Genomic DNA, 115,343 nt, shown 5'->3' with positions numbered 1-115,343 from the left:
TCGCTCGGCCGCGACGTCACCGTCAACCTCGGGGTGGGATTCCGGAAAAACGCCATCTACACGCTGATCCTGGTGTCCATCCTGATGGCGGTGTCCACGGCGCTGGTCGGGCCGATGACCTTCCTCGGGTTCCTCGTGGCCACGCTTGCGTACCAGTTCACTAACACCTACGACCACCGTTATGTCTTCCCCATGGCGATCGTGCTCGGATACGTCGTGCTCACCGGGGCCTACTTCATCATGAACCACATCTTCTATGCTCAAGGCGTGGTTTCGATCATCATCGAGCTGGTGGGAGGAATCACCTTCCTGGTCGTGATCCTGAGAAAGGGACGCTTGTGATTACCCTGACCGATGTCCGCAAGGCCTACGGTGACGACGTCGCCATCGGCCCCGTCAACCTGCAAATCCCCGCAGGTGGAATCACCGCTTTGGTGGGGCCAAACGGCGCGGGCAAGTCGACTCTTCTGACAATGGTTGGAAGGCTTCTCTCGCTCGACGAGGGCACCGTGGAAATCGGTTCGATGGACGTGACGCAGACCAAGTCGAAGGACCTTGCGAAGACGATCTCGATCCTGCGCCAAGAAAACCACTTTGTCACCCGTCTCACCGTGCGCCAGCTTGTCGGCTTCGGACGCTTCCCGTACTCGCGCGGCCGGCTTACTGCGGAGGACGAGGACATTATTACCAAATACGTCGACTTTCTTGGCCTGAGCTCGCTGGAGAACCGGTATCTCGACCAGCTCTCTGGCGGCCAGCGCCAGCGTGCCTACGTCGCGATGGTGCTTTGCCAGGAGACGGATTACGTGCTTCTCGACGAGCCCCTGAACAACTTGGACATTGCCCATTCCGTTGACATGATGAAGCACCTTTACGACGCCGCCCACGAGCTGGGGCGCACGATCATCATCGTGCTGCACGACATCAATTTCGCGGCACGCTACGCCGACTTCATTTGCGCCGCCAAAGACGGGCAGATCGTGGCGTTCGGCACCCCGGCGGAAATCATGCGTGATGACCTTCTCACCGAGATCTTCAATACCGGGGTGAAAGTGATTGAAGGGCCCCACGGACCGCTCGCTACCTACCACTAAACACCCCGCTTGTGCTGGGGATTTGTGTTGTGTGTGGTGGGTTGGTTAGTGTGTTGTTCCGCTGCTTGTTGAGGTTGCTTTTGGGTTAACTTCTGGTGGCGGGTGAATTTCATGGCTGTTTGACTTTGTGTTGGGTGGTTGTGTAGATTCATTTTTCCGCGGTTGTTGTGTGGCCGTGGGTGTGTTGTGTGAGAACTCGATAGTGTGCCAATGTACTTTTTTTGTTTTTGTTTGTGGTTTGTTTTGGTGTGCATTGTGGCGTGTTCTGCCCATGCTTTTTTGGTGTGGGTGGGTGTGTGCTGGTGGTGGTGTCGTGAACCTTTGATGGCGGCGTCATCTCGTGGTGCGCATGTTGTGTGTCATGGTGTGCGGTTTGTTTGTTGAATGAATCGCAAATCACAGCTTCCTCTTTGTGGTGGGGGTTGTGTTGTTTTTTTGAATTGAAGGTTGTGCCAGTGCCATGTGTGCTGGCCCTGCGCGTGTTTGTGTGGGGTTGGTGTGTGTGGTGTGGTTTGTTTTTGTTGGGTTTGGGCTTTTCACGAGTTCTGAATTTCTTCTTTTTTGTGGAGAGTTTGATCCTGGCTCAGGATGAACGCTGGCGGCGTGCTTAACACATGCAAGTCGAACGGAAAGGCCACAGCTTGCTGTGGTACTCGAGTGGCGAACGGGTGAGTAACACGTGGGTGATCTGCCCTGTACTTCGGGATAAGCTTGGGAAACTGGGTCTAATACCGGATAGGAATCACATGTGGGTGTGTGGTTGGAAAGCTTTTGCGGTATGGGATGAGCTCGCGGCCTATCAGCTTGTTGGTGGGGTAATGGCCTACCAAGGCGTCGACGGGTAGCCGGCCTGAGAGGGTGTACGGCCACATTGGGACTGAGATACGGCCCAGACTCCTACGGGAGGCAGCAGTGGGGAATATTGCACAATGGGCGCAAGCCTGATGCAGCGACGCCGCGTGGGGGATGACGGCCTTCGGGTTGTAAACTCCTTTCGTCAGGGACGAAGCGAAAGTGACGGTACCTGGATAAGAAGCACCGGCTAACTACGTGCCAGCAGCCGCGGTAATACGTAGGGTGCGAGCGTTGTCCGGAATTACTGGGCGTAAAGAGCTCGTAGGTGGTTTGTCGCGTCGTTTGTGTAAGTCCACGGCTTAACTGTGGGATGGCAGGCGATACGGGCATAACTTGAGTGCTGTAGGGGAGACTGGAATTCCTGGTGTAGCGGTGAAATGCGCAGATATCAGGAGGAACACCGATGGCGAAGGCAGGTCTCTGGGCAGTAACTGACGCTGAGGAGCGAAAGCATGGGTAGCGAACAGGATTAGATACCCTGGTAGTCCATGCCGTAAACGGTGGGCGCTAGGTGTGAGTCCCTTCCACGGGGTTCGTGCCGTAGCTAACGCATTAAGCGCCCCGCCTGGGGAGTACGGCCGCAAGGCTAAAACTCAAAGGAATTGACGGGGGCCCGCACAAGCGGCGGAGCATGTGGATTAATTCGATGCAACGCGAAGAACCTTACCTGGGCTTGACATACACCAGATCGGCGCAGAGATGCGTTTTCCCTTGTGGTTGGTGTACAGGTGGTGCATGGTTGTCGTCAGCTCGTGTCGTGAGATGTTGGGTTAAGTCCCGCAACGAGCGCAACCCTTGTCTTATGTTGCCAGCACGTGATGGTGGGGACTCATGAGAGACTGCCGGGGTTAACTCGGAGGAAGGTGGGGATGACGTCAAATCATCATGCCCCTTATGTCCAGGGCTTCACACATGCTACAATGGTCGGTACAACGCGTGTGCGACACTGTGAGGTGAAGCTAATCGCTCTAAAGCCGGTCGTAGTTCGGATTGGGGTCTGCAACTCGACCCCATGAAGTCGGAGTCGCTAGTAATCGCAGATCAGCAACGCTGCGGTGAATACGTTCCCGGGCCTTGTACACACCGCCCGTCACGTCATGAAAGTTGGTAACACCCGAAGCCAGTGGCCTAAACCTGTTAGGGAGCTGTCGAAGGTGGGATCGGCGATTGGGACGAAGTCGTAACAAGGTAGCCGTACCGGAAGGTGCGGCTGGATCACCTCCTTTCTAAGGAGCTTATTTGATGTAAACACCACCACCGTCACTGTGTGGTGTGGTAGTTGAGGTGCCGAGTGTGCACCTGCTGCCGTGATGATTGGTTAATGAAATGTCCAGTTGTGGATGCACCCGTTGGGATGCGTTGTTGGTGCGTGCTTGAAGCGAACTGTTGTGCAAGCAAAAGTCTGTGGTGGTGTTGCGCGTGGGGTGGGGTGTTGTGCCTGTGCTTTGCGTGGTGTGCTGCCGGGGATGAAAGACAAAAAAGATATGTGTGTTGGTGCACTGTTGGGTGTCTGGGGCAGCATGTGTGTTGTTTCCTTGTGATCCTGGTTGTTCCTTATCTTCGCGCGTGTTTGTGTGCGGGTGTGGGGGGCTGGGGTGTGGTGTGTGAGAACTGTATAGTGGACGCGAGCATCTTTATTTTTTTGTGTGTGTGTGTTCTTAGTGTTTTTTAGTAAGGGCGTACGGTGGATGCCTTGGCATGCTGAGCCGATGAAGGACGTGTGAGGCTGCGTTATGCCTCGGGGAGTTGCCAACTAAGCGTTGATCCGAGGATGTCCGAATGGGGAAACCTGGCACCAGTTGTGTGGTGTTACCCGCAGGTGAATTCATAGCTTGTGTGGGGGTGTACGCGGGGAAGTGAAACATCTCAGTACCCGCAGGAGAGGAAAATAATAATGATTCTGCTAGTAGCGGCGAGCGAACGTGGATGAGGCTAAACCATGTGCGTGTGATACCTGGCAGGGGTTGCGTGTGTGGGGTTGTGGGATGTGATTGTTACCAGGGCTGTCGACTTGGTGCGTGTGCGTGGTGTGTTAGCGGAAGTCACTTGGGATGGTGCGCCGTAGTGGGTGAGAGCCCCTGTACGTGAAAACATGTCCGTGTGTGCGTGTGTTGTGTCCCGAGTAGCAGCGGGCTCGTGGAATCTGCTGTGAATCTGCCGGGACCACCCGGTAAGCCTAAATACTCAGTGTGACCGATAGTGGATAAGTACCGTGAGGGAATGGTGAAAAGTACCCCGGGAGGGGAGTGAAATAGTTCCTGAAACCGTGCGCTTACAATCCGTCAGAGCACCTCGTGTGTGTGATGGCGTGCCTTTTGAAGAATGAGCCTGCGAGTCAGCGGCATGTCGCGAGGTTAACCCGTGTGTGGGGGAGCCGTAGCGAAAGCGAATCCGAATAGGGTGTTGTCAGTGGCATGTCCTGGACCCGAAGCGGGGTGATCTACCCATGGCCAGTGTGAAGCAGCTGTAAGAGGTTGTGGAGGCGCGAACCCACTTAGGTTGAAAACTGAGGGGATGAGCTGTGGGTAGGGGTGAAAGGCCAATCAAACTCCGTGATAGCTGGTTCTCCCCGAAATGCATTTAGGTGCAGCGTTGCAGCAGCTTGCCGGAGGTAGAGCTACTGGTTGGTTGAGCGGGACTATCATCTTAGCAATGTCAGCCAAACTCCGAATGCCGGTTTAAGTGTTCTATGGCAGTGAGACTGTGGGGGATAAGCTTCATAGTCGAGAGGGAAACAGCCCAGATCGCCGGTTAAGGCCCCTAAGGGTGTACTAAGTGGAAAAGGATGTGGGATCGCGAAGACAGCCAGGAGGTTGGCTTAGAAGCAGCCATCCTTGAAAGAGTGCGTAATAGCTCACTGGTCGAGTGGTTCTGCGCCGACAATTCAGTGGGGCTCAAGTACACCGCCGAAGCCGCGGCACACTATTTTTGTGTGGGTAGGGGAGCGTCGTGTATGGGGTGAAGCAATACTGTAAGGGGTTGTGGACTGTACACGAGTGAGAATGCAGGCATGAGTAACGAGTGATAAGTGAGAATCTTATCCGCCGGATGACTAAGGGTTCCTGGGTCAAGTTCGTCTTCCCAGGGTGAGTCGGGTCCTAAGGCGAGGCCGACAGGCGTAGTCGATGGTTAACGGGTTGATATTCCCGTACCCGTGTATATGCGCCCAAGGGTGAATCGGTGATACTAACCACCCTGACCGCACCATATGATGATCCCTTCGGGGGTTGGTCGGTGGTGTGTGATGCGTGGGGCCTGAACCGTAGTAGCCCAGTGATGGGGTGACGCAGTGAGGTAGCCTAGCCACTTATTGGATTGTGGTGTAAGCGTGTGGCACGACGATGAGTGAAATGCTTGTTGTCACAAAGTGTGAGGCGTGATGCGTAGCCCCTTAAGGGGTGATGTAGGTGATCCTGTACTGCCGAGAAAAGCCTCTAGCGAGTGTGTACACGGCCCGTACCCGAAACCGACACAGGTAGTCAGGTAGAGAATACTAAGGCGGTCGGGTGAACTGTGGTTAAGGAACTCGGCAAAATACCCCCGTAACTTCGGGAGAAGGGGGACCTCTACCGGTGCGCAGCTTTTACGGTTGTTGTGCTGGTGGGGGTCGCAGAGAATAGAGGGGAGCGACTGTTTATCAAAAACACAGGTCCGTGCGAAGACGTGATGTTGATGTATACGGACTGACGCCTGCCCGGTGCTGGAAGGTTAAGAGGACCTGTTAGAGCCCTTGTGGTTCGAAGCGGAGAATTTAAGCCCCAGTAAACGGCGGTGGTAACTATAACCATCCTAAGGTAGCGAAATTCCTTGTCGGGTAAGTTCCGACCTGCACGAATGGCGTAACGACTCCCCTGCTGTCTCAACCACAGGCCCGGTGAAATTGCAGTACGAGTAAAGATGCTCGTTTCGCGCGGCAGGACGAAAAGACCCCGGGACCTTCACTATAGCTTGGTATTGGTGTTCGGTGCGGTTTGTGTAGGATAGGTGGGAGACTGTGAAGCCGTCACGCTAGTGGTGGTGGAGTCGTTGTTGAAATACCACTCTGACCGTAGTGGATACCTTAACCTTGGCCCATGATCTGGGTTGGGGACAGTGCCTGGTGGGTAGTTTAACTGGGGCGGTTGCCTCCCAAAGAGTAACGGAGGCGCCCAAAGGTTCCCTCAGCCTGGTTGGCAATCAGGTGTAAGAGTGTAAGTGCACAAGGGAGCTTGACTGTGAGACGTACATGTCGAGCAGGGACGAAAGTCGGGACTAGTGATCCGGCACCAACGTGTGGAAGTGGTGTCGCTCAACGGATAAAAGGTACCCCGGGGATAACAGGCTGATCTTCCCCAAGAGTCCATATCGACGGGATGGTTTGGCACCTCGATGTCGGCTCGTCGCATCCTGGGGCTGGAGTAGGTCCCAAGGGTTGGGCTGTTCGCCCATTAAAGCGGCACGCGAGCTGGGTTCAGAACGTCGTGAGACAGTTCGGTCTCTATCCGCCGCGCGCGTTGAAACTTGAAGAAGGCTGTCCCTAGTACGAGAGGACCGGGACGGACGTACCTCTGGTGTGCCAGTTGTTCCGCCAGGAGCACGGCTGGTTGGCTACGTACGGAAGGGATAACCGCTGAAAGCATCTAAGCGGGAAGCCTGTTTTAAGATGAGGTTTCTTTTGAGGTTCCCCACAGACTATGGGGTTGATAGGCCGGATCTAGAAGACGGGCAACCGTTGAAGGTGACTGGTACTAATACACCAACAAAAAACACAAACACCACACCAAAAGTGTGTGTGCGACGCGTCCACTATGCAGTATCTGACACACCACACCCCCCACCACCGTTAACAGCACGGTGGCAGTGTCACAACAACAATAAAATATGTGTACCCCACGATTGTGTCGGTGGTTGATGGCGGCGGGGAAACGCCCGGACCCATTCCGAACCCGGAAGCTAAGCCCGCCCGCGCTGATGGTACTGCCCCCGGGAGGGGGTGGGAGAGTAAGTTACCGCCGACCCAACAACTTAAAACAAAACAAAGCAGCCGCACCCCCCAAACAACACACAGGGGGGTGCGGCTGCTTCTTGCTTACCCCCACCCACTCCGCCACGACAGAGTGACCAATGCGTAGAGCCGGCCGCCAGAGTGGTTCACGAGCTCCCGAGATCATTGAGTCCGCATTGCGGACTCCACCACGGCAGAGTCAAACAACGCTCCGACCGGTTTTGTCTTGTGGTTTGGGTTGTTCCCCAACCCTCGTCAGTCCGCAATGCGGACACCACCCACTCCGCCACGGCAGAGTGACCAATTTGTAGAGCCGGCCGCTAGAGCCGTGCTGTTAGCGACGCTTGAAAAGTAGCCCACTTGCGACGGTCGAAAAGTAGCCCACCGACAAGATTGGATGGGTGATTTCCGTGGAAGATTGGGCCAAGATCAGGTATCTGCGTCGGCAGGGCCTGTCGATCAGGAAAATCGCGGCCGAAGTTGGCTGCTCGAAAAAGACGGTGGAAAGGGCGTTGGCCTCAGATGCGCCGCCTGTGTACAAGAAGCGTGCAAGCTCCGAAACCAGCTTCACCCCGTTTGAATCGCGGGTGCGTGCCCTGCTGGAGCAGAGCCCGACGTTGCCTGCCACTGTGATTGCGCAGCGTGTGGGGTGGTGTGGGTCGATCACATGGTTTCGCGATAATGTGCGCCGCATCCGACCTGACTACCAGCAGGCGGACCCGGTGGACACGCTGATTCACCGCCCTGGTGAGCAAATCCAGTGTGATCTGACTTTCCCCGCTGGCGGGATTCCCGACGGGTCCGGGCAGAAAGTGGCGTTTCCGGTGCTGGTGATGGTGGCGTCGTATTCGAGGTTCATGGCCGCGCGTGTGCTGCCGACACGCACGACCGCAGATCTTGTTGCAGGGATGTGGGCATTGTTGTCGACATCGTTTCAGGCCGTACCTGAGCAGTTGTTGTGGGACCGAGAGACTGGAATTGGGCAAAAGGCGCTCACCCAGCCGGTGCTGTCTTTTGCTGGCATTTTGGGCACCAGGATTCAGCAGGCTCCACCTCGTGATCCGGAAACTAAAGGCGTGGTGGAGCGGGCCAACGGGTATCTGAAGTCCTCGTTTTTCCCCGGCCGCGATTTCACGTGCCCAGCAGATGTCCAACGCCAGCTCGACGAGTGGATTACTGAGGTGGCTAACCAGCGTATCCACGCGACCACAAGGAAAATTCCGGCGGTGGCTTGGACAGTCGACAAGGCGCACATGGCCGCTTTGCCGCCGTATCCCCCGCAGATCGATGTGCTACGACAGGTGCGGCTGCCACGTAACTACTACGTCGCCGTCGACGCCAACCACTATTCAGTGGATCCGCGAATGATCAACCGAATTGTCACCGTCCACGCTGGCTTGGAGCAGGTGGTCGTGCGCGCCCCGGACGGGACGATCGTCGCCCGCCACGAACGGGTGTGGGGCACACATCAGACAATCACTGACCCGATGCACGCCGCCACCGCGAAGCAGATGCGCCGCCAACTGGCCACGCCACCTGTTTCACCGCAGGCGATCGAGGTCGAACAGGCAGACCTGAACATTTACGACCGGCTGACCGAACTGGAGGTAGAGTCATGACCCGTCCTCAACACACCACAATCGACTCCGAACTGGCGTATCTGGCCAGGGCGCTGAAGGCCCCACGAATCGGATCAGACTATGCGACCATCGCCGAGAAAGCACGCCAAGCGTCGTGGACCTACGAGGAATACTTGGCAGCGGTGCTGTCGGTCGAAGCGTCGGCCCGGGCGGAATCCGGCGCCGCAGGCCGGATAAAAAGGGCGGGCTTTCCCCAGATCAAAACGATTGACGAGTTCGACTTTTCCACCCAGCCCGCACTCGACCGGGCCCGTATCGCCCGGTTGGAAACCGGCGGATGGATCACCGAGGCCGCAAACGTCATCTTCCTCGGCCCGCCGGGCACCGGCAAAACGCACCTGGCAACTGGGTTAGGGGTCATCGCAGCCCGGCAAGGCTACCGGGTCGCTTTCGACACCGCCGCCGGATGGATCACCCGCCTGACCCAAGCCCACAGCATAGGCGGGCTGACAACATTGTTGGCCAAACTCAACCGCTACCACCTGCTCATCATCGACGAGGTGGCTACGTCCCGATCGAGGCAGAAGCAGCGAACCTGTTCTTCCAGCTAGTGTCCAACCGATATGAGCGCGGCTCGTTGATCATGACGTCGAACCTGCCGTTCTCTCGCTGGGGCGAATGCTTCGGTGACGTCACCGTCGCCGCCGCGATGATTGATCGCATCGTCCATCACGCGGAAATCTTCACGCACACAGGCACCAGCTACCGAATCGCCGGCCGAGAAAGTGTACTACCGTCGATCACCGCACAACGTCAGGCAGAATAAGAAACACACGAAAATGGGCTACTTTTCGACCGTCGCAACTGGGCTACAATTCGACCGTCGCTAACACCTGTCAGCGCTCTTTGAAAAGTAGCCCAAAACGCTCCTCGAAAAGTAGCCCACCCGGAAAAGATTGGATGGGTGATTTCATTGGAGGAATGGGCGCAGATCCGATACCTGCGTGGGCAGGGTCTGTCATTGAGGAAGATCGCGGCCGAAGTGGGCTGTGCGAAGAAGACGGTGGAGAAGGCTTTGGCTTCAGATTCGCCGCCTTGTTACAAGCCACGGGATGCCAAAGGCACGAGTTTCGATCCGTTTGAACCGCAGGTCAGGGAACTTCTCGCGGAAACACCGCAGCTTAATGCCAAGGTGTTGGCTCAGCGAGTGGGCTGGACAGGCTCGGATTCATGGTTTCGCAAACACGTTGCCAGGATCCGGCCTGAGTATATGCCCGCCGACCCAGTCGATACCCTTACTCACTCCCCGGGGCGTGAGATCCAATGTGATCTCACTTTTGCACCGGGTGGACTACCTGATGCTGATGGGGTCTACCGCGCGTTGCCGGTGTTGGTGATGGCAGCCTCGCATTCTCGTTTCGCTGCGGCGTGTGTGCTTCCCTCGCGCACGACTGATGACTTGATCGCCGGGATGTGGCAGTTGATAACACGTGATTTCCAAGCGGTACCAGATCGGCTCGTGTGGGATCACGAGTCCGGGATTGGCAAGGCGAAGCTGTGCGAGCCTGTTGCCGCATTCGGCGGGGCGCTGGGCTGCAGAATCGTTCAGACCCCACCGCGGGACCCGGAATCTAAAGGCATCGTCGAGCGCACCAACGGGTACATGAAGCGTTCCTTCTTCCCCGGGCGCCGGTTCAGCGACCCGGTGGATGTGCAAGCCCAACTTGATGAGTGGTTCACCACAATCGCCAACGCACGCGTTCACACCACGTTGAAGGCCACACCGGCGGACTTGTTCGCAGCTGATCAGCGAGCGATGCGCCCCTTGCCACCGTATCCGCCGGTGTTCGGTGTCAGGCCCGCGGTGCGCCTGCCGCGTAACTACTACGTCACCGTTGACACCAACCAGTACAGCGTGGATCCGACATTCATTGACCGACTAGTCACTGTGCGCAGCACGCTTGATGAAATCGCCGTGACCGGGCCACACGGTGAACCCGCCGCGGTGCACCCACGCCATTGGGGCCAGCACAAGGTCATCACCGACCCCGCCCACGCCCAAACTGCCCGCGCCATGCGCCGCGACCTAGCTACGGCGGGCGAGAGATTCCAGCCAGATACCGCTGTTGACATCGCTGACCTATCCATCTACGACCACATCGCCTAACACGGCCTCAACGCCCCACAAACTCCAAGGAGAGCTCTTTCCTATGACCCGCACCAGCGCCCACGACACCGCGGCGGCAATTAGTCACCTCGCACGGGAGTTGAAAGCCCCACGCATCGACAACGTCTACTCAACCATCGCCAATCAAGCACGTAGCCAATCCTGGACATTCGAGGAGTACCTCGCCGCCGTGCTATCCGTCGAAGCGACCGCCCGCGCGGAATCCGGAGCATCATTACGCGTCAAACGCGCCGGCTTTCCGGCCGTGAAAACCATCGCCGACTTCGACTTCACCGCACAACCCAGTATTGACCGCACTGAAATCGCACGCCTTGAAACCGGGGCCTGGGTCGCCACAGCTGAAAACGTCGTCCTGCTCGGCCCACCCGGAACCGGCAAAACCCACCTCGCCACCGCACTTGGCATCACAGCAGCGCAGCAAGGCTATCGCGTCCTCTTCGACACCGCCGCCGGGTGGATAAACACCCTCACCGAAGCCCACAACACCGGCAAACTCGAAACGCTGCTGAAACGATTAAACCGCTACCACCTGCTCATCATCGACGAACTCGGCTACATTCCCGTCGAAGCTGACGCGGCGAACCTGTTTTTCCAACTCGTCTCCAGACGCTACGAACACGGCTCCATCATCGTGACCTCAAACCTAGCGTTTTCCCAATGGGCGCAATGCTTCGGCGACATCACAGTAGCCACCGCCATGGTCGACCGCATCGTCCACCACGCCAAAATCTTTCAACACCGAGGAGTAAGCCACCGCATCAAAGGACGCGAAATACCCACACCAACAACCCCCTCACCAACCCCACATCAGGCACAATAACAACGACCACACTGGGCTACATTTCAAAGAGCGCCAGTGGGCTACATTTCGAAGAGCGCTCACACCGAGGCGTCCAACCGGGTATGGGTCGCCGATTTCACCTACGCCCGCACCGGTTCGGGCTGGGTCTATGTGGCCTTCATCGTTGACGTGTACTCGCAGCGCATCGTCGGCTGGCACGCGCAGACCTCCCGCGGAGTCGAACTGGTGCGTATCCCACGGTACCCGGCGCTGTGGGAGCGTGACCGCACCCAGCGTCCCGTTGTCCGTGGTGAGCTGACGCACCACTCGGATGCGGGCAGCAAGTCACACCGCGGTGAAATTCACTGAGAACCTGGCCCTGCAGGGCATCACCCCGTCGATCGGGAGTGTGGGTGATGCCTACGACAATGCGCTGATGGAGTCAAGCAACGGGCTGGACAAGACCGAGTGCATCGGCTCCCGGATCTTCACCGCACAGAACCTGGAGTCGATCGTCGACGTCGAACTCGCGACCATGGCGTGGGTGCAGTGGCACAACCACCACCGGCTGCATTCCACCCTGGGGATGGTCCCGCCGGCGGAGTACGAGGAGTCCTACTGGGCCAGAGAAGCTACAATTCCTGGGTCACCTGCGACGGCGGCTCACCCAATCTAACGGCGGCAACAAAGCCGTAGCGGTTCACGGCACCGCCCCAGAGTGTTGGCTGCTGGTCGAATGGCCCGCCGGAGAAGACGAACCCACCGATTACTGGTTGTCGACCCTGCCCGAGACCACCCCCATCGAGCAGTTGGTGCGCCTGGGAAAGATCCGGTGGCGGATCGAACACGACTACCGCGAACTCAAGCACGGCCTGGGACTCGACCACTTCGAGGGTCGACATTGGCTCGGCTGGCATCACCACACCACACCCGTCACCGCAGCACACCTGTTCATCACCATGAAACGACTGGCCGCCGGCCCAAAAGCACTACCGGCGGCCTGACTTTTTACACGGTGCTCACTGAACTCCAGACCGCCGTCATCCGGTTACTCGACCGCTGTCCCTACTGCCACCGCCCCAGAGACACCTAACAAAGCACTACTAGTGTCCTGCGCCGTTAATTCGTTGTAAGGATCGGGCGATGGAGTCGAGGATGTCCTCGGCCGTTTTAGTCCAGATGAACGGCTTCGGGTCCTCGTTCCACGCCCTCACCCAGTCGCGGAGGTCTTTCTCCAGTGCCTGCACGCTTCGGTGGTCGCTGCGCTGAAGGAGCTCTCGGGTCACCTCGGCAAACACCCGCTCCACCTGGTTGATCCAGGAGGAGTAGGTGGGCGTGAAGTGCATGTGGAACCGGGGGTGCTTGCCCAGCCAGGTCTGGATCGTCGGGTGTTTGTGGGTGGCGTAGTTGTCGCAGATGACGTGCACGTCCAGGCCCTCGGGGACGGTTTTGTCGATCTTGACCAGGAATTTTCTGAACTCCACCGAGCGGTGCTTGCGGTGGACCTGGGAGATCACCGTCCCATCGGCAACGTTGAGTGCGGCGAACAGACTCGTGGTGCCGTGGCGGACATAGTCGTGTGCGCGGCGCTCGGGTGTTCCCGGCATCATCGGAAAGGCCGGCTGGGACCGCTGTAGGGCTTGTACCTGGCTTTTCTCATCGACACACAGCACGACCGCTGACTCCGGTGGGTTCAGATACAACCCGACGATGTCATAAATTTTCTCGGTGAAAAAGGGATCGTTGGAAAGCTTGAACCCCTCCGCCAGGTGGGGCTTGAGTCCGAAAGCCTTCCAGATCCGACCGACCGTGGACTTCGACAGGCCGGATTTCTCGGCCATGCTCGCCCGCGACCAATGGGTCGCATTCGCAGGGGTTGATTCCAGGGTGTCGATGATGACCTGCTCGACCCGGTCGATACCGATCGTCGCGGGCCGACCCGGCCGGGGCTCGTCGACCAGTCCGTCGAGGCGCTTGTCGATGAAGCGGGCCCGCCATTTACCCACCGTCGGCAATGAGATCCCCAACCGACGGGCGACCTCCGAGTTCGATGCCCCGGTTGCGCATTCCAGTACGATCCGGGAGCGGAGCGCGAGGTCCTGGGTGGTTTTGCGTCGCCGGACCCAGCGTTGCAGTTGGTCGCGTTCATCATCGGTCAAGGTCAGTGGGGCTAACGCCGGTCCTCGGTGTGCCATACCCAATTTTACAATGATCCAGCAGCGAATTAACGGCGCAGGACACTAGGCGAGCTTCCCCCAGGGAACCAAACTCCCGGCGATCGTCTGACAGGCCGGAAGGAGTGTCCGGAAGTCGATGTTGGTTCCAGTCCCGTCTGATATGACCCATACGGTGCCGCTGACGGGACAATCCATGAGTGAGTTCCTCTGGATAGCCCGGGGGTTGAGTGGGGGTAAGCGGTTCTCCGACAGATCGGACGGACTGTTCTCGCCACGGGCCCCACTGGTGACTCGCGGGGAGAAGCATCAGTGCGTGGGCTTTTCTTCGTGGTCGATGCCGGCGTGTTCCTGGCCCTTCTGGAAGTTGAGCAGGCGAAGCGCGTTCGCGACGACGATGAGGGTGGATCCCTCATGGATGAGCACGACGGCGCCGATATTAAGCCCAAGGAAGGTCGCGATGATGAGGAAAACGACGATGGCGAGGCTGGCGATGAGGTTCTGTCGGATGATCCGGCTGGCGGCCCGGCTCAGCCGGACAGCGAACGGGATGTGTCCGAGGTCGTCGCTCATCAGCGCGATGTCGCAGGTCTCTAACGCGACCGTCGACCCGGCAGCACCCATCGCAATGCCGACGTCAGCGCGGGCCATCGCGGGGGCGTCGTTGACGCCGTCGCCGATCATCGCGATCGGGCGGTATGTCTTGGCCAGGCTCGTGATGTGAATGACCTTGTCCTCGGGGAGGAGCTCTCCGATCGCCGTGTCGACGCCGACTTCCTGACCTACCGCGTCGGCGACCCGCTGATTGTCGCCGGAGATCATGACCAGATGGCCGACCCCTGTGTCCCGGAGCGCGTTGAGCACCTGGGCGGATTCGGCGCGGGAGGCGTCCATCACTCCCACGACCCCCAGGAAGCGGTCACCACGACGCACGATCATCAACGTCTGCCCAGAGTCGCGGGCTTCGGCGTAGGCCTTGGCCAGCGAGGAGGGCAGTTCAAGCTGCTGTTCGTCGAACATGCGCAGGTTGCCGATTTCGACCCGCTCTCCGTCGATCGTCGCGGTGATGCCGCGGCCGGTGAGTGCCGAGAGGTCGGTGGCCACCAGCCGCCCGGTCTCGGGGACGCGGGGTGCAAGGTCGCGGACGATCGCGGCGGCGAGGGGGTGGTCGCTGAGAGATTCGACCGACACGAGTGTCGGGATCAGTTCCGATTCGGACGTGTCATCGGCGGGAACGAGCGAGGTCACTCGTGGTGCGCCCCACGTGAGGGTGCCGGTCTTGTCGAACGCTATCGCCTCTACTCGTCCGAGTGTCTCGAGCGGGGCACCGCCCTTGACGAGCACGCCGGCACGGGCGGCGCGGGCCACGCCCGCCAGGACTGCGGCTGGGGTGGCGATCGCGAGAGCGCATGGGCTCGCGGCGACGAGCACAGTCATGGCGAGGTAGAAGGCGTCGCGGAACGGCTGCGCGAACGCGAACATCGACACCAGCAGGGTGGCGATGACCCCGAGGATCACGGCGGGCACGTACCAGCGCTGGAACCGGTCGATGAACTGCTGTGTCGGGGACGCAGCCTGGTCGGCGGTGCGAACAAGCTCAACGACCTTGCTCAGTGTCGAGTCAGCGGCGGTCGCGGTGACCTCGATCTCGAGTAGGCCAGACCCGTTCACGGTGCCGGCAAACACTCGATTGGTGGCGGGGAGGGTGCCGACCGTGTGCATCGTCCGTGTGGGGTCGGACACCGGTTCCTTCTCCACGGGGATCGACTCGCCCGTGACTGCCGATTGATCAACGGCGGACATTCCGGAGATCACGAACCCGTCCGAGGGGATGCGGGAGTTCGGACGGATGACAACGATGTCTCCGACCACGAGCTCCTCCACCGGTACTTCCACGGGTTCGGTTTCGCCGCGGCGCACCAGGGCGCTGCGGGGGGCGAGCTCGGCGAGGGCCTCGATGGACTTGCTGGCACGGCTAAGGGCGTACTCTTCGAGCGCGTGGCCGAGGCTGAACAGAAACAGCAGCACCGCACCCTCCGCCCACCGGCCGATGAGAGCGGCGCCGACCGCGGCGACGAGCATGAGGAAGTCGACCTCGAACTTCCCTCGCAGCGTGGAGGAGATAGCGGTGCGGATGGTGAAGAACCCACCGAAGAAGTAGGTGGCGAGGAAGAACGCCAACGGCCATCCGACCATCGGCAGCCCCAACGCGAACTCCGCGATCATCCCACCGGTGTAAGTGACGCCGGCGGCGATCGCGAACCACAGCTCCCAGCGTGCGGAACCGTGGGCATGATCTTGGGTATGAGTGGCCGCCGATGTCGGTGGCAGGGTTGTGGGGGATCCGTTCGGGGCAGCGTAGTCGCCGGGGTCAGGGTCATGATCGTGCTCGCTCATGCCTGTAGTCTAACGGGGAAAACCCCTTATTGCAAGCTTATTGAAAATCCTTGAGGGCATCCCCTCCCGCACCCTCCGTATAGACATCGAGCGGGCCGCACCGTGTGGTGCGCAAGGCTGCGCTTAGAACCGCTCGCGCCGGCGGTTGGTGAATTTCCGGGAGTGATTCGGCTGGCTGTCGCCGTAACGGTCGTGCAACATGCGTGCACGGGCACCAGAGGATGCGGAAGTAGGAGCTTGGGCATGGGCGAGACCCTGGGTGTCATTTTCCGGGTGAGTGGTGCGGAGGGCGCCCACCGTGTCGGAATCTGTCTCTTCGTCCTGGGAGTCCCCGGTCTGCTGCGAGGATGTCGATCCGTCGGCCAGCTCGGCCTCCTCGCGGCGCACACGGCGGCGTTCCTTCAGCTCCGCCCAGATAAAATACCCCAGGCCGAGCGGGGCCATGATGCCGAAGGCGATCCACTGGAAGGCGTAGGACAGGTGCGAACCGCGGTCGAGCATGGGCACCGGGATGGCGTTGATCTCCCCGGCCTGCCCCTCGGCCAGCTGCACATAGTCCTCCGCCAGTTCCATGCCGGTCACCTCGGCGATCTGCGCGGTGTTGATGCCGTAGACCTGGCGGTAGCCCTGGTCCTCGATCGGGGGGGGGACATCGGTGTCTGCTCGGTGAATCGGGCGTGGCCGACGATGGACTGCTCACCGGCTGGCGCAGTATCCATCGGTGGGACACCGCCCTCAAGCGGCGGGTTGAAACCCCGGTTGACCAGGATGACCTCACCGGAGTTCAGCTGGAAGGGAGTCAAGGCATGGAAGGCAGGGGAGGAGTCGACCGGACGGTTGCGCATCAGCACCTCATCCTCGGGCAGGTAGTGGCCCTGAAGGATCACCCGGGCCCATTCCTCCCCGGGCTCGATACTGCCCCGGGCGTCAAAGATCTCCTCGGCGGGGACGGGCTCGACCTCGAAGGCGGATTCGATCTGCTCGTTGCGCTCGACGATAGTGCTATCCCTGCTCAGCTGCCACGGCGCCAGAAAGGTAAAGGCGACGTAGGAGAAAGCGATGATGGCAAGGACACCGAACACCCAGCCGGGCCGGAGGAATGTCCGCCAGCCCTTCTTCTGCGGGGCCCGACCGTACCTGCGTTCACCTGTGCTGCTCACAGCCATGAAGTCTACTGCCCCGTCCGGTGAGAAAGTGCATCCTGTCGCCGGGTGCTCATGGGGAAAGCACTACGAGACCCGGGACCTTCCGTACGCATCCTCGTCGGCAGTGACCGTGGCCGCCTCGACGGGCTTCAGGTCAAGATGCTTGGTGCGGGCGGCCCGCAGGCCGTTGGCGATGACGATGACCTCGGCCACCTCGTGGACCAGCACGACAGCAGCCAGTCCCAGCACACCGGTGATCGCCAGCGGCAACAGGACGATGATGATCGCCAGGGACAGCACAATGTTCTGGTTGATGATCGCCCGGCCCCGGCGGGCGTGGCGCAGGGCCCGGGGGATCAGGCGCAGGTCATCGCCGGTAAACGCCACATCCGCGGACTCGATCGCCGCGTCCGAGCCCTTGGCACCCATGGCGATACCGATATCGGCTCGGGCCAGGGCGGGCGCGTCGTTGATGCCGTCACCGATCATCGCCACCGGGCCGCGGGTCCCCAGTCCGGCCACGGCGGTGGCCTTGTCCTCCGGGCGTAGCTCGGCCCGCACGTCCGTGATGCCGGCCTCCCGGGCCAGCGCAGCGGCGGTGCGGCTGTTGTCGCCGGTGAGCATGGTGACCTGGAAACCCTCATCGGTGAGCGTCCGGATGACCTCGGGGACCTCGGGGCGGAGTTCATCACGCACCCCGATCGCCCCCACGGGCTGGCCATCGCGGTGGATGACGACCACGGTCATGCCTTGTTTTTCCAGGTCCTCGACCTGACCGGCCAAGGGGCCGGGGGACAGCCAGCGGGGGCTGCCCACGGCGATCTGCGCTCCGTCAATAAGTCCGGTGATGCCCTGCCCGGCGGCTTCGTCGACCTGCTGGGCGGCCGGGGCCTGCGGTGTAGCGGCGGTAATGGCGGCAGCCAACGGGTGGGTGCTGTGAGCCTCCAGCGCCGCGGCCCAACCGAGGACATCCGCCCGGGTGGCTCCACCAGTGGTGAGCACATCTACGACGGTGGGCCGGTTGCGGGTCAGGGTGCCGGTCTTGTCCAGGGCCAGATGCCGGATACCACCGAGGCGCTCGAAGGCGGCGCCGGACTTGATGACCACGCCGAATTTGCTGGCCGCCCCGATCGCGGAGACGACCGTGACCGGCACCGAGATCGCCAGGGCACACGGCGACGCCGCGACCAGGACGACCAGGGCACGTTCAATCCATACGCCCGGATCCCCCAGCCAGGACCCGATGACGGCGACGAGGATGGCGAGGATGAGGACACCGGGCACCAGGGGACGGGCCAGGCGGTCGGCGATCCGGGCCCGTTGGCCCTTATCGTGCTGGGCCTGTTCCACCAGGGCGACCACGGTGGTCAGGGAGTTGTCCGTCCCGCCGGCGGTGGCCTCGACCTCGAGCGCCCCGGTGGTGTTGATCGACCCGGCCAGCACCGCATCACCGGGGCCGACTTCGACGGGGATGGATTCTCCGGTGATCGCCGAAACATCCAGGCTGCTGTGCCCGGAGCGGATGATCCCGTCGGTGGCCAGGCGTTCCCCGGCAGCCAGGCGCAACACGTCCCCGGGGACCAGCTCCTCGACCGCCACACTGCGGGTCACCCCGTGGGAGATGATGGTCGCGGTGGAGGGGATGAGGGCCAGCAGGGCACGCAGGCCCGAACGCGCCTTGTCCATCGCCTTATCTTCCAGGGCCTCGGCAATCGAGTAGAGGAAGGCCAGGGCGGCGGCCTCCTCGATGAAGCCCAGCAGGACGGCACCGAGGGCGCTGATGGTCATCAGCAGCCCGATACCCAGTTTTCCCCGGGTGACCAGCCCCTTGAGGGCTCCGGGGACGAATTGGGAGGCGCCCAGCAGTAGGGCGAGCCAGAACAGGCCGGTGGCCACCAGTCCGGCCCCGGGGACGAACCACTCGAGGATCAGGCCGATGAGCAGGGACACGCCGGAAGCCACCGGGAGAAGGACGGCACGGTCACGCCACCACGGGGTGGGCTCCTCTTCGTCGGCCATCGGCACGGACGGTTCACAACCACAGGCAGACGTCATGACCGCTGGCCTCTTTCCTCATCGCAGCAACCAGCAACCGGACACTGCGGGTCCAGGCACTCGGCGTTCTCATCGACGGCCAGGGTGGTCTCCACCAGGACGGCAAGCGCCCGGGCGAGGTGGGCGCCGACGATCTCATAACGGGTGCGCCGGCCCTCCGGTTCCGCGACGACGATTCCGCAGTCACGCAGACACGCCAGGTGGTTGGAGACGTTCGAGCGCGTCAACTCCAGGTCCCGGGCCAACTGTGCTGGATAGCCAGGGGCCTGAAGCAGGGACAACAGGATTCGGGACCGGGTGGGATCGGCCATGGCGCGTCCCAGCCGGTTCATCACATCAAGACGGGAGGCAATAGTCAGCATGCACTGACCATACAGTGGGGGATGACTAGTTGGCAATTGTCTCCGCCTGCTCGTGTGACCCTTTCGCCCTGTGAAGCGGAGTGTTAGCAGACGACCTCGTTGTGTATGTGGTTATCCTGTTCGAGTTGGATGGTCGAGTGCTCGATACCGAAGTTCTGCAGGCAGGCCTGGGCGGCGTCGAGGATTCCGCAGCCGGCGTGGCCCATGTCCTCGAGGGCCAGGCGGGAGGTGGCCAGTGATTCGGTGCCAACGGTGTTCCAAGTCTGCAGGTCGCGCACGGAAGCGACCCGGGCAGGCCGAGCAGTGTTGCTTCTACGTCGCGGGCGTCGATGTTCTTCGGGGTGTGGTTCATCAGCACCGCGAGGGAGTCGACCATCAGGCGCAGTGGTCTCGGCAGCACCATCGCGGCGATGAACAACGAGGCGATGATGTCGGTGGGCAGCCGGCTGGTGAACCGGATGATCAGGACAGCGATGATCACCGCGACCGAGCCGAGCAAATCGGAGAGCACACGTAGGTAGACGCCGCGCATGTTCAGGCTCTCGTGCTGACGACGCCCGAGGATCAAGGCGGAGATCGCGTTGGCGGCCAGGCCGACCATCGCGACGATGAGCATCACGCCGGTGTCGAGGGGGACCTGTTCGCCGATCCGACCGAGCGCGCGCACGACGATCATCACCGAGATGGCGCTGACGATGGTCGCATTGATCAGCGCGGTGAACACCTCGACGCGGCGGTGGTTGTAGGTAGCGGTTGAGCGGCCGATGAGGATGGCGATCAGGGCGATCATCAGTCCCGTGAAATCCGCGAGCATGTGCATCGGATCCGACAACAGAACCAGCGAGCCAGAAATAACGCCACCGGCTACCTGGGCCAGGAAGATCGTGAACGTCAATCCCGGGGCCTTCAACGAGCCCGTCAGGCCATGACCACGACCATGGTCATGGTGGAAGGTTAACCCACATTCCGCTTTATTGAAAGACTAATGAAAAATCCAGAGCCCTTACCTGAAAATATGTGTCTCCGGGCGAGAAGATGACTCCCTGTGCTGGGTTTGCAGGAATCCCCTGGCTGGCTGCGCGGGGATCCTTTCCTAGGGCGACGTCAAGCCAGGAGCGGGCGAAACGAGCGGTAGCGGCGCCCTGAACGGCACCAATTTTTCCAACCATCGGGAGCAGACGAAGATGATCCGCCGCTACATCGCCTAGCACAGAACCCACGTCATCAACCCGCAGCTATGTAAGGTCATCAAACCAGCCAGCACCATCAAAAAGGCAAAGGTTGTCTGACGCGGTACTACTAGGGGCCTCGAAGGAGGAGTGAACCGATTCAGGTCATAGAGGGGTATTTCGGAACAGTTCAATGTCCTGTCTGATTAGGGAGATGCGTCACGTTCGTGGAACTTTCTCGTTGCCGGGCCGACAGCTCGTATGTACCTGAATTTAACTCGGGTGTCGGCAGGAACCGCGAGCCGGGAGTGAGTGAGGCTGGGTCGCAGCGCCTGCCGGAGCAGGAATCGTCGCAGTGGCGATGTGCCATCTGGACGGTTCGTCAACTGGGAAAGGCGCATTCTGTGGATCTTGTCGATGTCTCACGCTGGCAATTTGGCATCACGACTGTCTATCACTTCATATTCGTCCCCCTGACCATTGGGCTTGCCCCCCTGGTGGCCATGATGCAGACGGCCTGGCACCGGACCGGGAAGGACATGTGGTACCGCGCCACCAGGTTCTTCGGCACGCTCTTCCTGATCAACTTCGCCATGGGAGTGGTCACCGGCATCGTCCAGGAATTCCAGTTCGGTATGAACTGGAGTGAGTACTCCCGCTTCGTCGGTGACGTCTTCGGCGGGCCGCTCGCTCTCGAGGGGCTGGCCGCCTTTTTCTTCGAGTCCATCTTCTTGGGGGTCTGGATCTTCGGTTGGGAACGCGTGCCCCGCTGGATGCACCTGGCTTCGATTTGGATCGTGGCGGCCGCGACCAACGTCTCGGCCTACTTCATCATCGTGGCCAATTCCTTCATGCAGCATCCGGTAGGCGCGGCGATGAACTACGAGAACGGGCGCGCAGAACTGATCGATGTTTGGGAGCTGCTGACCAACCCGGTGGCACTGGTGGCCTTCCCGCACGCGGTGGCTGGTTCCGTGCTCGTGGCCGGTACCTTCGTCGCTGGCATCAGCGCCTGGTGGATGGTGCGGTCCCGCCGCCACGCAGCCAAGATGGACGGGAACTCCGAGGACGCCGGACAACTGTGGCGGCCGCTGCTGCGCATGGGATTGTGGGTCACATTATTGGGGATCGTATTCGTCTCGATCACCGGTGACTTGCAGGCGAAGGTGATGTTCGAGGTCCAGCCGATGAAGATGGCCTCCGCGGAGGCGCTGTGCCACACCGAGGAGGATCCGTGGTTCTCTATTTTGGCCATCAGCACGTTCAACGACTGTAACTCGGTCTCCGAGATCTTCAGTGTTCCCTGGGTCCTGTCCTTCCTGGCTGGCGGCCAGTTTGCCGGTGTGACGCTGCAGGGCGTCACGGATCTGCAGGCCCAGGCCGAGCAGCTCTACCGCCCGGGAAACTACTCGCCGAACCTGTTCGTCACCTACTGGTCCTTCCGCCTGATGATTGGCTTCATGACTGCCTCCATCCTGGTAGTCATCCTCGGCTTCTGGCTGACCCGCAGGAAGCGCACCACCGACAAGCGGTGGTTCGCCTGGCTCGGCCTCATCGCGATTCCGTTCCCCTTCCTGTCCAACTCCGCCGGCTGGATCTTCACCGAGATGGGACGCCAACCTTGGGTGGTGTACCCGAACCCCGACTTCGGGCCGGAGAACAGTCCGAATGGGGAAAATGACATCCACATGATCGTGGACTTCGGTGTGTCCAACCACTCGGTGACCACCGTTTGGATCTCCCTGATCGCCTTCACCCTGATCTATGGCGTTCTGGCCGTGGTCTGGTTCTGGCTCATGCGCCGCTTCGTGGTTGCCGGGGCGCTCGCCCCCGGTGCTTCCGAGAACATCGCTGAGGACACCTACGGTCCGGACGCCGAGGAACTGGAACCGCTGAGCTTCAGCGCCGACAGTGCTGAGAACACCGAGGGCGCCGAGGGCGTCGAGTCTACCGGCTGGAATTCCACAGCTGTCGCCACGAAACCGCGCCGGCAGCGCGGCGAGCGCACCGATGATGGGCAGGAGAGCTGACCATGGATCTGCAGACTCTGTGGTTCATCGTGATCGCCTTCTTGTTCGTGGGTTATTTCGTCCTGGAGGGCTTCGACTTCGGCGTGGGCATGCTCCTGCCGTTCCTGGGCGGTGATGACGATGAGCGCGCGCGGCGTCGCGACGCCGTGGCCACCAGCATCGGCCCGGTGTGGAACGGCAATGAGGTGTGGCTCATTGTGGCTGTAGGCGGCATGTTCGCCGCGTTCCCCGAGTGGTACGCCACATTGTTTTCCGGGCTCTATCTACCGTTGCTGCTCATCCTGATCTCCCTGATCCTGCGCGGTGTCGCGCTGGAGTGGCGCGTCAAGGTGGACACCCAGGTCTGGCGCGACCGCTGCGACATTGGGCTGGCGATCGGCAGCTGGGTGCCGGCGATTTTCTGGGGTGTGGCCTTCGCCAATATCGTCCAGGGCTTGGCGATCGATGCCAACCGGCAAATTGATTCCAGCCTGGGTGCCATGTTCGGCCTGTTCAACCCGTACGCTGTGCTGGGGGCGTTGGCCTTCGTCTTGCTGTTCATGGTGCACGGCGCCACCTTCCTGGGCATGAAGGTGCATGAACCGCTGCGCAGCCGTGCCCACTGGCTGGCCCGTCGGCTGACCATCCCCGCCGCGCTGGCCACCTTCGGCTTTGCGGCATGGACCCAGCTGGGGCACGGGGACCCGGTCCTCTGGATCGCCGTTGTTGTCCTCGCCCTGTGTGTGGTCGTCGGCTCGGTGGCCATCCTGCGCAACCGCGACGGCGTCGCATTCGCTGCCACCGCCGTGGCCGTGGCGACCCTGGTGGTGCAGATCTTCGCGACCTTGTTCCCGAACGTCCTGCCCACCTCACTGGCCGATGGGGTGTCGTTGAATATCTACAACGCCTCCAGCTCGGACTACACTTTGACCTTCCTGTCCTGGGGCGCCCTAATTCTGGTGCCGTTCGTCCTGGCATCGCAGGGTTGGACCTTCTGGTCCTTCGCCAAGCGGATCAAGGTGTGAGCCGGATGCAGGGGCCTATTGACCCTAGACTCCTCGCCCTGGTTCCGCCGGTGCGGGGCCTGATCCTGCGCACGGGCGTGCTGCAGGCGTTTATCACCGTGCTGGTGCTCGCCCGCGGCGTGCTCATCGGCTGGGTCGCCGCGCGCGTCATCCTGGACCGTGGTGCCGACTGGGAGGTGCTGACCTGGCCAGTGGTGGCCCTCTTCGCCGCCATCGCCGTCCACGGCGTCGTGGCTGCCCGCGCGCAACGCTCCTCCTCGGAGAGCGTCGGGCGGGTCGTCGACACCCTGCGTGCCAAGGCGTTGGCCGCGTTACGACGTCGCGATCCCCGCCGCGTGCAGGAGGAATCGGCCCACTGGCGCGAGGTCCTCACCGATGGCACCGAGAATTTTCGGCCCTACCTGAACGAATTCCTGCCCTCCCTGGTCGCTGCCGCGCTGGCGACTCCGGCCGCCCTGGTCGTGGTGCTGGTGGCTGACCCCGTCTCCGGGATCTTGGCGCTGGTGACAGTGCCATTGATTCCGGCCTTCATGGTGTTGATCGGTAAGCTGACCGCCGCCCATACACGACGTCGTCTGGAGGTGACTAGCGCTCTGGGCGGGCAGCTGGCGGACTTGTTGTCCGGCTCGCTGACACTGCGGGCACTGGGCGCCACCCACCAGCCGAGCAGACAGCTGCGGTCCACGGGGCGTCGCCACGAAAAGGCCACCATGTCGGTGCTGCGCCTGGCGTTCCTGTCGTCGTTTGCCCTGGAGTTCCTGGCCACCCTTGCGGTGGCGCTGGTGGCTGTGAGCATCGGGCTGCGCCTGGTGGACGGCAACATGGAGCTAACCGCAGGACTGATCGCACTGATTGTGGTGCCGGAGGTGTACAACCCGATCCGGCAGGTGGGCACGAACTTCCACGCCGCCGCCGACGGACTCACCGCCGCCGAGGAGATCCTGGAGCTGCTGGACGAAGATGAGACTCGCCCCGTGGGCCACCACGGCCGGAACTACCTGACCCACTGTGGCTCCCCCGCGGGCGTCCAGCTGACAGTCACCGACCTCAGCGTGGGCGGCCGCGACGGCACGAAGCCGGAGAACCTGAGCTTCACCGCCGAACCCGGGAAGATCACCGTCCTGTACGGCGACAACGGCTCCGGAAAGTCCACCGTGTTCCTCGCCGTCCTGGGCGCGCTGCCGGATGACCTGGTCACCGGAGAGATCACCGCCCCGCCGCCGGAACGCACGGCCTATCTGCCAGCCCGGCCGGTGCTGGTGCCCGGCAGCGTCGAGGACAACCTCGTGCTGCTGGGTGCGCAGCGCAAACCGGCCACCGAAACCGCCGGGAACCTGTGGTTCGACGTACCGTTGAAACGCCGTCTCGGCCCACAGGGCGAGGGCCTCTCGGCGGGCCAGAGCCAACGCCTGACCCTGGCCCGCACTCTGGCCCGCGGCAGCGGACCCACGCTGCACCTATTGGATGAACCCAGCGCGCACCTGAGCCCGGAGCTGGTAGATGCCCTCTCCACCGAGCTGCGCCGGCGGGTTGCGGCCGGACACACGGTGGTGCTGGCCACCCATGACGTTCGCCTGGCCGCAATCGCAGATGAGGTGGTGTACCTGTGAGAGCAGATATTCGATCACTTAACGGAATGCTCCGCCTGGCTGGGGTGCGGCACCGTGAGATTATCGCGGGCGTCGCGGCCGGCTCCATCACCCTGATCTCTGCGCTGACCCTGACCATCGTCTCCGGTTGGTTGATCACCAAGGCCTGGCAGATGCCACCGGTGATGGACCTGACGGTCGCGGTCACCGCCGTGCGGGCGCTGGGCATTTCTCGGGCGGTATTCCGTTACGTGGATCGGTTGCTCAGCCACCGCATCGCGCTGCGTGCCCTGACCACGTTGCGTTCTCGGGTCTTCGATGCGCTGGCCTTCGACCATACCGGTTCCGGGCGGGGGCATCTGTTCACCCGCGGCGACGGGCTGGTGCGCCTGGTTGCAGACACCGAACGCGTCACCGATGTCATCGTGCGCGCCGTCGTGCCCGCTGGGGTGGCGGTGGTACTCACCGTCTTTGCAGTGGCCGGGGCTACTTTGCTGCATCCCGTGGCGGGTCTGGTTCTGTCACTGGGCTTCGTGGTCACCGGAGTGCTTGCCCCCTGGCTGGCGGTGCGGGCAGCCAGGCGCTCACGTCGGATACTCGCCGAGGATAATTTCGAAGTGGCTCTGGATGAGCTGCTGGACCACCGCGTGGAGTTCGCCGCCGCCGGTCTGGAAGAGCAGCGCGAGGATCTGGCCGTCGCGGCGTCGCGATGCAGTAGCAACGCCACCGTCGCCGCCGAGAAACCCTTGGCAACGTCACAGGCGCTGATCCAGTGGTCCACCGGCCTGGCCGGGGCACTGACGGTGATCGTCGCCGCGCTGGCATACACTGGGGATCCCACTTGGCTGGGCATGGTGGTGTTGCTGCCGTTGGCGGCTTTCGAGTCCCACGCGCAGCTCTCGGAGGCCGCGATCCACGCCGACGAGGCTTCCCACAGCGCCCGCCGCCTCACCGACCTGGTCGAGGAGTCCGGTACCACTCCGACAACGGATGGTGGGGAGGTGACAGCGTGGGAGCTTGACAACTGCCATCTTAGAGCCACCGACCTACGCTGCCGTTTCGGTGACATCAGTTGGCAGGTGGATCTGCTACCCGGTGAGCGTATGGTCATCCGCGGCCCCAGCGGCTGCGGCAAGACCACGTTGCTGCAGACCCTGGGAGGCCTGGTGCCACCACGCAGTGGTTCTGCCACGCTGAGTGGGCACCCGGTCCCGGAGATCGACCAAGTCACGCTGCGAGAAACCCTGCGCGTGCACGCCGAGGACGAGTGGCTCTTTTCCACCACCATCCGGGAGAATCTCCTGGTAGCCAACCCCGATGCCAGCGACGGGGAACTCCGTGAGATCCTGCGCGCGGTGGGGCTGGCGGACTGGTTGCGGGAGACCGTCGGAGCGGGTGCTGATCCGCTGGACCTGCTGCTTGCCGACGGCGCGGGCTCCCTGTCGAGCGGTCAGCGTCGCCGTCTACTGCTGGCTCGGGCACTGTGTTCCACCGCGCCGGTGCTGCTGCTGGATGAGCCGACCGAACATATCGCGGCCACGGACGCGGCGGCGTTGCTAGACCTCCTGCTCCACCAACCGCTGCCGGGACCGCTGCCACGGCGCAGCGTCATCCTGGTCACCCACGCTAACGACACTGACTCGACAACCGGGCAGGTGGGCACGCAGACCTTCCCCGACCCGGTGCAGATCAGGACCTCACCCCCTTACCAGGACTAAAAAGATGGTCACACTCGAGACAGGAGCGACAATCAGCGATATTAAACGCAGGCTCCTTTAGTTCAGTCCGGCGTAGGAGTGCAGACCAGAGACGACCAGGTTGATGAAAAACAGATTGAAGATCATCGTGGCCAGGGCCAGGATATTGATCCACGCGGCCTTGTGATCGCGCCACCCGGCGGTGGCACGGGCATGCAGGTAGGCGGCATAGAGCACCCAGGAGATAAAGGATGCGGTCTCCTTCGGATCCCATCCCCAAAACCGGCCCCACGAGGCCTCAGCCCAGATCGCACCCAGAACAATGCCCAACCCCAGCACGGGCAACGTAATGATGGCGGACTTGTAGGCCAGGGCGTCGAGCTTTTTCGCACTCGGCAGCGGCTTGGCCACAGCACCGAAGAAGCCACGCTCTCTGCCCTTCGGCTGCCAGATACGCAGCAGGTAGAGCAGGGAAGCGATGCCCGAGACGATGCCAATCGCCGCGCCCAGGGACACAGTGGAGACATGGACGGGCAGCCAGTAGGACTGCAGGGCGGGCACGACTGGGGCGGAGTTGGAGTAGAGGCTGGTGCCACCGAAAAACAGCAGGACCAGGATCGGGACCAGCAGCCACGGCCACACGCTGCGCCACTCACGGCGCTGGATGACAATCGCTGCGGAGATGACCGCCAGGACGCAGATCATGGAGATGTACTCGTACATGTTGCCCAGCGGGAAGCGGTCGGTGGCCAGGCCGCGCAGAACCACCGACATCAGGTGGACCACTGCGCCCAACCAGGCCAGAGCCTGAGTCATGCCACCGAATTTATCGGCGGAGGCCTCCTGGGCAGCATATTGCTCATCGGTGAGCAGGGGGTCGGTGGCGTTAACGTCTCCGATTGACCTGTCAGTGAGGTCCCCAGTGCCGGTACCGGCGCCCACAGCGACATATTCGGGGTGGGCGATGTCTTCGCGTGCCCGTCGGGCGTCGATGACCCCTTGCATCTTGACGTAGAAGACCAGGGAGAGCACCAGGGCGAGCAGGTAGATCACGAAGGCGGTCTGGAAGGCGGTGTCGGAGAAGGTGGAAAGGGTCTGATTAACAGGCATCAATGGATAAAGTCCTTATGATTTAGGGGCGGGTGTTACTGACTGGGGCTTGTGACCAGAACAGGTGTGTTCTCCTCGGCCTGCTCATCGATGTCGTCTGGATCGGGCAGGCCGAGCAGTGCACGGTGGAGCTTGTCGAACTCCCCACCCCAGCCGGCGCTATCGGTGCGGGCCAGGCCACCCATCTCCACGAACGTGGAGCTCCCGTCGGCGGAAGGTCGCAGCCGGATCCAGATGGACAACCTGCTGACCAACGCGCTGCGCCACACCCCGCCCGGCGGTCAAGTCAGCATCCGCGTTGCCCGCCGAGGGGCCAACAGTGTCCTCATTGAGGTCGTCGACACCGGGGGCGGGATGACTGCGGAACAACTCGGGCACGTCTTCGAACGGTTCTACCGCGGGGACACCGCCCGCGACCGCGACCACGGCGGTTCCGGTATCGGCCTGACCATCTCCCGGGCCCTGATGGAAGCTCACGGCGGAACACTCACCGCCACCTCGCCCGGACCAGGCGAAGGCGCCGTATTCACCATCGGTCTTCCCCTACTCCCGAAGGGCACCCCCTGATGGCCAGCGACCCCCGCCCCCTGCCGGAAGGCACCCCTGGAGGGGCATGATGGCCGGGGAGTTTCCCCCACGATCCCACCGATCCAAAGGAGCGATCCGATGACCACCCCGACTCCCCCTCGGCTGCCACCGGCCTCCACCGGCTGCGGGTGCTGCGCGCCCGCTACGCTCTCCCGTCGGCGCAACACCGGACACACCTTCCCCCCTGCGAGGTGATCGGGAAGGAAGCATCATCAAGGCAGTCCGCCCTACGGCGGCTCAATGCCTCTGGGGAGCCCTGGGCCTGCGTCTGAGGCACTTCCTGGGGCAGAGGCCGAGGCTGTGCACCCGAGGAAGACCCGCACACCCGTGGCTCTTCTACCCCGTGGGCGTGTTCCGACCCCTAAGGATCAGCACGAGGACGGCAGCGATGACACCGATGAGGGCCAACCCCGCAAGAATCAGGACTATCGGATTACTGACTACGGAGGTGTCCTCCTCGGCGGTGCTCTCGGCGGCTGTGGTCTCCTCCCCAGGCCTGGCGTCGGCGCCCGTGGTGGTGGCGGCCGTTTGGGCGTCACCGGCGACGGTGAAGGTGGTCTCGCTGCGGGTGGCGTGGCCGTCGGAGGAGAGGATCTGGAAGCCGACGGTGTAGTCACCTGGCCCGCCGCTGACACCCGCAGGTAGATCAAGGGTCACCAGTCGGCCGTCGATGGTCGGCTCACCACTGAACAGGAGATCACCGGAGCCCTGGTCGGTGATGGCCACGGTGCTGAAACCCTCCTGGGGCAGCCCGGAAAACTCCAGCTCGATGCGGCGCGGAAATTCCTCGACCACTTCACCGTCCGCGGGATTGCCGCCGATCACGGAGTCATGCGCGAGGGCAACCGGGGTGGCTACGACCGTCAGGGCCCCGACCGCCACAACAGTAGCCAGCACACGACGAGGGAGCATGGGGGAGATGATCACGAAAGTCCTCCTGGACTGGGCCGGTTCTTCAACCGGATGTGAGCGACTACGACACCTGCCTGCGGGAGGTACCAAGAGAGTGGTCGGAACGGGCGGGAGGAAAGTTCCCGGCCACGCCGCCTTCACCGGGTGTTGTTCTTCCCAGGTCGGTGCCCCCTGCAGGGGGCGAACCGGAGGAAGAGACCGGTCCCTGGGCAATGTACAAGAACACCCGCAGGCCCCATTAGGGTGAACCTCACGCCCGCTTCCGAGCACACCATGAGAGCGGAGGCGGCATGGACGGCGAAATGGACACAGATGACCCACCCGGTAAATGACACCCCCACTGCCACGGATACGACCACAGGGACGACCCCCACCATCGGGAGCCGGCCTCAGGAGCGGGTACGCCCCACGTGGCCGTTGTACCTGCTCTTTTTCGCCGTCGCCGGTGCCATCGGCGGGACGGTGGCCTACAGCTTCCTCGGTGAATCCCTCGCGGCCCTGGGGATCCCCAACCCGGGCATCGCGACCACCTTCGGGTTGCCGTTTTTCCGTGCGGTCGGTTGGATGCTCGCTGCCCTGTCCGCCGGTTCTTTCCTGTTCGCTGCTTTCCTCATCTCCCCACGGTTGCCCGGCGGTGATCACGACCACCTGCACCAGGCCTCGTTGAGTGTGGACGGGCACCTGGCCTCGCGTACCGGTGCGGTCGCGGCCATCTGCTTCGGACTGATCGCGTTGTTGATGATCCCGCTGGTGCTCTCAGATGTCTCCGGCACCCCCCTGGCCCAGACACTGGGCCTGGAGACCCTGACGGTGGCCGTCGAGCAGGTGGCCATGGCCCAGGTGTGGCTGATCGTCGCCCTTATTGCCCTGGTCACCGGTTGTACGGGCCTGATGAGCCGGGCGTGGATCACCCAACCACTGTTGCTCCTCGGGTCAATCCTCATGATCATCCCCCTGGGCCTGACAGGGCATTCCTCCTCGGGCGGTAACCACGACCACGGCACCAACTCCTACCTGTGGCACCTGGTCTTCTTAGTCCTGTGGGTCGGCGGACTCATGGCCCTACTCGCCCACGGTCGTCGCCTGGGACCTGACCTGGATATTGCGCTGCGCCGCTACTCGACAATCGCCCTAGTCTCCATCATCGTCATGGCCGTGTCCGGGCTGGTCAACGCCGCCATCCGCATCGAGCTGACGGATCTGTTGACCACCCGTTACGGGTTAATCATCGTGGCCAAGACCATCGGCGTGATCATCCTCGGTGTCTTCGGGTGGATCCACCGGGCGTGGGTCATTCCGCAGGTGCAGGCCAACCCCGCTGATCGCCGCCTGTTCCGCCAGGTCGCCATCGTCGAGGTGCTTGTCATGGCGGCGGTCACCGGTATCGCCATCACCATGGGGCGCACCCCGCCGCCCCCACCGCGCATCCCGAACCTCTCGCAGATGGCCACCAAGCTCGGCTACGAGCTGTCCGAGAAGCCCACCATCCTCAACGTGTGGGGCATGTGGCGCTTTGACCTGCTGTTTGGTGCCCTCGCCCTGCTGCTGGCCGTCGGCTATCTGGCCGCTGTGTGGCGCACCCGCCAGGCAGGTCACACCTGGTCGAGTACCCCCACCGCCTGGTGGTTGGCCGGATGTGTGACCCTGCTGGTGACGATGAGCTCCGGGATCGGGCTGAATATGCCCGCGGTCTTCTCGGTGCACATGGTCGGCCACATCATCTTGTCGCTGGTCATCCCCATCTTCCTGGTGCTGGGTGCCCCGCTGACCCTGCTGATGACCGCCTTCGCCCCGGGGGCCCCGGGTAGGCCGAATATCCACGACTGGGTGCGCGCCTTCACCCGCAGCCGGTTGGTGGGGGTGATCACCCATCCGGTGGTCAACACCCTGCAGTTCCTGGTGTTCTTCTACGTCATGTACCTGTTCATCCCGCTTTATGAGCTGCTGATCTCCAAGTACGCGGGGCAGCTGATCATGAACACCGTGCTCCTGGTCTCCGGTTGCTTCTACGTCTGGGGGATGCTCGGACCCGACCCGATCCCGCGCCGGCGCCCAGCCACCGTCCGCCTGGGCTGGCTGGTTGCCTCCCTGCCCGTCCACCTGCTCGTCGGGGTCTATCTCCTGCGCCTGGACACGATCCTGGGCGAGGAGTTCTACCGCTCCCTGCTCCTGCCCTGGGAGCTCGATCTGCTCGCCGACCAACGCACCGCCGTCCTGGCCTGGGCCACAGGTGTGGTCCCACTGGCCGTCGTCGCCCTCCTGCTCATCGGCCATTGGCCGGGCACGGTCGGGAAAACCACGGGCAACGAGGAAAAGACCACCACCGGTAGCAACGCCGAGAACGAAAACCACACCACATTCCTCGGCCCCACCACGGACGGTAAGACCCCCACGTCCGACCACGGCACCCGGACAACCGACCAGCCTTAACCACCCCGGTCTCACCGCCGGCCCCTCACGGGGCCAGCGAGGAACTGGTCGCGTGACCTCCTCCCGGGCTCCCGCAGCCATGGCCCATGCCTCGACGAGGCCAGCGACAAGCCCGAGACAGGCCTTTCCCTTGGTGATCCCCCCGCCCATCACAGACACCTCCCCAACTAGGAGCCGAACTATGAAATAGATCACTAAATGGACTCCGGAGGTGACTTCGGTGGGGATGAGAAGTTAATGTCACCTCCATCAGGTAACGAAACAGTCACAATTTCGTCTCTAACGAGTACAACGGTGAGATCGAGTGTGGCGGAACAACGGACAACGACGGAAGAAGATTCATGCGACTGAAGGCTCAGCGATCAGCCGGAGGAAAACACCGCAAGATCCCCACCCCGCAAACCAAGAGCCGCGTAGCCCTGGTGGCCGTGGCCACGGGCGCGGTCTCGTCTGCGGGTCTCAGTGGTGCCGCCGTCGCCACGCTGCAGACCCAGGCTGAGGCCCCGATCTCCCCGCAGGACACTGTCGGTGGCGTGCAGTTGGCCACCAATGACACCGCGCTGCCCCCGGACACGACGGAGACGGCCCCGCAGATCCTGACGATCTCGGAGTATAAGCCGGTAACCAATATCAACGAGCAGTTGGACAAGGCGGTTGAGTACGCCGCCGAGCGCACCGAGGCCGCCCGCGCTGAGGCTGCACGTCTGGAAGCAGAACGCATTGAGGCAGAACGCCTGGCCAACGCCTCATCCGTGGTCAAACCCACTGAGGGCACCTTCACCTCCGGTTTCGGTATGCGCTGGGGCAGCCTCCACGCAGGACTAGACATCGCCAACGTCGTGGGCACCCCAATTCTTGCGGCCATGGGCGGCACCGTCATCGACTCCGGACCGGCTTCCGGTTTCGGCCAGTGGATCCGCATCCAGCACGATGACGGCTCCATTGCCGTCTACGGCCACATGGAAACCCTCGATGTCAGCGTGGGTGAGAAGGTCACCGCCGGCCAGAAGATCGCCGGCATGGGTAACCGAGGTTTCTCCACCGGTTCCCACCTGCATTTTGAGCTCTACCCGACCGGCAGCGGCGCCGTGGACCCGGCTCCCTGGTTCGCCGAGCACGGCATCACCTTCTAACCTTCCCCCCACCCGGGAGAAAACCCGGTCCTGACCCTCAGGCCAGCGCCTGTGGTCCGGATGTAAACATGCTCCCGGTCATCTCACACTCCTCCGCCGAGGGCACCGAGGAGTAGTACAGGGGATTGTGTACTCTCTACGATTATGAGCACGGTGACCGTCACTCACACCTCGGCGTTGTCCCGGGTGGGCAATGCCCTGTCCGATGACACCCGGACCGGGATCCTGTTGGCCTTGCGCCACGGGCCCGCCCGACCGTCCGTGCTGGCCCGGCAGTTGGGTGTCTCCAAACAGGTGATGTCGAATCAGTTGGCCTGTCTGCGCGGATGCGGGCTGGTGGCCTCCACCCCCCAGGGGCGCAACGTCTGGTATTCTCTGGCTGACCCCCAACTGGGTCACGCCCTCGGTGAGTTACTCGAGTTGGTGGTCACCATCGATCCGGCCTGTTGTTCGCCGGACGGGTGCACCTTCTCATGACCGCCTCGGTCCTGGAGGACTTCGTCGCCACCTTGCCGGGTCCCCCGGGGCCCACGGCCTCGACACCCCTTAATTTCCACCAGAGATAGAACGGACCCCTCTTGAGCACCCCCACCACCCGCACCACCTCCACCCGGCCCTCCGGGAATTGGAGAAAAGCCCAGATCATTGTCTGGGCGTTATTGGCAATCGTCGTCATCGCCGGGATCGTCGCCTTTTTCCTCGGCCGATCCGACTCCGCTTCTGCGCCCGCCCCGGAAACCGTGGCCAGTGATGCGGGGCAGGTGGTCCGGGACAACAGTCGGGTGCTGTCCCAGGCGCCGAACGAGAAGGCCGTGCTGGTGGAGTTCCTCGACTTCGAGTGCGAGGCCTGCCGGGCGGCTTACCCCTTCGTGGAGGAACTACGTGCGGAGTACTCCGACACCGTCACCTTCGTCAACCGTTACTTCCCGCTGCCGGGTCACCGCAACTCCATGCCCGCTGCCGTGGCTGTGGAGGCTGCCGCCCAGCAGGGCCAGTACGAAGCGATGTACCAGCGGATGTTTGAGACCCAGTCTGAGTGGGGTGAGTCCGCCGAGGACAACAGTGCGGTCTTCCGCGGCTTCGCCGAGGACCTGGGTCTGGACATGGCCGCCTTTGACGCCGCTGTGGCCGATCCGGCCACCGAGGAACGGGTCCGACTCGATGTGGCTGACGGCACGGCCCTGGGTGTGCGCGGCACCCCGACCTTCTTCCTCGACGGCCAGCTCCTGACCCCGGACTCCCTGGAGCAGTTCCGGGCCGAGGTCGACGCGGCCGCCGCCGACTAACCCGAATCCATGACGCACCCAGCCACCGCCGACGACAATGAGGTTCTCGTGACCGAGCCGAACAACGACACCTTCCTGCCGGTCTTTGCCCGCCAGCGTCCTTTCGCCCTCATCCTGCTGGTCACCGGCGTGATCGGCTGGGTGGCCTCCGGCATCCTGGTGCTTGAACGCCTGGCCCTCTACGAGGACGCCGAGCATGTCACCACCTGTGACATCAACGCCCTGGTCTCCTGCGGAAAAGTGATGGGAACCTGGCAGTCCGAACTCTTCGGCTTCCCCAACCCGTTGATCGGCATCGTCGCCTTCGCCGTGGTCATCACCACCGCGATGGCCATGCTGTCGGGGGCACGCTTCGCCGACTGGTACTGGGGAGGTTTGCAGGCGGGTGTGACCGTGGGCCTGCTGTTCATCATCTGGCTGTGGTACCAGGCGCTGTTCGTCATCCATATTTTGTGCCTGTACTGCATGGTGGTGTGGGCGATGATGGTCCCGCTGTTTATCCTGCTCACAGTACGCAACCTCGCCCACGGTCTCTTCCCCGCCTCGCCTGCTGTGGTGCGGTTTGCCTCCCAGTGGGCAGGCACCCTGATCGCCGTGGTCTACGTCGCTGTGGCCGCCTCGGTGTTCCTCAGCTTCTACTCCGATTTCACTAACCTCTAACTCCCACGAGCTGTGGTTTCCTTTCCCACACCTCTACCGAAGGCCGGGTGGCCCAGGTCCCAGGAACTGGGCCACCCGTACCTGTATCAATGGATGGCTCGTGCAGCTGCCTTTGGGCAGCATTGACCAATCCCCACAACCGGACCTGGTTGTGGGTGTTTCGCTCTGATCCTGGGGTTGTGTCCAGTAAGGGATGAGGAGCTGCTGGGCTTCATCTTGGCTGAGTTCATTGATGACCTCAGGTGAAAGACGAAGATCATTTTCCAAGGCCTGGATAAGCCACGGTGGCAAGGGAGGAACCTGGGATGGCTCCAGGTGGGCATGAATCCCGCCGTAGAGCCGGCCCATCTCCTCGATGACCTCGGCCAAGGCACGGGTGTGCGGGTGGTCCGCCTGTTGTAGTTGCTTCACCCAGTGGCTCTGTCAGCGCTCTTTGAAAAGTAGCCCAAAACGCTCCTCGAAAAGTAGCCCACCCGGAAAAGATTGGATGGGTGATTTCATTGGAGGAATGGGCGCAGATCCGATACCTGCGTGGGCAGGGTCTGTCATTGAGGAAGATCGCGGCCGAAGTGGGCTGTGCGAAGAAGACGGTGGAGAAGGCTTTGGCTTCAGATTCGCCGCCTTGTTACAAGCCACGGGATGCCAAAGGAACGAGTTTCGATCCGTTTGAACCGCAGGTCAGGGAACTTCTCGCGGAAACACCGCAGCTTAATGCCAAGGTGTTGGCTCAGCGAGTGGGCTGGACAGGCTCGGATTCATGATTTCGCAAACACGTTGCCAGGATCCGGCCTGAGTATATGCCCGCCGACCCAGTCGATACCCTTACTCACTCCCCGGGGCGTGAGATCCAATGTGATCTCACTTTTGCACCGGGTGGACTACCTGATGCTGATGGGGTCTACCGCGCGTTGCCGGTGTTGGTGATGGCAGCCTCGCATTCTCGTTTCGCTGCGGCGTGTGTGCTTCCCTCGCGCACGACTGATGACTTGATCGCCGGGATGTGGCAGTTGATAACACGTGATTTCCAAGCGGTACCAGATCGGCTCGTGTGGGATCACGAGTCCGGGATTGGCAAGGCGAAGCTGTGCGAGCCTGTTGCCGCATTCGGCGGGGCGCTGGGCTGCAGAATCGTTCAGACCCCACCGCGGGACCCGGAATCTAAAGGCATCGTCGAGCGCGAGGGTGTCAGGAAGTTTGTGTGTGAGGCTCTGATCTAGAAGGAGTTTCACCGATAATGACTAAGGTGTCACCGAAGAAAGGCCACGACCCGGCAAGGGTCAATGAGATCAGCGAGAAGCTGATGGAAAATCCTGAGCTCGCCAGCTTGATCAGCGAACTGTCGACCTCTGCAGATGATGCAAGCGATCTGGTCAAAGGCCTGTTGCAGGCATCGATCAACGCCGGTCTGCAGGCGGAGATGGATGCACATTTGGGCTACGGCCATGCCGACCGTAAGGCGAAAGCCCGGTTGGAAACCGCACAGGAGAGCAATCACCGCAACGGGTCGTACACCAAGACCGTCGATTCCGGCTACGGCCGACTAGAGGTCACCATGCCCAGGGATCGTGCCGGCACGTTCACCCCGCAGATGGTGCCGAAGGGGTCGCGCCGTTTGACCGAGCTCGACGACATGATCATCTCGCTGTACGCCGGTGGGATGACCGTGCGCGATATTCAGCACCACCTCGCCACCACCCTCGGGGTGGACATGAGCCCGGATACCATCAGCACGATTACTGACGCGGTGCTTGATGAGGTGATGCTGTGGCAGAACCGCCAGTTGGACGAGTTCTACCCGGTGATCTTCCTCGACGCGCTACGCGTAAAAATCCGCGATGGCCACCGCGTGGTCAACAAGTCTTGCTACATGGCGGTAGGCGTCGACATGGACGGCATCAAGCACATCCTGGGATTGTGGATCGCAGACAATGAAGGCGCCAGTTTTTGGGCATCCGTGTGCGCTGACCTTGCCAACCGTGGGGTCCAAGACGTGTTCATCGTCTGTTGCGACGGGCTCAAAGGCCTGCCGGACGCCGTGGAGGCAACCTGGCCGAATTCCATGGTGCAGACCTGCATCGTGCATCTGATCCGGGCGGCAAATAGGTGGGTGTCTTACCAAGACCGCAAACCCGTATCCAGCGCGTTGCGGGAGGTCTACACCGCGCCGAATGAGGACACCGCCCGCGCCGCCCTGGACGCGTTCGAGGCGTCCGAGCTGGGACGGAAGTATCCGCAATCGGTCAAAGTCTGGCGCGACGCCTGGGACCGGTTTGTGCCGTTTTTGCAGTTCCCGCCTGCGGCACGGCGGGTACTCTACACCACGAATTCGATCGAATCGCTGAATGCTGAGCTGCGGAAAGCCACCCGCAACCGCGGCCAGTTCCCGAACGATACTGCGGCGCTGAAAACGCTGTGGCTGATGATCTGCAACATCGAGGACAAGCGCGCTGCCCAGCGAGCGAAGAAAGCGAAGCGCGCCATCGAATGCAGCGGCTATATTGAAGGAGCGAAAGCCACCGGGTGGAAACAAGCCATCAACCAACTAGCCGTGGCATACCCCGACCGATTCGCGGACTACTTGTAAACCAAGCCCCCGCACACAAAGAATCGGACACCCTCTCGAGCGCACCAACGGGTACATGAAGCGTTCTTTCTTCCCCGGGCGCCGGTTCAGCGACCCGGTGGATGTGCAAGCCCAACTTGATGAGTGGTTCACCACAATCGCCAACGCACGCGTTCACACCACGTTGAAGGCCACACCGGCGGACTTGTTCGCAGCTGATCAGCGAGCGATGCGCCCCTTGCCACCGTATCCGCCGGTGTTCGGTGTCAGGCCCGCGGTGCGCCTGCCGCGTAACTACTACGTCACCGTTGACACCAACCAGTACAGCGTGGATCCGACATTCATTGACCGACTAGTCACTGTGCGCAGCACGCTTGATGAAATCGCCGTGACCGGGCCACACGGTGAACCCGCCGCGGTGCACCCACGCCATTGGGGCCAGCACAAGGTCATCACCGACCCCGCCCACGCCCAAACTGCCCGCGCCATGCGCCGCGACCTAGCTACGGCGGGCGAGAGATTCCAGCCAGATACCGCTGTTGACATCGCTGACCTATCCATCTACGACCACATCGCCTAACACGGCCTCAACGCCCCACAAACTCCAAGGAGAGCTCTTTCCTATGACCCGCACCAGCGCCCACGACACCGCGGCGGCAATTAGTCACCTCGCACGGGAGTTGAAAGCCCCACGCATCGACAACGTCTACTCAACCATCGCCAATCAAGCACGTAGCCAATCCTGGACATTCGAGGAGTACCTCGCCGCCGTGCTATCCGTCGAAGCGACCGCCCGCGCGGAATCCGGAGCATCATTACGCGTCAAACGCGCCGGCTTTCCGGCCGTGAAAACCATCGCCGACTTCGACTTCACCGCACAACCCAGTATTGACCGCACTGAAATCGCACGCCTTGAAACCGGGGCCTGGGTCGCCACAGCTGAAAACGTCGTCCTGCTCGGCCCACCCGGAACCGGCAAAACCCACCTCGCCACCGCACTTGGCATCACAGCAGCGCAGCAAGGCTATCGCGTCCTCTTCGACACCGCCGCCGGGTGGATAAACACCCTCACCGAAGCCCACAACACCGGCAAACTCGAAACGCTGCTGAAACGATTAAACCGCTACCACCTGCTCATCATCGACGAACTCGGCTACATTCCCGTCGAAGCTGACGCGGCGAACCTGTTTTTCCAACTCGTCTCCAGACGCTACGAACACGGCTCCATCATCGTGACCTCAAACCTAGCGTTTTCCCAATGGGCGCAATGCTTCGGCGACATCACAGTAGCCACCGCCATGGTCGACCGCATCGTCCACCACGCCAAAATCTTTCAACACCGAGGAGTAAGCCACCGCATCAAAGGACGCGAAATACCCACACCAACAACCCCCTCACCAACCCCACATCAGGCACAATAACAACGACCACACTGGGCTACATTTCAAAGAGCGCCAGTGGGCTACATTTCGAAGAGCGCTCACAGCCCGGCGATGAGGCCTAAGACGATTGTTCCACCCGAGGCGAAGCCGATGGATGACTTGATGAGACCGAACTCATGCCATTCCTTGGTTCCGCGGAGGATTCGCATAGAAATCAGTGCTATCGCGAAGCTGGCCTCCGAGGTCACGGGCTCCGTTCTCCGCAGCATGTCGTGCGTTTCCGGTGTTGTCCGGGCGATCTCGACAAGCAACGGCCGTCTGGCGGGAGTGGGAACTCTCGCAGGCATTACCTCCCAGTCATAGCGAATCGATACCCACAACTAGCAAAGTGGCCGACCCTCGTAAGGAACGGCCACTTTAGTGCGAGCTAATTAGCGGATGACTGGGTTCAGGGGTTCTTCGCCGACTCGACGGTCGGTGGTGGTGACAACCACTTCGTCCTCCTCGAGCGCCTGAGCGACGCCCTGGCGGCGGACGTTGTAGATGATGATGGACGCGATGGCCGCCAGCACCGTCACTGCCAGCAGGACCAGCAGGGAAGCCCAGTAACGTCCGTCGTAAAGCCCATCCGTTGCGCGAATGAACGCGTAGCGGGCGTAGCTCATCGGGTGCAGGTTGTGCATGAACTGCAGCGGTCCAGGGATGGTCGGCAGCGGCCAGACACCGCCGAAGACAAACAGGCCGAGAGCGAAGACGCCGATGGAGAACAGTCCACCAACCAGGCGGCCGAACAGGATGCGGAACAGCTGGAACATGGCGGCGCCGCTGGCGGCGATGAGGAGGATCACCGCACCCATCGACAGCCAGTTGTCGGGCCTCCAGCCGAGGACCACGGACAGGGCGGTGAAGATGCCCATGACCAGGAGGTTGATGCCGAAGATCATCGCCAGGGCACGCAGGACCGGACCGGCACCCGTGCGGCTCTCACTGCGGCGACCAACGACGTGCGGCAGCAGTGCGGACAGGATCGCCATGACCAGGTAGCCGAACACGAGCATGATGATGATGGAGAAGCCGCTTTCGATCGACTTCACGGTCGGGTTAGCCGGGTCCACGAGCTCCTGCGTCGGGTGCATGTTGGCTTCCTCGAAGATGATCGGGACAGCCATCTGCTGTGCGGAGCGGTCGACGTACGACACGACCGGGGCCTGGGCAGCGCCCTCGTCAAGCTTCGACTTCAGCTCGCCGGAGCCGTCCTTGAGCTGCTGGACGCCGTCGGCAAGCTACGTGCCGCCGTCGGTAAGTTGGGTGGTGCCGTCCTTGAGACGCACGGTGCCGTCAGCGAGCTGGGTGGTGCCGTCCTTGAGGCGGCCCGTGCCCTCGAGGAGGCGATCGGTGCCGTCGCGCAGTTCGGTGGAGCCGGAGGCGAGCTGCTGGGAACCGTCGATGAGCTGGTTAACGCCGCTGATGTAGGGGGCGTCGGGGCTGTTGAGGTTGTAGCTCAGCTCGGCGGTGCCGGCGCGCAGACGGTTGAGGTCGTTGACGATGTTGGCCGGGTTCGCTGGGTCGATGCGCGATATCGCGGACTCAATCTGGGCTGCCTGGTCATTGAGGCCGAGGCTGCGCAGGGTGCCGATCACCGGAGTGACCTGGGTTACAATGCCCTGCGCCTGCTCGAGAATCGGGATCAGGGTGCCGGTCAGTTCCTGGACGCCGGCGTCGATTTGTGCGGCACCGTCGCCAAGCTGCGTCGTGCCGTCCTTGAGTGTGACAAGGCCGTCGCTGAGCTGGTACGCGCCGTCCTCGAGGCGGCGGGCGCCGTCGTTGAGTTCGCCAGCGCCACTGTTGAGCTCGGAGGCGCCGGCATCGAGCTGCACCGCACCGTCGTTCAGGTCGGTCGCGCCGCTATCGAGCTGGTTAATACCGTCGACGGCCCGTCCGGTGCCATCCTGGAGTTGGCCGAGTCCGTCGTCGATCTGGCCGGCGCCGTCTGCGGCGCGCTTGATGCCGTCGCCGAGCGAGTTAAGGCCGGTCAGGGTCTCGGTGGCGTACGTTTCCGAGATGGTGGAGGAGATCTCGGCCTGCAGCTGCGGAATCAGCGAGGAGGTGATGATCTTGCCGTTCGTGCCGCCGTAGTCGTTGTATTCCACGAGAACTTCGGACTGGCGGGGGTTGTCGGTGATCAGCGAGACCGTCCGCTCGGAGAAGTCCTCCGGGATGGTGACCACGAACAGGTAGTCGCCCTTGGTCAGGCCGAGCTGGGCCTCATCGGCGGGAAGTTCCTCAAAGTCGAGGTATTCGGTTTCCAGCAGCCCCTGGACCACCTGGTCGCCGACAACTTGGAACTCGCCGCCGTTTTCGGCGCCCTTGTCCTCGTTGACCACTGCGAGGGGAACGTTGGGGAGCGTCTTGGCGGGGTCCCACATGGACCACATGAACGTTGCTGCGAGAAGGAGCGGGATGACCAGGCACAGTACGATGACGATGCGGGCTAGGGCGCTTGCTGGTCGCCAGTCAAGGATGCGCGCTGCACGGGAGCGCTCCATCACGACGGTCTCCTCAGGGGACGGGGCCCCACCTGCGGAAATTGTGGAGGACACTAGGGACTTCCTTTCGGATCTCTTCCCGCCAAACGACGGCTCGTGTTTCGATGGGGAAACTAAGTGCTGAAATACTAACCCCTACCTAAGTGATTTTCATCATTTCCCTAGAAAATAGGTTACCCCCGTCACATATTGCCGAACTTAGAGAATCAGCAAATTATTTTTCGCGGCGCGCACTTCCGGAAGCCGGTCCTTCGCGCGCCTCAGGGTGTTCCATTGTTCTGCCGGGATGGCTGAGACAGCGTCGGAAAAAACGTCGCGCTCAGGCGTGCCCCACGCGATCGGCATCGGGGTGATCACCTGCCAGGTGCCCGCGTCGCCGGCGTTACGCTGCCCGCCAACTGCGACAACCGGGACCTTCGTGCCCACGGAGCCCTCCGTCAGTGGCACCGCCTGAACGTCGCGGCAGGTCAGCGCCCATCGTGCGGGCTGGGCTGGGTCGACCGTCGTGTTCACCAGCGCGAGCAGGGTGGTGCGGGTGCCGGGGAGGTCTGCGATGATCGCCGGGGCAAGCGGGTGGGCGTCGAAAAGCGATTGCGTGGAACCGACCGAGCGGGGAATGGCCAGGCCGACGATAAGCATCATCACGCCGAACAAAACAAGGCCCAGGCTCCCGAGCAGGCGCCACGGCGAGGCCGGGTCAACGAGCAGCCACACGGCGACCCCGCCGGCGAGACAGAGAACGAATAGCGCGATGGCGGAGATGACGAGGTAGCGCGTGTCGCGCAGCATCTCGTTATGCTTCTTTGCCCAGTCCTCGTCGACTTCAAACTGAAAACCGCTCATGCGCACTATGTTAAAGGTCGTCGGCGTCGACGAAGCGGTAGGCATAGCCTTGCTCGGCGAGGAAGCGCTGGCGGCGCATGGCGTATTCCGCGTCGAGGGTGTCGCGCGCGACGACCGTATAGAACAGTGCGCCGCCGCCGTCGGCCTTCGGGCGAAGCAGCCGCCCGAGGCGCTGCGCCTCTTCCTGGCGCGAACCGAACGTGCCGGACACCTGGATGCCGACTGCGGCCTCGGGAAGGTCGATGGAGAAATTCGCCACCTTGGACACCACGAGAGTGGAAATCTCACCGGACCGAAACGCGTCGAAGGCCTCCTCGCGCTTCTTCGTCGACGTCGTGCCGTGCACCAGCGGGGCATTTGTCCGCGCGGCGATACCTTCGAGCTGCTCGACGTAGGCACCGATGATCAGCACCTGCTCTCCCTGGTGCCGCGCAAGAAGCTTATCGACGACCGCGTCCTTGCCCCGCGACGTCGCCGCGATCCGGTAGCGCTGCTTGGTTTCGGCGGTGGCGTACGCCATCCGCTCGTCGGCGGAAAGTGAGGTGCGCACCTCCACGCACTCGGCCGTGGCGATGTAGCCGGCCATCTCAAGCTCTTTCCAGGGGGCGTCGTAGCGCTTGGGCCCGATCAGCGAGAACACGTCGTCTTCCCGGCCGTCCTCGCGCACGAGTGTGGCGGTGAGCCCGAGGCGGCGGCGCGATTGCAGGTCGGCGGCCATGCGAAACACAGGGGCGGGCAGCAAGTGGACCTCGTCGTAGATGATCAGTCCCCAGTCGCGTGAGTCGAATAACTCGAGTGCGCGGTACTCGCCCTTCGTCTTGCGCGTGACCACCTGGTAGGTGGCGATGGTCACCGGGCGGATCTCCTTGCGCTCGCCCGAGTACTCACCGATTTCCTCCGGTTGAAGCGTCGTGCGGCGCAGCAGCTCGTCGCGCCACTGCCGCCCGGCGACCGTGTTCGTGACCAGGATCAGCGTGGTGGTCTTCGCCTGCGCCATCGACGCCGCGCCCACAATCGTCTTGCCGGCGCCGCAGGGCAGCACCACCACACCGGAGCCTCCCTCCCAGAAGGACTCGGCGGCGTACGCCTGGTAGTCGCGCAGCTGCCAGCCGTCGTGGTTGAGCTCGATCGGGTGGGATTCGCCGTCGACGTAGCCGGCGAGGTCCTCGACCGGCCAGTTAATCTTGGTCAGTTCCTGTTTGATGCGGCCGCGCTCGGAGGGGAACACGGTGACGATGACATCGTCAATGGCTGCGCCGAACAGGCCCCAGATCGCCTTGTGGCGCGAGATCTCCGTCAAGATGGCGGGGTCGTCCGCCTCGAGCACGAGGCCGTGGGCCGGGCTGTTGACCAAGCGCACGCGGCCGTAGCGGGCCATCGTCTCGGCGACGTCGATAAGCAGCGGCTGCGGCACCGGAAAGCGGGAGAAGCGCTCGAGCGTATCAACGGCCTGTTCCGCGTCGAACCCCGCGGCGCGCGCATTCCACAACGCGAGCGGGGTGATGCGGTAGGTGTGGACGTGCTCGGGGGCGCGCTCCAGCTCAGCGAACGGGGCGAGCGCGGCGCGGGCGGCCCCCGCGTCGGGGTGGTTGACGTCGAGAAGCACCGTCCGATCAGATTGGACAATCAACGGGCCGTCTGGCTGTGCGGGCATGCGCCCACGCTATCAGGCGCGGATTGCCTGCACCCACGACCGCTTGCCGCCGTTGTACAAGATGGAGCTGCGGTAGATACGCCCTGCGAGCCAGATCGCCACCATCGTGGCCACGAGTGCGAGCGCGTAGGAACCGAGCAATTGCGCGACGGTGAAATCGCCGCCGGCGTAGGTGATCGGCGCGGTGAAGATGGAAAACGGCGGGATCCAGCTCAGCACCTGCATCCAGGTCGCGGACGTCTGCAACCAACCGAACATGGGCACGTACATCGAGCCCATCAGCAGGAACAAAATCGGTGCCTGGGTGGACTGCAGGTCCTCGGTGCGCTGCACGAGCGAGCCGGCCGCGGCGTAGAGCGCGCCGAAGAACAGCATGGCCAGGATCCACGACAGGAGCATGATCGGCAGGATGGAGTAGGAGAACTCGACGGCCTCGTCTAGCCCCGAGACCATCAGCGCCACCATGCCGGAGCCGATGATGAGCGCGGTCAGCGCCAGGCCCATCGCGACGTTGCCGAGGATCTTCCCGGCGAGAAAGTCCATCGGGCGCACGGCAGCCAGGATGAGCTCGATGACGCGCGAGGATTTTTCCGCGGTGACGCGGCTGCCGATGTTCGCGGCGAACAGGATCACGGTGAACACGGTGACCAGCAGGGCGACGAAGGCGGTGAGCAGCTTCGCGAAGTCCGCCTCGGAGCGCTGCCCGCCCGCCGAGATGTCCACGCCGGTTACCTCGGTGTTCGGCATCGCGGAGGCGTACTGCTCTGGGGTCAGGCCCAGCGAGCTCAGCGCCTCGGTACTTGCGTAGCGCGTCGCGATGGAACTGATTTGCCCGAGCGTGCTCATCGACGGCTCCCCGTCCTCCAACACCTCCCACCCCTGCTCGCTGGCCACGACGGCCGTATCTACGTCGCCATTACGCACGAGTTTCTCTGCGTCCGCACGGCTGGACGCCTCGCTCACATCGAAGCCCGCGTCCGCGAACGCCGCTTCCGGCACCCCGACGACCGCAAGCGATACGGCCGGTTCTTCGCTGTCCTTATTTGCCTGCCAGGAGAAGAAGCCGATCATGCCGACGATGGACACGATGAGGATCGCCACCGTCACCCAGATCGACTTGGTGCGCGCAAGCACCTGGATCTCGCGCCCGGCAGTGGTGGTGATGGTTTCGGCGTGGGAGTAGGTATTTTGTGCCATTACTGCACTGCCTCCTTGAACAGGTCGGTGAGGTCGGGGACCACGCGGGTAAATTCGTGCACGTCGCCGGCTGCCATGGCGGCACGCAGGATGTCTTGGTCGAATCCAGCCTCGACACCGGTGACTTCGAGTACGACCGACTCCGCGTCCTCCTGGACGACCGCGGTGCCCGCCGGGTACCAGCCGCGTGCGCTGGTGCCCACGCGGTAGCGCACCGGGCCGCGGCTGCGCAGCTCCTCGACCCCGCCCTCGGCGACCATCCGGCCGTGGGCGACGATGCCGACGCGGTCGCACAGACGTTGCACGAGGTCGAGCTGGTGGGAGGAGAAAATCACGGGCACGCCGTGCTGCTTCGCGCGGTTGATGAGCATCCGGCTCATCACCTCGACCGCGACGGGATCGAGGCCGGAGAAGGGCTCATCGAGGATGAGCACGTCCGGGTCGTGGATCAGGCTGGCCGCGAGCTGGACGCGCTGCTGGTTGCCCAGCGAGAGGTCGTCGACCTTGTCGTCCGCGCGCTCGCTCAGACCGAGCTCCTCGAGCAGCGCAGTGGCGTTGTTCGTGGCCGTTTCAGTGCTCAAGCCGTGCAGCTTGGCCAGGAATACGAGCTGGTCGAGGATCTTTTCCTTGCCGTACAGGCCGCGTTCCTCCGGCATGTAGCCGATGCGGCGGCGGGTGTCATCGTCAAGCGGGCGGCCGTCGAAAAGCACCTCGCCCGAATCGGTCGCGAGCACCCCGAGCGCGATGCGCATGGTGGTGGACTTGCCGGCGCCGTTCGAGCCGACGAAGCCGTACATCTCGCCCTCGCGAACGGTAAGGCTCATGTCGTCGAGCGCTTGGGTGGTGCCGAACCTCTTCCTGAGGTTGCGGATTTCTAAGGTGGGCACGGTTGTTACTCCTCGGTACAGCGTAAAAAGATGCCACACTGGCGACTGTCACGCACCACCGTACTCGCGACAACGACTTGCTACAGTTCTGTCGCGGTATCCTCCACGCCGGTAATGCGCGACAGCTCAACGCGCAGCACGCGGCCGGTGGCCTCGTCGAGGGCGTCGATCAGCCCGGCGTTGACAGTGACGGGGATGACCTTGCGCTGCGTGCGCTGCCCGCGCTTGTCCACGTAGCCGATGGTGACCGGCCGCCGCGCCCGCACCGAGGCGCGCAGGGTTTCCAGGAAATCCCGCTCCTCGGTTTCAGCCGCCCCGCCCGTCGCGCGCAGCGAGCGGATGACCTCCTCGCGGTGCGCCTCGTCGATGCTGCGCTCGCGCGGCACCGTCGACGGCGTCGGCGCGACGAGCTGTGGGGCGTCGTGAAGCGTAAGCAGCGCGGTGCCGTCGCCGTCGGCGGCGGGTTGAAAGCCGCGCTGGCGCAAGAGCGCGACGAGCTGCGGCACGGGCACCTGCGAGATCGCGACCGTCGGGGCGATGAGCTCCAACCCGTCGACGCGCGCCACGGCTGAGGCGAGCAGAGCCTCGTCCTCGCAGCGCAGGTAGCTCGCCGCCGAGCCGACGCGGATGCTGCCGTGGGTCGCGGCCGCGTCGTTGATCAGGAACAGCAGCCCCTGCGGGACCTCGCCGACGCAGTGCTGCTCCAACCAGCGCGTCAGCTCCGCGCCGGTGCGCCCGGCGTTCAGCGCGCGCTGCACCGTCGCCGGCGTGACCCGGTACACACTCGCCATCCCGGGCGATTCGAGGTCGGCGAAGGACTCCAGCGTCGCCGCCATTTCCGGGGGCAGGGGCCCTGGGGCGAGGATGGTCAGATCCGCCTGCGCGATGACGTAGTTGATCTCCGCGGGCACGAGCGCTCGCGTCGCCTCGACGAGGTCGGTGCCTTCGACCACCGTGCGCCCGGGCGCGGCAGCGGTGTCCAGCGCGAGCGCGCCGATCGCGTGGCCCTCCTCGACAATGCTGCCCAGCAGAGCAGGCGAGATCCCGGAGGCCAGGATCGGGCTGTAGTGGTGCAGGTTTGCGCTCAAAGTCTCGCTATCCATCGCGCCAGCGCACAACCGCTTGACGACGCTCAACCTCACAAACCGGATCTCCGGCGCCCGCGAATCCTCGCTGAGCAGCTTCGTGTCCAGCTCGGTGCGCCACGGCGAGGCCAGCCACCCCAGAATCAGCACCGCCCACTGCTCGGGCAGGGCGCTGCCCAGCCAGGTGACACCGTCGCGGGTCGCGGCCAGGCAGTCCGTGTCGTCGATCGCGCCGCGACCGATCAGGCCTGCGGATTCGGCCACGGTGACGGCAAGCGCGGGGTCGAACCCGAGCTCCTTTTCCAGCGCGCCGCGGGCGCGCACCCCGACGCTGCCGTCTTTGAGCAGCTCGACCGGGGAGTCGAGCAGGTGGGCTATCGTGCGGCGGACCTGGCGCACGGCTTCGAGCCCGGCGGCGGTAGAGGCGGCGTCGACACGCGATTGCTCAACCGCATGCGTCGGCGCGACCGGTTCGAGCGGGTAGGTGCGCACGGGCGTGCCGCACAGGGCTTCGCGCACCGGCCGCGGCAACCGCACGGTCGTGGAGTTCACCCGCACGAGCAGCCCGAGGGAGAGCAGACGCGGCACCGGCAGCGTCGGGTCGGCGTCCGGGGCGGCGCCGCGGGTCGTGCCGATCGAGCCGGAGGCAGCAAGCGTGTCCAGCACCTGCCGCTCCCGGGGACTGATCGTGTCGAGCGACTGCGCCAGGTTGGCGGGGGCGGGGTCGAGGATGCGCCAGCCCGCGGGCAGCGCCGAGAGGACGCCGGGGGCAACGCGCAACGCCTCGTCGGGTCCGAACACGAGGGCGTGGGTGCGCAGGCGCGCCAGCGGCTCGCGCGTGTCAAAGGGTACGTTGATCGCGTCGAGTGCAACCGGGTCGAGCTCTGCGCCGGCGTCGCCCAGCGTTTCTAGAAGAGCGATGTCCGCGGCGGTGAGCCGGCGCAGGGCGCGCGCGATCGAGCCGCTGAGGGTCAACCGGGTCGCCAGCGAGGCCAGCGACGCCGGCGTGGGGAAGGCGGCGTCGGGGCGAGCGTCGAGAAGCTCGCGCAGCTGCTCATCGCTGAAGCGGGTGAGGGCCAAGTGCAAAGCGGACATATCGGGGGTGAGTTTACGTGCGTTTAGCGCGCGGACGTGAAACAATAGGCCCATGGCTTCCAACGTTGACAAGATCGGTCGCGCAAATCCGGCGTGGCCTGAGCACACCCCTGGCAATGGTCACCCGATTACGGAGATCTCTTCCAAGCTCGCGGGCGCGTCCAGCCCGTTCGGCGACGACTTGATTCTCCCGCGCCCCTACGAGGAGACGGGCTACGTCCACCCGACGACCCGCATTAACCGCTAAGCGGTTCTCTTAACTCGGCCCCTTCCCCGTTTACGCGGGGAGGGGGTTCTTTCACGCCCCGCAGTACAGACAGAGCGGTATGCAGCAGCTAGACAAGGTGGCCGGAATCCGGTACGGTCCCGGGTGACCAATTCCGTATACATAAGGACACTCATGCTCGCTTCAGGTCTTGTCGTCGGCGCCGCCCTCGGCGCCATCATGCAGCGCGGCCGCTTCTGCGTCACCGGCATGCTGCGCGATGTCTTTCTGCAGAAAAAGGGCCGCGGACTCGTCGCCCTTTTCATCGTCATCGCCGTCCACGCCGTCGGCCTCGCCGCCTTGACGACGCTCGGCGTCATCGCACCGGACTACCGCACCTTCCAGCCCGTGGCCGTCATTACCGGCGGTTTCCTCTTCGGCATCTCCATCGTGCTCGCGGGCGGATGCGCCTCCGGCACGTGGTACCGCTCCGCCGAGGGCCTCGTCGGCTCCTGGTTCGCGCTGGTTTTCTACGCGCTGTCCGCCGCCGCGATGAAAAACGGCATGCTCTCCGGGTTCGAGGCCTGGATGAAGCAGTGGGACACCGGCTGGACAACGCTGCCGCAGACCTTCGGTGTTTCCCCCTGGTTTTTCGCCATCCCGCTCGCGCTAGCGACGGCCTGGGCCGCGCATTACTACCTGGCCAAGGACGCCGCGCGACCGAAGGTCACCTTGCAGCAACCCTGGTACAAGAAAGCGCTGCACCCCTACACCGCGGGCACGCTCATCGGCATCCTTGGTGTGATCGCGTGGCCGCTCTCCGCCGCCACCGGGCGCAACGACGGCCTCGGGATTACCACGCCGAGCGCGCACGCAGTCTCCTTCATCACCACGGGCGAGGAGAAGTTCTTGAACTGGGGCACCCTGCTGGTGATCGGCCTGTTCATCGGCGCGTTTATCGCCGCGAAGGCGTCCGGGGAATTTCGCGTGCGCGTGCCTGACGCCACCACGACCGTGCGCGCCATCGTCGGCGGGATCGGCATGGGCGTCGGTGCGGCGCTCGCCGGCGGCTGCACCGTGGGCAACGGCATGGTGCAGACCTCCCTGTTCAGCTACCAGGGGTGGGTCGCCCTCGGGTTCATCGCCCTGGGCGTCTTCGTCGGGTCCAAGATCTGGCTCAAGCCCTCGGTTGCTGCGCCGCAGGGCACCTACAGCACCGAGGACTCCATCCGGTCCGCGGAGGACGCGGTGATTGAATCCACCCCGCAGGGCGGCGGGTTCCAGGTGGCAACGGGACTGATCACCGTGCCCACAACGCAAAAACGCGCCACGAAGGCGCGTCCTATTGGGCCGGGGCGCTACAAGCTAGACACCCTCGGGGCGGTGTGCCCCTTTCCGCTGATCGAGGCCAAGGACGCCATCGCCGAGCTTGACGACGGCGAGAAGCTGGTCATCGACTTCGACTGCACGCAGGCAACCGAGTCCATCCCGCAGTGGGCCGCCGACAACGGCCACGGGATTGAGGACTTCGCTCAAAACCGTGACGCGGGATGGGAAATCACGGTGGTGAAGAACGCCGCTCGCTAGACTAGCTTGGCGATGACAGCGTTGACGTCGCCGGCGAGGACGGCGTCGATAAGCGCCTTGTTGGCGAGGTAGAAGTTGTTGTAGTTGTCGCGGTTCGCTGCGTACGCGGTGTGCAGCTCGGCCGGGACGGCGATGTTGTTCTCGTTCAGGCGGGCAACGATCGCGTGGTACAGAGCGTCAACCTGCGGCGCTGCGGCCGGAGCGGCTGCCGGGGCCGGAGCAGGTGCCGGAGCAGGTGCCGGAGCAGGCGCGGCCTGGGCGTCGCGGTTGGTCGGAGCGGAGTTCAGGCCAAGGCGAGCGGAGCAGGAAGGCCATGCGCCCCAGCCCTGGCCGGCGAGGGTGCGCTCGGCGACGATGATCTGCTGCTCGCGGGTTGCCTGGTGAGCATACGGTGCGAACTGGCCGCCACCGTAGGCGCGCCAGGTGGACGCGGAGAACTGCAGACCGCCGTAGTAGCCATTGCCGGTGTTGATGGACCAGTTGCCGCCGGCCTCGCACTGAGCCAAGCGGTCCCAATCGGAGTCCGGAGCAGCGTTGGCTGCCGGTGCGATGATACCGGTCAGTGCTGCCGCGGCAGCGGTGCCAGCGAGCGCCTTCTTAGCGAAGGATGCGTTCTGCTTAGAGTGACGTGCCATGAAGATTGTGTTTCCTCTCTTGTTAACCGCCTGCGAAGTTAGCTGTCGGGTTCTGGCGCAAGGTGCCAGGCCGCGGGTGCGGCTTCACCCCTAGGAGTGACCTCCGGCGCGTGGGTGACGCGCGTGTGGGTCCTCCGCTTCTGTCCACAATGTCAATGTTGGGGAAGAATTGATTCAGGCCGGACAGAATTCGGCGTGGCCAAAGGTATATGGTTATGCGCCCGGGTTCGGGCTTGCGGGCGACTATATCGGTTTATAACGATTGAGTCACGCGGACAGCACGGAACGGATTCACACGAGTTACATCCACTTTAGTAGATTGCGTGAGAACGCAGTTCAGGACGGTTTTCCTGGCCTATAGTGACGTGCATCACGTTAGTAGAATATTCGGAACCGGCGGCGGTTATCGCGAGTAGTACAATGGCGGTTCTCGAAAGGAAGGAAAAGGCATGCCCGTTGGAAAAGTGAAGTGGTACGACGCTGACAAGGGTTTCGGCTTCGCCTCAAACCCGGGCGATGAGGACGTGTTCGTGGGCAAGAACGTCCTACCCGAAGGCGTCGACGAGCTCGTCGCTGGCCAGCGCATCGAATTCGACTTCGCCGCTGGGCGCCGCGGCCCCCAGGCGCTGCGCGTCAAGGTCTTGGACACGCCGAAGCGGCGCCAGACGCACCGCTACAAGCCCGAGGAGCTCAACAAGCTGCTCGCCGACATGATGACGGTCCTTGAAACGCAGATCCAGCCGGCCCTCGAGGCGGGTCGCTACCCGGACCGAGCGCACGGCAAGCAGGTTGCCGAGATCCTGCGCGCTGTGGCCAAAGAGCTCGACGCTTAAGAGAACGCCACCGACCACGTCGCAATCACGGGGACTTCCTCGCCTGCGTCGTTGGTATCCACGGCCAGCGCTGAGACCTCCGCCACGACGAGCCGGGCGGAATCCTTCACCGCGGGCACCGAGGCCTGATTGGCCTGGCCGGATTGGAAGATTTGCTCCTCGTTGGCCGCTGGGTCGTCGTAAATGCTCAGCAGGCGCCAACTCGACGCCGCGAGATCCTCGGGAACGCTCACGCTCACCTCGGAGGCGGGATCGAGGTCAAACGACGGCGGCTCGCCCCCGACGCACTCCGCGTCCAGCTCGCACACCGTATAGGGAGCGACCTCGAGCTCGGTTCCGCCGTTGGACACCACCACGCGAATCTCGCCCACGGGGGCGGCGGGCTTGCTGCGCTGGTAGTCAACAATGAGGTAGAACCCGCCGACGAGCACCACCGCGGCGACGATGAGGAGAGCCAGAAGCTGCCACGCCTTGAGTTTCATGGATCTCTACCCTACGGCAGCGGGTTGAAAGCTCACCCTGTAGAGGTCCGGCCAGCGCTTGCCGGAGAGGTAGAACTCCTCGGTGCCCGGGATGTGCGCAATCCCGTTGAGCACGTTGTTCGGGTCGGGCGCGGCGTTGTTCGGCAGCGAGGAGGCGTCGATCACGGCGGTGACGTCGCCCGTGGTGGCGTCGATACGCACGATGTCGGTGGTGAGGAAGACGTTGGCGAAGATCTGGTCGCCCACGCACTCGAGTTCGTTGAGCCGCGGCACTTCCGTGCCGTTGAGGGTGACGTCGAAACGCTCGCGCTCGGCGAGGGTCTCTGGGTCCATGCGCCGCAGCTGCGAGGTGCCGTCGGAGAGGATCACCTCGCCGTCGCGGGCGCACACGCCCCAGCCCTCGCCCTCGTAGGTGGTGCGCCCCAGCTCGTCGAGCGTCTGCGCATCGCGCTTGATGGCGACACCGTCCTGCCAGGTCAGCTGCCACAGGTGGTCGTCGACGCGCGTTAACCCCTCGCCAAAAAATCCCGGGTCGATATCGCGGCTGGCCATGACTTGCCCGTCCGGGGTCGCGCGGTAGATCCGCGAGCTGCCCACCTGGCCGGTGCCGACGTACAGCGTGCCGTCGTCGGCGACCTCGAGGCCCTGGGTGAAGCTGGAGGGGTCGAAGTCATAGCGCTCTTCGACCACCGCCTTAAGCTTCTCGACGCCCTGTTCACGCGGCTGCTTTAATTCCTGCGAAGAACACGAAACCAGCGCAGGTGTCAACAACAATGCGGCAAGCGGCGCGGCGGCTTTGAGGCTTAAGCGGGGCATGCCCTTATACTAGGCCTCGTGTCTCAGTCCAGGAATCGCGCTCACCGGCGCGCTAACAGCCCTCTGCTCGGCGAGGCAGCCGTCGCGGCTGCGAGGCAGGCCCTGGAAGAAATCGCCGAGGGTGACATCGGCCCCCACATCGGCGTAGCGGCCGTGTCCCCGAACGTGGCCACCCACCGCTTCGAGGCAGACGTGCCCGGCTACCCGGGCTGGGAGTGGAACGCGGTCGTCGCCTGTGCGACCGGGGCGAGCCGTGTCACCATCAACGAAGTCGCCCTCGTCCCCGCCTCCGACGCCCTGCAGGCACCCGAGTGGGTGCCCTACTCCGATCGCCTGCGCCCCGGCGACCTCGGCCCCGGCGACGTCATGGAGCCCGCCCCGGACGACCACCGGCTGACCGACGACTCCTTTGACAAAAACGCCGTTACCTTTGTCGGGCGCGAAACCGCGAACTACCTCACGGTCAACGGGCTGGAGGAGGCGAAGCAGCGCTGGCGTACCGGCGATTTCGGGCCGACCAGCGAATTCGCCGAGCAGGCCGCGATGGCGTGTCGGACGTGCGCGTTTTACATCCCGATGGCCCCGCCTGTGGGGGAGAACTTCGGCGTGTGCGCCAACGAGTACGCCGCGGACGGGCGCCTCGTCGCCTCGAGCTACGGCTGCGGGGCACACTCGCAGACCAAGGTCGCCGCGCCCGAGCTGCTTGACTCGGCGGACGTGTACGACGACGAGCGGCCCGTCTTCTAGGCCTGGACTGCCCGGGCGCGGCGAATCTCGTTGACGGTGCGGTGGGTGGGCACACCGGCGCGGTTGATCGAGGTGCGCCCGCTGACGAGCGCGCCGTACTCGCGCCACGCGCTGACAAGCCGGGCCCCGTAGACGGGGTCGATCACCCACGTCTCCAGGCGCTTGAGCTCGTGGGCGGAGAACCCCGTGGGCGAGCGCTCGATGGAGCAGCCCAAATCCCCCAGGATGCTCAACACCCCGTCGAGCGCGATCGACGGGGTCGTGTCGGGGTGGGCGGAGACAGTGATTACTCCGTCGGCCACGGTGAGCAGGGGAGACGTGACGCACTGGACGACGCGGGAAGAGGCGTCGACAAGCAATGCTTCGTGCATGGGGAGCTCGACGAGCACGCTGCGCTGCCACCCCAGGTCCGGGCCGTAGTGGGCGGGGTGGAGGCGGTTGTCTTTGACGGGCAGCGCCTCGACGGTGATCTCCGTCGGCGCGGGGGCGAGGGGGCGCAGCGCCACCGACACCGTGGGGGAGGTGCCCTGCGAGACCTCCACCACGACGCGCCGCGTTCCGCTCAAGGTGGCCAGCCGCACCCGCAGGCGGTTCACCTCGGCCGCCGACACGCCAAGTTCGCGCAGCGCGCGGACGTAGGCGCGACCGTCGGTGACGAAGCCACCGACGATGACGAAGGTAAAGACGTGCACGATTTCGACCTTAAACTCTCTGTCATTTCGGTTTGGAATTTCCCCGCGGCGGTGTAAGGCTATGCACTGACAATTTCATCGCCGGGTCAGACCTGTGAGGCCCGTCAGACCCGTCAGACAAGGGGACAACACGTGAGCTCTAGCGGATCCACCGCCGTGACCGGCACCAGCACCGGCTGGCTTGACCGATACTTCCACATTTCCGAGCGCGGTTCGACAGTGGGTACCGAGATCCGCGGCGGCGTGGTCACCTTCTTCGCTATGGCGTACATCGTGCTGCTCAACCCGCTGATCATCGGCACGAGCCCCGACCGCGACGGCGTGGTCCTCGGCATCCCCCAGGTCGCTGCGGCCACCGCCCTGGCCGCCGGAGTGATGTCCATCCTGTTCGGCGTGGTGGCGAAGTACCCGTTCGGCATCGCAGCGGGCCTGGGCCTGAACACCCTGGTGGCGGTCACGCTCGTTGGCCAGGAGGGCCTGACCTGGCCGGAGGCCATGGGCCTGGTGGTCATCGACGGCATCATCATCTGCATCCTCGCGATCTCCGGGTTCCGTTCCGCCGTGTTCCGCGCCATCCCCGACTCGATGAAGGTGGCCATGAGCGTGGGCATCGGCATGTTCATCGCGCTCATTGGGCTTGTCGACGCCGGCTTCGTGCGCCGTGTCCCAGACGCCGCGATGACTACCGTGCCCGTCCAGCTGGGTATCGGCGGCTCGATCGCGTCGTGGCCCACCTTCGTCTTTGTCATCGGCCTGATCATCTGCGGGTTCATGGTGATCCGCAACATCCGCGGCGGGCTGTTCATCGGCATCGTGGCGACGACGATTATCGCGCTCATCGTCGAGGCGCTGACCGGCTCCGGCTCCTCGGCGGACAGCCCGCAGGGCTGGTCACTGGCCGTGCCCCAGATCCCGGAGTCCCTGGGCGGGGTGCCCGATCTGTCTATCGTCGGCGACATCGACCTTGTCGGTGGCTTCGTCCACGCGGGTGTCGTCGCGGCCTCGCTGCTGGTGTTCACCCTGGTGCTGGCCAACTTCTTCGACGCGATGGGCACCATGACCGCGCTGGGCCGCCAGGCGGGCGTTGCCGACGCCGACGGTAACCTGCCGGGGATGAAGCGCGCCCTGGTCGTCGAGGGCCTCGGCGCGGTCGTCGGCGGCGCGGCCTCGGCGTCATCGAACACGGTCTACGTCGATTCCTCTGCAGGCATCGCCGACGGCGCGCGCACCGGCCTGGCCAACGTGGTCACCGGCCTTCTGTTCCTCGCCGCAATGTTCTTCACTCCGCTGTACGCGATCGTGCCCATCGAGGCCGCCGCCCCAGTACTCGTCGTCGTCGGCGCGCTGATGATGATGCAGGTGGGCCAGATTCAGTGGAACGAGTTCCACATCGCCCTGCCCGCATTTCTGACGATCGTGATCATGCCGTTTACCTTCTCCATCGCCCACGGCATTGGCGTCGGCTTCATCTCCTTTACCCTCATGGCGCTGTTTGCGGGCAAGAGCCGCGAGATCCACTGGATCATGTGGCTGATTTCCGCGCTGTTTATCGTCTTCTTTGCCCACGGCCCCGTCATGGCCGCGCTCGGCGCCTAGCATGCGCACGCGTATTGACGACCCCGCCGACGCCCGCCTTGACGACGTCCGCGACCTGAAGCACTCCGACACCCGCGGTGGCCTCGTCTACGCGGAGGGCCCGCTGATCTGCGGCCGCTTAGTGGAATCGCGCTTCCCGCTGCGCAGCGTGATCGGCTTTGGGGGACGCCTGGACAGCTTCCTCTCCGACTACGGCGGGCGCCTGCCCGAGTCGGTGGGGGTCTACGAGGTGACGCGCCCGCTTCTGGCCGAGGTCGCGGGCTACGACATGCACCGCGGGCTGATCGCGGTGGCCGAGCGCCCCGCGCCCTTGAGCGTCGCCGACGTTACCGAGGGAGCCCGCACGCTGGTGGTCCTCGAGGGCGTCGGCGACCACGAGAACATCGGCGCGATTTTCCGCAACGCCGCCGGCATGGACGTCGACGGGGTCCTCTTCGGCGCCGCGACCGCCGACCCGCTGTACCGCCGCAGCGTGCGCGTCTCCATGGGCCACGCGCTCCGCCTGCCGTTCGCGCACCTCGACGGTGCCGCAACCACCTGGCAGCGCTCGCTGGACGAGCTGCACGATACGGGGTGGCGGCTCGTGTCGCTAACCCCCGACGACGCCGCGGAGCATCTCGCCGAGGCGCTAGTCGACGCCACCGGGCGCCCCTGGGACAAAGTCGCGCTGCTCGTCGGCGGCGAGGGCCCAGGGCTGACCGAGCACGCGATGCGCGCCACCGACGTCCGCGCCCGCATCCCCATGGCCCCCGGCACGGACTCGCTCAACGTTGCGACCAGCGCCGCGATCGCCTTCTACGAGCGCCAGCGCAGCCTGCGCTAGCGGTCCGAGTGGCGGATGCGCTCCTGCACCTTCGCCGCCAGCGCCTTGGCGCGCCGGGAGAGTCCGCGCCCGATGCGCTTTGCCGCGGCCAGGGAGGCGTCGGCAAGCTCGGCGAACTCCCCGCCGTCACCTGGCTCGGCATCGGCGGCGACGTAGTCGTCGTAGCCTTTGTCCTTCTCCGCGAGGCGCGACGCGACCTCCGCGACGGTCTTGGTCCGCGGGGCGGGGGCCGCGATCTTCGGCTCGGGTCGGCCATCCACCGCGTAGCCCACGACGTTCAAGTCGGGGCCATCCGGGGAGACGTCGACGCCGATCCAGCTTGTCTGGGCCGCGGCGGCGAGTTCCTTGGGTACGAAGGGTAGCGAAATCCCGCCGATGGGCTCGGCGGTTTCGCCCGCCCAGAACGGGGCCTCGAACGGCTCGGGCAGGCCGGCGTCCTCGGCGACGACGTCGCGCGTGGCCGAAAATGCCCGGCGCAGCTCGGAACCGGCGAAGTGTGCGAACCCGGCAAAGTCCGAGTCGGTGCCCTCCACGAAAACGAACGTGTCGGCGGCGGGCAAGGTCTCGCGCAGCGCAGACGCCGCCTCGGACGCGGTGGTCACGTCTTCGACGAAGGTTTGCACCACGGCCACGCCGGGGTAGCCGGCGATGTAGAACTCCGCCCGGCCCGGCTGCGAGGAGCGGTTGAGCGGGAAATCGCCGATCGCGGTGATCGGCCAGGCGGGGTTGAGCTGGGCGAGTAGCTTGCGGCCGAAACCGCGATCAGCCTTCGGCTCCCCGCTCAGCACGGCGCCGGGGTCGGGGGCGTTGACAAACCAGACTGTGACGACGCAGGGCAGCGACATGGCGGAGTAGTCCTTACTTCCGGGGGCGTTTCGTGTTCGTTCTCACTCCGAGCAGAACGTCTTCCCAGTGCGGGGTGACGGCCTTGCGCCGGCGCTGCTGGGGCTGCTCGTCGCCGTCGGGGTGGCGCAGGAAGTCGCCCTCCACCACCGGGGAATCGTCCGTCCCGGCCTCCGGCTCGAGCAGTTGCGGGGTGTCGGGCTCCACGGCCGTGAGCGAGCGAATCGGCTGCACGAAGTCGGGGTCGGTTAAGTCGGCGGCGACGGAGTTGCGTGGCTGCGTCGTGGCCTTGGCGCCCATGGCGCGCTTAAACGACCACAGCCCCTCGTTCTCGCTCAACCCCGACTTCCACCGCACGTGGACCACCCAATCGTCGCCGGGTTCGCGCGTTGCGTCCCACTCCGCGTGGCTGAGCGAATTGCCCCGCGCGGCAAACGCGGTGGCGAGGATCTCAAAGAGCGTGAGCTTGGCCGGCCCGCCCTCGCGCAGCGGGTGCGACTGCTTCGCGGCTTCGGCGACCTGGTAGCGCTCCAGCAGCACCGGGTGGGCGTAGGCCTCGATGCGGCTTTCGGCAACGCCCATTTCGTCGGCCAGTTCCTTTTGCGTCGCACCCGCGCGGATCTTCGCTTGGATCTCGCTCGGGCGCATCGACAGGGGAGTGGCGAACAGCGGGTCCGGGTCCGGCAAGGAGGGCACGCGCGGCAGCGAGTCGTAGGTCGGGGTGTCCGAAGGCTCTACCTCGGCTTCGACTACTTCAACATCGAGGGGTTCGGCGTCGTGCTCGGCAGGGCCGTGAAGCGAGTGCAGCTGCGCGCGCGCCAACTGGTAGCGCACACCGTCGGCATCGCGCATAACGAGGAACGTCTCGGTCGACTCCTCGGCGACCGCGTAGAGCTCACGCATCACAACTCCTTTATTTCTTCGACACCTTAAACCCTAACCGACGAATCCGGCCGCCACAGCAGGTTTAGCGCCCGACACCCTGCTCAAGGAGGAAATCAATCGCGCCAGTGAGCTTTTCGACATCCGAGGTGTCGATGGCGGGGAACATACCAATGCGCAGCTGGTTGCGCCCCAGCTTGCGGTAAGGCTCAGTGTCGACGACGCCGTTCGCGCGCAGCGCCTTGGCCAGCTCGGCGGCGTCGATCGCGTCGTCGAAGTCGACGGTTCCCACCACGAGGGAGCGCTTCGCCGGGTCCTTGACGTAGGGGGTGGCCAGCTCGTGATTCTCCGCCCACCCGTAGAGTGCCTCGGCGTTCGCGCTGGTGCGCTTGACCATGCCGTCGAGGCCACCGTTGTCGTTCATCCACTTCACCTGGTCGGCGAGCATGAGGAGGGTCCCCACGGCCGGGGTGTTGTAGGTCTGATTCTTGCGCGAGTTCTCCACGGCCGTCTGCAGGTCCAGGAAGGCGGGGATGAAGCGGCCCGAGGCGTGGATCGACTCGATGCGCTCGATCGCGGCGGGGCTCATCGCAGCCAGCCACAGGCCGCCGTCGGAGGCAAAGCTCTTCTGCGGCGAGAAGTAGTAGATGTCGGCTTGGGACATGTCGACCGGTAGGCCCCCGGCGCCGGAGGTGGCGTCGATAAGCACGAGCGCGTCCGTGTTGGCGGGCCGCACGACATCGATGCTCGCGCCTGTCGACGTCTCGTTGTGCGCCCAGGCGACGACGTCCGCGTCGACCCCGGAAAGCGCCTGCGGGTCGGGGGCGTCGCCCGGCTCGGCCTCGACCACGTGCGGGTCGTTCAGCCACGGGGCCTTCTTCGCAGCCTTTGCAAACTTGGAGGAAAACTCGCCGAAGCTCAAGTGCGCCGACGTGTTCTCAATCACGCCGAAGGTGGCCGCGTCCCAAAAGGCGGTTGCGCCGCCGAGGGAGAGGACAATCTCGTAGCCATCGGGGAGGCTGAAGAGCTCACTCAGACCCTCCCGAACCTCGCCCACGACGTCCTTGACCGCGAGCTGGCGGTGGGAGGTGCCGATGATGGAGGTGGCACCGCGAGTCAGCGCGTCAAGCTGGGCGGGGCGCACCTTCGACGGCCCACAGCCGAAACGGCCATCAGCTGGGAGAAGTTCGCTGGGGAGGGTGGGGTAGTTGCTCATTCGTGCCTCAATCTTTTCTGTGTGTTACGTGGTGTCGAATACTAGCACCCCGGCCACTTCACGACGCGCTCGAATTGTGCCGAGGAAGCATTTAACGCAAACCTGTCGCCCGCATCACAAGCTTTGCTAAGATTTACTGATAACGCTCCCACCGTCGCGCGTGCGGCTCGATGGGGTGCCCATCTACTCTTACGAGGAAAGGTTTGCAGTGGCTACTGAGAACAACGACAAGGTCGTGCTCCACTACCCGGGTGGCGAGTACGAGATGGAAATCAAGCGTGCCACCGAGGGAAACGACGGCTTTGAGCTGGGCAAGCTGCTCGGCGAGACCGGCCTGGTCACCTTCGACCCCGGCTACGTATCCACCGGTTCCACCGAGTCGAAGATCACCTACATCGACGGCGACGAGGGCATTCTGCGCCACCGCGGCTACGACATCGCTGATCTGGCCAACAACGCCACCTTCAACGAGGTGTCCTACCTGCTGATCAACGGTGAGCTGCCGACGACCGAGGAGCTGGACAAGTTCAACTCCGAGCTGCGCCACCACACCCTCCTGGACGAGGACTTCAAGGCCGCGTTCAACATCTTCCCGCGCAACGCCCACCCGATGGCCGTGCTGGCCTCCTCGGTGAACATCCTCTCCGCCTACTACCAGGATCAGCTTGACCCGCTGGACGAGGAGCAGCTGGACAAGGCCACCGTGCGCCTCATGGCGAAGGTGCCGATGCTCGCGGCGTACGCGTTCCGCGCGTCCAAGGGCAAGCCGTACATGTACCCGGACAATTCCCTGAACCCGCGAGAGAACTTCCTGCGCATGATGTTCGGCTACCCGACCGAGCCGTATGAGGTCGACCCTGTCCTGATCAAGGCGCTGGACAAGCTGCTCATCCTGCATGCTGACCACGAGCAGAACTGCTCCACCTCCACCGTCCGCATGATCGGCTCCGCGCAGGCGAACATGTTCGTCTCCATCGCCGGTGGCATTAACGCACTGGCTGGCCCGCTTCACGGCGGCGCTAACCAGGCCGTGCTCGAGATGCTCGAGGACATCAAGAACAACCACGACGGCGACGCCACCGACTTCATGGACCGCGTGAAGAACAAGGAAAAGGGCGTGCGCTTGATGGGCTTCGGCCACCGCGTGTACAAGAACTACGACCCGCGCGCCGCGATCGTGAAGGAGACCGCTCACGAGGTGCTCGAGCACTTCGGCGGCGACGAGCTGCTTGACCTCGCTATGAAGCTCGAGGAGATCGCTCTGAACGACGACTACTTCATCTCCCGCAAGCTCTACCCGAACGTTGACTTCTACACCGGCCTGATCTACCGCGCGATGGGCTTCCCGACGAACTTCTTCACGGTGCTCTTCGCCATCGGCCGCCTGCCGGGCTGGATCGCTCACTACCGCGAGCAGCTGGCAATGAACTCCAAGATCAACCGCCCGCGCCAGATCTACACCGGCGCCACCAAGCGCGAATTCGTACCGCGCGACCAGCGCTAGACAAGGAGCTGTCTCAACAATGGAAAAGCCCACGATTTCCCTCCCGACCGAACCGGCACCCGTCGACCTTGTTATCGAGGACCTCACCGTCGGTGAGGGCGCCGAAGCTGTTGAAGGAGGCTTCGTCCGAGTGCACTACTTGGGCGTCGACTACGAGACCGGCGAGGAGTTCGACTCCTCCTGGGACCGCGGCGAGGCCGCGGAGTTCCCGCTGGCAGGCCTCATCGAAGGCTGGCAGGAGGGCATCCCGGGCATGAAAGTCGGCGGCCGTCGCGAGCTGACCATCCCGCCGGAGAAGGCCTACGGGCCGGCCGGCGGCGGGCACCCGCTGTCCGGGCGCACGCTCGTGTTCGTCATCGATCTGCTCGACGCCAGCTAAATTTGGCACAATCGGGGTTATGCGAATTCCTGCGACAACCCTGAACAACGGAACTGAGCTTCCGCTCCTGGGCCTCGGCACCTACAAGTTGGTAGGCGCCGAGGCCGAAACCATTGTCCGCACCGCGATCGAGCTGGGCTACCGGCACATAGACACCGCGGCGCTCTACGGCAATGAAGAGGAAGTCGGCCGGGCGATCAACGATGCGATCGCGGCCGGCGACGTCACCCGCGACGAGCTGATCGTGACCACGAAGCTGTGGAACGACGACCAGGACCGCGTGGAGGAGGCCTTCGAGGAATCCTTGCGCCGTCTCGGGCTCGACTACATCGACATCTACCTCGTGCACTGGCCGTGGCCGCAGCGCGGCCTCTACGCCCAAGCCTTCGAGCGCGTCGCGCGGCTCAAGGAGGGCGGGGCGCTCAAGGCCGCCGGGGTAGCCAACTTCTACCCGGAGGTGCTCTCGGAGGTCATCGCCGCCACCGGGGTAACTCCGGTGCTCAATCAGGTTGAACTCCACGTGGGCTTTACGCAGCCCGAGTTGCGCGACTTCCACTCCAGCCATGGCATCTGCACCGAGGCGTGGGCGCCGCTGGCGCGCGGTGAGAACTTCTCCGAGCCCGAGATTGGAGCGATCGCCGACGCGCACGGCGCCACGCCGGCGCAGGTGGTGCTCGCGCACCTGATGCGGCATGGCTGCTCCGTGATCCCGAAGACGTCCAACCCGCAGCGCCTCGTGGAGAACCTCGGCGCCGTGGATGTGGCGCTGAGCGAGGCCGAGATCGCGGCGTTGGACGGGATCGCGGGAGAGAGGATGTCGGGGGATCCGCTGACGTTTCCCGGGGACGTCGATTAGCGAGCGCGGCGGGGGTAGCGGGGGGACAGTTAGTCTCCGCAGTAAAACTACCTTCTCGGGGGTAGCGGGCTGATCCAGCGAAGATTTTGATGTGCGAACTTGGCAAAAAAGCTTGGCGCTTCCGATAAATTTTGTGTGTCCAGTTATAACCAACGCATGTGAGAGCGTTAGTTTCCACACGTAGGCAGCACAGAAAGGATGGGTCAGTGTCGCAATCCCAAGGATCCACCGCATTTCCCACCCGAAGAGAACCGACTCCGGACGAGTTCGTCGCCATGCAAAACAGCGAGGAGTTCCAGGAGCTTCGGAAATCCTACCGCGGCTTCACCTTCCCGGTTTCCGTCGCCTTCTTCGTCTGGTACATCTTCTACGTCGTCGTGGCGACATTCTTCCCACAGACGATGGCACAGCCCTTCCTCGGGATGAACGTGGGCATCTGGCTGGGTATCGCCCAGTTCATCACCACGTTCATCATCACGTACGTCTACGTCAAGTACGCGAACAAAAACATTGAGCCGCGCGCGGCTCATATTCGCGAAGTAATGGAGGGCTAGGCACCATGAACACCACTTACCTGGCCCAGGAGGCCGCACAACCGCAAGGCGTGGGCAATCCGCTGCTCAACATTGCCATCTTCGCTGTCTTCATCATCGTCACGATGTTCATTGTGACCCGCGCTGGCAAGACCACCTCCGAGTCCGCGGACTTCTACACCGGTGGCGCCTCTTTTAGCGGCACGCAAAACGGCCTCGCCATCGCGGGCGACTACCTCTCGGCCGCGTCCTTCCTCGGCATCGTCGGCTCGATCGCGCTGACCGGCTACGACGGGTTCCTGTACTCGATCGGCTTCTTCGTCGCATGGCTAGTCGCCCTGCTGCTCGTCGCGGAGCCGCTGCGCAACGTGGGCCGCTTCACCATGGCCGACGTGCTGTCGTTCCGCCTGCGCCAGAAGCCCGTGCGCGTCGCGGCGGCCTTCGGCACGCTGTTCGTCTCGCTGTTCTACCTCATCGCGCAGATGGCGGGCGCAGGCTCCCTCGTCTCGGTACTGCTTGACCTGCACACCTTCTGGGCGCAGGCACTGTGCGTCTTCATCGTCGGCATCGTGATGATCGCCTACGTGCTCATCGGCGGCATGAAGGGCACCACCTACGTGCAGATGATCAAGGCCGTGCTGCTCATTAGCGGTGTCGCGATCATGACCGTGCTCGTCTTTATCGCAGTGCGCGGTGGTATGAACACCCTGTTCACCGACGCAATTGGTGCGCACGGCGCCTCGGAGTACATTCAGGAGAAGGGTTACGAGGCCACCGACATCATGGCCCCGGGCCTGAAGTACGGCGCCTCACTGACCAGCCAGATCGACTTCATCTCGCTCGGCCTGTCCTTGGTGCTCGGCACCGCCGGCCTGCCGCACGTCCTGATGCGCTTCTACACCGTGCCCACCGCTAAGGAGGCGCGCAAGTCCGTAACCTGGGCCATCGTGCTCATCGGTGCCTTCTACCTGCTCACCCTGGTGCTCGGCTACGGCGCAGCTGCGCTCGTCGGCCCGGACCGCATCCTGGCAGCCCCGGGCGGGGCGAACGCGGCGGCGCCGCTGCTCGCCTTCGAGCTCGGCGGCTCCATCTTCATGGCGCTGATCTCCGCGGTTGCCTTCGCGACGGTTCTGGCCGTCGTGGCCGGGCTGGCCATTACCGCATCCGCCTCGGTCGCCCACGACATCTACGACGCCGTGCTTCGCGACGGCACCGCCACGGAGGCCGAGCAGGTGCGGGTCTCGCGCATCACTGTGGTTGTCATCGGTGTGGTCTCCATCGTGCTGGGAATCCTCGCGATGAGCCAGAACGTCGCCTTCCTGGTCTCGCTGGCCTTCGCCATCGCGGCGTCCGCCAACCTGCCCACCATCTTGTACTCGCTATACTGGAAGCGCTTCAACACCACCGGTGCGGTCGCCTCGATGTACACAGGTCTTGTCACCGCGCTCGTCCTCATCGCGCTCTCGCCCGCGGTCTCGGGTACGCCGACTGCGATGTTCCCCAACGCTGACTGGTCCATCTTCCCGCTGACCAGCCCGGGCATCGTGTCGATCCCGCTGGCGTTCTTGGCCGGCATCATCGGCACCTTCGTGGGCAAGCCGGACAACCTCGATGCCCTCCAGTCCGAGATGGAAGTTCGGTCGCTGACCGGCGTCGGTGTGGAGGCCCCGGTCGACCACTAATTAGACGCGCTGAGAATAAAAAATGACCCACCATATGGTGGGTCATTTTTTCATTGATTAGGGCAGGAAGGCGCGGGCCTGGTCCAACGCCTGCTGCAGGGCGGCGTTGCCTTGCGAGGACATCTCGCTTGAGCTCTGCAGGAGCTGCTCGATGGGAATGTTGGGAAGCTGCACGACCGGCGCGGCCGCCTGGCCTGGTGTCCACTGGCCCCAGTCGGCGGTGTAGACGTCGTTGATGTCGCAGACCACTCCGTCGATGGTGGTCTGCCACTTCGCCACCTGGTGGATGTTCGCGCGCGGGTGGAGGCGTCCGCCGGAGCCCCAGTCGTGCATCCAGAAGAAGGTGCCGATACCGTCGTTTGCGGCCCATTCGATGGTGTTGTAGTTGCCGTAGACGCCCGTGGCGTAGCCCGCGACGCTGAGCGCGGTGCAGAACGCGCGCAGGAAGGGGCGGATCTGGTTGTCGTACTGGGCGCGGGTGGGGTTGTCGTCAATCGCGATGTAGATCGGGCGCCCCGTCGGCCCGCCCGCCGCGCGGTGCAGTTCGATGGCCTGCGGGGCGTGGATCGCCGCGGAGGCCGCCCCGCCGAGCCAGTCGGCGGTCTGGGCGCGGCCGAACTGGTAGACGGACGCCGTCGCCAAGCCGTTGGCCTTGAAATCCTGGGTTTCTGTAAGGGCGACGGGCTTGCCCCTCATCCAGGTGGCGTTGGGGCGCGGCTGGGAGACGTAGCGCACCGCACCGAGGTGGCCGGCGGCCTTGACCGAGCGCCCCGAAGGCACGCCCGCAGAGTAGTCGAGCGCGGTGCCCACCACGGTGCGCTGGGCCTTAGCGACGGGGGAGAGCCCGATGGCCGCGGCGGTGGTCAGGCCCGCGGTGGCGAGGAAGCGGCGACGGTTCAGGGGCATGGAAACCTCCAGGTTCCTAACAACAACAATCACACTAATTTACTTCTGCAACATACCATCTGGGTGCTAACATTGGGCACATGATTACCAGCACGTTCTACGGAACATCCAGCGTGCACCTCACAGACGGCGAGACCAGCATCTTCGTCGACGCCTTCCTCACGCGCCCCTCGCTCGCCCGCCTCGTGGTCGGGCGGCTTCGACCCAGCGACAGTGAGATCGACGCGGCGCTGGGCAGGGGTGGCGTCGACAAGCTCGATGCTCTCTTTGTCGCGCACTCGCACTACGACCACCTCATGGACGCACCCGCCGTCGTTAAAAAGGTGGGCGGGACAATGTACGGCTCGGAGTCGACGCTGAACTACGGCAGGGGAGAGGGCCTCACCGATTCGCAGATGGCCCTGATCGCCGACGGCGATGACATCGCGGTCGGAGCGTTCACCGTGCGCGTCATCGAGGCCCCGCACAGCCCCGGAAACATCGCTCCAGGCTTCATCCGCGACCGACTCAGCTCCCCGTGCCACACGCTGAAGTTCAAAGACGGTGGCTGCTTCGTCTTCCACTTCAGCCACCCCGAGGGCAATATATTGGTCCTGCCGAGCGCGAACTACATCCCGGGTTTTCTCGACGGGCTCAAAGCCCGGGTGGTCTACCTCGGTATCGGTGCGCTCGGCCGCCAGTCGGACGATTTTAGAAGCGAGTACTGGCGCCACACCGTCGAGCAGCTGGAGCCGGAGCTGGTCATCCCCGTCCACTGGGACCACTTCGGTCACTCACTGTCGAAGCCGCTCAAGCCGCTGCCGGTTCCGGCGGACAACGTGGCCAAGTCGCGCGAGTTCCTCGCCGCCCAAGACGCAAACGTGCATTTCCCCGTGGCTTTCGAATCGGTGCGCTTGACGCCCGAGGGTGCCGTTGTTCAGTAGGGCATGTGCTCCCAGCGCACGGTAGCACCCGGGAAGGCGCTGAAGTGCTCGACCGCGTCCTCGGCGGCGTAGCCGATGGCGTCGGCAACGTCCTGGCCGCCGGCGGTGAAGTCGATCACGCGTTGCGTCGGGCCGGGCGCGGGTGTGACCTCCTCAGCCGCCCAGCCGCCGGCCCCGTGGAACCCGTGGACGGCCATGAGGTTGTCGAAGAACCCCGCCACCGCCCGCTTCGCCGTGGCGGGGTCGGGAAACTCCAGGTGGGCGCGCAGCGTGACCAGGTCTCCCGGGCGTTTTGTGCCCCACGCCCAGTCGTAGTCGACGTGATAGGTGTCCATAGTGTGACTCCTTTGCTCTGCCACGATAAGTTTTTCAAACATGACCGAACTCGTTCATACACCCGCAGAGCTTGAAGCCGCCATCGGCCACCCCCGCACGCTCGCCCTCGTGCCCACCATGGGTGCGCTGCACGACGGGCACCTGTCGCTGGTCCGCGCGGCACAGACAACCGGCTCACCGGTGGTGGTGAGCATTTTTGTCAACCCGCTGCAGTTCGCGCCGGGCGAAGACCTCGACGCCTACCCGCGCACGCTTAGCGCCGATGTCGCGTTGCTCGAGCGCGAGGGCGTCGACGCGGTGTTCGCCCCGTCGGTTGCCACGATGTACCCGACCGGCCCGCGCACGACGATCCACCCGGGCCCGGCGGGGATGATCCTCGAGGGTGCGTCGCGCCCGACGCACTTCGCGGGCGTGCTCACGGTCGTCGCTAAGCTGTTTGCGCTCACACGAGCCACGGACGCATTCTTCGGGGAGAAGGACTATCAGCAGCTCGTGCTCATCCGGCAGATGGTCGAAGACCTCAACATTCCCGTCGCCGTCCACGGCTGCCCGATCGTGCGCGAAGAATCCGGCCTCGCGATGTCCTCGCGCAACCGCTACCTCTCCGCCGATGAGGCCAGCACCGCCGAGATCCTCTCGCGCGCGCTCGCTACCGGCAGCTTTGAAAAAGCCCGCTTGCTTCTCGACGCCTCCCCCGACGTCGACCTAGACTACCTGGCGTTAACCACACCCAACCTGCAGGACATTCCCGCCGGCTACAGCGGCCCCGCCCGCCTGCTGGTGGCCGCGCGCGTGGGCACGACCAGGCTGATCGACAACGCCCGGGTGAGCGTCGGCTAGAAGCTGTGCTCGGCGGCGGGGAAGGAACCCTCGTGCACGGCCTGCTTGTACGCCGCCGCGGCCTGGCCGAGCTCCGCCCCGACCTGGCCGAACTGGCGCACGAACTTCGGGCGCCGATTGCCCGCAGGAAGATCGGCCATGTCGTGCCACACCAACACCTGCGCATCGGTCCCCGCGCCCGCGCCGATGCCGATGGTGGGCACCGGGCACTGCTCGGTCAGCTCGGCGGCGAGCTGCGCCGGGACCATCTCGAAGACCACCATATCGGCGCCGGCGTCCACCACGGCCTTGGTGTCCGCGCGCAGCGCCTTTGCGCCCGCGTCGCGGCCCTGGACCTTGAACCCGCCGAGGTTGTCGACCGACTGCGGGGTAAAGCCGACGTGCGCGCAGACCGCGAGACCCGCGTTTTTCAGGGCGCGGATGCGCGAGGCGACCCGCACGCCGCCCTCGAGCTTGACCATGTGCGCCCCGCTGCGGTGGATGAGCCCGGTAGCGCTGAGCACGGCCTGCTCGTCGCTGGCCTCGTAGGTGCCAAACGGCAGATCCGCCACCACGAGCGCGTTGCCTGCGCCGCGCACCACCGCCGCCGCGAGGTAGGCCATCTCATCGAGGGAGACTTTGTTGGTGGTGTCGTAGCCGAAGACGACGTTGGCGGCGGAGTCGCCCACCAGCATGCACTCGATTCCTGCCTCGGCGAACACGCGGGCAGTGGAGTAATCGTAGGCGGTGAGCATCGCCCACGGCTCGCGCCGAGCCTTCTTCTCCTTGAGATCGGAAACGCGGACCTTCTTGGTGGGGGTGAGGTAGCCAGTCATAGGGCTTCAACACTAGACTAGGAAGAGCCCAAGGATCCAGATGAAGACCATGGCGGTGCACCCCATCACGCCGGTCACCGCGGTCTGCGAGCGGTACGCCTGCTGCGGGGTCATCTTAGAGAAGTTGGTGACCACCCAGAAGTGGCTGTCGTTGGCGTGGGAGACCACGAGAGAGCCAGCGGAGATGGCCATCACTGCAAGGCCGACCTGCACGGGGGACTCCAACCCCAGGGTCGGCAGAAGCGGCGCGACGAGGCTGGACGTGGTGACCATCGCGACGGTGGCCGAGCCCTGCGCTGTCTTGAACAACGCGGAGATGAGGAAGGGGAAGAACAGTCCGAGGCTCGCCAGCTGGGTCGCGTTGTTGGAAATGAAGTCCACCACGTCGGTCGAGGAGATGACGCGTCCGAGCACGCCGCCGGCGGCCGTGATGAGGATGATCGGGCCGACCGTGCGCAGGCCGTCCTCGACGAAGGTGTAGAAGCGGTCCATCATGTGGGTATCCGCCAGCAAGAGCACGGCGAAGAGGAAACCGATACCGAGGGCGATCATCGGGGTGCCGGCGAACACGATCGCGCGGCCGAACCCGCCGCCGAGCCCCGCCGCGGAGGTGATGGACCCAGCCGCCATGAGCAGGATCGGCACGAGGATCGGGGCGAGGGACAACGCCGTTGACGGCAGCCGGGTGTAGGAGTTCTTCAGCTCGTTGTAGGCGGCCTCGACGTCGGTGTCTGGGACCGCTTCCGTCTCCGGGGTGTGAAGCGACGGGCCGATCCAGACGGAGTAGAAGTAGGCGGCGATCATGACGGGGATGGACACGAGCGTACCGAGTGCCATCACGAGCAACAGGTTGTTCTCCAGGCCGAGGTTCGCCGCGGACGCAAGCGGTCCGGGCGTGGGCGGGATGAACACGTGGGAAGTAAACAGACCAGCGGACAGGGCGATCGCCATGGTTGCCGGCGAGGCTCCTGTGCGCTGGGCGAGCGCCCTGCGTACAGGATTGAGGATGACGAATCCAGAGTCGGAAAAGACCGGGATGCTCACAACCCATCCCATCAGCTGGATGGCCAGGACGGGATGACGTGTGCCAATCACGCGCACGATGGCGTCGGCAAGCTGAAAGGCCGCACCAGTCTTTTCCAGGATGAAGCCGATGAGCGTGCCGAAGATGACGACGAGCCCGAAGGATTTAAACGTCGCCGCAAAGCCCTCGCCGATGACCGACGCGATACCCGGGGTGACCAGCGCCCCGTCGGCGTCTTTGATGTCGAGCAGCGGAATTCCGCCGATCAGGCCGAAGACGAGCGACACAAAAAGAAGTGAGAGGAAGGGGTGGATCTTCCACTTGGAGATCATCAGGATCAAAACGACGATCGCGACGACGAAGACACCCATCAGCGGCAAGCCAGTCATCGGTGCTCCTTAGCCCGGGAAAAATTTCCACCCCGAGCTTAATGGGGAAAGGGGGCATTCGAACAATCCTCGATGCTGGATACTTAACATCTTCCAATTACCCGCTCCTCCTGCCAATTTTCAGTTTTCCTCACACCCTACCGCCCCTAAAAGCGACCCTGTACCTCCAAGGCACAGGGTCTAAGACAAAAGACCAACTATTTCACTACGACAAGCCCCGCCTGTTTCGTCTCCGCCCGGTGCATAAGACCACGGAACTGCTCCAGAGATTGCTCGGCGGGTCGGAATCGTTCATAGTTCCGCAGACTCTTCACACCAGCGGCGTTAGCGATTGCGGTGTCGGGAACAAAGTGCCTCATGTGCTCTGCTATCCACGTCACTCGCATCTTCTCGAAGGTTGGCACCAGAACCGCAGCGTTTGGTTTGAATCGGCCTGAGTTTTTCGGAGACTACGGGTAAAAGCCTTACTGGGCTTTTCGGGTGGTGTTGAATTCCTCGTAGTCCTGCTCGTATTCGATCGGGGGAACGTCACCGATCGACGAGTGCAGGCGCTGGTGATTGTACCAGTAGACCCACGAGGCCGTTTCCGTTTCGACCTCCCGGGCATCCCTCCATGTGCGTGCGGGATCGACGTCGATGAGCTCAGTCTTGTACAGCCCGATCGTCGACTCCATCATCGCGTTGTCCAGAGCATCACCGACCGAGCCGATCGAGCCCTGGAGTCCGGCGTCTGCCAGCGCGTCGGTGAACGCCAGCGAGGTGTATTGGGCAGGTTCAACCGGTGGTTGCAACACCGGCCTGTTTCAGGGATTGTAGTGCTTCACCGAAGACTTCGGCGGGGGTCTTCCAGCCGAGGGGCTTGCGGGGTCTGTTGTTGAGGGTGTGGGCCACCGCTTCGAGGTCGTCTGCGCTCCAGCGGGACAGGTCGGTGCCCTTGGGGAAGTACTGACGTAGCAGGCCGTTGGTGTTCTCGTTGGTGGGCCGTTGCCACGGGGAGTGCGGATCAGCGAAGAACACCTTGGTGCCAGTCTCAAGAGTGAACGCGGCATGTCCTGATAGTTCCTTGCCGCGGTCCCAGGTGATCGTCTTGCGTAACTGCTGGGGCAGGGTCGTGATCGCAGCGGCCAGAGCCGCGTTCATCGCGACTGCACCGTAGCCGCCCAGCGCGGGGCCGTTCTTAACCGGAGGGTGCTCGCCCCAGCCGTCGAGGCGGGGCAAGCGGACCAGGATCGTCGCGCGGCTGCGACGCTCGACCAAGGTCCCGATCGCAGAGCGGCCGGTCCCGATGACCAGGTCACCTTCCCAGTGTCCTGGAACAGCGCGATCAGCGGCTTCTGCGGGGCGTTGGCTGATCACGACCTCGGCGCCGACATGACCGCCGGGTTTGTTCCGGGAACGCTCACGGGGCTGTCGCAACGCCCTGCCCGTTCGCAGGCAAGCCACCAGCTCACGCTTCAGCGCGCCGCGGCCTTCGATGAACAACGCCTGGTAGATCGCCTCATGACTGATACGCATTGACTCATCATCAGGGAAATCCAGCTTCAAGCGGTGACTGATCTGCTCCGGGCTCCAACTGGTGGCCCACCGTCGATCTTGCCGACGAGGCTTGTTCAACCCCTTCCACGTCGGCGTGACCGGCCCTTCCACCGGCGTCCCGTCCGGGCCAGTGACCTTCCCAGAGAGTCTGTCCTGGACATAGTCGCGAAGCCGCAGGTTGGCCACCAGCTTCGCGGTCTTGGGTCGTTTCGCGGCCTCTTGGGCTTTCCATTGGGCCACCGTGGCGCGATACTCCAGCTTCCCGCTGCGGGTAGCAGCGTTGCGGCGCAACTCCCGACTGATCGTGCCCGGATCCCGCCCAAGGGTACGCGCGATCGACCGGACACCGCGTCCCTGAGCACGCAAGATCGCGATCTCCTCTCGCTCCTCGAAACTGAGATAACGACCAGTTGGCTCCGTCAACGTCAGCGGTGGCATACCGCCAGCGTGACGGAACCACCGTGATCCGACCGGCACCGACACCCCCACCGCCAGCGCTGCCTCCGCTGTCGTGACCCCGGCCGCGATCAGGCGCCAGAATTGTCGCTGCACCGCCCTCGATGGCTGCGGTCTGCCCGGAGAGCGCATTGCTGGCCGCAACGCCCGGTCCGCGCGCCACTGCCGCCGCATCCCCTCCGGGCCCTCGCTGGTCTTCATGCTCCAGTCCTTGGTCGCCATCCTTGAACACCTTTCTCACCTCAAGGTGTTGCGACGACCAGTTGAATCCGCCTTGCGCCCCGGCGTCCGAGTGATGGACGATGCCGGTGGCGGTGAAATCCATGCGGGTGCGTCTGCGGCTGAACAACGCGTGTTCCAGGGCCATGAGCACCATCCTGGTGTCCATCACCGTGGTGACGACCCAGCCGAGGACCTGCCGCGAGTAGGCGTCGACGATGAAGGCGACGTAGCAGAATCCCTTTCGCGTCCAGGCGTAGGTGAAGTCCGCGATCCACCACTGATCCGGATGCGACGGATACCTCCACCGACGGCCTATTCGGTCCGGGTGCCGGCGGTGCGCAGGATTGGCCACGGTCGTCTTCTTGCGGTGCATCCCGCGGGACACACCGCGGATGCCGGTGATCTTCATCAGCCGTTCCGCCTGGTCACGACCAATAAGCATGCCGTCACGGATGGCTGCTTTCCAGAGCTTGCGCCGGCCATAGACCTTGCGGTTTTCCTCCCACAGTCGGTAGATGCGGTGGGCGGCGTACGCTTCGTCGAGTTCGGCTCCGGTGGGGCCGAAGCCGCGGGACTGGTGGGCGTAGAAGGTGCTCGGGGCAATCGCGATGCCGTGGGCAGTCAAGGTTTCGCAGATTGGCTCGACCCCGAAGCGGTTCCGGTAGGTGCGGATGAAATCCACGACTACCGAAGTTTGCGGTCGAGCTCCGCTTGGGCGAAAAAAGCTGACGCCGTCTTGAGGATCTCATTGGCTCGTCGCAGTTTGGCGACTTCCTTGGCCTGCTCCTCGTAGGCAGCCTGGAGCTGCTCGTAGGACAGGGAGCCGGGCTGGGGTGCTTGTTCCTGCTTTTCCTGTTTTCGGATCCAGTTGCGCAGGGTGGATTCCTTTACGCCGAGCAGTTCGCTGATCTCTCGGCGGGCGGCTGCCTTGGAGATGTCGCCGTCTTCGAGACGTTCGAAGTACATACGTACCGCGCGTTCTTGGGGGGCGGTGTCGTACTTGCTGGGCTGAAGCGTCCTGGGTTTAGTTCCTACCTCAGCTAAGGAAGGATTGAACTATGCCTAGAAAGTATTCCGTCGAGTTCAAGGAGAAGGCGGTCCATCAGATCATCGAAAGGGTCCGCCTGGAGTCTTGCTCACTGCAACGCGCCTACACGGAGGTCGGTGAGCTGCTTGGTGTATCCCACCACACGTTGCGGGCTTGGTACCGTGACAGCGCTTCAGTACGCGATAATTCTGACGCTTCAGGCGGCGAAACAATGGAAGAAGAACTCAGGCGTCTGCGTCGAGAAAACCGCGAACTGAAACGAGCAAACGGGATTCTTAAGACAGCTTCGGCTTTTTTCGCGGCGGAACTCGACCGACCCACGACCAAATGATCTCCTACATCGACGCGTACAAAGATCAATTTGGGGTCGAGGCCATCTGCAGAGTTCTAAAACAGGCAGATCGTGGATTCATCACCTCTCGTGGCTACCGCAAGGCGACCACTCGTGTTCCCAGTGCAAGGGCCTTAAGCGATAGCCTGCTCATCCCAGAGATACAGCGTGTGCATGCGGAGAATTTCTCGGTCTACGGCATCCGCAAAATGTGGCACGCGATGAACCGTGAAGGCTTTCATATTGGTCGCGACAAGACCGCACGTCTGATGAAACTCGCAGGCGTTTCTGGCCGCAGACGTGGGCGAACCCCACTAACTACGATCAGCCCGAAGACACCGGATCATCGCCCGGACCTTGTGCGCCGAAACTTCCGTGCGCAGGCACCAGGCAGGCTTTGGGTTGCCGACATTACCTACGTTCGCACCCTGTCAGGATTCGCTTATACCGCGTTTGTCGTGGATGTATTCAGCCGAAAGATTGTTGGTGTCGCTACACGCTCGACAATGCGCACCAACGCGCTGCCGATGGAGGCTTTGGAGCATGCGTTAACGACTGCAGGGCGAATCCATGGAAACCAGCTAATTCACCACAGCGATCGGGGCAGCCAGGGCGGATTCAACTGGTCGTCGCAACACCTTGAGGTGAGAAAGGTGTTCAAGGATGGCGACCAAGGACTGGAGCATGAAGACCAGCGAGGGCCCGGAGGGGATGCGGCGGCAGTGGCGCGCGGACCGGGCGTTGCGGCCAGCAATGCGCTCTCCGGGCAGACCGCAGCCATCGAGGGCGGTGCAGCGACAATTCTGGCGCCTGATCGCGGCCGGGGTCACGACAGCGGAGGCAGCGCTGGCGGTGGGGGTGTCGGTGCCGGTCGGATCACGGTGGTTCCGTCACGCTGGCGGTATGCCACCGCTGACGTTGACGGAGCCAACTGGTCGTTATCTCAGTTTCGAGGAGCGAGAGGAGATCGCGATCTTGCGTGCTCAGGGACGCGGTGTCCGGTCGATCGCGCGTACCCTTGGGCGGGATCCGGGCACGATCAGTCGGGAGTTGCGCCGCAACGCTGCTACCCGCAGCGGGAAGCTGGAGTATCGCGCCACGGTGGCCCAATGGAAAGCCCAAGAGGCCGCGAAACGACCCAAGACCGCGAAGCTGGTGGCCAACCTGCGGCTTCGCGACTATGTCCAGGACAGACTCTCTGGGAAGGTCACTGGCCCGGACGGGACGCCGGTGGAAGGGCCGGTCACGCCGACGTGGAAGGGGTTGAACAAGCCTCGTCGGCAAGATCGACGGTGGGCCACCAGTTGGAGCCCGGAGCAGATCAGTCACCGCTTGAAGCTGGATTTCCCTGATGATGAGTCAATGCGTATCAGTCATGAGGCGATCTACCAGGCGTTGTTCATCGAAGGCCGCGGCGCGCTGAAGCGTGAGCTGGTGGCTTGCCTGCGAACGGGCAGGGCGTTGCGACAGCCCCGTGAGCGTTCCCGGAACAAACCCGGCGGTCATGTCGGCGCCGAGGTCGTGATCAGCCAACGCCCCGCAGAAGCCGCTGATCGCGCTGTTCCAGGACACTGGGAAGGTGACCTGGTCATCGGGACCGGCCGCTCTGCGATCGGGACCTTGGTCGAGCGTCGCAGCCGCGCGACGATCCTGGTCCGCTTGCCCCGCCTCGACGGCTGGGGCGAGCACCCTCCGGTTAAGAACGGCCCCGCGCTGGGCGGCTACGGTGCAGTCGCGATGAACGCGGCTCTGGCCGCTGCGATCACGACCCTGCCCCAGCAGTTACGCAAGACGATCACCTGGGACCGCGGCAAGGAACTATCAGGACATGCCGCGTTCACTCTTGAGACTGGCACCAAGGTGTTCTTCGCTGATCCGCACTCCCCGTGGCAACGGCCCACCAACGAGAACACCAACGGCCTGCTACGTCAGTACTTCCCCAAGGGCACCGACCTGTCCCGCTGGAGCGCAGACGACCTCGAAGCGGTGGCCCACACCCTCAACAACAGACCCCGCAAGCCCCTCGGCTGGAAGACCCCCGCCGAAGTCTTCGGTGAAGCACTACAATCCCTGAAACAGGCCGGTGTTGCAACCACCGGTTGAACCTGCCCAATACACCTCGCTGGCGTTCACCGACGCGCTGGCAGACGCCGGACTCCAGGGCTCGATCGGCTCGGTCGGTGATGCTCTGGACAACGCGATGATGGAGTCGACGATCGGGCTGTACAAGACTGAGCTCATCGACGTCGATCCCGCACGCACATGGAGGGATGCCCGGGAGGTCGAAACGGAAACGGCCTCGTGGGTCTACTGGTACAATCACCAGCGCCTGCACTCGTCGATCGGTGACGTTCCCCCGATCGAATACGAGCAGGACTACGAGGAATTCAACACCACCCGAAAAGCCCAGTAAGGCTTTTACCCGTAGTCTCCGAAAAACTCAGGCCGATTCATTTGGGTTCATTCAGTCAACGCTAGAAGGTACGGCATGCCCGAAATGACCAACTGGCATCGCCCAAGAAAACAAAGAGGTGAAATGCACGTTTGTTAGCCGATAATCCGGCTAGTGGTCGGGTAAAAACAATTTACCGTTCTGATTGGCAATTGCGGCTAATCGGTTGTAAACCGCCTTGCGACGTTCTTTCGGCTCGTACGTCCGCTCAAAATCCAAGTAGGCATGGCTTTCGGGAGTTCCTTCAAGCATGGAATCATCCCAAACTGAAAGAGCCGCTTGCTCGCCATCCTGTAGCTCTCCTTCCTCGGTGGGTAAAGGGATGTCCTCGATTTCACCCACGGTCATCCTCGCAACCGCAGGAGGCGGGGTGAAAGGTTTTCCTTCACTTTCTTTCCTCGCCCGGAGGATTGCGGATTTTTGCTCCAACGCGTCGCCTGGTGTGATTCTGCTTTCTTGATTAACTGAGAGTTTGTAATTGTCGTTTGAAGACAGAGCGAAAGCTGCTCGCGTAACTATCCCGTTGTCGAAGTGCTGAGCGTTGATAATTCGGAGGATCACCAGATCAGGTTCAGTTAGTTGGTTTGGCTGAGTCACTAAACTGTCCTCCGAACCCATTCGAGAATGAGGTCTGAGGGGTATTTGCTCAAGGACTCCACGTCCTTACTGGTCGCATTCATCGAGTCGGTGTTGGACTTGTGGAAGTAAAAACTGCCTTCGGGTTCCACCTCGATTGAGAAATGCTGATTGCCATCAATCCACGAAAATTCAATTGCCCCTTCAATGGACGGTGCCACTGTATCCGGCAATTTGCCTGCCACAACAGAAGCTTTTAGTACAGCTTGAGCTTCGTCGAGTTGATTCTTCGTAAATGCGTCGCCGATTTCACCATCAAGCCATCCCGGCTGCAAGTCTCCAATCTCATTGAGACGTCCCTGCAATCGGTTGTAATCGGGAGTGAGCTGGCTCGTGTTGATGCTGTCAACGGACGTGAAGGTATGCGAGTTCGAATTGATGGTGAATTCGACTTCACCTGAAACTTCGACCCAAGCCCAGGTTTGTTCATTTTCTCCATCAATTTCGAGTTCGAAGCCGTTGTCGTAGGCCGCCGTTGCTGAAACGCGAGACTCGACATCCACAAAGCTGAAGGTGCCACTCGATACGTTCGTGCTTCGTACAAGTCCGCTATAGGTGACATGCTTTTGTTGTGGCTTGTCCAGTTGTTCAAGCAGGTACTTACGGGCGAACGTCGTGTAAGCAGGTTTATCGCTCCAGTCAGTGATCCTGCCGTGCCCGACTTGCAGCTTCTCATCCTCACGGAGAGTCGAACCAATGTTGCGGATTGCTGGCGAAGGTAACGCATATACGCTTTCGGGTAGTTGCCCGTACTCTGACGCAACCCTGAGAATTTCTTCTAACTCCGCCACCGCCTGGCGATAATCCTCGGTGAATTCGTCAGAAGAAGCGGGGAAAAGTGTTGGGGCATCTGGGATGCTTCGTCTTCTTTCCAGGAGCGGTGTTGCTGACCCTTCCGCAATAGTGTTGATGCGAAGTTCGTAATCCTGCCTAAAGTTGTTCGGCAGTTTGGAATTATCAGGGTGTTTTGCTCGCCAGCGAAGTTCGATGAGTTGATAGAGAAGTTCGTCTAATGCTGCGATTTCTTGGGCAGTTGCAGCGGGCATTCCGAAATCTTCAAAACGGTCGCCGTCTAGATGCAGAGAGGCGACTGTTTCGATGTTCGGATCAGCTTGAGTCACAATCGTTCAGTATAAGCGGTTGAGCATATTGAGTTAGTTGTCTGGATCGGCCATTCTTCAAGTCCGGTGGGCGTTTGATCGACAAGTAATGTTTGTGCATGTTGACCCTAAACCGTGTTCGGGTTGTCGAGAACCGAGGGCAGGGGTAGCGTTTCGGGCCACCTGCTCGTCCAATGAGATAAGAAGAACTTCGATGACTGTGCCCACACCGTCTCTGCGGTGACTGCCTCCTCGGCAGGGCCGAGGGCAGACAGGGCAGCCGAGAGGCTTTCCGGAGATACAGCCATGATGATTCCTCCATCGATAAGTTCCGCAGCTACGGATACTGACCACCCCAGCCTAGCCAGATGACAGCACGCGCCACCTATTTTTCGATGACTGCAGCCTTCTCCGCCCCGGTTCTGCGCCCTAGTCTGCCGTCAGGCGGCGGTGACACTCGCCAGGTAGACCCAAGGGCGCTCAGCCGGTGTCCTGGCCCCTGAGGCGCTCGAAGAGCCCGAACTCCATGGCCATCTCCACCAACCTCAGAGTCGTCATCTCGCGGGCAGACTTGAGAACCTCGTTGGACGATTCCTCCTGCTGCCAGAGCGCATCCTCCAAGATGACCTGCAGCTGCGGGGAGCTGGCGAAGTCGATCTTCGAGTTGTTTTTCGCCTGCATCTCCAACTCGGGGTGATCAGCGGCTTCAGCAAGCAACGTCTCGATGAAGTTGACCTTGTATTCGTCCTTGGCTTCGAGGTCACCGAAGTACTTGTTGACCTTCTCAATCAACTCCGACTTTCTGACCTGCTCCGATTCACGAGCCTTCGTCAACCCCGCCTCGGTCATACCCGTTAGACCCGGAGCCTCACCATCGGTAGCGCTGAGCCCTAGGTCATCTTCGCGGATCTTTTCCAGCCGGTAGTGGGTCAGCACCACATCAGAGACGTCCACTGCCTCCGGTTTTTCGGCGTCCGCTGTAAAGTTCCGCAGCGCTTTCGCCAGCAGGTCGGCGAAGACCGACATCTTCTCGTAGCGGGGGTCACCGAAGTGCAGGATCTGGCTGAAAAACGAATAAGCTTTCACATACTGAGCCAACACCGCCTTGAAGTCGAGAAGTTCTTCTCGTCGCTGATCATCCTCGGTGCGTATCGCTTGCTCCCACGCATTCTCAAATCTCTCCACGGCCGGCAACAGGTGCCTAGAAAACTGAGCGTGTTTCCGCGCGGTGGGAGTGCGTTTGGCAGACCATGCTTCCCACACTTGGTCGACTTCTGCCCAGGTGAAGATGCGCTGGGCTTCGAGCTTGGCGATCAGATCAGCGACGAGATCCGGGTCGGACTCCGTCCCAATATGCGCTGCTTCGTAGTAGGTCTGAAACGAGGCGAGGATTTGCTCGGCGTCGTTGACAAAATCAAGAACGTAGGTGTCGGTCTTGCCGTCGACCTTGCGGTTGAGTCGTGACAACGTCTGCACCGCAGCGATGCCCGAGAGTTGCTTGTCGACGTACATGCCCACCAGCAAGGGTTGATCGAATCCAGTCTGATACTTATTGGCCACCACGAGGATATTCTGGCCGTCTTGAGCGAACACATCGGCCAGATCCCGTCCATTGAGGACGGGGTTCATACTGGTCTCGGTGACCATCGTCTGCAGTGTGCCCGGCAACGAAGGAACATCCGGGTCAGGGACCTCCCCGGAAAAGGCCACCAGGGTCTGCAGGGGTAGGTTTCGCTCAGTGATCGCTTTGTCTAAGGCCCGGGCATAGCGCACCGCAGCTGCTCGAGAAGCGGTCACGATCATTGCCTTGGCACGGCCACCTAGATGAGGTTGAACCGTGGATCGGTAGTGATCGAGGATGACGTCGACCTTGGAGGCGACATTCGTCGGGTGGTGTTCAACGAAGTTGATATACGCCCGAGTTCCTTGCCGAACATCAACTTCTCCGTCGTTTATAGCCGCCTCTGCTGAGAGGCCGCCCGGCTGCTGCTCGGCTGCGACACTGGGGTCTTGGCCCTTCTCGGCTACGCGGGCGGCCATCTCGAAGGTGGTGTAGTTTTTGAGCACATCGAGAATGAACCCCTCCTCGATGGCCTGCTTCATTGGGTACAGGTCAAACGGCTCCAGCTCCTGGCTAGCCGGATTGCGCCGTCCAAATAGCTGCAGGGTCTTTTCTTTCGGAGTGGCAGTAAACGCGAAGTAGCTCAACCGCTTGTCCTCGTCACTGCGAGCGGCCATCGCAGCCAGGGCGTCTTGATCAGCGCCGGGCTCCTCCCAATCGACCTCTTCAGCCTCCTTGCCTAGGTAGAGCATCTCCCGCAAAGCCTTCGCGGAGCTACCAGTTTGAGACGAGTGCGCCTCGTCAGCGATCACAGCAAACGTCCGTCCCGCAAGCTTCTCCTGGTTATCCGGGTCTTGTAGCGCTGCGAGCGCATGCGGAAAAGTCTGTAAGGTCACTCCAACGATCTTCGCCGTTCCACTGGTCAGAACCTCTGTTAACCGGGCAGTTTTCGACCCACTGCCCCCGGATTCAATCGCTTGGAAAGTACCAGCCACCGTTTCTAGCTGTTGAACCGCGTCCTGGAGCTGGCGATCCAACACCTGTCGATCGGCGATGACGAAAACGGTATCGAAGACCTTCTCGCCGGCCTCATTGTGCAACGAGGCTAGACGGTGAGCGGTCCACGCAATCGAATCCGTTTTACCTGATCCTGCGGAATGTTGAATGAGGTAGTTATGCCCCGGGCCTTCTACCGCAGCCGCTTTCGCGATCTTGGACACTGCCCGCCACTGGTGAAACCGAGGGAAGCGGATCTGTGAGGTCGTGGTGATCTTGCCAGTGAGCGGGTCGGCCTTGTGTTGGTGGTTGGTGTAGATAAACTTCGTCAAAATCGTCAACCACGTATCCCGATCAAGGATCTCCTCCCAGAAGTAACTAGTCGCATGCCCCGTCGCCGACGGCGGGTTACCGGCACCCCCTTCATGGCTCTGATCAAAGGGCAGAAACCTCGTGTGCTGACCATTGAGGAAGGTGGTCATGGCTATACGACGATCAGTGACCGCGAAATGAACCAAGGCACCTCGCCCAGCCGTCAACAACGGCTCCCCCTGAGGAAGGCGCTGGGTGCGATACTGAGCCTTCGCCTGATCCAGCGACTGGGTGAACTCCGTCTTGATCTCGGCGGTAGCGACAGGAATACCGTTGGCGAATAACGTCAGATCCAACCGGTTGCCGTGGCGGGTGGAATAGACCAACTCCTCGACGACTCGCAGGCGGTTGCGCTCGTAGCGTTTGGTCAGGCGAGGGTTCTTATCGTTGGCCGGCGGCATCTGCAGCAGGCTGAACTTCTTCGCCCCCACCATATCGACACCATGACGCAGAACATTCAGGGTGCCGCCGCCGTGTTTTTCCTCCACCCCTAGCTGCTTGGCTACTCGGTCGAGGATCCGCTTCTGGCCTTTGGTCACTGCCGCCTCGGGTCCGTCTTTCGGAACGATCCGGTGGTAGTTCTCCGGATCGGTTTCCTCCAGCCATCCCAGCAGGTCGGGAACAAACAGGGCTCGTTCTTTGTCATAGCCCTCATTGCCCTTCGACGACAACCATCCATGGGAGGTGAGGTGGTCAACGACAAACCGTTGGAGATGAACCTCCCGATGCGCACCCACACTCATACTTTGGCCTCCAGCTCATCCTGCAGCTGCTCTGCGGCGGACATACCCTGAGCTGTTACATCGATCTGACCAGTGACAGCAGCAGAGATGAGTGCCGAACGTCGTTCCTCGCCTAGAGAGATTAGAGCATCGACATCGTCAGAAGCCATTGCTACCTTCTGAACCTGTTCACGGAGTTTTTCCTTGACTTCTTCCTGCTGCATACGAGAGACAACAGGTACTTCAAGCGTCTTGAGGTTGGGAATGGAGATATTTCTCGCGAGTCCTTGAGCACCAGACACAAGAGGTTCCAGCTGCGTACGCCAGCGAGCTGTTTGCATTACAAGCGCCAGATATTCGCTATCCAAGTGGTCATCGGTCACAAGACGATAGTGTTTATCAGACATAGCCAGTTGGCGATCCAGGTGCGGAACTAGGGCTGCAGATCCGACATGCATAAGGCTTCCGCTAGCGCGAGTCACAATCAGATCGCCTTCAGCGACAAACATTGATGCTGTGAACTGATCTGAATTATCTAGCCGCTTATTCGCCCAAAGATCAAAGCGTCCATGATTCGTGCAACCAGCTTTTAAAACCCCTAGCTCTCCTGGGCCGGCAGGAGAAGAGTCAGCTTCCGGACTTATTCCCTGATCAACTCGAAGCAAGAAGCGACGCAGAGGGGCAAACTCTTTAGCGGTAGCCCACAGTTCGTGCTCGAGAAGTGCACGAGCCCGTTCAGCGGTGTAAGCCTTTAGTTGTTTGAGATCCTCGAGGAAGGCGTCGATTTCGGCGGTTTCTCGGTCGAGATAATCCGCAATCAGACCTTGCTCTTCTAGTGAGACAAGAGGAACCGAGAACGAGGCGATTTTCGATGCACTTAGGTTCTCAATCGTTGATCCTACAATTCGTTGTCGCACTTGTTCCCACCAATCGTGAGATTCCATCCAGTAGCCGAGGAAGCGTGGTTCTGCCTTCGACATGTCTGGCCGGACCCGTGATAGATATCCGGCGTAACAGAAGTCTCCCTCTGACAGATGCAAGTAAGACTTTCCGACTGTGGCTCCGACTGAAGCAACTAGGATATCCCCTGAGTGGACCCAGGCATCCCCGATCAACTGGCGTGGTTGTGAGGCGAATACCTCGTCGCGAAGCTTGCCATCGGCTCCTATGTCCGTGATCCGGATATACCTAGGGTCATCCGTATTATTTTCAGAACCTGAAAGCCCTAATCCATTCACTACCGGCCGGGAAACAAGACGTTTAAGTGGAATCTTTCTCATGCTTTCACCTGCTCCAGGCGGAGACGGATGCGGCCAAGAACTTCGTCGAGATCCCGGTCAATCTCCTCTAGCGGACGTGGAGGGACGTACTTACAGAAGTGGCGGGTGAAGGGGATCTCGACGCCTTCTTTCGTCTTGGATTCATCGATCCAAGCATCAGGGACGAAGGGTTTGACTTCTCGTTCGAGGTAGTCGTGGATGTCCTGATCCCAGGGGACGTTTTCCGTATCCCGCAGGCTAGCGTCTGCTTCGGGTTTGCCCGCCTTCATGACAAGCTCACCCTGGTCATCGTGTTCCCCGAGTTCAGTGATCACAGCCTTGAGCACAGCCGGCTTGAGAACGATCTCTTCGGCAGACAGGGCTTTCTTAAGCTCTGTGGTGAACTGGGCCCGGTTGGTGGACACGACCCCGCCAGTGGCCGCCTCAGCGCCTCTCAGGGCCGCCTGGAGGGCTTCCTGCTCGCCCTCCTCGAGCCTGGCCACCGGCCGGGCAGTCATCACCTTGTCGATGCGCTGGGAGGTGAACGCGTAGTTGAGCTTCAACGGCCGCTCCACCGTGATGGTGCGATAGTAAAAGTCGGTGGTGTCGAAGATCTTCGAGTGCTCGGATTCTACGAAGTCCCCGTACAGCATGGCGATCGTTTTGATGTTCTCGCCGGAGAGCATCTTGCGCTTAGAGCCGATCGACTTGCGCATCTTGACGGACATCTCGGTGGCGTCGATCAGCTGGACCTTGCCCTTGCGAGCGGGGTCTTTGTCTTTGTTGAGAATCCAGACATACGTGGAGATCCCGGTGTTGTAGAACATGTCTGTCGGCAACCCGATGATCGCCTCAAGATAGTCGTTGTCGAGCACCCACTTACGGATATTCGACTCTCCCGAGCCTGCTCCACCGGTAAACAGCGGCGAGCCATTGAGCACGATGGCCCCTCGACCAGCTGCACCTCCCTGCAGGCCGGGTTCACGTAGCTTCGAGACCAGGTGCATGAGAAACAACAACGAGCCGTCAGAGACTCGCGGCAACCCGGGGCCAAAGCGCCCAGAATAACCAGCGATCTTATGCTCGCGCTCCACCGCCGGCCTGTCCTTTTTCCACGCCACACCAAAGGGAGGGTTCGACAACGCGTAGTGAAAGGTCTGATCCTCAAACGCCGGGTTCGTCAAGGTGTTGCCGAGCTGGATATTAGTGATCGGCTGGCCCTTGGCCACCATGTCGGCCTTGCAAATCGCATAAGACTCGGGGTTGATCTCCTGGCCAAGCAGGTTGACCTGGGCGTGCTTATTGAAGTCTTTGATCTTATTATCAGCCGCCGAGAGCATTCCGCCCGTGCCCGCCGTGGGGTCATAGACCGAGCGAATCACCCCTGGAGTGGTCAGATCGGCATCCCCGTCTAACAAGATGGTGACCATCAAGTCGATGACCTCACGCGGGGTGAAGTGCTCACCGGCAGTCTCGTTAGAGGCTTCCGCGAATTTCCGGATGAGCTCTTCGAAGATATGACCCATCACCTCATTGGATACTGCCTCGGGGCGCAGGTCAGCCTTGGCGAAGTGCTGAAGGATCTCCAGCAGCAGGTCGTTGTTGGCGAGGTCGATAATGATCTCATCGAATTTGTACTGCTCGAAAATATCGCGCACGTTCGGAGAGAAAGCGTTGACATAGTCGCGGAGGTTTTCCTCCAGGTTATCCACATCGCCCTGCAACGATCGCAGGTCATGTTGAGAACGGTTGTAGAAGGAGTAGTCGTGACCAGCCCGGTTGCGCAACATACCCGCCGAAGGCGTCTGCTCCGGGTCAAGGCCTTCGATGGCCGCCAGCACCGCTTGCTTGGTGGGAGCCAGTACTCCGTCAAGACGAGCGAGAACGGTGAAGGGGAGGATGATGTTGCCGTACTGGTGCTGCTTGTAGGTTCCACGCAGAAGGTCGGCGGCACTCCAAATAAAAGAGGCGTGATTAAACAAGAGCAACCTGTCTTTCTTGAGGCGAGTTTCTTCCTACTCTAGGAAGATCCCTCCCAACTTCCAGACAGCCACCCCATGTAAACAACCCCCACCCCTCGGAGTTTTCCCCCTCCAACAGCGAGAAAACCCTGGTTAAGAGCAACCTCTCCACGGACGAAGCAACCGACTACTCAGATACGACCACAGGGTGAACCCCCTCAACAACGTCGATGTCGCGCCGGGTGAGCGGCTCCTCTTTCTTCACTCGGGTTCTCTCACTCAGGCGAAGCTCTTCTTCGGTTTTGGCCTGGCTCTCCCTGCCCTCCCCGCTGCCCAACACGATTCCAGTGAGGCGAAGTGCTCCCCGTGGGGATACCACATTTCGACTTGGCCACCGAAAGATTCACCTGATCAAAGGAGTAGACGCGGGTTGTCACAATAATAAGAATATCTTTGCGAAGAGATGTCTTTCACCTGGAGGTATATGAGGTGGGTTCCCTTTGCCGCCTACAGCTCGCTTCCAACTTATATTTGACTCCACAACTCTCGGACCCGGTGATCTGCGTGTTTGGGATGCGCTTCCAGTAGCGCGGTTCCCTGAGGTGTAGATTGCTGGACCTCCTTTACTCCGAGTCTGACTTTCGTAACTGGACTGAGGGCTCTGCGATCTCACGACAATCCCACGACATGATGAGCCCCGAGGGGTTCTCCCGGGTGCTCCGTAGCGCTCCCTATAAAGAGCAAAAACCCTCTGGCCTCTTAAAATGAAAGGTCAGGGGGTTTTCTTTGAGCGCCCCAGAGAGTGTCCGAAGTCACGACATAGTTGACAGGGCGTGCCTGGGGTGGCGGTTGTGATGGTTGTCAGGTCAGTCGCGACATCGTTGACAGTTAGGGTCGCAAAACCACCTGGGATGATGGTTGTCAGGTCAGTCGCGACATTGTTGACACTGGTGCCGGGGCGCGTTTCGGCGGCCGTCAAGCTGATCAGCCGCGACATTGTTGACACGGTGAACAGCCCCAACCGCAACCTCGCCATCGTTAAAGCCGTCAGAGAACAACACGAACCCGTGGCAAAAGTCGCCGCCCGCTTCAACATCTCACGCCAAAGGGTCTACAAAATCCTGGCCGACTTTGATACAGGCGGACCCGACGCTATCGCCCCGAAGTCCCGCGCACCGCGCACCCACCAGCACGCCGTACCCGAACCGCTGCGCAACCACATCATCGAGATACGCAAAGAACTCACCCGGGCCGGTTTCGACGCGGGCCCCGACACGATTGCCTTCCACCTGGAGCGCCAAGGCATGCGCGTGCCATCACCATCAACAATCCGCAGGATCATCACCGCCGCCGGTTTAGTGACCCCGCAGCCGCAGAAGAAGCCGCGCAGCTCCTACATCAGGTTCGAAGCCGCCATGCCCAACGAATGCTGGCAGGCAGACATCACCCACCTGTTCCTTCTCGACGGCACCCGGGTAGAAGTCCTCGACTTCATCGACGATCACTCCCGCTACCTGCTGTCGATGACCACCCGCGCCGCCTTCACCGGCGTGGCCGTCGCAGACGAACTATCCCGACTCATCGACATCTACGGCCCACCGGCATCAACATTGACCGACAACGGCCTGGTGTTCACCGCACGCCTGGCCGGACGCAAAGGCGGGCGAAACGCCTTCGAGAAAGTCCTGACAACCCACCGCATCCAGCAAAAGAACGGCAGGCCGGGCCACCCGCAAACCCAAGGCAAAATCGAACGGTTCCACCAAACATTAAAAAAATGGATCAGCGCACAACCACCAGCGGAAACCATCACACAGCTACAACACCAACTCGACGAATTCGCCGGCTACTACAACACACAACGCCCGCACCGCGCCCTAGGACGGCGCACCCCCGAGACCGCCTACACAACAGGGCCGAAAGCCACCCCCACCACCACGCCCACCCAAGAATGGCGCGTGCGCCACGACATCGTCGCCCCCAACGGCAAAGTCAGCATCCGCTACGCAGGCAGGCTCTACCACCTAGGAATCGGACGAGCATGGGCCGGGGAGAACATCCTCATGGTCATCACCGACAACCACATCACCACATCCACACAAGAAACCAGCGAAATCATCGCCGAACACTACATCGACACCACCCGCCAATACCAAAAACCATACTGGCGAAAAGGCGACCCACCCCTGAGCTAAAACGCATAACCGGCGCCCCGGAAAAACAAAACCCGGGACACCGGTTTGCCAACCATGTCGCGACTGATCTGTCAACCATGTCGCGACTCATGACATGAGCGCCCCAGAGAGGAATCGAACCTCCGACACCGGCTTTAGGAGAGCCGTGCTCTATCCACTGAGCTACTAGGGCAGTGGCATTAGGTTACCGCACGCTCAATCTCACCCCTAAATCAACAACCAGGGGTGCAAGATAGACTTGCCAGCCTCGTTACGTGCAAGTTAAACTTGCCCCATGACTACCGAACCCAAGATCAAGAGAAGCCGTCAACTTCTACTCCTCGCGTTCATTGCCGTTGTCATCCTCGCCTTCATCGGAATCTTCGTCAGCGTCGCCATTCCACTTGCCGTGGTCTACTTCGCAGTGGTGACCGCCCTGTTCTACGCCATCTTCAAGTGGCTCGACCACCTCATCAAACGGCGCAGCTTCCACGCCGAGCCCTGGCGCCCGGCCGACGAGCAGTAACCGGCATGCAGGACAATGACGCCCGCCTCGCCGTGGACATCACCGAGCTCGCGACGCGTATCGACGCCCCCACCACCGACGTGCCGGACTCGTTGAAGGATGCCGACCGGTTCGCCCGTATCGCCCGAGTCGCCACCGAACTGGAGGTGCAGGCATTGCTGGCCGCCCACAACGATGGCGTCTCGTGGTCGCGCATCGGCAAGCATCTCGGTGTGTCCCGCCAGGCCGTGCAGCAGCGCGTTGACCCGAACTACCGCCCCGCGCCTGAACTTCCGCCCACATCCAGAATGCTTGGACCGGTGGACCGCAACGACGAGGTGGAACAGCTCAACGCCGCCGGCCTCCAGGGGTGGAAACCGGTGAAATCTGAGCACGGCCGCCACATCATGATCAAGACCGATGTGAAGTGGGAGATTCAACGCGTATCGATCGCCCGGCTTACCGCCATGCCCTCGGCCGAGGCCGGGTGGGAGGCCGCAACCACGCGGTTCCCGGACTGCTTCTACGTCCGGGAAATTTAGGAAGTGAGCTCGCGGTACTTCGCCGCGACAACATCCACAGCTGGATTCGTGGCGTGGGTGCCGTCGGAAAAGCGCACCGTGGGCACGATCCTGTTGCCGTTGTTGACGGAGGCGACCCAGTCCGAGAACTCGGCGTTCTTCGGGTCGTCGACGTCGACGACCTCGTAGTCGACATCGGTGCGCTTGAGCCCGGCGAGCAGGACGCGGCAGTAGGGGCACCAGCTGGTGGCGTAGACGGTTACGGGGGAGGTCATGTCAGATCCTTTCGAAGCGCTGGAAGCGGTAGCGCAGTCCGGTTGAGGAGGTGAGCCAGCCGCCGTCCGAGACGAGTTTGAAGTCCTCGGTCAGGCGGGGAGCGAAGACGGCGTTGCGGCCGATTGCGGCGGCGAGGTGGGCGTCGATAAGCGTGCGCTCGATGATGTCGACCTCGTCGATGGTGGCCTCGTAGAGCTGGGCGCCGCCGATGATCCAGGCGTCGGTTTCCAAGTCCGGTAGGTCGCGGGAGACGAATGCGCCGTTGGACCAGGTGCCGGCCTCGCGCGAGGACACAACGTGGTTGGGGCGCCCCGGCAGCGGTCGCATCGGCAGAGCCTCCCAGGTGCGTCGGCCCATGATGATCGGGTGGCCGAAGGTGATCTCCTTGAAATGCTTCAGGTCCTCCGGCAGGTGCCAGGGCATGCCGGCGCCGTCGCCGATCACGCCGTCGAGACTCTGGGCCCAGATCGCGCCCAGCACTAGACCGCCACCTCCGCCGTGATGGTCGGGTGGGGGTCGTATCCGACAACTTTGATGTCATCGAAGTCGTATTCGAACAGGCTCGGTGCCTTGGTCAGCTCGAGCGTGGGGTAGGGGCGCACCTCGCGGGAAAGCTGCTCTTTTACCTGCTCGATGTGGTTGTTGTAGATGTGGCAGTCGCCTCCGGTCCAGATCAGCTCGCCGACCTTGAGGCCCGCCTGCTGCGCGAACATGTGCGTCAACAGCGAGTACGAGGCGATGTTGAACGGCACGCCCAAGAACATGTCGGCGGAGCGCTGGTAGACCTGCATGCTCAACCGACCGTCCGCCACGTAGAGCTGGAAGAGCAGGTGGCAGGGCATGAGCGCCATCTTGTCCAGCTCGGAGACGTTCCACGCCGAGACGAGGTTGCGGCGCGACTCGGGGTCGTCGCGAAGCAGGCGCAGCGACTCGGAGATCTGGTCGATGTGCGAGCCGTCCGGGGTCGGCCACGAGCGCCACTGCACGCCGTAGACGGGGCCGAGCTCGCCGTCCTCATCCGCCCACTCGTTCCAGATGCGGATGTTGTTGTCCTGAAGCCAGGTCACGTTCGACTCGCCGCGCAGGAACCACAGCAGCTCGCCGACAACGCCCTTGAAGTAGACCTTCTTGGTGGTCAGCAGCGGAAACGCACTGGAGAGGTCGTAGCGCAGCTGGCGACCGAAAACGCTAAGCGTCCCGGTGCCCGTTCGGTCGCCCTTAGCCGAGCCGTTGTCCAGGATGTCGCGCAGCAAATTTTCATAGGGGGCGGGCACAGTCATGTGCAGTGACCTTAATGGGTTCGCTACGTGCCAGCAAGGCCATCGAAGGAGCCGTGCTGCTCGAGGTACTCGGCGCAGGCTTTGAGGATGTCCTCGGCCAGCTCAGGGCGGCAGATTAGCAGGTCGGGGATGTAGGTGTCGGCGTTGTTGTAGCGCAACTCGGAGCCGTCGAGACGCGAGGCGTGCAGCCCCGCGGCCAGCGACACCCCGACGGGCGCGGCCTGGTCCCACTCGTACTGGCCGCCGGCGTGGATGTAGGCGTCGTAGTCACCCAGCAGCACGTGCATCGCCTTCGCCCCGGCGGAGCCGACCCCGACGGTTTCGAAGCCGAGCTTGTCGGCGACGAACTGCGCCACCTCCGGCGGGCGGTTGCGCGACAGCGCGATGCGGCGCGACAGGGGACCGGAAACGTGGCGCACATCGGAGGACTTGAACACCACGCCCAGGTCGGGCAGGCCGACCGCGGCGTGGGTGGGAACGCCGTTTTCCACCAGCGCGACGTGGACGGCCCAGTCCTGGCGGCCGGTGGCGAACTCCTTGGTGCCGTCGAGTGGGTCGACAATCCAGACGCGCTCCTTGTCCAGGCGCTCCGAGTTGTCGGCGGCCTCCTCGGAGAGGAAGCCGTCGTCAGGCCGGTGCTGGGCGAGCACGCGGGCGATCCAGTTTTGGGCGAGGTCGTCGCCCGCCTCGCCGAGCTCGCGGCCGCGGAGCAGCCCGACGCCGCGGATCCCCTTGAGGATCTCGCCCGTACCCTGGGCGATGAGGTTGGTCAGCCGCGAGTCGGAGTGCTGGGAGTCCGGTACAGTCATGGCCCAAACATTACCCGGTTAAAGTGTTCCGCATGACTGCAAGCGTTTTGGACCGTTTCCACCCCCAGGTGGCGACGTGGTTCGCCGAGGTGTTTGCAGCCCCGACCGCGGTCCAGGAGGGGGCGTGGCGCACGATCTCCGCAGGCGAAAACGCCCTTGTTGTCGCGCCGACCGGCTCCGGTAAGACGCTCGCCGCGTTCCTCTGGTCGCTCAACTCGCTGGTGGAGCGTGCGGGCCAGCAGGCGCTGCCTATCGACGGCTCGACGCGCTCCACCCACGGCGGGGTCAAGGTGCTCTACATCTCCCCGCTCAAGGCGTTGGGTGTGGACGTGGAGAACAACCTGCGCGCCCCGCTCGGCGGCATCGCGCGCGTGGCGCAGCGCATGGGCTTAGACACCCCGGACATTTCGGTGGGCGTGCGCTCGGGCGATACCCCGCAGGCGGAGCGCAATAGGCAGGTGCGCAAGCCCCCGGACATCCTGATCACCACGCCCGAGTCGCTCTACCTCATGCTCACGTCGAAGGCCGCTGGAATCCTCAAAACAGTCGACACCGTCATCGTCGACGAGATCCACGCCCTGGCGGGAACGAAACGCGGCGTGCACCTGGCGCTCTCGCTCGAGCGTTTACGCCGCATCACGGGACCGTTCCAGCGCATCGGCCTTTCCGCCACGGTGCGCCCGCTGGAGGAGGTCGCGAACTTCCTCGGCCCGAAGACCACGATTGTCAACCCACCGGCGGAGAAGAAGTGGTCGCTTGACGTGCACGTTCCCGTCGAGGACATGAGTGATCTGCCCGTGCCGGAGGAGGCGTCGACGATTGGCGAGGCGATCGTAGATGACTTGCTGGACCCGGCGCCGGTGGGGGCGTCGAAAAGCATCTGGCCCCATATCGAGCGCGCGGTGTACGACAAGGTGATGGCGCACCGCTCGACCATCGTCTTTGTCAACTCGCGGCGCACCGCCGAGCGCCTGACCAGCCAGCTCAACGAGCTGTGGGCGATTGAGCACGACCCAGACGCTTTAAGCCCCGCTTTACGACGCCCGCCCGCGCAGCTGATGAAAGCCGTCGACACCGCGGGGCACGCGCCGACGCTGATCGCGCGCGCCCACCACGGCTCGGTGTCGAAGGAGGAGCGCCTGACCACCGAGACGATGCTGAAAGAGGGCACGCTGAAAGCCGTGATCTCGACGTCCTCGCTCGAGCTCGGCATCGACATGGGCGCGGTTGACCTGGTGATTCAGGTGGAGTCGCCGCCGTCGGTGGCCTCCGGCCTGCAGCGCGTCGGCCGCGCCGGGCACTCCGTTGGCGAAACCTCCGCCGGCGCGTTCTACCCGAAGCACCGCTCCGACCTCGTGCAGACGGCGGTGACGGTGCCACGCATGCGCGCCGGCCAGATCGAGGAGCTGCGCACGCCCCTGTCCCCGCTCGACGTGTTGACGCAGCAGACGATCGCCGCGGTCTCCGTCGAGGACCTCGACGTCGACGAGTGGTACGACACCGTGCGCGGCGCCTGGCCGTACCGCAACCTGTCGCGCGACGTGTTCGACGCGGTGATTGATCTGGTCGTGGGCGTGTACCCATCGACGGACTTCGCGGAGCTTCGGCCCCGCGCGATCCTCGACGGCGCGGTGCTGAAAGCCCGCCCCGGCGCGCAGCGCGTGGCGGTGACCAACGCCGGCACGATCCCGGACCGCGGCATGTTCGGGGTGTTCCTCGTTGGCGGGGGAGAGGGATCCGCGCCGCGTCGCGTCGGCGAGCTCGACGAGGAGATGGTCTACGAGTCGCGCGTCGGCGACGTGTTTACCCTCGGAGCGTCGAGCTGGCGCATCGAGAACATCACCCGCGACCAGGTGCAGGTCACGCCCGCGCCGGGTCACACCGGCAGGCTGCCCTTTTGGACGGGTGATTCGTTGGGCAGGCCGTATGAGCTAGGCAAGGCGTTGGGGGAGTTTCGTCGTCAAGCACGCTCGGGCCCGCTCGACGCCTCGCTCGATGAGTTCGCGCGCCGCAACCTGATTGCCTACCTCGACGAGCAGGAGGAGGCCACCGGCATCATCCCGGACGACACCACGCTGGTGCTCGAGCGATTCACCGACGAGCTGGGTGATTGGCGCGTTGTGCTGCACACCCCGTTTGGCAAGGGGGTCAACGCCGCATGGGCGCTGGCCGCGGGCTGGCGTATCGCCCAGGACACGGGGATGGACGCCCAGGCGGTCGCCGGCGACGACGGTATCGTGCTGCGCCTGCCGCAGGGTGAGAAAGAGCCGGACTCCTCCCTGTTTTCCTTCGATGCCGACGAGATCGCGGACATTGTCACCGAGCAGGTGGGCAACTCCGCCCTGTTCGCCTCGCGTTTCCGGGAATGCGCGGCGCGCGCGTTGCTCCTGCCGCGGCGCAACCCCGGCAAGCGCGCGCCCTTGTGGCAGCAGCGCCAGCGCGCAGAGCAGCTTCTCGATGTCGCTCGCAACTACCCGTCGTTTCCCATCATCTTGGAAACGGTGCGCGAGTGTCTGCAGGACGTCTACGACCTGCCTGCCCTGCGCGAGGTGATGCAGCACCTGCAGACGCGGCGCATTCGCGTCGCCGAGGTCACCACCGAGCAGCCGAGCCCGTTCGCCTCCTCGCTGCTGTTCAACTACACCGGCGCCTTCATGTACGAGGGTGGCACCCCGCTGGCGGAGAAGCGCGCGGCCGCGCTCTCGCTCGACCCGTCGCTGCTTGCGAAGCTGCTGGGCACCGTCGAGCTGCGCGAGCTTCTCGACGCCGACATCATCGCCGAGGTGGATGCCTCGCTGCGCCGGGTGGGCAAGGCGCAGACCTCTGAGCAGTTCGCCGACACCCTGCGCATCGCCGGCCCGGTCGCGATCGACGAGCTCTCGGAATACTCATCGGTCCCGCTGGCCTCCCTCGAGTCCTCGCTCGGCGCGCGCGTGATGCGGGTGCGCATCGGCGGTCGCGAGCACATCGCCCAGGTTCTCGACGCGCCGCTGTTGCGCGACGGCCTCGGCGTGCCGGTCCCGCCCGGGGTGGCGGCGCAGGTCGCCACGATTAACGACGCCTTAGCGCAGCTGGTCAGCAGGTGGGTGCGCACCCGCGGGCCGTTCGTGCTGCGCGAGCTTGCCGACGCCTTCGGCCTCGCGGTCGGTGCGGCCTACTCCGCGCTGGCGCCGCTGGTGGACGCGGGCAAGGTGTTCGAGGGCCGCTACCGCCAGGGCGTGTCCGAGCAGGAGTACGTGGCGGTGGAGGTGCTGCGCATCATCCGTTCGCGCTCCCTGGCCGCGGCGCGCGCGCAGACCCGGCCCGTGTCCCAGTCCGCGTTTGGGCGCTTCTTGCCGAGCTGGTCGCACGTCGCGCCGGCGGGCCAGGTCGCGGCGCTGCGCGGCGCCGACGGGGTGTACACGGTATTGGAGCAACTCGCCGGGGTGCGGCTGCCCGCCTCTGCGTGGGAGTCGCACGTGCTGCCGTCGCGCGTGGGCGACTACAACCCGGTGATGCTCGACGAGCTGACCGCCTCCGGGGAGATCTCCATCGTCGGCGCGGGGAAGGCGGGCGCGCGCGACCCGTGGCTGATGCTGCTGCCCGCCGACTACGCCGGCCAGCTCATGCCGGATTCCGTCGAGCCGACGCTGTCGCTAACCCAGGCCCAGGTGCTGGAGAAAGTGCGCGGCGGGGGAGGGTTCCTGTTTACGGACCTGTTGCAGGGCACGACCGTCGAGGAGCTGCGCGAATCGATCTGGGACCTCGTGGAGGCAGGGTTCGTCGCCCCCGATTCTTTCGCCCCGATCCGGGCGCGCCTGTCCGGCGGGAAGACGGCTCACCGCGCCAAGCGGCGGCCGTCGCGCTCACGGGTGCGCACGGGCCGCACTTCCTTTGCCACGGTGACCCCACCGGACATGGTGGGCCGCTGGGCCGCCACTCCGAGCGTCGATACGGATGCGACCCGCCGCTCGGTGGCGTTCGGCGAGGCGTGGCTTGACCGCTACGGCGTGGTCACGCGCGGCAGCGTCGTCGCCGAGGACGTGCTGGGCGGCTTCGCGCTGGCGTACAAGGTGCTCTCCGGTTTCGAGGAGTCCGGCAAGGCGATGCGCGGATACCTCATCGAGGGCCTCGGCGCGTCGCAGTTCTCTACACCCGCGACGATTGACCGCCTGCGCGGGCACCAGGATTCCGACGACGTGGTGGGCTGGCCCTCGGGCACGCGCGAGCCACTGATGTACGTGCTCGCCGCCACTGACCCGGCCAACCCGTACGGTGCCGCGCTGCCGTGGCCCGCCCAGGGCCCGACGCGTTCCGCCGGTGCCATGGTTGTGCTTATCGACGGCCTCCTCGCCGCGCACATCACCCGCGGCGGCAAGACCATGACGACGTTCTTCGACCATTTCCCCGAGGGGATCGACGACCCCATGCCGCTGGTGATCTCGACCCTGTCGCAGGCCGTTGCTGCGGGGCGGATGAAGCCGCTCAACGTGGAAAAGCTCAACGGCGAGCCCGCGTTTTCGCTGCGTGACTTCGGCGCGGCCGTCACGCACAAGGGAGCGAAGATTGGCGGGTCCACCTCCACCCCGCCCAAGCGCCGCGGCCGGACGGTGGCCGAGGCGATGGGCGAGCTGAGTTTCGACGACTAGCCGTACTCCTCGTACGGTGGCTCCGGCGGAATCCAGGACAGATCTTCTGGCTCGGGGTGGAACTCGAACACGAGACCGGACTCCTGCTCCAGCACGCGGATGGCGTTGACGCACGCGTCGTAGTCGCCGCCGACATCGTAGGCGTCGCACAGCGTGTGGCACTGCGCATTGAACCTCGCCACCCGGGAGCGTGCCGCGTGGCTCGAAGCCGGGGTTGACCTCCACCGCGGACTGGAAGGGGTAATCTGCCCCGCCAGGATTCCGTTCGATTCGCTGGTCAGCCAGGTGCGGTTGGCAAAGATCCACAGGGTGTCACCGGTGGCGGGGTCGGGGATGTAGAAGGCCCGTCGATCGGTTTTCACGTTGTGGTGATGCTGACATAAACAGAACAAATTTTCGGGGGTAGTTTTTCCTCCTCCGTTGAAGGGGATGCGGTGGTCTAACTGGCACTTGTCGGCGGGCGTGTGGCACCCGGGGAAAATGCATGTGCCGTCCCTGGCGCGCGCGTAGTCGGCCATCTCGGCCGTGGGGGAGTACCTGTCGACGCTTTTGGCGCGCACGTCGTCAAGGTTGGTCGTCGTTGGTGGGAAAAATTCGAGCAGATCCTCTGGAACCGCCGTGGCGTCGGCGTCGGTCCAGCCGAACCCGGGCAGGTAGGCCGAGCTGCCCGGTACGCGTGCGCCGTCGCGACCCGGGGTGAAAATGTGCAGCACGGGTGCGGGGGCTGGGTTGAGTGATCCGGTGAGCAGCTTGATGATGCTGTCTGCGAGGCCGAGTTTGTGCTCCTTAGCCGTGGCGCGGATGAAGCTCCCGCCAGCGGCCATGGTTGCGGTGTCGGCGGTGAGGGTCAACGCACTGCGCTCGCCGGAGCCGGTGGAGACCGGGTGGAAGGTCGCGTTGGGCGCGGTCGATTCCTCCCGTTTCTTGCGCCGCTTCGGGTCGAAGTTCACCGAGGTGTCGATCTCTGCAATGAGTCGGCGCAGCCGGCGGGTGATGCTCCACAGGCTCGGCAGCGTCGTGCCTGCGCGCGTGAACATTGACACCAGGGCGTCGTCGAAAAGCGCGAAGGTTTCAGGCGCGGTGTGTGCGGGCAGCACGCGCAAGGTTTTGTCGATGGCGGCGAGGCGGGGGACGTCGAGAAGCTTGAGCGTGGCGTGCAGCGCGCGCAGCCGCGGCAGGTCGCGCAGGCGGCTGTAGCCGAAGATGCCGGACTCGACGAACGTTTTGCCGCGGCGTGTCAGTGCCATCAGCTCGGCGATTTCGATGTCGAGGTCGCGGTCTATGCTGTTGGCATGATCCTCGCTGTACTGGGAAAACACCAGGTACTCACCCTCGATGATGAGCTGTGCGCCTGCTGTTCGGTGGTTGTCGGGCGTTGTCGTTTCCATTGTCCCCCCTCCCTTTACCCACGATAATATAGAACATATATTCGACTACCAACCGTTGAGAGAAAGATTTTTTAAAAAGTGCCCGAAGGCGATTCCGTCTACCAGTTGTCCAAGCGCCTGCAGCTCATGGCAGGGCGCGAGGTCACCCACACCAGCCTGCGCGTACCGCGGTTTGCCACCGTCGACTTCACGGGCCTGACCTGCGACCGCGTCTGGCCGCTGGGCAAGCACCTGTTCATGCAGTTCGGGCCCGAAACCCTGCACACGCACCTGAAAATGGAGGGCACGTGGTCCATCCACCGCGCGGGCACGCGCTGGCGCAAGCCCGGCCACACCGCGCGCGTGGTACTGCGCCTCGCCGACGCCAAAGGTGATATCGAGATCGTCGGCCACGAGCTTGGGCTTGTCGACGTCTTCCCGACGCGCGAGTACCCCACGCGCATGAGCTACCTCGGCCCCGACATGCTGGCCGAGGACTTCGACCACGACGAGGTGGTCAGGCGCATCCTCCGCACACCCGAGATGGAGATCGGCCGGGCGCTGCTAGACCAGAAAAACGCCGCCGGCATCGGCAACGAGTACCGCGCGGAGATCTGCTTCCTCGCGGGCACGCACCCGGCGAGGAAGGTGCGTGAGGTGGACGTCGATAAGCATGTGCGGCTCGCGCGCAGGCTCATGTGGGCAAATAAAGACTCCCCAGTCCGGGTGACCACGGGGGTCAAACGGGCCGGGGAGACAAGCTACGTGTTCGGGCGCAACAACAAGCCCTGCCGCAGGTGCACCACGCTCATCCGCAAAGGGTTCCTCGGCGGCGCGGGCGACTTAGAGCGCGTTATTTGGTGGTGTCCGCGGTGCCAGCCTGCCGCTCCTTCATGGCACGGCGGATGAGGAAGCCCAGGAAGACAAGGATGAGCAGGATGAGGATGACGTAGATCACATTCGAGTAGGTATCCACGTATCCGCCCACGATGTGCCAGTTGTCGCCGAGCACGAAGCCGAGGTAGATCAGGATCGCGTTCCAGATCGCGGAGCCCAGCGTCGTCCACAGGCCGAAGGTGACAAGGTTCATCCGGTCGAGGCCGGCGGGGATCGAAATCAGCGAGCGCACGCCCGGAATCAGGCGCCCGAAGAACACCGACACCTTGCCGTACTTGTCAAACCACGCGAGGGCGTTATCCACGTCGGAGGCCTTGACCAGCCACATCCAGTCCGCGATCGCGCGCAGGCGCTGCGCGCCCAGCCACGCGCCGAGGCCGTAGAGCAGATACGCGCCGGCCACCGAGCCGATCAGCGACCACACGAACACCGACACAAAGTTCAACGAACCCTGCGCCACGGTGAAGCCCGCCAAAGGCAAAACCACCTCGGAGGGGATCGGCGGGAACAGGTTCTCCGCCAGAATTGCCAGACCGACACCCGGAGCGCCGATCACCTCCATCAAGTTGACGAGCCAGTCAATAATCGCTTGCATGCCGGACATTGTGCCTTACTCGACCGAGGTCGACCAAGTATGCACGGGCGCGCCTGCCTCCTGGTTAGCCAGGTATTGCCTGAGAACCCGCGCCAAAGCTTCACGACGCTGCCGCGTATCCGGCCGCGAGCCAGCCCCCGCCTCCGTCAGCGCGGCGAGCTGCCACGTCGCCCCGTTCTGGCGGTTGTCCACCCGGCCATGGATGATGCCGAGGTAGTCCTCGATGCAGTCCGGGGCGACGCCGAGGGCTTCGAGGCCTAGGCGGGCGTCGTCAAGCAAATGAGAGCCGACGAGCTCCACGACGTCAATGGTGCCCAGGGTGGGCCATTCCAGGCGCGCGGTTAACCCATCGCGCGCGCCGGAGATGAAGTTCGCCTCCGCGGTGGCGAAGCTCATCCGCGACCACACCGGGCGCGTCTGCTCGCCGAGGAACTTCACCAGCCCGTAGTAGAACGCGGCGTCGGCAATGATGTCCTTGACCGTCGGGCCCGCAGGCAGGAGGCGGTTTTCCACGCGGATGTGCGACAGCTCCCCGTTGGGATCGTAAATCGGGCGGTTCCAGCGCCACACCGTGCCGTTTTGCAGGTTCAGGTAGTGCAGCCCCGGGTTCTCGCCGCTCATCACGGGCTTGCCGGCCTCGACGCGGCCCTCCGGCAGCAGCGGCGAGAAGTAGCGCACGTTCTCCTCGAACAGGTCGAACACGGAGGTGATCCAGCGCTCGCCGAACCACACGCGCGGGCGCACGCCCTGGTTAATCAGCTCCTGGGTACGCGTATCAATCGCCTGCTGGAACACGGGGACGCGCGACTCGTGCCACAGCCTGCGGCCCATGAACAGCGGCGAGTTCGCCCCAATCGCCGCCTGCACACCCGCGATCGCCTGCGAGGCGTTCCACGCGTCCGCGAAGCGGTTCGGCGAAACCTGCAGGTGCAGCTGCATCGACGTGCACGTCGATTCGGTGGAGATGTCCTCGAAATCGTGCTGGTAGGACTCCATCCGGGCAACATCGATGTGGAGCAGCTCACCGCGCGACTCCATGATCGAGTGGTTCAAGCCGCGGTAGCGGTGCTCGTCGGTGATCCAGCCCGGGTCCTCCAGAAATTCCGTAGTCATCGTCGGCAGGGTGCCGATCATCGCTACACGCGTGCCCGCCTTACCCGCCGCGGCGTGCACCGCGCCGAGGCGCTGGCGCAGGTGGGACTCCAGCGCGCGCAGCCCGTCGCCGTCGATGGACTGCGGGGGCAGGTTCAGCTCCACGTTGTACGAGCCGATCTCCGACTGGTACTCGTCGCTCAAGTTAGCCAGAACCTTGTGGTTCAGCGGCGCTGGATCCATCGCGTCGTCGACCAGGTTCAGCTCGAGCTCGAGACCAATCGTGCCCTGGCTGACAAAATCCGCCTGCTGCAGGTGGCGGTCAAAAACTTCGAGCTCGTCGACAAGCCGCGCGCGGTAGACCGTGCGCTGTCTCGGCGTGTAGCGGTCGGTTGAGATTGAGTCGCCCATTTACTTCGCGTTTCGGTACCAGGAGATCAGGGAATCGGTCGAGGAGTCGCCCGTGTCCGGTTCGACCTCGCCCGACACTGCCGCGGCCAGGTCGTTGGCCTGCTGCTTGCCCAGCTCGACGCCCCACTGGTCGAAGGCGTTGATGTCCCAGATCACGGACTCGGTGAACGTGATGTGCTCGTACAGCGCAATCAGTGCACCCAGCGTGTGCGGGGTCAGCTCCTTGGCCACAATCGTGGTGGTCGGGCGGTTGCCCGGCATCACCTTGTGAGGCGCAAGCTGCTTATCGACGCCCTCCGCAACAATCTCGGACTCCGTCTTACCGAACGCCAGGACCTTCGTCTGGGCGAAGAAGTTGCCCATCAACAGGTCGTGCATCGAGCCCGACCCGTCCGCGGCCGGCAGGTCCTGCTTCGGGGTGGCGAAGCCGATGAAGTCCGCCGGGATCAGCGTCGTGCCCTGGTGGATGAGCTGGTAGAAGGCGTGCTGGCCGTTGGTGCCCGGTTCGCCCCAGAAGATCTCGCCGGTGTCGTAGCCCACTGCCTCGCCGCCACGGGTGACGGACTTGCCGTTAGACTCCATCGTCAGCTGCTGCAGGTAGGCGGGGAAGCGCGCCAAGTCCTCGGAGTAGGGCAGCACCGCGTGGGTCTGTGCCCCGTGGAAGTTGCGGTACCACACGTTGAGCAGGCCCATCAGCGCCGGGATGTTCTCGCGCAGCGGTGCAGTGCGGAAGTGCTCGTCGACAGCGCGGAAGCCCTCGAGGAAGCGCATGAAGTCGAGCGGGCCGATGACGGCCATGAGCGACAGGCCAATGGCGGAGTCGACGGAGTAGCGCCCGCCCACCCAATCCCAGAACGGGAACATGTTGGCGGTGTCGATGCCGAACTCTGCGACCTTTTCCGCGTTCGTGGACACCGCGACGAAGTGCTTCGCAATGACGGAGTCGTCTCCGTCGAAATGGTCGAGCACCCAGCGCTTCGCGGCGTGCGCGTTGGAAAGGGTCTCCTGGGTGGTAAACGTCTTCGAGGCCACGATAAACAGCGTCTCTTCCGGGTTGCAGCGCTCCAGCACGCTGACCAAGTCGGCGGGATCGACGTTGGAGACGAACTCGGCGCTAATGCCCGCGGTGGCGTAGGCCCGCAGCGCCTTGGTGGCCATCGCGGGGCCCAGGTCGGAGCCGCCGATGCCGATGTTGACCACCTTCTTGATGGTGTGGCCGGTCGCGCCCTGCCACGCCCCGGAGCGCAGGGCCGAGGCGAAGTCGCGCATCCGCCCGAGCACCTCGTGGACGTCGGCGGCGGCGTCCTGGCCGTCGACACGCAGGTCCTGATCCACCGGCAGGCGCAGCGCGGTGTGCAGCACGGCGCGGTCCTCGGTGTTGTTGATGTGCACGCCCGTGAACATGTCTTCGATGCGTGTGGTCAGGGAGGCTTCGTCGGCAAGCGAAAGCAGGGCCTCGAGGATGTCGTTGTCGATCAGGTTCTTGGACAGGTCGACGTGCAGGCCAGCCGCGTCGAAGGTGTACGTGTCGGCCCGGTTGGCCTCGGCCGCGAACAGCTCGCGAAGCGAAAGGTTTTTCTCGGCATGCAGCTTCTCAAGGCGCGTCCAGGCGGCAGTGGAGGTAATCGAAGTCATGGCCTCTACGCTAGTCAAAAACGCGCGCGCGAGAAGGCATAATGGAGCGCATGAGTATCGTGAAAATCAACGCAATTTCCGTGCCCGCCTCAGGCGGGGAAGAACTCGAGCGTCGCTTCGCCGCGCGCAAGCACGCGATCGATTCGCAGCCCGGGTTCGAGGGTTTCCAGCTGCTGCGCCCGGTCAAGGGCGAGGACCGCTACTTCGTGGTCACGCGCTGGGCGGACCAGGAATCCTACGACGCATGGTGGGCCGGCGAAGGCCGCGGCGCCCACGCGGGCGGCGGCAAGCCGGTGGCAACCGGGGCGCAGCTGCTCGAGTTCGAGGTCGTGCTCGATTCGCTCGAGGACTAACTAGCCCAGCTTGCCGCGGCCGAGGCGCAGCAGGATACCCGCCAGCGCGGGGCCTTCCTCGCCGATCTCGTCGCGGAACTGGTTGATAATCGCGACCTCGCGGGTGTGCACGAGGCGCGTGCCGCCCGAGCCCATCCGGGTCTTGCCGATCGCCCGAGACACCTCGGAGCGCCGCTTCACCGCGTCGAGGATGACGCGGTCGAGCCGGTCGATCTCTTTGCGGTAGGCCTGGATCTCGGCGTCGGATAGCGGATCATCGGTCCCAGACGGCGTGCGGATGTCGAAGTCGCTCATGTGTGCCCATTATGCCACCTAGGGGGCTATGTCCCAACGTGATTGTAGGGTTAGGGGCATCATGAACACAGATCTGGTTTTGGGACTCAACCCGCAGCAAGAAGCCGCCGTGAAGCACAGCGGCGGCCCGCTGCTGATCATCGCTGGCGCCGGCTCTGGAAAGACGGCGGTACTGACCCGCAGGATTGCCTACCTGCTGCAGGAACGCGGGGTCGCGCCGTGGCAGATCCTCGCCATTACGTTTACCAACAAGGCCGCCGCCGAGATGAAGGAGCGCGTGGCCAACCTGGTGGGCCCCGAGGCGCAGCGCATGTGGGTGGCCACCTTCCACTCGGTGTGCGTGCGCATCCTGCGCCAGCAGGCGCAACTCGTCGAGGGGCTCAACACCAACTTCACCATCTACGACTCGGACGACTCGCGCCGGCTTCTGTCCATGATCGCGAAGGACCACAACCTCGATCTCAAGAAGTTCTCGGCGCGGACGTTGGCCAACGCGATCTCGAACCATAAAAACGAGCTCGTCGGCCCAGCGGAGGCCAGCGAGCGCGCGGAACGCACCCGCAACCCCTTCGACCTGACCGTCGCGCGCGTGTACGCGGACTACCAGCGCCGGCTGCGCCAGGCCAACGCGCTCGACTTCGACGACCTTATCGGGGAAGTGGTGCGCATCTTCAAGGAGCACCCCCATGTCACCGAGTACTACCGGCGTCGCTTCCGCCACGTGTTAGTCGACGAGTATCAGGACACTAACCACGCTCAGTACGAGCTCATCCACACCCTCGTCGGCAGCGGCGAGGACGCCCCGGAGCTCGCGGTCGTGGGTGATTCTGACCAGTCGATCTACGCGTTTCGCGGCGCGACGATCCGCAACATCGAGGAGTTCGAGCGCGATTACCCGAACGCCACCACGGTGATGCTGGAGCAGAACTACCGCTCCACCCAGAACATCCTCGGCGCGGCGAACGCCGTGATTGCCCAGAACCAGGGCCGGCGCCCGAAGAACCTGTGGACCTCGCACGGGGCGGGGGAGAAGATCACCGGCTACGTCGCGGACAACGAGCACGACGAGGCCCGCTTCATCGCCAGCGAAATCGACCACCTTGCCGACCAGGGCTGTCGCTACAGCGACATCGCGGTGATGTACCGCACCAACAACGCCTCGCGCGCGCTGGAGGACATCTTCATCCGCTCCGGCATCCCCTACAAGGTCGTCGGCGGCACGCGCTTTTACGAGCGCCGCGAGATCCGCGACATCGTCGCCTACATGAAGGTCCTCGACAACTCGGACGACACGGTCAGCCTGCGGCGCATCGTCAACGTGCCCAAGCGCGCGATCGGCGACAAGGCGCAGGCGATGGTGGCGCTGCACGCGCAGAACAACGGGATCAGCTTTGGCCAGGCGCTTATCGACGCCTCCACCGGCAACGTCGACATGCTCGCGGCGCGCTCACAGAACGCGATCGCGGGCTTCGTCTCGCTTCTCGACAAGCTGCGCACCGACATGGCCGAGATGACCAACGAGGTCACCGGCATGCCGGACCTGGGGGTGCTGGTCACGCGCATCCTGGAGGCCACCGGCTACCGCGCGGAGCTGGAGGCCTCCAACGATCCGCAGGACGGCGCGCGCTTGGACAACCTCAACGAGCTCGTCTCCGTGGCCCGCGAGTTCTCCTCGGAGGCCGCCAACCAAGTGGCGTACATGAGCCAGGAGGAGCTCGACAGCGTGGTAGAGGAGGGTGAGCCGATGCCCGGGTCGCTGCAGGCGTTTTTGGAGCGGGTCTCGCTCGTCGCCGACGCGGACCAGCTCCCCGACAGTGACCAGGGGGTAGTCACGCTAATGACCCTGCACACGGCGAAGGGCCTGGAATTTCCGTACGTGTTCGTCACCGGCTGGGAGGACGGGCAGTTCCCGCACCTGCGCGCGCTCGGGGACCCGGAGGAGCTGGCGGAGGAGCGTCGTCTAGCGTACGTCGGCATTACGCGCGCTCGGACCAGGCTGTATCTGACCCGCGCCGTGCTGCGGTCCTCGTGGGGATCCCCGGTGACCAACCCCGCCAGCCGCTTCCTCGCTGAGGTCCCTGAGGACCTCATCGACTGGCGCAGGGTGGAACCGGAGCGCAGCGTCACGTCAGACGCCTGGGGCACTCCTCGCCGACGCCCCGCGCCCACGAAGACGCGAGTGAACAAGAACCTCCAGCTCGCCCCAGGCGACCGGGTCAACCACGCGAAGTACGGCCTCGGCACAGTCGAATCCGTTGAGGGATCCGGCGTGCGAGAGACAGTCGTGATCGATTTCGGGTCTTCCGGCACGGTTAGGTTGATGCTCATCGGCGGCGTGCCGATGGAAAAGCTCTAGCCGGTAATTAGATGCGGATGCCCTGCTTGTTGAGCCAGACCTGCGGATCGACGGGTGTGACACCGTCCGGCCTGATCTCGAAGTGGAGGTGAGGCCCAGTGGAGCGGCCTTCGTTGCCGATTTGCGCGATCTGCTCCCCGGCGGAGACGCGCTGGCCTACCGAGACGCTGTAGTTGCGCATGTGGCCGTAGACCGAGACCTCGCCACCATCGTGCTTGATGACTACCCAGTTACCGAAGCCCTGGGCCGGGCCGGCGTTGATGACGGTGCCGTCCATTACCGCATAGATGGGCGAGCCGGAGTCGTTGGCGATGTCGATGCCCTGGTGGATGCGTCCCCCGCGGGGGCCGAAACCGGAACTCAGGCGGCCTGTCGCGGGAGTGACCACGGTGCGGCCATCAGAGGTCGCGCCCGTCTGGTAGACCACGGTGTCGGAGCCTTCGGGCGGGACGATCTGGATCGTTTCGGCGGGAAGGTTCAGGCGCTGCTCCTCGGCTCGGGGGTCAAACACAATGGAGTGGTCGCCCGCGGTGAACGTGGCACCGTTGGTGTAAATCTTGCCCACGGCTAAGGCGAGAGCGTTCGCGATCTCGATATCGCTGCTCGCGGGCACGCCGTCGAGATTGACGGTGATAGCGGAGGCGGGGACGGCGGCGGCCGACAGCGTCAGGGTCGCCGCAAGCGCGGCGAGAAGGGGGCGTTTCATGTGTTCCGGATACCTCTGGAGTCGGGGAGCGTCGAACAGGGTTAGAACTTATCGGGCTGCGGGGGCCCGGGCAATGCCACTACGTACAGTTTTGTCGAAACTGTGTTCCCGTGCCTAAAGAACCGCCTGCGTACAGCGGTGAAACGGAAGTGAAAATTGTTGCTAAAGTGATTTAGGGGCCGGGGGTGGCGTTCACTACCCCCGAAAGCATGCGCGCGCATGAAAAAACCCGCCCACAGGGGGCGGGTTAGCGGGAACTTTTACACCGTGATGCCAAGCGCGGCGAGCCACGGCACGGGATCAACAGCGTCGGCACCGTTCGGGTGCACCTCGAAGTGCAGGTGGGTTCCGGTGGAGAAGCCACGGTTGCCCATGCCCGCGATTTTCTGGCCGGCCTTCACGCGCTCGCCGACGGCGACATCGAGGGTCTCCATGTGGCCGTAAACGGTGATGGTGCCGTCGTCGTGAAGCAGGCGAATCCACTGGCCGTAACCCTGAGCTGGGCCGGAGTCGAGCACGGTGCCGTCGAGCACGGCGAGGATCGGCGTGTTGGTCACGTTCGCGATATCGATGCCAGCGTGGAACGCGCCCCAACGCGGGCCGAAGCCGGAGGTGAAAGCGCCCTCAGCAGGCTTAACGGATGACGGTGCGCGCAGCAGCTCATCAGCCTTGGCGGCGAGCTCAGAGTGCTGCACAGCCTTGTTGAGCTGATCCGAGAGGTTCTCCACCGGCTTGTACTCAGCGATCGCGAGGATTTGGGGAGCGGCGTCAGCGGAAGAAAGCTGCGTATCGACGGCATCGGCGTCGGCTGCGAGCTCAAAGTCAACGGTGGGCTCGGAGGCCTTGTCGGACTGGAGAGCTGCAGCAGCTGCGCCGGACACGCCGGCGGTGGACACGGCACCCGTTGCGACGGCGACGAGAGCGACGCGCCCCTTATTGGGGGACTGCTTACGATGCTTGCCGCCCGTGCGCGCCTTCGTGGAATTGTACATCTAGTCCTCTCCAAATTGTCCGCTTGGATCCGTACCGTGAAGGTATCGTAACCTTCTCGTTATCTACGAAGGGATACTGTAACGGTTCGGTCAAGACAAGGCAAGCCACTCGCCGGTTTTCTTTTAACCGTTACTCAGGCGAAAGCGTTACACCGGTTCCAAACCGCGCCTTAACGGGTGTTCCTTACCCGGCACTGTTTACTTCGGTGGGACAATAGCGGCAATGAGTACGAAGTCGAGCCCGCAATCAGCCCCGAACGCGACGCGGCGCCGGCGCCGCCGGCCTGAGCGCCGCCCCGCGCCCGCGCCGCGCCCAGCTGCCGCCGAGAAAGCACCTGAAACGTGGGGGCAACGACTCCGCCTGTACCTGCCCACCGCCGCCGCCCCGAGCGGCTTCATCGCGCTCGCGGTCGTCGTTCTCAGCCTCGCGGTGGTGCTCCTGTCGGGCTCTCCGCTGGCGTACCTGCCGGCGTCGATAGGCGAAATGTGGCTTGTCGGCCACGGCGCCCCCGCCCGCTTCGACGGCGTCACGCTGGGGCTCACCCCGGCGCTGGTGCCGCTCGCGATCGCGGCGCTTGTCGCGCAGCGCGTGCGCGCGGCAACCACAAAGCGCGTGAGCATCCTCGACCTCGGCGCGATCGCCGCGCTGGGCCTCGGCATCCCGTTTACGCTGACCTGCATCGCGCTGCTCATGGTCGGCGACGCCTCGAACGTGTACCCCGTTGAGCTTCCGAACATCGCCGCCGCGCTCGCCGTGCCGCTCCTGGTCCACGCGCTCGGCATCGTCGCGGGCATCAGCCCCGTGGTCTGGCGTGCGCTCGCGCGGCGCGTGGGCGTACCCGAGTTCGTTGTCGACGCGGCATTCACCGCCTCAACCATCGTGCTGCGTCTTGTGCTCGCCGCGGCGGTCGTGTTCATCGCCTTGCTTATCGCGGGCAGCGGCCGCATCGCGCAGCTTCTTGACTCCTACCCCACGCTGCCGGGCACCGGCACCGCCACCCTGATTCTGTTGAGCATTCTGTACCTACCCAACGCAGCCGTGGCCACCTTAAGCGCCCTGCTGGGCGGGAGCGTCGAGTACGCCGCGGCCTCGGCCTCACTGTTTAGCGTGGACCCGGTTGCTTTGCCCGCGTTCCCGCTCTTCGCCGCCATCCCCGGCGCCGCCGCTGTGTGGGCTCCCGTGTTGATGCTGATCCCCGCCGCGGTGCTCGCCCAGTTCTTCGCCACCCGCTCGCTGGCGATGAAGAATGTCGCAGTCGTCGCGGCCTGGGTTGGGGTGCTGCTGCTGATCACCATCCCGTACGTCGGGGGAAGTGCCGGGGCGTACGGCTACATCGGCGCCCACCCGCTCGCGCTGCCGCTTCTAGGCATGGCGTGGGTGGTCGCCGTGGGAGGGATCGTCTGGCTCGTCGGGCGCCTGCGCCGCCCAGCACAGCCGGAGCCCGAACCGGAGACCGAACCCGAACCGGAGCCGGAACCAGAGCCGGAACCAGAGCCAGCACCCGAACCGGAGACCGAAGCAGTGGAAGAGCCGTCGACAAGCGGTGGCAGCACGAAATGGGTGCCTCCCACGGACGATGTCGAGTCCGAGGACTAAGCTGGTCGGCGTGACTGAACCATCCCAAAAATCGGTAGCCGTGCTCGTCTCGGGGTCAGGGACGCTGCTTCAGTCCATCCTCGATAACCAGGACGATTCCTACCGCGTGAGCCTGGTCGTCGCCGATACCGATTGCCCGGCGATCGAGCGCGCGGCGGCCGCCGGGGTGCGCACGGAAATCGTTGAACTTGGCCAGGATCGCGCGCAGTGGAATCGGGCGCTGCGCGATGCTGTGAGCCAAGGCGAGCCCGACATCGTCGTCTCCGCGGGGTTCATGCGCATCGTCGGTCAAGAGTTCCTTGAGCGCTTCGAGGGCCGCCTGATTAACACCCACCCGGCCCTGCTGCCGTCCTTCCCCGGCGCGCACGCCGTGCGCGACGCGCTGGCGTACGGCGTCAAGGTCACCGGCACGACCGTCCACTACATCGATGCCGGCGTGGATACGGGCGAGATCATCGCCCAAAAGGCCGTGGAGGTCCGCGACGGCGAGACCGAGGCCGAATTGCACGAAAGAATCAAGGTTCATGAGCGCGCGCTCATCGTCGACGTGCTGCGCCGCGCCCACATAGATAACGAAAACGACGGAAAGGTCAGCGTCTCATGGCACAGAACCACATCCAGATCAAGCGTGCGCTAGTCAGCGTCTACGACAAGACCGGCTTGGACGAGCTGGCCCGCGCGCTCGGTGAGGCCGGGGTAGAGATCGTCTCCACGGGGTCTACCGCCAAGCGCATCGCCGACGCCGGCGTCGCGGTCACCGAGGTCGCGGACCTCACCGGTTTTCCCGAGGTGCTGGGCGGGCGCGTGAAAACGCTGCACCCGCGCGTCCACGCGGGCATCCTCGCGGACTTGCGTGACGACGACCACGCGCGTCAGCTCACCGAGCTCGGCATCGAGCCCTTCCAGCTCGTGGTGGTTAACCTTTACCCCTTCGAGGAGACGGTCGCCTCGGGGGCGTCCTTTGACGAGTGCGTCGAGCAGATCGACATCGGCGGGCCGTCGATGGTGCGCGCCGCTGCGAAGAACCACCCCTCGGTGGCCATCGTCACCGACCCGGAGCGCTACGCCGACGTCATCGACGCCGTGCGCGGCCCCGGCTTCTCCCTGGAGCAGCGCCGCGGGCTCGCACTCGAGGCCTTCTCGCACACCGCCGACTACGACGCGGCCGTCTCCGACTGGTTCGCCGAGCAGCTCGACGGCGAGGGCGAGGGGGGCCTACGCTACGGCGAAAACCCGCACCAAGCGGCGAGCCTGATCAACGAGGGCTGGGGGCTTGCCGACGCCACCCAGCACGGTGGTAAGGAAATGAGCTACAACAACTACCAGGACGCCGACGCCGCGTGGCGCGCCGCCTGGGACCACGACCGCCCGTGCGTGGCAATCATCAAGCACGCCAACCCCTGTGGCATCGCGGTGTCCGACGAGTCGATCGCTGAAGCCCACCGGCTCGCCCACGCCTGCGACCCCGTCTCCGCGTACGGCGGCGTGATCGCCGTCAACCGTGAGGTCACCGTCGAGCTCGCCGAGTCCATCAAACCGATCTTCACCGAGGTCGTCGTCGCACCCTCCTACGAAGAGGCGGCCCTGGAGCTGCTCAAGGAGAAGAAGAACCTGCGCATCCTTGAGGTCGATCCGGAGTTCCGCGGCGAGGAGGTCAGGCAGATCTCCGGAGGCTTCCTCGTCCAAGAGCGCGACACGTTCCAAGCCGAGGGCGATAACCCCGACAACTGGCAGCTCGTGGCGGGCGAACCCGCCACCGCTGAGGTGCTCGCGGACCTCGAGTTCGCGTGGCGCTCGATCCGTTGCGTGAAGTCCAACGCGATCCTCATCGCCTCCGGCGGCGCATCAGTGGGCGTCGGAATGGGCCAGGTCAACCGCGTCGATTCCGCCAAGCTCGCGGTCGAGCGCGCCAACACGCTTGACGACGGCGTCAACCGCACCACCGGCGCGGTCGCCGCATCAGACGCGTTCTTCCCCTTCGCCGACGGCTTCGAGGTGCTCGCGGACGCCGGTGTCACCGCGGTGGTGCAGCCCGGTGGCTCCATCCGCGACGAAGAGGTCATCGTCGCGGCGAAGGAAGCCGGAGTGACGATGTACCTCACCGGCACCCGCCACTTCGCGCACTAGTCGGCTTGCAGCAAATACACGTTGTTTGCTCACTTCGCACTCAGGTAATGGTAACGTTGCTCCATTATCCGAGCTGGCAGGGAGAACGCCGATGACCTACTACAATGCCCCTGAGGATCGGAGCTGGAGTTACCCCGCGACTGTGCCGCCGAATCGAGGCGGGAATGGGGCACCCATTGCAGTAGGGGTAGTCATCGCGTTTCTCCTACTTGTGCTTGTTGGGATGCTCGCGTTTTTTGTTGGGAGGGGGCAGATGGGCTCCGAGGCGGGCTCGAGCCAGGTAGCAACAGTCGTCGAGACTCAAACTCTCCAACCCGCGTCCAATGGTGGCTCAAACCCGGGTGCCGCTGCTCCCGCGTCCCCGAAGTCAAGCTGTAGCTACTCGACTTACTGGAGTGCAACCTCTGTGACAAGTGAGGGGTTCGCGGCCAACGTTTATCTCGCAATCCTCGATGCCTGCAACAATGCGGGTGGTCCGAACGTCACGGTGGAGGCTTATAGCCCGACCACTGGGCGCACGTACGCGATGAGCTGCTCTGGCACTACAGTCGTGACGTGCCGCGGTGGCGATAACGCCGTTGTCAAGATTTCGTGAGCAAGCGATTCTTCAACGTCGCAGTAGCAGCTACAGCTCTTGCGGTTTTGAGCGGATGTAGTGCCGGGACCCTCGGTATTTCCGACATCGCTCCTACCTCCTCCCGCGATGCAAAGGCGACCGTGACTATCACTACCTTCGTAGTACCTCCTCCCGGCGAGGCATCGCCAACTACCGTCACCCCTGACCTGCGCACGCAGCTTCAAAGCGTCGCTGATTCGGTTGCGATGTACTACGGGGGGACGGTCGGTATCGCTGTGGCAGGCGAGGGCCAAGTTGTCAGCGCTGGAGATGACGCTGCCTACCCCGCCTGGTCGACGATCAAGGTTCCCATAAGCGTCGCGGCGTACCGCAGTGACCCACAGCTTGCGCGCGAGTATGCGCCGCCTGCAATCCAGGCGTCGGATAACGCGGCTGCCGAGCAGATGTGGATCAACCTCGATCCCGAGCAGGTTAATCAGGTCCTAGCCGAAGCGACAGTGGGCGTTGCCGTAAATACAGAGAAGGTTCGCCCTGAATTCTCCACGTACGGGCAGACGCTGCTTTCCACGAGCCAGGAAGCGGTTATCGCGTCCCACCTTGCGTGCTTAGCGGAAGCCGAGCCCGTGATAGCGCTGATGGGCCAGGTCAATAGTGAGCAAGCCTACGGTCTGGGACGGTTGCCCGGTGCAGCGCTCAAAGTTGGCTGGGGCCCAGACACCAGTGGCGGTTACCAGGTGCGTCAGCTCGCACGTGTTACAAGGAGTGATGGGGCCACCAGCGCAATCGCGTTGACGGTCATCCCTGCGGCAGAGGACTACGGAACTGCGCAGGCGATGGCGGATGAAGTGGCAAACGGGCTTTCGCTGCTCTTGGATTCCCTTCCAGAGGCAGACTGCTGATACTCGCGCACTAGCGCTCGGTATCAACAGGCTCGTCGAGCACCCTGGCTACCAAGTCCAGGGTGCGCATGCCGCGATTCGCTGGCAGGTCGGCGTGAAGGACGTCGAGGACGGCGTCTGCGATCATCACCGACGGCGCGGGCAGGGCGTCGTCGACAAGCGGGTAAGGCGCCTTGCCGGTGTTGTCGCGCAGCTCGATCGCGGCGAGGGTCATCTGGAAAGGCATCTCGATACGCGGGTCGTCGTCGCCGACGATTTCGGCTGCAAGGTCGCGGAAGACGTCCTCGAGCGAGCGGCGCGCATCGTGGTAGTCGTTGAACTCCTCCGAGTTCGCCACGGGCAGCTGGTACAGCCGGCCGATGTTCCAATTCGATGACAGCAAAATGCGCGTCTCAGCGGCCACCAGTGCCCACAGCTTTAGGGCGGGGGACTCGTCCATCTCCGCGAGGTCCTGGGCGAGATCCAGCGCCGGCTGGACGGTGCCCATCAGCAGGGTCAGGAAGATTTCCGTCTTCGATGGGAAGTGGTAGTACAGCGACGCCTGGCGGATACCGACGGCATCCGCGATCTGGTGGGTCGATGTCGTAGCGAAACCCTGGACCGTGAACAGCTCGGAAGAAGCGTCAAGAATCTCGTCGCGGGCGGTCTTTCCTCTGCGACGTGGACGATTCTTGCGGGGGCGACCCACGGATCCTGACATATAACCAATTCTAACCGTAGCGGGATGGGGAATAGTAGAAGGCACCCACCCCAACGGGGGCGGGTGCCTTCACGAGTCGAGTAGACCCTACGCTGCTGTTGTCAACCGGGCCTTAGCGGCTGGTGAACGGCAGGAGAGCCATCTCGCGCGCGTTCTTCACAGCGGTAGCGACCTGGCGCTGCTGCTGCGGGGTCAGACCCGTGACGCGGCGGGAACGGATCTTGTGACGATCCGAGATGAACAGACGGAGGGTCTTGACGTCCTTGTAGTCGACCTTCTCAATGCCTTCGGCCTTGAGCGGGTTCTTCTTCGGGCGACGGGACTGCTCCATGCGCTGCTTGCGCTGGTTATTTCCACGCTTCATAGTTTTCGCTCCTCCTTACCACGAGGACTTACGGACGCCCGGAAGCTCACCGCGGTGAGCCATCTCGCGCATGCGGACACGGGACAGGCCGAACTTGCGGAGGTAGCCGCGGGGGCGCCCATCGTGCGAGTCACGGTTGCGCACGCGAACCGGGGAAGCGTCGCGGGGCTGACGGTTGAGCTCAAACTGAGCCTCGAGACGGTCCTCATCGGACGTCTCTGCATTGCGGATGATTGCCTTGAGCTCAGCGCGACGCTCGGCGTAGCGGGCGACGATCTCCTTGCGCTGCTCGTTCTTGGCGATCTTAGACTTCTTAGCCATAAATTATCGCTCCTCGCGGAATTCGACGTGCTTGCGAACAACCGGGTCGTACTTCTTCAGCGTGATGCGATCCGGGTTGTTGCGCTTGTTCTTACGGGTCACGTAGGTGAACCCGGTGCCCGCGGTGCTCTTGAGCTTGATGATCGGGCGGATATCGTTACGTGCCATTAGATCTTCTCACCTCGTGCCCGGATGGACGCCACGACGGACTCGATGCCGTCACGGTCGATGATCTTAAGACCCTTGGTTGAAACGTTCAGGGTAATGGTACGGCCCTCGGAGGGCAGGTAGAACCGCTTCTTCTGCACGTTGGGGTTCCAACGGCGGGAGTGGCGGCGGTGCGAGTGCGAGACGGTCTTGCCGAACGACGGCTGACGTCCCGTGACCTGGCAATGTGCCGACATGGGTTGACTTCTTTCTCTTCTGCCGCCCACGCGCTGATTACCTGTGAGGGGGTGAGGTAGCAATCGGTTGACGCAGGCGTAAACGTGTACTTCGACAACAGCGAGAGTCAACTTTACAGTTTCCGGGGTTGTTTTCCTAATCGCTACCGCGCAGCGATCCGGATAGCCGGAGTGCTAGCACCGTGCGGTCGCGCGCACCGACTTTGCCCAGGATCCGGGACACGTGGTTCTTCACGGTTCCCTCCGCCAGGTGGAGCTGCGCCGCGATCTCCTGGTTGGTTTTGCCCTGCGCGATCAGTTCCGCCACGCCGCGTTCGGCGCGCGTCAAGATGGCGAGCTCGTTGGTCGGGGCTTCGTGGGCGAACCGCGCGATCCGCGGGTCGAGCACCAGCCCGCCGGCCGCCGCGTCCGCGATGGCGCGCGCGAACTGCTCCGGTGCGACGTCTTTGAGAATGTAGCCCGCGGCCCCCGCGCTCAGCAGCGCCGAAACCAGCGAGGCGTCGTCGAAGGTGGTAAGCACCAGCACGGGAAATTCGGGCGCGCATTGCTTGACGACGCCCAACCCGTCGACCCCGGGCATCGCGGCGTCAGTGATGATGATGTCGACGGTGTGCTCGCGGGCGAGCATCAGCGCTTCAGCTCCCGCGGTCGTTGCCGCGACAATGTCGATGCCGTCGATGGTGTCGAAGATCAGGCGCAAGCCGCGCAGCAGCATTTCGTGGTCGTCGATGAGCAACGCCCGAATCGGTGTTGTCTTCACCGCGCACCCCCTGCCACGGGAAAGCGCAGTGTGATACGGAACCCGCCGTCGATGCCGCCGTGCGCCTCGGAGGCGACATTGCCGCCGATTTTCTCGGCGCGCTCCTTCAGGGAGGTGATGCCAAAGCCGGGTGGTGTGTCGTTTCCCGATCCGTCGTCGGCGACGCTGACCGCGGTGTCGCTGAGCGTGATCACGGCGGTGTCCGCGCCCGCGTGGCGCACGACGTTCGTCAGCGCCTCCTGCACGAAGACCAGGGCGAGGGTGGCTACCTGCTCCGGCGGCGGGGTGCGCAGAGAGCTCTCGAGCGTGATGTCCACGCCTGTGCCCCGAAACCACTCGGCGAGCTGGCGGCACGTTGCGGTCAGGTCGCCGTCGACAAGCTCAAGTGGAGTGATTGCACGAACGGTGGTGCGCATCGCGTCGAGCGCGGCGGAAACGTGGCCGCGCAGGGTGCGCAGCTCCTCGGCGGCCGCATCGGGTTTGGTGGGCATGATGCGCCTGACTGCGTCGATGCCGTAGGCGATAATGGTCAGACGGTGCCCCAGGTTGTCGTGGAGACTGGTCGCCAAACGGTGGCGCTCCTGCGCCAGCGTGAGTTCGCGGACCCTGACATTGGCGGCGCGCAGCGCCTCCTCGCTGGCGAAAATCTGGTTCACCGTCCGCCCCAGCGCCACGCCGGCGACGGACACCACACAAGCGGCGACGAACTCGATGAGGATCTTTGCGGGATCGCTGCCGGCCTGAAGGTGAAGCGCGACGATGATGACAACGGGGATGATGGCGAAGACGCGCGAGGCGGTGTTACCGAGTGAGCGCGCAAGGGCCACGAAGCCGAGCCACAGGCCCATCACGCTGAGCGCGTTGTCACCGACCGCTAAGACGATGGTGCTCGCCGCTGCCACCGCGACGGCGGTGGCGGGGGAGGGGATGAACCGCCACAGCACCCACGCGCCGAGGAAGACGGCGAGAGACGCGCCGAGCGGGGCGAGCCGCGCCGTGGTGAGGGCAGCCGAATTCAACAGCAGCGCGACAAACAGGATGCAGAAATAGTCCAGGAAGCGCAGAAAGAACACCGAGGAAGTCTGTGCGGCGGCGGGCATGGCTCATAATCTACGTCGCCCACCCGTGACCGGGGTCATGGTGTCGGACGGTGAAAATCATGACCGTGGGCACTTTCGGGGCTCCCGTTATGCGCCGTAGCGTCACACACATGAGTACAACCGCCCTTTCTGGCGCGCGCCATGTCGGACTTGATGTCGCCCGCGGCATCGCAATTCTCGGCACCCTCGCCACCAACATCTGGATCTTTTCCGCGTCCGCCGCAGGTGAGAAGTCCCTGACCATGGAGGCGCTGTTCGGCAACGTCAACTTCACGTTGGCGCGCGAGGTTGGTTCCAACCCCAGCGTGGACGCCGTGATCAACGCCGTGCTGCACCTGATCACGGACGGCAAGTTCCTCGGCCTGCTCACCATCATGTTCGGCATCGGGCTCGAAATTCAGCGTCAGTCGGCCGAACGCCGCGGCCAACGCTGGCCCGGCGGTTACTACTGGCGCGCCGGGCTGCTCGCCGTCGAGGGTCTGATCAACTACATTTTCGTCTTCGAATTCGACGTGCTCATGGGCTACGGGCTCACGGCCCTCGCCGTCGCACCCATCCTGGCGCGCAGCGAGCGGGTGCAGAAGATCTTCATGTGGGTGGCTTTGACCGTGCACGTCGGCGCGATCGTCGTCCTCGACGCCCTCCTCACTTTCTTTAGCTCCGCCATGTCAGACGGCGGGCAGGACGCGCCCGAGGACATGATGCAGCTGGGTGTGCCCACCGACAACTACTGGGCAATGGTGCAGCACCGCGTGAGCCACTTCGTGGAAGGCCGCCTCGAGATCCCGATCATGTTCATGATGGGGCTGGGCATTTTCATCATCGGCGCGCGCCTCTACCGCGCCGGGCTGTTTGATCCCGCCCGCGCGGATCTGCGCCGCAAGGTGCTCATCGTGGGCCTGGGCTTCGGCCTCCCGCTGGACTGGGGCCTG

100 protein-coding genes, 1 tRNA gene, 3 rRNA genes, 8 pseudogenes, 1 riboswitch and 1 other annotated feature (2 of these 114 only partly in view) are annotated in these 115,343 nt (G+C 63.4%); of the genes and pseudogenes, 55 read left to right on the top strand and 57 right to left on the bottom strand.

From position 1 onward, the window contains the following. The 12 genes and pseudogenes from E3227_RS01160 to E3227_RS01105 form a co-directional block, all read left to right on the top strand. Positions 1 to 342: the end of an iron chelate uptake ABC transporter family permease subunit gene (locus E3227_RS01160; protein ID WP_144317286.1), read on the top strand. It extends 672 nt beyond the left edge of the window; only the last 342 of its 1,014 coding nucleotides appear in the window; the start codon falls outside the window, past its left edge; it ends in the stop codon at positions 340 to 342. Next, the gene (locus tag E3227_RS01155; protein ID WP_144317285.1) at positions 339 to 1,094 is read left to right on the top strand and encodes an iron ABC transporter ATP-binding protein; all 756 of its coding nucleotides are present in this window, start codon (positions 339 to 341) and stop codon (positions 1,092 to 1,094) included. The genes E3227_RS01160 and E3227_RS01155 overlap by 4 nt, the downstream gene beginning before the upstream one ends. 560 nt (positions 1,095 to 1,654) lie before the next feature. Next, positions 1,655 to 3,175, top strand: a 16S ribosomal RNA gene (locus E3227_RS01150). 435 nt (positions 3,176 to 3,610) lie between these two features. Further along, positions 3,611 to 6,700, top strand: a 23S ribosomal RNA gene (locus tag E3227_RS01145). A gap of 128 nt (positions 6,701 to 6,828) precedes the next feature. Beyond that, positions 6,829 to 6,946: ribosomal RNA gene (gene rrf / locus E3227_RS01140) — 5S ribosomal RNA — on the top strand. The 16S, 23S and 5S rRNA genes sit together here, the layout of an rRNA operon. Positions 6,947 to 7,343: 397 nt before the next feature. After that, positions 7,344 to 8,552, top strand: coding sequence for an IS21 family transposase (istA, locus tag E3227_RS01135; protein ID WP_136651714.1), 1,209 nt, complete (start codon positions 7,344 to 7,346; stop codon positions 8,550 to 8,552). Then, positions 8,549 to 9,339, top strand: a pseudogene (istB, locus tag E3227_RS01130) (IS21-like element helper ATPase IstB). Before istA (E3227_RS01135) ends, istB (E3227_RS01130) begins: the two are co-directional and overlap by 4 nt. A 138-nt stretch (positions 9,340 to 9,477) precedes the next feature. Continuing rightward, positions 9,478 to 10,680: an IS21 family transposase gene (gene istA, locus E3227_RS01125; RefSeq protein WP_136649175.1), complete on the top strand. Its 1,203-nt coding sequence runs from the start codon at positions 9,478 to 9,480 to the stop codon at positions 10,678 to 10,680. Between the two features lie 43 nt (positions 10,681 to 10,723). Continuing rightward, positions 10,724 to 11,521: an IS21-like element helper ATPase IstB gene (istB, locus tag E3227_RS01120; RefSeq protein ID WP_144317271.1), complete on the top strand. Its 798-nt coding sequence runs from the start codon at positions 10,724 to 10,726 to the stop codon at positions 11,519 to 11,521. Positions 11,522 to 11,557: 36 nt separating this feature from the next. Beyond that, the gene (locus E3227_RS11895; protein WP_144317284.1) at positions 11,558 to 11,851 is read left to right on the top strand and encodes a DDE-type integrase/transposase/recombinase; all 294 of its coding nucleotides are present in this window, start codon (positions 11,558 to 11,560) and stop codon (positions 11,849 to 11,851) included. Then, positions 11,814 to 12,158, top strand: coding sequence for an integrase core domain-containing protein (locus tag E3227_RS11890; RefSeq protein WP_080506389.1), 345 nt, complete (start codon positions 11,814 to 11,816; stop codon positions 12,156 to 12,158). Before E3227_RS11895 ends, E3227_RS11890 begins: the two co-directional genes overlap by 38 nt. After that, positions 12,103 to 12,486, top strand: a pseudogene (locus tag E3227_RS01105) (transposase); the annotation flags it as partial. The gene E3227_RS11890 and the pseudogene E3227_RS01105, both read left to right, overlap by 56 nt. A 99-nt stretch (positions 12,487 to 12,585) precedes the next feature. Here E3227_RS01105 and E3227_RS01100 read toward each other — a convergent pair. From E3227_RS01100 to E3227_RS01075, 6 genes and pseudogenes are all read right to left on the bottom strand, one after another. Continuing rightward, entirely contained in the window at positions 12,586 to 13,677 is a 1,092-nt protein-coding gene (locus E3227_RS01100; RefSeq protein ID WP_144317283.1) for an IS630 family transposase, read from the bottom strand. A gap of 288 nt (positions 13,678 to 13,965) precedes the next feature. Next, positions 13,966 to 16,053: a heavy metal translocating P-type ATPase gene (locus tag E3227_RS01095; RefSeq protein ID WP_006841231.1), complete on the bottom strand. Its 2,088-nt coding sequence runs from the start codon at positions 16,051 to 16,053 to the stop codon at positions 13,966 to 13,968. Between the two features lie 123 nt (positions 16,054 to 16,176). Continuing rightward, a pseudogene (locus E3227_RS01090) lies at positions 16,177 to 17,219 on the bottom strand (SURF1 family cytochrome oxidase biogenesis protein). Positions 17,220 to 17,282: 63 nt separating this feature from the next. Next, positions 17,283 to 19,253: a heavy metal translocating P-type ATPase gene (locus E3227_RS01085; RefSeq protein ID WP_186366025.1), complete on the bottom strand. Its 1,971-nt coding sequence runs from the start codon at positions 19,251 to 19,253 to the stop codon at positions 17,283 to 17,285. Then, on the bottom strand, positions 19,250 to 19,615 hold the full coding sequence (gene cmtR, locus E3227_RS01080; RefSeq protein ID WP_006841228.1) for a Cd(II)/Pb(II)-sensing metalloregulatory transcriptional regulator CmtR: 366 nt from the start codon (positions 19,613 to 19,615) through the stop codon (positions 19,250 to 19,252). Before cmtR ends, E3227_RS01085 begins: the two co-directional genes overlap by 4 nt. Positions 19,616 to 19,640: 25 nt before the next feature. Further along, positions 19,641 to 20,510: a cation diffusion facilitator family transporter gene (locus tag E3227_RS01075; RefSeq protein ID WP_311197003.1), complete on the bottom strand. Its 870-nt coding sequence runs from the start codon at positions 20,508 to 20,510 to the stop codon at positions 19,641 to 19,643. Between the two features lie 678 nt (positions 20,511 to 21,188). Here E3227_RS01075 and E3227_RS01070 point away from each other — a divergent pair. From E3227_RS01070 to cydC, 4 genes are read left to right on the top strand one after another with little or no spacing between them, the layout of a single operon-like run. After that, positions 21,189 to 22,814, top strand: a complete 1,626-nt coding sequence (locus E3227_RS01070; RefSeq protein ID WP_006841226.1) for a cytochrome ubiquinol oxidase subunit I — start codon at positions 21,189 to 21,191, stop codon at positions 22,812 to 22,814. Positions 22,815 to 22,816: 2 nt separating this feature from the next. Then, positions 22,817 to 23,818: a cytochrome d ubiquinol oxidase subunit II gene (gene cydB, locus E3227_RS01065; protein WP_136652913.1), complete on the top strand. Its 1,002-nt coding sequence runs from the start codon at positions 22,817 to 22,819 to the stop codon at positions 23,816 to 23,818. A gap of 5 nt (positions 23,819 to 23,823) precedes the next feature. After that, on the top strand, positions 23,824 to 25,428 hold the full coding sequence (locus E3227_RS01060) for an ABC transporter ATP-binding protein/permease (protein ID WP_144317281.1): 1,605 nt from the start codon (positions 23,824 to 23,826) through the stop codon (positions 25,426 to 25,428). A gap of 26 nt (positions 25,429 to 25,454) precedes the next feature. After that, positions 25,455 to 27,125, top strand: a complete 1,671-nt coding sequence (gene cydC / locus E3227_RS01055) for a thiol reductant ABC exporter subunit CydC (protein ID WP_006841223.1) — start codon at positions 25,455 to 25,457, stop codon at positions 27,123 to 27,125. A 57-nt stretch (positions 27,126 to 27,182) separates the two neighbouring features. Here cydC and ccsB read toward each other — a convergent pair whose 3' ends face one another. The 3 genes and pseudogenes from ccsB to E3227_RS11885 all read right to left on the bottom strand — a co-directional run. Continuing rightward, the gene (ccsB, locus tag E3227_RS01050) at positions 27,183 to 28,214 is read right to left on the bottom strand and encodes a c-type cytochrome biogenesis protein CcsB (protein ID WP_006841222.1); all 1,032 of its coding nucleotides are present in this window, start codon (positions 28,212 to 28,214) and stop codon (positions 27,183 to 27,185) included. 35 nt (positions 28,215 to 28,249) lie between these two features. Next, positions 28,250 to 28,399 carry a hypothetical protein gene (locus tag E3227_RS11655; RefSeq protein ID WP_006841221.1) on the bottom strand — a complete coding sequence of 50 codons (150 nt, stop codon included), beginning with the start codon at positions 28,397 to 28,399 and terminating at the stop codon, positions 28,250 to 28,252. 9 nt (positions 28,400 to 28,408) lie between these two features. After that, positions 28,409 to 28,483: pseudogene (locus E3227_RS11885) on the bottom strand (hypothetical protein); the annotation flags it as partial. Between E3227_RS11885 and E3227_RS01045 the strand changes: the two are divergent. Then, the gene (locus tag E3227_RS01045) at positions 28,449 to 28,781 is read left to right on the top strand and encodes a sensor histidine kinase (protein WP_375542965.1); all 333 of its coding nucleotides are present in this window, start codon (positions 28,449 to 28,451) and stop codon (positions 28,779 to 28,781) included. The pseudogene E3227_RS11885 and the gene E3227_RS01045 overlap by 35 nt on opposite strands. 357 nt (positions 28,782 to 29,138) lie before the next feature. On the opposite strand, the gene E3227_RS01040 is transcribed toward E3227_RS01045, so the two are convergent. Beyond that, a complete protein-coding gene (locus E3227_RS01040) occupies positions 29,139 to 29,714 on the bottom strand; it encodes a copper resistance CopC family protein (RefSeq protein WP_006841219.1) in 576 nt (191 codons plus the stop codon). A gap of 273 nt (positions 29,715 to 29,987) precedes the next feature. Between E3227_RS01040 and E3227_RS01035 the strand changes: the two genes are divergently transcribed. From E3227_RS01035 to istB (E3227_RS00990), 10 genes are all read left to right on the top strand, one after another. Next, the gene (locus E3227_RS01035) at positions 29,988 to 32,144 is read left to right on the top strand and encodes a bifunctional copper resistance protein CopD/cytochrome c oxidase assembly protein (protein ID WP_144317280.1); all 2,157 of its coding nucleotides are present in this window, start codon (positions 29,988 to 29,990) and stop codon (positions 32,142 to 32,144) included. Between the two features lie 341 nt (positions 32,145 to 32,485). Next, positions 32,486 to 33,277, top strand: a complete 792-nt coding sequence (locus E3227_RS01030; RefSeq protein WP_144317279.1) for a M23 family metallopeptidase — start codon at positions 32,486 to 32,488, stop codon at positions 33,275 to 33,277. Between the two features lie 144 nt (positions 33,278 to 33,421). Next, positions 33,422 to 33,754 carry an ArsR/SmtB family transcription factor gene (locus E3227_RS01025; protein ID WP_144317278.1) on the top strand — a complete coding sequence of 111 codons (333 nt, stop codon included), beginning with the start codon at positions 33,422 to 33,424 and terminating at the stop codon, positions 33,752 to 33,754. A 101-nt stretch (positions 33,755 to 33,855) separates the two neighbouring features. After that, positions 33,856 to 34,563, top strand: a complete 708-nt coding sequence (locus E3227_RS01020) for a DsbA family protein (RefSeq protein WP_144317277.1) — start codon at positions 33,856 to 33,858, stop codon at positions 34,561 to 34,563. Between the two features lie 9 nt (positions 34,564 to 34,572). Next, entirely contained in the window at positions 34,573 to 35,223 is a 651-nt protein-coding gene (locus tag E3227_RS01015) for a vitamin K epoxide reductase family protein (protein WP_144317276.1), read from the top strand. A 491-nt stretch (positions 35,224 to 35,714) separates the two neighbouring features. After that, entirely contained in the window at positions 35,715 to 35,984 is a 270-nt protein-coding gene (locus tag E3227_RS01010; protein ID WP_144317275.1) for a helix-turn-helix domain-containing protein, read from the top strand. Positions 35,985 to 36,269: 285 nt separating this feature from the next. Beyond that, a complete protein-coding gene (locus tag E3227_RS11830) occupies positions 36,270 to 36,440 on the top strand; it encodes a hypothetical protein (protein ID WP_342778826.1) in 171 nt (56 codons plus the stop codon). 17 nt (positions 36,441 to 36,457) lie between these two features. Continuing rightward, a complete protein-coding gene (locus E3227_RS01000; protein WP_144317273.1) occupies positions 36,458 to 37,807 on the top strand; it encodes an IS256 family transposase in 1,350 nt (449 codons plus the stop codon). A gap of 55 nt (positions 37,808 to 37,862) precedes the next feature. Beyond that, positions 37,863 to 38,366, top strand: a complete 504-nt coding sequence (locus E3227_RS00995) for a Mu transposase domain-containing protein (protein WP_144317272.1) — start codon at positions 37,863 to 37,865, stop codon at positions 38,364 to 38,366. A gap of 43 nt (positions 38,367 to 38,409) precedes the next feature. Next, positions 38,410 to 39,207 carry an IS21-like element helper ATPase IstB gene (gene istB, locus E3227_RS00990; RefSeq protein ID WP_144317271.1) on the top strand — a complete coding sequence of 266 codons (798 nt, stop codon included), beginning with the start codon at positions 38,410 to 38,412 and terminating at the stop codon, positions 39,205 to 39,207. A gap of 392 nt (positions 39,208 to 39,599) precedes the next feature. Here the strand turns inward: istB (E3227_RS00990) and E3227_RS11650 are convergent, their stop codons facing one another. The 7 genes from E3227_RS11650 to E3227_RS00960 form a co-directional block, all read right to left on the bottom strand. After that, positions 39,600 to 40,367, bottom strand: a complete 768-nt coding sequence (locus tag E3227_RS11650; RefSeq protein ID WP_246062713.1) for an ABC transporter permease — start codon at positions 40,365 to 40,367, stop codon at positions 39,600 to 39,602. An 84-nt stretch (positions 40,368 to 40,451) separates the two neighbouring features. Next, on the bottom strand, positions 40,452 to 41,768 hold the full coding sequence (locus E3227_RS11645; protein ID WP_246062712.1) for a YhgE/Pip family protein: 1,317 nt from the start codon (positions 41,766 to 41,768) through the stop codon (positions 40,452 to 40,454). Positions 41,769 to 41,912: 144 nt separating this feature from the next. Further along, on the bottom strand, positions 41,913 to 42,557 hold the full coding sequence (locus E3227_RS00980) for a DUF3239 domain-containing protein (protein WP_144317270.1): 645 nt from the start codon (positions 42,555 to 42,557) through the stop codon (positions 41,913 to 41,915). A 10-nt stretch (positions 42,558 to 42,567) separates the two neighbouring features. Further along, positions 42,568 to 44,211: a DNA repair helicase XPB gene (locus E3227_RS00975; protein ID WP_144317269.1), complete on the bottom strand. Its 1,644-nt coding sequence runs from the start codon at positions 44,209 to 44,211 to the stop codon at positions 42,568 to 42,570. A gap of 12 nt (positions 44,212 to 44,223) precedes the next feature. Beyond that, positions 44,224 to 45,408 carry an ABC transporter permease gene (locus tag E3227_RS00970; protein WP_144317268.1) on the bottom strand — a complete coding sequence of 395 codons (1,185 nt, stop codon included), beginning with the start codon at positions 45,406 to 45,408 and terminating at the stop codon, positions 44,224 to 44,226. Then, positions 45,408 to 46,295, bottom strand: coding sequence for an ABC transporter ATP-binding protein (locus tag E3227_RS00965; RefSeq protein ID WP_136649169.1), 888 nt, complete (start codon positions 46,293 to 46,295; stop codon positions 45,408 to 45,410). The genes E3227_RS00970 and E3227_RS00965 overlap by 1 nt, the downstream gene beginning before the upstream one ends. An 80-nt stretch (positions 46,296 to 46,375) precedes the next feature. Next, positions 46,376 to 48,475 carry a helicase-associated domain-containing protein gene (locus E3227_RS00960; RefSeq protein ID WP_144317267.1) on the bottom strand — a complete coding sequence of 700 codons (2,100 nt, stop codon included), beginning with the start codon at positions 48,473 to 48,475 and terminating at the stop codon, positions 46,376 to 46,378. 52 nt (positions 48,476 to 48,527) lie between these two features. On the opposite strand from E3227_RS00960, the gene E3227_RS00955 reads away from it, so the two are divergent. Together E3227_RS00955 and E3227_RS00950 are read left to right on the top strand one after the other, a co-directional pair. Beyond that, a complete protein-coding gene (locus E3227_RS00955) occupies positions 48,528 to 48,722 on the top strand; it encodes a hypothetical protein (protein ID WP_136649167.1) in 195 nt (64 codons plus the stop codon). Positions 48,723 to 48,875: 153 nt separating this feature from the next. After that, entirely contained in the window at positions 48,876 to 50,267 is a 1,392-nt protein-coding gene (locus E3227_RS00950; protein WP_136649166.1) for a YeeE/YedE thiosulfate transporter family protein, read from the top strand. On the opposite strand, the gene E3227_RS00945 is transcribed toward E3227_RS00950, so the two are convergent. After that, on the bottom strand, positions 50,264 to 50,902 hold the full coding sequence (locus E3227_RS00945) for a resuscitation-promoting factor Rpf1 domain-containing protein (protein ID WP_136649165.1): 639 nt from the start codon (positions 50,900 to 50,902) through the stop codon (positions 50,264 to 50,266). The two genes, E3227_RS00950 and E3227_RS00945, sit on opposite strands and share 4 nt — an antisense overlap. Positions 50,903 to 50,913: 11 nt before the next feature. Further along, positions 50,914 to 51,076: riboswitch (cyclic di-AMP (ydaO/yuaA leader) on the bottom strand. Between the two features lie 275 nt (positions 51,077 to 51,351). Between E3227_RS00945 and E3227_RS00940 the strand changes: the two genes are divergently transcribed. Continuing rightward, complete coding sequence (locus E3227_RS00940) at positions 51,352 to 51,735, top strand: cold-shock protein (protein ID WP_136649164.1); 384 nt, start codon at positions 51,352 to 51,354, stop codon at positions 51,733 to 51,735. Here E3227_RS00940 and E3227_RS00935 read toward each other — a convergent pair. Beyond that, complete coding sequence (locus E3227_RS00935) at positions 51,732 to 52,217, bottom strand: DUF2771 domain-containing protein (protein ID WP_136649163.1); 486 nt, start codon at positions 52,215 to 52,217, stop codon at positions 51,732 to 51,734. The two genes, E3227_RS00940 and E3227_RS00935, sit on opposite strands and share 4 nt — an antisense overlap. A 6-nt stretch (positions 52,218 to 52,223) precedes the next feature. Then, positions 52,224 to 53,033 carry a glutaminyl-peptide cyclotransferase gene (locus E3227_RS00930; RefSeq protein WP_136649162.1) on the bottom strand — a complete coding sequence of 270 codons (810 nt, stop codon included), beginning with the start codon at positions 53,031 to 53,033 and terminating at the stop codon, positions 52,224 to 52,226. 18 nt (positions 53,034 to 53,051) lie between these two features. On the opposite strand from E3227_RS00930, the gene E3227_RS00925 reads away from it, so the two are divergent. Continuing rightward, positions 53,052 to 53,780 (top strand): DUF3027 domain-containing protein, encoded by a 729-nt coding sequence (locus E3227_RS00925; RefSeq protein ID WP_136649161.1) that lies wholly within the window; start codon positions 53,052 to 53,054, stop codon positions 53,778 to 53,780. Here E3227_RS00925 and E3227_RS00920 read toward each other — a convergent pair. Next, positions 53,777 to 54,472, bottom strand: a complete 696-nt coding sequence (locus tag E3227_RS00920) for a hypothetical protein (protein ID WP_136649160.1) — start codon at positions 54,470 to 54,472, stop codon at positions 53,777 to 53,779. The two genes, E3227_RS00925 and E3227_RS00920, sit on opposite strands and share 4 nt — an antisense overlap. Before the next feature lie 132 nt (positions 54,473 to 54,604). Here E3227_RS00920 and E3227_RS00915 point away from each other — a divergent pair, with 132 nt between their 5' ends. Together E3227_RS00915 and E3227_RS00910 are read left to right on the top strand one after the other, a co-directional pair. Beyond that, positions 54,605 to 56,068, top strand: a complete 1,464-nt coding sequence (locus E3227_RS00915; protein WP_246062711.1) for an NCS2 family permease — start codon at positions 54,605 to 54,607, stop codon at positions 56,066 to 56,068. A 1-nt stretch (position 56,069) separates the two neighbouring features. Further along, positions 56,070 to 56,891, top strand: coding sequence for a TrmH family RNA methyltransferase (locus E3227_RS00910; RefSeq protein WP_136649158.1), 822 nt, complete (start codon positions 56,070 to 56,072; stop codon positions 56,889 to 56,891). On the opposite strand, the gene E3227_RS00905 is transcribed toward E3227_RS00910, so the two are convergent. From E3227_RS00905 to serC, 3 genes are all read right to left on the bottom strand, one after another. Continuing rightward, positions 56,888 to 57,736: a DUF6928 family protein gene (locus E3227_RS00905; protein WP_136649157.1), complete on the bottom strand. Its 849-nt coding sequence runs from the start codon at positions 57,734 to 57,736 to the stop codon at positions 56,888 to 56,890. The two genes, E3227_RS00910 and E3227_RS00905, sit on opposite strands and share 4 nt — an antisense overlap. A gap of 13 nt (positions 57,737 to 57,749) precedes the next feature. After that, on the bottom strand, positions 57,750 to 58,637 hold the full coding sequence (gene sepH / locus E3227_RS00900; protein WP_136649156.1) for a septation protein SepH: 888 nt from the start codon (positions 58,635 to 58,637) through the stop codon (positions 57,750 to 57,752). Positions 58,638 to 58,701: 64 nt separating this feature from the next. After that, a complete protein-coding gene (serC, locus tag E3227_RS00895) occupies positions 58,702 to 59,832 on the bottom strand; it encodes a phosphoserine transaminase (protein WP_136649155.1) in 1,131 nt (376 codons plus the stop codon). Positions 59,833 to 60,040: 208 nt separating this feature from the next. On the opposite strand from serC, the gene E3227_RS00890 reads away from it, so the two are divergent. The 5 genes from E3227_RS00890 to E3227_RS00870 all read left to right on the top strand — a co-directional run bounded on the left by E3227_RS00890 (position 60,041) and on the right by E3227_RS00870 (position 64,786). Beyond that, positions 60,041 to 61,336, top strand: a complete 1,296-nt coding sequence (locus tag E3227_RS00890; RefSeq protein WP_136649154.1) for a citrate synthase — start codon at positions 60,041 to 60,043, stop codon at positions 61,334 to 61,336. 19 nt (positions 61,337 to 61,355) lie between these two features. Then, positions 61,356 to 61,715 (top strand): FKBP-type peptidyl-prolyl cis-trans isomerase, encoded by a 360-nt coding sequence (locus E3227_RS00885; protein ID WP_136649153.1) that lies wholly within the window; start codon positions 61,356 to 61,358, stop codon positions 61,713 to 61,715. Positions 61,716 to 61,734: 19 nt separating this feature from the next. Then, positions 61,735 to 62,571 carry an aldo/keto reductase gene (locus E3227_RS00880; RefSeq protein ID WP_136649152.1) on the top strand — a complete coding sequence of 279 codons (837 nt, stop codon included), beginning with the start codon at positions 61,735 to 61,737 and terminating at the stop codon, positions 62,569 to 62,571. 275 nt (positions 62,572 to 62,846) lie between these two features. Next, positions 62,847 to 63,125, top strand: coding sequence for a DUF485 domain-containing protein (locus E3227_RS00875; RefSeq protein WP_136649151.1), 279 nt, complete (start codon positions 62,847 to 62,849; stop codon positions 63,123 to 63,125). 5 nt (positions 63,126 to 63,130) lie between these two features. Continuing rightward, entirely contained in the window at positions 63,131 to 64,786 is a 1,656-nt protein-coding gene (locus E3227_RS00870) for a solute symporter family protein (protein WP_136649150.1), read from the top strand. Positions 64,787 to 64,843: 57 nt separating this feature from the next. Here E3227_RS00870 and E3227_RS00865 read toward each other — a convergent pair whose 3' ends face one another. Beyond that, positions 64,844 to 65,692, bottom strand: coding sequence for a DUF1906 domain-containing protein (locus E3227_RS00865; protein ID WP_136649149.1), 849 nt, complete (start codon positions 65,690 to 65,692; stop codon positions 64,844 to 64,846). Positions 65,693 to 65,772: 80 nt separating this feature from the next. Here E3227_RS00865 and E3227_RS00860 point away from each other — a divergent pair, with 80 nt between their 5' ends. Next, positions 65,773 to 66,615, top strand: coding sequence for an MBL fold metallo-hydrolase (locus E3227_RS00860; RefSeq protein ID WP_144317266.1), 843 nt, complete (start codon positions 65,773 to 65,775; stop codon positions 66,613 to 66,615). Here E3227_RS00860 and E3227_RS00855 read toward each other — a convergent pair. Next, positions 66,609 to 66,950: a hypothetical protein gene (locus E3227_RS00855; RefSeq protein WP_246062710.1), complete on the bottom strand. Its 342-nt coding sequence runs from the start codon at positions 66,948 to 66,950 to the stop codon at positions 66,609 to 66,611. The two genes, E3227_RS00860 and E3227_RS00855, sit on opposite strands and share 7 nt — an antisense overlap. 40 nt (positions 66,951 to 66,990) lie before the next feature. On the opposite strand from E3227_RS00855, the gene panC reads away from it, so the two are divergent. Next, entirely contained in the window at positions 66,991 to 67,791 is an 801-nt protein-coding gene (gene panC / locus E3227_RS00850) for a pantoate--beta-alanine ligase (protein ID WP_144317265.1), read from the top strand. On the opposite strand, the gene panB is transcribed toward panC, so the two are convergent. The 6 genes and pseudogenes from panB to E3227_RS00815 form a co-directional block, all read right to left on the bottom strand. Next, entirely contained in the window at positions 67,788 to 68,606 is an 819-nt protein-coding gene (panB, locus tag E3227_RS00845; RefSeq protein WP_144317264.1) for a 3-methyl-2-oxobutanoate hydroxymethyltransferase, read from the bottom strand. The two genes, panC and panB, sit on opposite strands and share 4 nt — an antisense overlap. Positions 68,607 to 68,618: 12 nt before the next feature. Then, positions 68,619 to 70,019 (bottom strand): GntP family permease, encoded by a 1,401-nt coding sequence (locus E3227_RS00840; protein ID WP_144317263.1) that lies wholly within the window; start codon positions 70,017 to 70,019, stop codon positions 68,619 to 68,621. A 464-nt stretch (positions 70,020 to 70,483) separates the two neighbouring features. Continuing rightward, positions 70,484 to 70,789: pseudogene (locus E3227_RS00830) on the bottom strand (transposase); the annotation flags it as partial. A gap of 4 nt (positions 70,790 to 70,793) precedes the next feature. Next, on the bottom strand, positions 70,794 to 72,212 hold the full coding sequence (locus E3227_RS11600) for an IS30 family transposase (protein ID WP_144317260.1): 1,419 nt from the start codon (positions 72,210 to 72,212) through the stop codon (positions 70,794 to 70,796). Between the two features lie 133 nt (positions 72,213 to 72,345). Continuing rightward, positions 72,346 to 72,915, bottom strand: a pseudogene (locus tag E3227_RS11640) (DDE-type integrase/transposase/recombinase); the annotation flags it as partial. Continuing rightward, positions 72,829 to 72,960, bottom strand: a sequence feature (AL1L pseudoknot). It overlaps the preceding pseudogene by 87 nt. Continuing rightward, positions 72,918 to 73,199: a transposase gene (locus E3227_RS00815; protein ID WP_144317261.1), complete on the bottom strand. Its 282-nt coding sequence runs from the start codon at positions 73,197 to 73,199 to the stop codon at positions 72,918 to 72,920. Its footprint overlaps the feature before it by 43 nt. A gap of 92 nt (positions 73,200 to 73,291) precedes the next feature. Here E3227_RS00815 and E3227_RS00810 point away from each other — a divergent pair. The 3 genes and pseudogenes from E3227_RS00810 to E3227_RS00800 form a co-directional block, all read left to right on the top strand. Further along, positions 73,292 to 74,223, top strand: a pseudogene (locus E3227_RS00810) (IS3 family transposase); the annotation flags it as partial. 73 nt (positions 74,224 to 74,296) lie between these two features. Further along, the gene (locus E3227_RS00805) at positions 74,297 to 75,715 is read left to right on the top strand and encodes an IS30 family transposase (RefSeq protein WP_144317260.1); all 1,419 of its coding nucleotides are present in this window, start codon (positions 74,297 to 74,299) and stop codon (positions 75,713 to 75,715) included. Between the two features lie 4 nt (positions 75,716 to 75,719). Further along, positions 75,720 to 76,025, top strand: a pseudogene (locus tag E3227_RS00800) (transposase); the annotation flags it as partial. A 150-nt stretch (positions 76,026 to 76,175) separates the two neighbouring features. Here the strand turns inward: E3227_RS00800 and E3227_RS00795 are convergent. The 6 genes from E3227_RS00795 to E3227_RS00770 all read right to left on the bottom strand — a co-directional run bounded on the left by E3227_RS00795 (position 76,176) and on the right by E3227_RS00770 (position 84,692). Further along, positions 76,176 to 76,661 (bottom strand): hypothetical protein, encoded by a 486-nt coding sequence (locus E3227_RS00795; protein WP_144317258.1) that lies wholly within the window; start codon positions 76,659 to 76,661, stop codon positions 76,176 to 76,178. After that, positions 76,661 to 77,821 (bottom strand): hypothetical protein, encoded by a 1,161-nt coding sequence (locus E3227_RS00790; protein ID WP_144317257.1) that lies wholly within the window; start codon positions 77,819 to 77,821, stop codon positions 76,661 to 76,663. The genes E3227_RS00795 and E3227_RS00790 overlap by 1 nt, the downstream gene beginning before the upstream one ends. A 107-nt stretch (positions 77,822 to 77,928) precedes the next feature. Next, on the bottom strand, positions 77,929 to 78,108 hold the full coding sequence (locus E3227_RS00785; protein WP_144317256.1) for a hypothetical protein: 180 nt from the start codon (positions 78,106 to 78,108) through the stop codon (positions 77,929 to 77,931). 172 nt (positions 78,109 to 78,280) lie between these two features. After that, the gene (locus E3227_RS00780; protein WP_246062709.1) at positions 78,281 to 81,400 is read right to left on the bottom strand and encodes a type I restriction endonuclease subunit R; all 3,120 of its coding nucleotides are present in this window, start codon (positions 81,398 to 81,400) and stop codon (positions 78,281 to 78,283) included. Between the two features lie 68 nt (positions 81,401 to 81,468). Next, the gene (locus E3227_RS00775; protein WP_144317254.1) at positions 81,469 to 82,731 is read right to left on the bottom strand and encodes a restriction endonuclease subunit S; all 1,263 of its coding nucleotides are present in this window, start codon (positions 82,729 to 82,731) and stop codon (positions 81,469 to 81,471) included. Then, entirely contained in the window at positions 82,728 to 84,692 is a 1,965-nt protein-coding gene (locus E3227_RS00770; protein WP_144317253.1) for a type I restriction-modification system subunit M, read from the bottom strand. Before E3227_RS00770 ends, E3227_RS00775 begins: the two co-directional genes overlap by 4 nt. Positions 84,693 to 85,678: 986 nt before the next feature. Here E3227_RS00770 and E3227_RS00760 point away from each other — a divergent pair. After that, positions 85,679 to 86,866, top strand: a complete 1,188-nt coding sequence (locus tag E3227_RS00760; protein WP_136648868.1) for an IS481 family transposase — start codon at positions 85,679 to 85,681, stop codon at positions 86,864 to 86,866. A gap of 99 nt (positions 86,867 to 86,965) precedes the next feature. Here E3227_RS00760 and E3227_RS00755 read toward each other — a convergent pair. Further along, positions 86,966 to 87,038: transfer RNA gene (locus tag E3227_RS00755), tRNA-Arg, on the bottom strand. 102 nt (positions 87,039 to 87,140) lie between these two features. Here E3227_RS00755 and E3227_RS00750 point away from each other — a divergent pair. Together E3227_RS00750 and E3227_RS00745 are read left to right on the top strand one after the other, a co-directional pair. Beyond that, positions 87,141 to 87,371, top strand: a complete 231-nt coding sequence (locus tag E3227_RS00750) for a hypothetical protein (protein WP_144317252.1) — start codon at positions 87,141 to 87,143, stop codon at positions 87,369 to 87,371. Positions 87,372 to 87,376: 5 nt separating this feature from the next. Continuing rightward, entirely contained in the window at positions 87,377 to 87,892 is a 516-nt protein-coding gene (locus tag E3227_RS00745) for a hypothetical protein (RefSeq protein WP_144317251.1), read from the top strand. Here the strand turns inward: E3227_RS00745 and E3227_RS00740 are convergent. Genes E3227_RS00740 through E3227_RS00725 form a run of 4 tightly spaced genes read right to left on the bottom strand, consistent with a single transcriptional unit; the run spans position 87,889 to position 90,236 of the window. After that, on the bottom strand, positions 87,889 to 88,146 hold the full coding sequence (locus tag E3227_RS00740) for a mycoredoxin (RefSeq protein ID WP_144317250.1): 258 nt from the start codon (positions 88,144 to 88,146) through the stop codon (positions 87,889 to 87,891). The genes E3227_RS00745 and E3227_RS00740 overlap by 4 nt on opposite strands. Position 88,147: 1 nt before the next feature. Continuing rightward, a complete protein-coding gene (locus E3227_RS00735) occupies positions 88,148 to 88,627 on the bottom strand; it encodes a dihydrofolate reductase (RefSeq protein WP_144317249.1) in 480 nt (159 codons plus the stop codon). Further along, positions 88,627 to 89,427: a thymidylate synthase gene (locus tag E3227_RS00730; RefSeq protein WP_144317248.1), complete on the bottom strand. Its 801-nt coding sequence runs from the start codon at positions 89,425 to 89,427 to the stop codon at positions 88,627 to 88,629. The genes E3227_RS00735 and E3227_RS00730 overlap by 1 nt, the downstream gene beginning before the upstream one ends. Before the next feature lie 23 nt (positions 89,428 to 89,450). Continuing rightward, a complete protein-coding gene (locus E3227_RS00725) occupies positions 89,451 to 90,236 on the bottom strand; it encodes a 3'(2'),5'-bisphosphate nucleotidase CysQ (RefSeq protein WP_144317247.1) in 786 nt (261 codons plus the stop codon). Between the two features lie 32 nt (positions 90,237 to 90,268). Here E3227_RS00725 and E3227_RS00720 point away from each other — a divergent pair, with 32 nt between their 5' ends. Further along, complete coding sequence (locus E3227_RS00720; protein WP_144317246.1) at positions 90,269 to 94,864, top strand: ATP-dependent helicase; 4,596 nt, start codon at positions 90,269 to 90,271, stop codon at positions 94,862 to 94,864. Here E3227_RS00720 and E3227_RS00715 read toward each other — a convergent pair. Then, positions 94,861 to 96,252, bottom strand: coding sequence for an HNH endonuclease signature motif containing protein (locus tag E3227_RS00715; protein WP_144317245.1), 1,392 nt, complete (start codon positions 96,250 to 96,252; stop codon positions 94,861 to 94,863). The genes E3227_RS00720 and E3227_RS00715 overlap by 4 nt on opposite strands. Before the next feature lie 78 nt (positions 96,253 to 96,330). Here E3227_RS00715 and E3227_RS00710 point away from each other — a divergent pair, with 78 nt between their 5' ends. After that, on the top strand, positions 96,331 to 97,140 hold the full coding sequence (locus E3227_RS00710) for a DNA-formamidopyrimidine glycosylase family protein (protein WP_144317244.1): 810 nt from the start codon (positions 96,331 to 96,333) through the stop codon (positions 97,138 to 97,140). Here the strand turns inward: E3227_RS00710 and E3227_RS00705 are convergent. Genes E3227_RS00705 through pgi form a run of 3 tightly spaced genes read right to left on the bottom strand, consistent with a single transcriptional unit; the run spans position 97,085 to position 100,861 of the window. Further along, positions 97,085 to 97,723, bottom strand: coding sequence for a DedA family protein (locus tag E3227_RS00705; protein ID WP_144317243.1), 639 nt, complete (start codon positions 97,721 to 97,723; stop codon positions 97,085 to 97,087). The two genes, E3227_RS00710 and E3227_RS00705, sit on opposite strands and share 56 nt — an antisense overlap. A 15-nt stretch (positions 97,724 to 97,738) precedes the next feature. Further along, a complete protein-coding gene (locus tag E3227_RS00700; protein WP_144317242.1) occupies positions 97,739 to 99,226 on the bottom strand; it encodes a glutamate-cysteine ligase family protein in 1,488 nt (495 codons plus the stop codon). Then, positions 99,227 to 100,861: a glucose-6-phosphate isomerase gene (gene pgi / locus E3227_RS00695; protein WP_144317241.1), complete on the bottom strand. Its 1,635-nt coding sequence runs from the start codon at positions 100,859 to 100,861 to the stop codon at positions 99,227 to 99,229. A 50-nt stretch (positions 100,862 to 100,911) separates the two neighbouring features. On the opposite strand from pgi, the gene E3227_RS00690 reads away from it, so the two are divergent. Beyond that, positions 100,912 to 101,214: an antibiotic biosynthesis monooxygenase family protein gene (locus E3227_RS00690; RefSeq protein WP_136649134.1), complete on the top strand. Its 303-nt coding sequence runs from the start codon at positions 100,912 to 100,914 to the stop codon at positions 101,212 to 101,214. On the opposite strand, the gene E3227_RS00685 is transcribed toward E3227_RS00690, so the two are convergent. Then, positions 101,215 to 101,508: a chorismate mutase gene (locus tag E3227_RS00685; RefSeq protein ID WP_136649133.1), complete on the bottom strand. Its 294-nt coding sequence runs from the start codon at positions 101,506 to 101,508 to the stop codon at positions 101,215 to 101,217. Positions 101,509 to 101,569: 61 nt separating this feature from the next. Here E3227_RS00685 and pcrA point away from each other — a divergent pair, with 61 nt between their 5' ends. Continuing rightward, entirely contained in the window at positions 101,570 to 103,864 is a 2,295-nt protein-coding gene (gene pcrA / locus E3227_RS00680; protein ID WP_136649132.1) for a DNA helicase PcrA, read from the top strand. 7 nt (positions 103,865 to 103,871) lie between these two features. On the opposite strand, the gene E3227_RS00675 is transcribed toward pcrA, so the two are convergent. Both E3227_RS00675 and E3227_RS00670 read right to left on the bottom strand, forming a co-directional pair. Then, entirely contained in the window at positions 103,872 to 104,570 is a 699-nt protein-coding gene (locus tag E3227_RS00675; protein ID WP_136649131.1) for a M23 family metallopeptidase, read from the bottom strand. 260 nt (positions 104,571 to 104,830) lie between these two features. Continuing rightward, a complete protein-coding gene (locus tag E3227_RS00670) occupies positions 104,831 to 105,562 on the bottom strand; it encodes a M23 family metallopeptidase (protein WP_136649130.1) in 732 nt (243 codons plus the stop codon). Between the two features lie 223 nt (positions 105,563 to 105,785). Between E3227_RS00670 and E3227_RS11430 the strand changes: the two genes are divergently transcribed. The 4 genes from E3227_RS11430 to E3227_RS00650 all read left to right on the top strand — a co-directional run bounded on the left by E3227_RS11430 (position 105,786) and on the right by E3227_RS00650 (position 110,762). Next, entirely contained in the window at positions 105,786 to 107,159 is a 1,374-nt protein-coding gene (locus E3227_RS11430) for a cell division protein PerM (RefSeq protein ID WP_153257533.1), read from the top strand. Beyond that, complete coding sequence (gene purN / locus E3227_RS00660) at positions 107,140 to 107,796, top strand: phosphoribosylglycinamide formyltransferase (protein WP_136649129.1); 657 nt, start codon at positions 107,140 to 107,142, stop codon at positions 107,794 to 107,796. The genes E3227_RS11430 and purN overlap by 20 nt, the downstream gene beginning before the upstream one ends. Continuing rightward, positions 107,760 to 109,286, top strand: a complete 1,527-nt coding sequence (gene purH / locus E3227_RS00655) for a bifunctional phosphoribosylaminoimidazolecarboxamide formyltransferase/IMP cyclohydrolase (protein ID WP_136649128.1) — start codon at positions 107,760 to 107,762, stop codon at positions 109,284 to 109,286. Before purN ends, purH begins: the two co-directional genes overlap by 37 nt. A 717-nt stretch (positions 109,287 to 110,003) precedes the next feature. Beyond that, entirely contained in the window at positions 110,004 to 110,762 is a 759-nt protein-coding gene (locus E3227_RS00650; protein WP_170228602.1) for a serine hydrolase, read from the top strand. 10 nt (positions 110,763 to 110,772) lie between these two features. Here E3227_RS00650 and E3227_RS00645 read toward each other — a convergent pair whose 3' ends face one another. From E3227_RS00645 to E3227_RS00615, 7 genes are all read right to left on the bottom strand, one after another. Continuing rightward, the gene (locus tag E3227_RS00645) at positions 110,773 to 111,462 is read right to left on the bottom strand and encodes a TetR/AcrR family transcriptional regulator (protein WP_136649931.1); all 690 of its coding nucleotides are present in this window, start codon (positions 111,460 to 111,462) and stop codon (positions 110,773 to 110,775) included. Positions 111,463 to 111,574: 112 nt separating this feature from the next. Then, on the bottom strand, positions 111,575 to 111,826 hold the full coding sequence (gene rpsR / locus E3227_RS00640) for a 30S ribosomal protein S18 (RefSeq protein ID WP_006841074.1): 252 nt from the start codon (positions 111,824 to 111,826) through the stop codon (positions 111,575 to 111,577). Between the two features lie 15 nt (positions 111,827 to 111,841). Beyond that, the gene (gene rpsN / locus E3227_RS00635) at positions 111,842 to 112,147 is read right to left on the bottom strand and encodes a 30S ribosomal protein S14 (RefSeq protein ID WP_136649932.1); all 306 of its coding nucleotides are present in this window, start codon (positions 112,145 to 112,147) and stop codon (positions 111,842 to 111,844) included. A gap of 3 nt (positions 112,148 to 112,150) precedes the next feature. Further along, positions 112,151 to 112,315, bottom strand: a complete 165-nt coding sequence (gene rpmG, locus E3227_RS00630) for a 50S ribosomal protein L33 (protein WP_006841072.1) — start codon at positions 112,313 to 112,315, stop codon at positions 112,151 to 112,153. Further along, positions 112,315 to 112,551 (bottom strand): 50S ribosomal protein L28, encoded by a 237-nt coding sequence (gene rpmB, locus E3227_RS00625; protein WP_136649933.1) that lies wholly within the window; start codon positions 112,549 to 112,551, stop codon positions 112,315 to 112,317. Before rpmB ends, rpmG begins: the two co-directional genes overlap by 1 nt. Before the next feature lie 136 nt (positions 112,552 to 112,687). Beyond that, positions 112,688 to 113,311, bottom strand: coding sequence for a response regulator (locus E3227_RS00620; protein ID WP_144317240.1), 624 nt, complete (start codon positions 113,309 to 113,311; stop codon positions 112,688 to 112,690). Further along, on the bottom strand, positions 113,308 to 114,411 hold the full coding sequence (locus E3227_RS00615) for a sensor histidine kinase (RefSeq protein WP_144317239.1): 1,104 nt from the start codon (positions 114,409 to 114,411) through the stop codon (positions 113,308 to 113,310). The genes E3227_RS00620 and E3227_RS00615 overlap by 4 nt, the downstream gene beginning before the upstream one ends. A 110-nt stretch (positions 114,412 to 114,521) precedes the next feature. Here E3227_RS00615 and E3227_RS00610 point away from each other — a divergent pair, with 110 nt between their 5' ends. Continuing rightward, positions 114,522 to 115,343, top strand: partial view of a DUF418 domain-containing protein gene (locus tag E3227_RS00610; protein ID WP_170228601.1) — the 5' portion only. It continues 405 nt past the right edge of the window; the window shows 822 of its 1,227 coding nt (coding positions 1-822); the start codon lies at positions 114,522 to 114,524; its stop codon lies beyond the right edge, outside the window.

Source organism: Corynebacterium sanguinis (assembly GCF_007641235.1).
Lineage (GTDB): Bacteria > Actinomycetota > Actinomycetes > Mycobacteriales > Mycobacteriaceae > Corynebacterium > Corynebacterium sanguinis.
This window is presented reverse-complemented; position numbering and strand designations above follow the sequence as displayed.

Coding starts and splice junctions, on each gene's coding strand:
- pcrA (WP_136649132.1), top strand. CDS start 101,570: ATGAACACAGATCTGGTTTTGGGACTCAACCCGCAGCAAGAAGCCGCC.
- E3227_RS01085 (WP_186366025.1), bottom strand. CDS start 19,253: ATGACGTCTGCCTGTGGTTGTGAACCGTCCGTGCCGATGGCCGACGAA.
- E3227_RS00885 (WP_136649153.1), top strand. CDS start 61,356: ATGGAAAAGCCCACGATTTCCCTCCCGACCGAACCGGCACCCGTCGAC.
- E3227_RS00775 (WP_144317254.1), bottom strand. CDS start 82,731: ATGAGAAAGATTCCACTTAAACGTCTTGTTTCCCGGCCGGTAGTGAAT.
- E3227_RS00725 (WP_144317247.1), bottom strand. CDS start 90,236: ATGACTGTACCGGACTCCCAGCACTCCGACTCGCGGCTGACCAACCTC.
- cydB (WP_136652913.1), top strand. CDS start 22,817: ATGGATCTGCAGACTCTGTGGTTCATCGTGATCGCCTTCTTGTTCGTG.
- rpsN (WP_136649932.1), bottom strand. CDS start 112,147: ATGGCTAAGAAGTCTAAGATCGCCAAGAACGAGCAGCGCAAGGAGATC.
- E3227_RS00945 (WP_136649165.1), bottom strand. CDS start 50,902: ATGGCACGTCACTCTAAGCAGAACGCATCCTTCGCTAAGAAGGCGCTC.
- E3227_RS00615 (WP_144317239.1), bottom strand. CDS start 114,411: ATGCCCGCCGCCGCACAGACTTCCTCGGTGTTCTTTCTGCGCTTCCTG.
- cmtR (WP_006841228.1), bottom strand. CDS start 19,615: ATGCTGACTATTGCCTCCCGTCTTGATGTGATGAACCGGCTGGGACGC.
- E3227_RS00940 (WP_136649164.1), top strand. CDS start 51,352: ATGCCCGTTGGAAAAGTGAAGTGGTACGACGCTGACAAGGGTTTCGGC.
- E3227_RS00970 (WP_144317268.1), bottom strand. CDS start 45,408: ATGGCACAAAATACCTACTCCCACGCCGAAACCATCACCACCACTGCC.
- rpmG (WP_006841072.1), bottom strand. CDS start 112,315: ATGGCACGTAACGATATCCGCCCGATCATCAAGCTCAAGAGCACCGCG.
- E3227_RS00805 (WP_144317260.1), top strand. CDS start 74,297: ATGAAGACCAGCGAGGGCCCGGAGGGGATGCGGCGGCAGTGGCGCGCG.
- E3227_RS00730 (WP_144317248.1), bottom strand. CDS start 89,427: ATGACTGTGCCCGCCCCCTATGAAAATTTGCTGCGCGACATCCTGGAC.
- cydC (WP_006841223.1), top strand. CDS start 25,455: ATGCTCCGCCTGGCTGGGGTGCGGCACCGTGAGATTATCGCGGGCGTC.
- panC (WP_144317265.1), top strand. CDS start 66,991: ATGACCGAACTCGTTCATACACCCGCAGAGCTTGAAGCCGCCATCGGC.
- E3227_RS00870 (WP_136649150.1), top strand. CDS start 63,131: ATGAACACCACTTACCTGGCCCAGGAGGCCGCACAACCGCAAGGCGTG.
- E3227_RS00865 (WP_136649149.1), bottom strand. CDS start 65,692: ATGCCCCTGAACCGTCGCCGCTTCCTCGCCACCGCGGGCCTGACCACC.
- pgi (WP_144317241.1), bottom strand. CDS start 100,861: ATGACTTCGATTACCTCCACTGCCGCCTGGACGCGCCTTGAGAAGCTG.
- E3227_RS00980 (WP_144317270.1), bottom strand. CDS start 42,557: ATGAGCGGTTTTCAGTTTGAAGTCGACGAGGACTGGGCAAAGAAGCAT.
- rpsR (WP_006841074.1), bottom strand. CDS start 111,826: ATGAAGCGTGGAAATAACCAGCGCAAGCAGCGCATGGAGCAGTCCCGT.
- E3227_RS01025 (WP_144317278.1), top strand. CDS start 33,422: ATGAGCACGGTGACCGTCACTCACACCTCGGCGTTGTCCCGGGTGGGC.
- ccsB (WP_006841222.1), bottom strand. CDS start 28,214: ATGCCTGTTAATCAGACCCTTTCCACCTTCTCCGACACCGCCTTCCAG.
- E3227_RS00955 (WP_136649167.1), top strand. CDS start 48,528: ATGGCTTCCAACGTTGACAAGATCGGTCGCGCAAATCCGGCGTGGCCT.
- E3227_RS00815 (WP_144317261.1), bottom strand. CDS start 73,199: ATGTACTTCGAACGTCTCGAAGACGGCGACATCTCCAAGGCAGCCGCC.
- E3227_RS00750 (WP_144317252.1), top strand. CDS start 87,141: ATGACTACCGAACCCAAGATCAAGAGAAGCCGTCAACTTCTACTCCTC.
- E3227_RS01045 (WP_375542965.1), top strand. CDS start 28,449: ATGGACAACCTGCTGACCAACGCGCTGCGCCACACCCCGCCCGGCGGT.
- E3227_RS00995 (WP_144317272.1), top strand. CDS start 37,863: ATGAAGCGTTCTTTCTTCCCCGGGCGCCGGTTCAGCGACCCGGTGGAT.
- E3227_RS01030 (WP_144317279.1), top strand. CDS start 32,486: ATGCGACTGAAGGCTCAGCGATCAGCCGGAGGAAAACACCGCAAGATC.
- E3227_RS00685 (WP_136649133.1), bottom strand. CDS start 101,508: ATGAGCGACTTCGACATCCGCACGCCGTCTGGGACCGATGATCCGCTA.
- E3227_RS01000 (WP_144317273.1), top strand. CDS start 36,458: ATGACTAAGGTGTCACCGAAGAAAGGCCACGACCCGGCAAGGGTCAAT.
- E3227_RS01095 (WP_006841231.1), bottom strand. CDS start 16,053: ATGAGCGAGCACGATCATGACCCTGACCCCGGCGACTACGCTGCCCCG.
- E3227_RS00670 (WP_136649130.1), bottom strand. CDS start 105,562: ATGTACAATTCCACGAAGGCGCGCACGGGCGGCAAGCATCGTAAGCAG.
- E3227_RS00720 (WP_144317246.1), top strand. CDS start 90,269: ATGACTGCAAGCGTTTTGGACCGTTTCCACCCCCAGGTGGCGACGTGG.
- E3227_RS01015 (WP_144317276.1), top strand. CDS start 34,573: ATGACGCACCCAGCCACCGCCGACGACAATGAGGTTCTCGTGACCGAG.
- E3227_RS01060 (WP_144317281.1), top strand. CDS start 23,824: ATGCAGGGGCCTATTGACCCTAGACTCCTCGCCCTGGTTCCGCCGGTG.
- E3227_RS01100 (WP_144317283.1), bottom strand. CDS start 13,677: ATGGCACACCGAGGACCGGCGTTAGCCCCACTGACCTTGACCGATGAT.
- rpmB (WP_136649933.1), bottom strand. CDS start 112,551: ATGTCGGCACATTGCCAGGTCACGGGACGTCAGCCGTCGTTCGGCAAG.
- E3227_RS01040 (WP_006841219.1), bottom strand. CDS start 29,714: ATGCTCCCTCGTCGTGTGCTGGCTACTGTTGTGGCGGTCGGGGCCCTG.
- E3227_RS00960 (WP_144317267.1), bottom strand. CDS start 48,475: ATGTCCGCTTTGCACTTGGCCCTCACCCGCTTCAGCGATGAGCAGCTG.
- E3227_RS00740 (WP_144317250.1), bottom strand. CDS start 88,146: ATGACCTCCCCCGTAACCGTCTACGCCACCAGCTGGTGCCCCTACTGC.
- E3227_RS11890 (WP_080506389.1), top strand. CDS start 11,814: ATGCGGGCAGCAAGTCACACCGCGGTGAAATTCACTGAGAACCTGGCC.
- E3227_RS00705 (WP_144317243.1), bottom strand. CDS start 97,723: ATGCAAGCGATTATTGACTGGCTCGTCAACTTGATGGAGGTGATCGGC.
- E3227_RS00935 (WP_136649163.1), bottom strand. CDS start 52,217: ATGAAACTCAAGGCGTGGCAGCTTCTGGCTCTCCTCATCGTCGCCGCG.
- istB (WP_144317271.1), top strand. CDS start 38,410: ATGACCCGCACCAGCGCCCACGACACCGCGGCGGCAATTAGTCACCTC.
- E3227_RS11655 (WP_006841221.1), bottom strand. CDS start 28,399: ATGGGTGGCCTGGCCCGCACCGATAGCGCCGGCTGGGGTGGGGAGTTC.
- E3227_RS00950 (WP_136649166.1), top strand. CDS start 48,876: ATGCTCGCTTCAGGTCTTGTCGTCGGCGCCGCCCTCGGCGCCATCATG.
- E3227_RS11600 (WP_144317260.1), bottom strand. CDS start 72,212: ATGAAGACCAGCGAGGGCCCGGAGGGGATGCGGCGGCAGTGGCGCGCG.
- E3227_RS00855 (WP_246062710.1), bottom strand. CDS start 66,950: ATGGACACCTATCACGTCGACTACGACTGGGCGTGGGGCACAAAACGC.
- E3227_RS00910 (WP_136649158.1), top strand. CDS start 56,070: ATGCGCACGCGTATTGACGACCCCGCCGACGCCCGCCTTGACGACGTC.
- E3227_RS00745 (WP_144317251.1), top strand. CDS start 87,377: ATGCAGGACAATGACGCCCGCCTCGCCGTGGACATCACCGAGCTCGCG.
- E3227_RS00880 (WP_136649152.1), top strand. CDS start 61,735: ATGCGAATTCCTGCGACAACCCTGAACAACGGAACTGAGCTTCCGCTC.
- purN (WP_136649129.1), top strand. CDS start 107,140: ATGTCGAGTCCGAGGACTAAGCTGGTCGGCGTGACTGAACCATCCCAA.
- E3227_RS00840 (WP_144317263.1), bottom strand. CDS start 70,019: ATGACTGGCTTGCCGCTGATGGGTGTCTTCGTCGTCGCGATCGTCGTT.
- serC (WP_136649155.1), bottom strand. CDS start 59,832: ATGAGCAACTACCCCACCCTCCCCAGCGAACTTCTCCCAGCTGATGGC.
- E3227_RS00930 (WP_136649162.1), bottom strand. CDS start 53,033: ATGCCCCGCTTAAGCCTCAAAGCCGCCGCGCCGCTTGCCGCATTGTTG.
- E3227_RS00785 (WP_144317256.1), bottom strand. CDS start 78,108: ATGGCTGTATCTCCGGAAAGCCTCTCGGCTGCCCTGTCTGCCCTCGGC.
- panB (WP_144317264.1), bottom strand. CDS start 68,606: ATGACTGGCTACCTCACCCCCACCAAGAAGGTCCGCGTTTCCGATCTC.
- E3227_RS11430 (WP_153257533.1), top strand. CDS start 105,786: ATGAGTACGAAGTCGAGCCCGCAATCAGCCCCGAACGCGACGCGGCGC.
- E3227_RS00715 (WP_144317245.1), bottom strand. CDS start 96,252: ATGGAAACGACAACGCCCGACAACCACCGAACAGCAGGCGCACAGCTC.
- E3227_RS00905 (WP_136649157.1), bottom strand. CDS start 57,736: ATGTCGCTGCCCTGCGTCGTCACAGTCTGGTTTGTCAACGCCCCCGAC.
- E3227_RS00700 (WP_144317242.1), bottom strand. CDS start 99,226: ATGGGCGACTCAATCTCAACCGACCGCTACACGCCGAGACAGCGCACG.
- sepH (WP_136649156.1), bottom strand. CDS start 58,637: ATGCGTGAGCTCTACGCGGTCGCCGAGGAGTCGACCGAGACGTTCCTC.
- purH (WP_136649128.1), top strand. CDS start 107,760: ATGGCACAGAACCACATCCAGATCAAGCGTGCGCTAGTCAGCGTCTAC.
- E3227_RS00860 (WP_144317266.1), top strand. CDS start 65,773: ATGATTACCAGCACGTTCTACGGAACATCCAGCGTGCACCTCACAGAC.
- E3227_RS00645 (WP_136649931.1), bottom strand. CDS start 111,462: ATGTCAGGATCCGTGGGTCGCCCCCGCAAGAATCGTCCACGTCGCAGA.
- E3227_RS01035 (WP_144317280.1), top strand. CDS start 29,988: ATGAGAGCGGAGGCGGCATGGACGGCGAAATGGACACAGATGACCCAC.
- istB (WP_144317271.1), top strand. CDS start 10,724: ATGACCCGCACCAGCGCCCACGACACCGCGGCGGCAATTAGTCACCTC.
- E3227_RS00875 (WP_136649151.1), top strand. CDS start 62,847: ATGCAAAACAGCGAGGAGTTCCAGGAGCTTCGGAAATCCTACCGCGGC.
- E3227_RS00675 (WP_136649131.1), bottom strand. CDS start 104,570: ATGAAACGCCCCCTTCTCGCCGCGCTTGCGGCGACCCTGACGCTGTCG.
- E3227_RS00690 (WP_136649134.1), top strand. CDS start 100,912: ATGAGTATCGTGAAAATCAACGCAATTTCCGTGCCCGCCTCAGGCGGG.
- E3227_RS00975 (WP_144317269.1), bottom strand. CDS start 44,211: ATGCCCGCACAGCCAGACGGCCCGTTGATTGTCCAATCTGATCGGACG.